The organism is Cylindrospermopsis curvispora GIHE-G1, from assembly GCF_014489415.1.
GTDB lineage: Bacteria > Cyanobacteriota > Cyanobacteriia > Cyanobacteriales > Nostocaceae > Raphidiopsis > Raphidiopsis curvispora_A.
In genome coordinates, this window is the sequence record NZ_CP060822.1 from 3,059,926 (window position 1) to 3,175,268 (window position 115,343).

At 39.7% G+C, this 115,343-nt stretch carries 94 protein-coding genes and 2 pseudogenes (1 of these 96 running past the window's edge); 37 read left to right on the top strand and 59 right to left on the bottom strand.

Annotated elements, in window-relative coordinates:
* Positions 1 to 35 precede the first annotated feature (35 nt).
* The 7 genes and pseudogenes from psbU to IAR63_RS13710 all read right to left on the bottom strand — a co-directional run.
* A pseudogene (psbU, locus tag IAR63_RS13680) lies at positions 36 to 307 on the bottom strand (photosystem II complex extrinsic protein PsbU); the annotation flags it as partial.
* A 493-nt stretch (positions 308 to 800) separates the two neighbouring features.
* On the bottom strand, positions 801 to 1,160 hold the full coding sequence (locus IAR63_RS13685; RefSeq protein ID WP_187705641.1) for a helix-turn-helix domain-containing protein: 360 nt from the start codon (positions 1,158 to 1,160) through the stop codon (positions 801 to 803).
* A 72-nt stretch (positions 1,161 to 1,232) separates the two neighbouring features.
* Positions 1,233 to 1,502 (bottom strand): hypothetical protein, encoded by a 270-nt coding sequence (locus IAR63_RS13690; RefSeq protein WP_187705642.1) that lies wholly within the window; start codon positions 1,500 to 1,502, stop codon positions 1,233 to 1,235.
* A 140-nt stretch (positions 1,503 to 1,642) separates the two neighbouring features.
* A complete protein-coding gene (locus IAR63_RS13695) occupies positions 1,643 to 2,392 on the bottom strand; it encodes an energy-coupling factor ABC transporter ATP-binding protein (RefSeq protein WP_187705643.1) in 750 nt (249 codons plus the stop codon).
* Between the two features lies 1 nt (position 2,393).
* Positions 2,394 to 3,179 carry a cobalt ECF transporter T component CbiQ gene (gene cbiQ, locus IAR63_RS13700; RefSeq protein ID WP_187705644.1) on the bottom strand — a complete coding sequence of 262 codons (786 nt, stop codon included), beginning with the start codon at positions 3,177 to 3,179 and terminating at the stop codon, positions 2,394 to 2,396.
* A 19-nt stretch (positions 3,180 to 3,198) separates the two neighbouring features.
* Entirely contained in the window at positions 3,199 to 3,501 is a 303-nt protein-coding gene (locus IAR63_RS13705; protein ID WP_187705645.1) for an energy-coupling factor ABC transporter substrate-binding protein, read from the bottom strand.
* Entirely contained in the window at positions 3,473 to 4,330 is an 858-nt protein-coding gene (locus IAR63_RS13710) for an energy-coupling factor ABC transporter permease (protein WP_235678276.1), read from the bottom strand. Before IAR63_RS13710 ends, IAR63_RS13705 begins: the two co-directional genes overlap by 29 nt.
* A 197-nt stretch (positions 4,331 to 4,527) precedes the next feature.
* Here IAR63_RS13710 and IAR63_RS13715 point away from each other — a divergent pair, with 197 nt between their 5' ends.
* Both IAR63_RS13715 and IAR63_RS13720 read left to right on the top strand, forming a co-directional pair.
* Positions 4,528 to 5,868, top strand: a complete 1,341-nt coding sequence (locus IAR63_RS13715; protein ID WP_187705646.1) for an ATP-binding protein — start codon at positions 4,528 to 4,530, stop codon at positions 5,866 to 5,868.
* A 4-nt stretch (positions 5,869 to 5,872) separates the two neighbouring features.
* Positions 5,873 to 6,343 carry a hypothetical protein gene (locus IAR63_RS13720; RefSeq protein WP_187705647.1) on the top strand — a complete coding sequence of 157 codons (471 nt, stop codon included), beginning with the start codon at positions 5,873 to 5,875 and terminating at the stop codon, positions 6,341 to 6,343.
* A gap of 93 nt (positions 6,344 to 6,436) precedes the next feature.
* On the opposite strand, the gene IAR63_RS13725 is transcribed toward IAR63_RS13720, so the two are convergent.
* The 11 genes from IAR63_RS13725 to phnH all read right to left on the bottom strand — a co-directional run bounded on the left by IAR63_RS13725 (position 6,437) and on the right by phnH (position 16,590).
* Positions 6,437 to 8,206, bottom strand: a complete 1,770-nt coding sequence (locus IAR63_RS13725; protein ID WP_407927161.1) for an ABC transporter ATP-binding protein — start codon at positions 8,204 to 8,206, stop codon at positions 6,437 to 6,439.
* Between the two features lie 294 nt (positions 8,207 to 8,500).
* Positions 8,501 to 9,637, bottom strand: a complete 1,137-nt coding sequence (phnM, locus tag IAR63_RS13730) for a phosphonate metabolism protein PhnM (RefSeq protein ID WP_187705649.1) — start codon at positions 9,635 to 9,637, stop codon at positions 8,501 to 8,503.
* Positions 9,630 to 10,373: a phosphonate C-P lyase system protein PhnL gene (gene phnL, locus IAR63_RS13735; protein WP_187705650.1), complete on the bottom strand. Its 744-nt coding sequence runs from the start codon at positions 10,371 to 10,373 to the stop codon at positions 9,630 to 9,632. The genes phnM and phnL overlap by 8 nt, the downstream gene beginning before the upstream one ends.
* Entirely contained in the window at positions 10,370 to 11,149 is a 780-nt protein-coding gene (phnK, locus tag IAR63_RS13740; protein ID WP_096545350.1) for a phosphonate C-P lyase system protein PhnK, read from the bottom strand. Before phnK ends, phnL begins: the two co-directional genes overlap by 4 nt.
* A gap of 2 nt (positions 11,150 to 11,151) precedes the next feature.
* Complete coding sequence (locus IAR63_RS13745) at positions 11,152 to 12,003, bottom strand: alpha-D-ribose 1-methylphosphonate 5-phosphate C-P-lyase PhnJ (protein WP_187705651.1); 852 nt, start codon at positions 12,001 to 12,003, stop codon at positions 11,152 to 11,154.
* The gene (locus IAR63_RS13750) at positions 12,003 to 13,088 is read right to left on the bottom strand and encodes a carbon-phosphorus lyase complex subunit (RefSeq protein ID WP_187705652.1); all 1,086 of its coding nucleotides are present in this window, start codon (positions 13,086 to 13,088) and stop codon (positions 12,003 to 12,005) included. Before IAR63_RS13750 ends, IAR63_RS13745 begins: the two co-directional genes overlap by 1 nt.
* Before the next feature lie 89 nt (positions 13,089 to 13,177).
* On the bottom strand, positions 13,178 to 13,651 hold the full coding sequence (gene phnG / locus IAR63_RS13755; protein WP_187705653.1) for a phosphonate C-P lyase system protein PhnG: 474 nt from the start codon (positions 13,649 to 13,651) through the stop codon (positions 13,178 to 13,180).
* Positions 13,652 to 13,684: 33 nt separating this feature from the next.
* Positions 13,685 to 14,224: a phosphonate degradation HD-domain oxygenase gene (locus IAR63_RS13760; RefSeq protein ID WP_167379309.1), complete on the bottom strand. Its 540-nt coding sequence runs from the start codon at positions 14,222 to 14,224 to the stop codon at positions 13,685 to 13,687.
* Complete coding sequence (locus IAR63_RS13765) at positions 14,221 to 15,390, bottom strand: alpha-D-ribose 1-methylphosphonate 5-triphosphate diphosphatase (protein ID WP_235678278.1); 1,170 nt, start codon at positions 15,388 to 15,390, stop codon at positions 14,221 to 14,223. The genes IAR63_RS13760 and IAR63_RS13765 overlap by 4 nt, the downstream gene beginning before the upstream one ends.
* Before the next feature lie 139 nt (positions 15,391 to 15,529).
* Positions 15,530 to 16,006: a GNAT family N-acetyltransferase gene (locus IAR63_RS13770; protein WP_187705654.1), complete on the bottom strand. Its 477-nt coding sequence runs from the start codon at positions 16,004 to 16,006 to the stop codon at positions 15,530 to 15,532.
* The gene (gene phnH / locus IAR63_RS13775) at positions 16,003 to 16,590 is read right to left on the bottom strand and encodes a phosphonate C-P lyase system protein PhnH (protein WP_187705655.1); all 588 of its coding nucleotides are present in this window, start codon (positions 16,588 to 16,590) and stop codon (positions 16,003 to 16,005) included. The genes IAR63_RS13770 and phnH overlap by 4 nt, the downstream gene beginning before the upstream one ends.
* Positions 16,591 to 16,695: 105 nt before the next feature.
* Here phnH and phnF point away from each other — a divergent pair, with 105 nt between their 5' ends.
* Positions 16,696 to 17,439 carry a phosphonate metabolism transcriptional regulator PhnF gene (gene phnF / locus IAR63_RS13780; RefSeq protein WP_187705656.1) on the top strand — a complete coding sequence of 248 codons (744 nt, stop codon included), beginning with the start codon at positions 16,696 to 16,698 and terminating at the stop codon, positions 17,437 to 17,439.
* 53 nt (positions 17,440 to 17,492) lie between these two features.
* On the opposite strand, the gene dusB is transcribed toward phnF, so the two are convergent.
* Entirely contained in the window at positions 17,493 to 18,506 is a 1,014-nt protein-coding gene (gene dusB / locus IAR63_RS13785; RefSeq protein ID WP_187705657.1) for a tRNA dihydrouridine synthase DusB, read from the bottom strand.
* A gap of 255 nt (positions 18,507 to 18,761) precedes the next feature.
* Here dusB and IAR63_RS13790 point away from each other — a divergent pair, with 255 nt between their 5' ends.
* The 4 genes from IAR63_RS13790 to IAR63_RS13805 all read left to right on the top strand — a co-directional run bounded on the left by IAR63_RS13790 (position 18,762) and on the right by IAR63_RS13805 (position 23,653).
* Entirely contained in the window at positions 18,762 to 19,673 is a 912-nt protein-coding gene (locus tag IAR63_RS13790) for an alpha/beta fold hydrolase (RefSeq protein WP_187705658.1), read from the top strand.
* Positions 19,674 to 19,907: 234 nt separating this feature from the next.
* Positions 19,908 to 21,338 (top strand): dihydrolipoyl dehydrogenase, encoded by a 1,431-nt coding sequence (gene lpdA / locus IAR63_RS13795; RefSeq protein WP_187705659.1) that lies wholly within the window; start codon positions 19,908 to 19,910, stop codon positions 21,336 to 21,338.
* A gap of 60 nt (positions 21,339 to 21,398) precedes the next feature.
* Positions 21,399 to 22,283, top strand: a complete 885-nt coding sequence (gene trpC, locus IAR63_RS13800; RefSeq protein ID WP_187705660.1) for an indole-3-glycerol phosphate synthase TrpC — start codon at positions 21,399 to 21,401, stop codon at positions 22,281 to 22,283.
* A 215-nt stretch (positions 22,284 to 22,498) separates the two neighbouring features.
* A complete protein-coding gene (locus IAR63_RS13805) occupies positions 22,499 to 23,653 on the top strand; it encodes a pyridoxal-phosphate-dependent aminotransferase family protein (protein ID WP_187705661.1) in 1,155 nt (384 codons plus the stop codon).
* 60 nt (positions 23,654 to 23,713) lie between these two features.
* Here the strand turns inward: IAR63_RS13805 and IAR63_RS13810 are convergent, their stop codons facing one another.
* The 5 genes from IAR63_RS13810 to IAR63_RS13830 form a co-directional block, all read right to left on the bottom strand.
* The gene (locus IAR63_RS13810) at positions 23,714 to 24,556 is read right to left on the bottom strand and encodes an outer membrane protein (RefSeq protein ID WP_187705662.1); all 843 of its coding nucleotides are present in this window, start codon (positions 24,554 to 24,556) and stop codon (positions 23,714 to 23,716) included.
* 248 nt (positions 24,557 to 24,804) lie between these two features.
* Entirely contained in the window at positions 24,805 to 25,413 is a 609-nt protein-coding gene (locus IAR63_RS13815; RefSeq protein WP_235678279.1) for a hypothetical protein, read from the bottom strand.
* A gap of 494 nt (positions 25,414 to 25,907) precedes the next feature.
* The gene (locus IAR63_RS13820; protein ID WP_235678280.1) at positions 25,908 to 27,761 is read right to left on the bottom strand and encodes a tetratricopeptide repeat-containing S1 family peptidase; all 1,854 of its coding nucleotides are present in this window, start codon (positions 27,759 to 27,761) and stop codon (positions 25,908 to 25,910) included.
* 203 nt (positions 27,762 to 27,964) lie between these two features.
* Entirely contained in the window at positions 27,965 to 29,095 is a 1,131-nt protein-coding gene (locus tag IAR63_RS13825) for a P44/Msp2 family outer membrane protein (RefSeq protein WP_187705663.1), read from the bottom strand.
* A 467-nt stretch (positions 29,096 to 29,562) separates the two neighbouring features.
* Positions 29,563 to 30,177 carry a hypothetical protein gene (locus IAR63_RS13830; RefSeq protein ID WP_235678281.1) on the bottom strand — a complete coding sequence of 205 codons (615 nt, stop codon included), beginning with the start codon at positions 30,175 to 30,177 and terminating at the stop codon, positions 29,563 to 29,565.
* A gap of 551 nt (positions 30,178 to 30,728) precedes the next feature.
* On the opposite strand from IAR63_RS13830, the gene IAR63_RS13840 reads away from it, so the two are divergent.
* Complete coding sequence (locus IAR63_RS13840; RefSeq protein ID WP_187705664.1) at positions 30,729 to 33,422, top strand: efflux RND transporter permease subunit; 2,694 nt, start codon at positions 30,729 to 30,731, stop codon at positions 33,420 to 33,422.
* Between the two features lie 14 nt (positions 33,423 to 33,436).
* Positions 33,437 to 34,675 carry a glycosyltransferase family protein gene (locus IAR63_RS13845; protein WP_187705665.1) on the top strand — a complete coding sequence of 413 codons (1,239 nt, stop codon included), beginning with the start codon at positions 33,437 to 33,439 and terminating at the stop codon, positions 34,673 to 34,675.
* Here the strand turns inward: IAR63_RS13845 and IAR63_RS13850 are convergent.
* From IAR63_RS13850 to gatA, 3 genes are all read right to left on the bottom strand, one after another.
* A complete protein-coding gene (locus tag IAR63_RS13850) occupies positions 34,664 to 35,341 on the bottom strand; it encodes a uracil-DNA glycosylase (protein ID WP_057178992.1) in 678 nt (225 codons plus the stop codon). The two genes, IAR63_RS13845 and IAR63_RS13850, sit on opposite strands and share 12 nt — an antisense overlap.
* Before the next feature lie 31 nt (positions 35,342 to 35,372).
* Positions 35,373 to 36,365, bottom strand: a complete 993-nt coding sequence (locus tag IAR63_RS13855; RefSeq protein ID WP_187705666.1) for a helix-turn-helix domain-containing protein — start codon at positions 36,363 to 36,365, stop codon at positions 35,373 to 35,375.
* 115 nt (positions 36,366 to 36,480) lie between these two features.
* Positions 36,481 to 37,941, bottom strand: a complete 1,461-nt coding sequence (gatA, locus tag IAR63_RS13860) for an Asp-tRNA(Asn)/Glu-tRNA(Gln) amidotransferase subunit GatA (protein WP_187705667.1) — start codon at positions 37,939 to 37,941, stop codon at positions 36,481 to 36,483.
* 351 nt (positions 37,942 to 38,292) lie between these two features.
* Here gatA and rpmG point away from each other — a divergent pair, with 351 nt between their 5' ends.
* The 10 genes from rpmG to IAR63_RS13910 all read left to right on the top strand — a co-directional run bounded on the left by rpmG (position 38,293) and on the right by IAR63_RS13910 (position 50,146).
* Entirely contained in the window at positions 38,293 to 38,487 is a 195-nt protein-coding gene (gene rpmG, locus IAR63_RS13865; RefSeq protein ID WP_187705668.1) for a 50S ribosomal protein L33, read from the top strand.
* Positions 38,488 to 38,703: a 30S ribosomal protein S18 gene (rpsR, locus tag IAR63_RS13870; RefSeq protein WP_187705669.1), complete on the top strand. Its 216-nt coding sequence runs from the start codon at positions 38,488 to 38,490 to the stop codon at positions 38,701 to 38,703. It begins immediately after the preceding gene.
* 538 nt (positions 38,704 to 39,241) lie between these two features.
* The gene (locus IAR63_RS13875) at positions 39,242 to 41,293 is read left to right on the top strand and encodes a ribonuclease catalytic domain-containing protein (RefSeq protein WP_187705670.1); all 2,052 of its coding nucleotides are present in this window, start codon (positions 39,242 to 39,244) and stop codon (positions 41,291 to 41,293) included.
* 146 nt (positions 41,294 to 41,439) lie between these two features.
* A complete protein-coding gene (gene radC, locus IAR63_RS13880) occupies positions 41,440 to 42,171 on the top strand; it encodes a RadC family protein (RefSeq protein ID WP_096545218.1) in 732 nt (243 codons plus the stop codon).
* A gap of 102 nt (positions 42,172 to 42,273) precedes the next feature.
* Positions 42,274 to 43,017, top strand: coding sequence for an ABC transporter ATP-binding protein (locus IAR63_RS13885; RefSeq protein WP_187705671.1), 744 nt, complete (start codon positions 42,274 to 42,276; stop codon positions 43,015 to 43,017).
* A 745-nt stretch (positions 43,018 to 43,762) separates the two neighbouring features.
* The gene (locus IAR63_RS13890) at positions 43,763 to 45,676 is read left to right on the top strand and encodes a glycosyltransferase (protein ID WP_187705672.1); all 1,914 of its coding nucleotides are present in this window, start codon (positions 43,763 to 43,765) and stop codon (positions 45,674 to 45,676) included.
* 3 nt (positions 45,677 to 45,679) lie between these two features.
* Positions 45,680 to 46,834: a UDP-galactopyranose mutase gene (gene glf / locus IAR63_RS13895; protein WP_187705673.1), complete on the top strand. Its 1,155-nt coding sequence runs from the start codon at positions 45,680 to 45,682 to the stop codon at positions 46,832 to 46,834.
* Positions 46,818 to 47,588 (top strand): class I SAM-dependent methyltransferase, encoded by a 771-nt coding sequence (locus IAR63_RS13900; protein ID WP_187705674.1) that lies wholly within the window; start codon positions 46,818 to 46,820, stop codon positions 47,586 to 47,588. Before glf ends, IAR63_RS13900 begins: the two co-directional genes overlap by 17 nt.
* Positions 47,589 to 47,778: 190 nt before the next feature.
* Complete coding sequence (locus IAR63_RS13905) at positions 47,779 to 49,170, top strand: glycosyltransferase family 2 protein (RefSeq protein ID WP_187705675.1); 1,392 nt, start codon at positions 47,779 to 47,781, stop codon at positions 49,168 to 49,170.
* A gap of 19 nt (positions 49,171 to 49,189) precedes the next feature.
* A complete protein-coding gene (locus IAR63_RS13910) occupies positions 49,190 to 50,146 on the top strand; it encodes a glycosyltransferase family 2 protein (protein ID WP_187705676.1) in 957 nt (318 codons plus the stop codon).
* On the opposite strand, the gene IAR63_RS13915 is transcribed toward IAR63_RS13910, so the two are convergent.
* Positions 50,143 to 51,693: a P-loop NTPase family protein gene (locus IAR63_RS13915; RefSeq protein ID WP_187705677.1), complete on the bottom strand. Its 1,551-nt coding sequence runs from the start codon at positions 51,691 to 51,693 to the stop codon at positions 50,143 to 50,145. The two genes, IAR63_RS13910 and IAR63_RS13915, sit on opposite strands and share 4 nt — an antisense overlap.
* A gap of 237 nt (positions 51,694 to 51,930) precedes the next feature.
* Between IAR63_RS13915 and IAR63_RS13920 the strand changes: the two genes are divergently transcribed.
* Entirely contained in the window at positions 51,931 to 52,233 is a 303-nt protein-coding gene (locus IAR63_RS13920) for a DUF6881 domain-containing protein (protein ID WP_187705678.1), read from the top strand.
* 26 nt (positions 52,234 to 52,259) lie between these two features.
* Positions 52,260 to 52,385 carry a hypothetical protein gene (locus IAR63_RS18660; protein ID WP_268905666.1) on the top strand — a complete coding sequence of 42 codons (126 nt, stop codon included), beginning with the start codon at positions 52,260 to 52,262 and terminating at the stop codon, positions 52,383 to 52,385.
* Here IAR63_RS18660 and IAR63_RS13925 read toward each other — a convergent pair.
* From IAR63_RS13925 to IAR63_RS13940, 4 genes are all read right to left on the bottom strand, one after another.
* A complete protein-coding gene (locus tag IAR63_RS13925; RefSeq protein ID WP_187705679.1) occupies positions 52,382 to 53,074 on the bottom strand; it encodes a DevA family ABC transporter ATP-binding protein in 693 nt (230 codons plus the stop codon). The two genes, IAR63_RS18660 and IAR63_RS13925, sit on opposite strands and share 4 nt — an antisense overlap.
* A gap of 60 nt (positions 53,075 to 53,134) precedes the next feature.
* A complete protein-coding gene (gene devC / locus IAR63_RS13930; protein WP_187705680.1) occupies positions 53,135 to 54,307 on the bottom strand; it encodes an ABC transporter permease DevC in 1,173 nt (390 codons plus the stop codon).
* Between the two features lie 55 nt (positions 54,308 to 54,362).
* Positions 54,363 to 55,562 carry an ABC exporter membrane fusion protein gene (locus tag IAR63_RS13935; protein ID WP_141304031.1) on the bottom strand — a complete coding sequence of 400 codons (1,200 nt, stop codon included), beginning with the start codon at positions 55,560 to 55,562 and terminating at the stop codon, positions 54,363 to 54,365.
* A 248-nt stretch (positions 55,563 to 55,810) separates the two neighbouring features.
* The gene (locus IAR63_RS13940; RefSeq protein ID WP_006278292.1) at positions 55,811 to 56,134 is read right to left on the bottom strand and encodes a hypothetical protein; all 324 of its coding nucleotides are present in this window, start codon (positions 56,132 to 56,134) and stop codon (positions 55,811 to 55,813) included.
* Between the two features lie 764 nt (positions 56,135 to 56,898).
* Between IAR63_RS13940 and IAR63_RS13945 the strand changes: the two genes are divergently transcribed.
* The 6 genes from IAR63_RS13945 (at position 56,899) to IAR63_RS13970 (ending at position 72,166) form a co-directional block, all read left to right on the top strand.
* Positions 56,899 to 63,741: a type I polyketide synthase gene (locus IAR63_RS13945; protein ID WP_187705681.1), complete on the top strand. Its 6,843-nt coding sequence runs from the start codon at positions 56,899 to 56,901 to the stop codon at positions 63,739 to 63,741.
* Between the two features lie 168 nt (positions 63,742 to 63,909).
* Positions 63,910 to 66,717 carry a PfaB family protein gene (locus IAR63_RS13950; protein ID WP_187705682.1) on the top strand — a complete coding sequence of 936 codons (2,808 nt, stop codon included), beginning with the start codon at positions 63,910 to 63,912 and terminating at the stop codon, positions 66,715 to 66,717.
* A gap of 106 nt (positions 66,718 to 66,823) precedes the next feature.
* Entirely contained in the window at positions 66,824 to 68,488 is a 1,665-nt protein-coding gene (locus IAR63_RS13955) for a PfaD family polyunsaturated fatty acid/polyketide biosynthesis protein (RefSeq protein ID WP_235678282.1), read from the top strand.
* On the top strand, positions 68,454 to 69,827 hold the full coding sequence (locus tag IAR63_RS13960; protein WP_006278288.1) for a phthiocerol/phthiodiolone dimycocerosyl transferase family protein: 1,374 nt from the start codon (positions 68,454 to 68,456) through the stop codon (positions 69,825 to 69,827). The genes IAR63_RS13955 and IAR63_RS13960 overlap by 35 nt, the downstream gene beginning before the upstream one ends.
* Before the next feature lie 39 nt (positions 69,828 to 69,866).
* Positions 69,867 to 70,154, top strand: coding sequence for a phosphopantetheine-binding protein (locus tag IAR63_RS13965; protein WP_006278287.1), 288 nt, complete (start codon positions 69,867 to 69,869; stop codon positions 70,152 to 70,154).
* A gap of 134 nt (positions 70,155 to 70,288) precedes the next feature.
* On the top strand, positions 70,289 to 72,166 hold the full coding sequence (locus IAR63_RS13970) for a TubC N-terminal docking domain-related protein (RefSeq protein WP_006278286.1): 1,878 nt from the start codon (positions 70,289 to 70,291) through the stop codon (positions 72,164 to 72,166).
* 85 nt (positions 72,167 to 72,251) lie between these two features.
* Here the strand turns inward: IAR63_RS13970 and IAR63_RS13975 are convergent, their stop codons facing one another.
* The 6 genes and pseudogenes from IAR63_RS13975 to acpP all read right to left on the bottom strand — a co-directional run bounded on the left by IAR63_RS13975 (position 72,252) and on the right by acpP (position 78,213).
* Entirely contained in the window at positions 72,252 to 72,764 is a 513-nt protein-coding gene (locus IAR63_RS13975; protein ID WP_187705683.1) for a L,D-transpeptidase, read from the bottom strand.
* A gap of 142 nt (positions 72,765 to 72,906) precedes the next feature.
* The gene (locus IAR63_RS18805; protein WP_407927162.1) at positions 72,907 to 73,326 is read right to left on the bottom strand and encodes a 6-pyruvoyl trahydropterin synthase family protein; all 420 of its coding nucleotides are present in this window, start codon (positions 73,324 to 73,326) and stop codon (positions 72,907 to 72,909) included.
* A gap of 42 nt (positions 73,327 to 73,368) precedes the next feature.
* Positions 73,369 to 74,169 (bottom strand): annotated as a pseudogene (locus IAR63_RS18810) (6-pyruvoyl trahydropterin synthase family protein); the annotation flags it as partial.
* A 144-nt stretch (positions 74,170 to 74,313) separates the two neighbouring features.
* On the bottom strand, positions 74,314 to 76,326 hold the full coding sequence (tkt, locus tag IAR63_RS13985) for a transketolase (RefSeq protein WP_187705685.1): 2,013 nt from the start codon (positions 76,324 to 76,326) through the stop codon (positions 74,314 to 74,316).
* A 228-nt stretch (positions 76,327 to 76,554) separates the two neighbouring features.
* The gene (gene fabF, locus IAR63_RS13990; protein ID WP_187705686.1) at positions 76,555 to 77,802 is read right to left on the bottom strand and encodes a beta-ketoacyl-ACP synthase II; all 1,248 of its coding nucleotides are present in this window, start codon (positions 77,800 to 77,802) and stop codon (positions 76,555 to 76,557) included.
* Between the two features lie 159 nt (positions 77,803 to 77,961).
* Positions 77,962 to 78,213, bottom strand: a complete 252-nt coding sequence (gene acpP, locus IAR63_RS13995) for an acyl carrier protein (protein WP_187705687.1) — start codon at positions 78,211 to 78,213, stop codon at positions 77,962 to 77,964.
* A 180-nt stretch (positions 78,214 to 78,393) separates the two neighbouring features.
* Here acpP and IAR63_RS14000 point away from each other — a divergent pair, with 180 nt between their 5' ends.
* On the top strand, positions 78,394 to 79,284 hold the full coding sequence (locus tag IAR63_RS14000) for a CoB--CoM heterodisulfide reductase iron-sulfur subunit B family protein (protein ID WP_187705688.1): 891 nt from the start codon (positions 78,394 to 78,396) through the stop codon (positions 79,282 to 79,284).
* A 6-nt stretch (positions 79,285 to 79,290) separates the two neighbouring features.
* On the opposite strand, the gene IAR63_RS14005 is transcribed toward IAR63_RS14000, so the two are convergent.
* The 3 genes from IAR63_RS14005 to IAR63_RS14015 form a co-directional block, all read right to left on the bottom strand.
* Positions 79,291 to 80,088 carry a potassium channel family protein gene (locus IAR63_RS14005; RefSeq protein WP_187705689.1) on the bottom strand — a complete coding sequence of 266 codons (798 nt, stop codon included), beginning with the start codon at positions 80,086 to 80,088 and terminating at the stop codon, positions 79,291 to 79,293.
* A gap of 79 nt (positions 80,089 to 80,167) precedes the next feature.
* Positions 80,168 to 80,698, bottom strand: a complete 531-nt coding sequence (locus IAR63_RS14010) for a Spy/CpxP family protein refolding chaperone (RefSeq protein ID WP_187705690.1) — start codon at positions 80,696 to 80,698, stop codon at positions 80,168 to 80,170.
* 148 nt (positions 80,699 to 80,846) lie between these two features.
* Entirely contained in the window at positions 80,847 to 81,947 is a 1,101-nt protein-coding gene (locus tag IAR63_RS14015) for a homospermidine biosynthesis protein (RefSeq protein ID WP_006277976.1), read from the bottom strand.
* A 107-nt stretch (positions 81,948 to 82,054) separates the two neighbouring features.
* Between IAR63_RS14015 and cobO the strand changes: the two genes are divergently transcribed.
* Positions 82,055 to 82,732 carry a cob(I)yrinic acid a,c-diamide adenosyltransferase gene (gene cobO / locus IAR63_RS14020; RefSeq protein ID WP_057177334.1) on the top strand — a complete coding sequence of 226 codons (678 nt, stop codon included), beginning with the start codon at positions 82,055 to 82,057 and terminating at the stop codon, positions 82,730 to 82,732.
* A 144-nt stretch (positions 82,733 to 82,876) separates the two neighbouring features.
* On the opposite strand, the gene dacB is transcribed toward cobO, so the two are convergent.
* Positions 82,877 to 84,391, bottom strand: a complete 1,515-nt coding sequence (gene dacB / locus IAR63_RS14025) for a D-alanyl-D-alanine carboxypeptidase/D-alanyl-D-alanine endopeptidase (RefSeq protein WP_187705691.1) — start codon at positions 84,389 to 84,391, stop codon at positions 82,877 to 82,879.
* A gap of 73 nt (positions 84,392 to 84,464) precedes the next feature.
* A complete protein-coding gene (locus IAR63_RS14030; RefSeq protein WP_187705692.1) occupies positions 84,465 to 86,027 on the bottom strand; it encodes an AAA-like domain-containing protein in 1,563 nt (520 codons plus the stop codon).
* 105 nt (positions 86,028 to 86,132) lie between these two features.
* On the opposite strand from IAR63_RS14030, the gene IAR63_RS14035 reads away from it, so the two are divergent.
* Together IAR63_RS14035 and IAR63_RS14040 are read left to right on the top strand one after the other, a co-directional pair.
* Positions 86,133 to 86,972, top strand: a complete 840-nt coding sequence (locus IAR63_RS14035; RefSeq protein ID WP_187705693.1) for an alpha/beta fold hydrolase — start codon at positions 86,133 to 86,135, stop codon at positions 86,970 to 86,972.
* A gap of 40 nt (positions 86,973 to 87,012) precedes the next feature.
* Entirely contained in the window at positions 87,013 to 88,155 is a 1,143-nt protein-coding gene (locus IAR63_RS14040; RefSeq protein ID WP_096544961.1) for a 4-Cys prefix domain-containing protein, read from the top strand.
* A gap of 362 nt (positions 88,156 to 88,517) precedes the next feature.
* Here the strand turns inward: IAR63_RS14040 and IAR63_RS14045 are convergent, their stop codons facing one another.
* From IAR63_RS14045 to thrB, 12 genes are all read right to left on the bottom strand, one after another.
* Positions 88,518 to 89,390 (bottom strand): DUF6671 family protein, encoded by an 873-nt coding sequence (locus IAR63_RS14045; protein ID WP_187705694.1) that lies wholly within the window; start codon positions 89,388 to 89,390, stop codon positions 88,518 to 88,520.
* 53 nt (positions 89,391 to 89,443) lie between these two features.
* Positions 89,444 to 90,055, bottom strand: coding sequence for a protoporphyrinogen oxidase HemJ (gene hemJ / locus IAR63_RS14050; RefSeq protein ID WP_096544957.1), 612 nt, complete (start codon positions 90,053 to 90,055; stop codon positions 89,444 to 89,446).
* Between the two features lie 65 nt (positions 90,056 to 90,120).
* Positions 90,121 to 90,984, bottom strand: coding sequence for an alpha/beta fold hydrolase (locus IAR63_RS14055; RefSeq protein WP_096544955.1), 864 nt, complete (start codon positions 90,982 to 90,984; stop codon positions 90,121 to 90,123).
* Positions 90,985 to 91,220: 236 nt separating this feature from the next.
* Positions 91,221 to 91,649, bottom strand: a complete 429-nt coding sequence (gene mutT, locus IAR63_RS14060) for an 8-oxo-dGTP diphosphatase MutT (protein ID WP_096544953.1) — start codon at positions 91,647 to 91,649, stop codon at positions 91,221 to 91,223.
* Positions 91,636 to 91,989: a DUF760 domain-containing protein gene (locus IAR63_RS14065; RefSeq protein ID WP_187705695.1), complete on the bottom strand. Its 354-nt coding sequence runs from the start codon at positions 91,987 to 91,989 to the stop codon at positions 91,636 to 91,638. The genes mutT and IAR63_RS14065 overlap by 14 nt, the downstream gene beginning before the upstream one ends.
* A 230-nt stretch (positions 91,990 to 92,219) precedes the next feature.
* Positions 92,220 to 93,176: an RNA polymerase sigma factor, RpoD/SigA family gene (locus IAR63_RS14070; protein WP_096547669.1), complete on the bottom strand. Its 957-nt coding sequence runs from the start codon at positions 93,174 to 93,176 to the stop codon at positions 92,220 to 92,222.
* 632 nt (positions 93,177 to 93,808) lie between these two features.
* Positions 93,809 to 97,060: a carbamoyl-phosphate synthase large subunit gene (carB, locus tag IAR63_RS14075; RefSeq protein WP_096544948.1), complete on the bottom strand. Its 3,252-nt coding sequence runs from the start codon at positions 97,058 to 97,060 to the stop codon at positions 93,809 to 93,811.
* Positions 97,061 to 97,250: 190 nt separating this feature from the next.
* Positions 97,251 to 98,378 carry an energy transducer TonB gene (locus IAR63_RS14080; RefSeq protein WP_187705696.1) on the bottom strand — a complete coding sequence of 376 codons (1,128 nt, stop codon included), beginning with the start codon at positions 98,376 to 98,378 and terminating at the stop codon, positions 97,251 to 97,253.
* A 147-nt stretch (positions 98,379 to 98,525) separates the two neighbouring features.
* Positions 98,526 to 98,864, bottom strand: coding sequence for a cytochrome c6 PetJ (petJ, locus tag IAR63_RS14085; protein ID WP_115539369.1), 339 nt, complete (start codon positions 98,862 to 98,864; stop codon positions 98,526 to 98,528).
* Between the two features lie 114 nt (positions 98,865 to 98,978).
* Positions 98,979 to 99,176 (bottom strand): helix-turn-helix domain-containing protein, encoded by a 198-nt coding sequence (locus tag IAR63_RS18815; RefSeq protein ID WP_072149081.1) that lies wholly within the window; start codon positions 99,174 to 99,176, stop codon positions 98,979 to 98,981.
* Positions 99,177 to 99,268: 92 nt separating this feature from the next.
* On the bottom strand, positions 99,269 to 99,571 hold the full coding sequence (gene rpsN / locus IAR63_RS14095; RefSeq protein WP_187705697.1) for a 30S ribosomal protein S14: 303 nt from the start codon (positions 99,569 to 99,571) through the stop codon (positions 99,269 to 99,271).
* Positions 99,572 to 99,722: 151 nt separating this feature from the next.
* Positions 99,723 to 100,640 (bottom strand): homoserine kinase, encoded by a 918-nt coding sequence (thrB, locus tag IAR63_RS14100; RefSeq protein ID WP_187707478.1) that lies wholly within the window; start codon positions 100,638 to 100,640, stop codon positions 99,723 to 99,725.
* Between the two features lie 526 nt (positions 100,641 to 101,166).
* Between thrB and IAR63_RS14105 the strand changes: the two genes are divergently transcribed.
* Complete coding sequence (locus tag IAR63_RS14105) at positions 101,167 to 102,807, top strand: NAD(P)H-quinone oxidoreductase subunit 4 (protein ID WP_187705698.1); 1,641 nt, start codon at positions 101,167 to 101,169, stop codon at positions 102,805 to 102,807.
* Between the two features lie 17 nt (positions 102,808 to 102,824).
* Here IAR63_RS14105 and thrS read toward each other — a convergent pair whose 3' ends face one another.
* On the bottom strand, positions 102,825 to 104,657 hold the full coding sequence (gene thrS, locus IAR63_RS14110; RefSeq protein ID WP_187705699.1) for a threonine--tRNA ligase: 1,833 nt from the start codon (positions 104,655 to 104,657) through the stop codon (positions 102,825 to 102,827).
* 198 nt (positions 104,658 to 104,855) lie between these two features.
* Here thrS and IAR63_RS14115 point away from each other — a divergent pair, with 198 nt between their 5' ends.
* Positions 104,856 to 105,167 (top strand): DUF2605 domain-containing protein, encoded by a 312-nt coding sequence (locus IAR63_RS14115; protein WP_061545247.1) that lies wholly within the window; start codon positions 104,856 to 104,858, stop codon positions 105,165 to 105,167.
* 296 nt (positions 105,168 to 105,463) lie between these two features.
* A complete protein-coding gene (locus IAR63_RS14120; RefSeq protein ID WP_187707479.1) occupies positions 105,464 to 105,775 on the top strand; it encodes a DUF2973 domain-containing protein in 312 nt (103 codons plus the stop codon).
* A 239-nt stretch (positions 105,776 to 106,014) separates the two neighbouring features.
* Here the strand turns inward: IAR63_RS14120 and IAR63_RS14125 are convergent, their stop codons facing one another.
* On the bottom strand, positions 106,015 to 110,160 hold the full coding sequence (locus tag IAR63_RS14125) for a glycerophosphodiester phosphodiesterase family protein (protein WP_235678402.1): 4,146 nt from the start codon (positions 110,158 to 110,160) through the stop codon (positions 106,015 to 106,017).
* Between the two features lie 244 nt (positions 110,161 to 110,404).
* On the opposite strand from IAR63_RS14125, the gene IAR63_RS14130 reads away from it, so the two are divergent.
* The 3 genes from IAR63_RS14130 to trpE all read left to right on the top strand — a co-directional run bounded on the left by IAR63_RS14130 (position 110,405) and on the right by trpE (position 114,595).
* Positions 110,405 to 112,423 (top strand): DICT sensory domain-containing protein, encoded by a 2,019-nt coding sequence (locus IAR63_RS14130; RefSeq protein ID WP_187705701.1) that lies wholly within the window; start codon positions 110,405 to 110,407, stop codon positions 112,421 to 112,423.
* A 140-nt stretch (positions 112,424 to 112,563) separates the two neighbouring features.
* Positions 112,564 to 112,980 carry a photosystem I reaction center subunit II PsaD gene (locus tag IAR63_RS14135; RefSeq protein ID WP_006275750.1) on the top strand — a complete coding sequence of 139 codons (417 nt, stop codon included), beginning with the start codon at positions 112,564 to 112,566 and terminating at the stop codon, positions 112,978 to 112,980.
* 94 nt (positions 112,981 to 113,074) lie between these two features.
* Positions 113,075 to 114,595 carry an anthranilate synthase component I gene (trpE, locus tag IAR63_RS14140; RefSeq protein WP_187705702.1) on the top strand — a complete coding sequence of 507 codons (1,521 nt, stop codon included), beginning with the start codon at positions 113,075 to 113,077 and terminating at the stop codon, positions 114,593 to 114,595.
* Between the two features lie 276 nt (positions 114,596 to 114,871).
* Here trpE and IAR63_RS14145 read toward each other — a convergent pair whose 3' ends face one another.
* Complete coding sequence (locus IAR63_RS14145; RefSeq protein WP_235678283.1) at positions 114,872 to 115,168, bottom strand: hypothetical protein; 297 nt, start codon at positions 115,166 to 115,168, stop codon at positions 114,872 to 114,874.
* Positions 115,169 to 115,261: 93 nt separating this feature from the next.
* Positions 115,262 to 115,343: the 3' end of a DUF1257 domain-containing protein gene (locus IAR63_RS14150; RefSeq protein ID WP_009344125.1), read on the bottom strand. The gene runs 269 nt beyond the window's last position; only the last 82 of its 351 coding nucleotides appear in the window; the start codon falls outside the window, past its right edge; it ends in the stop codon at positions 115,262 to 115,264.

The window sequence follows — 115,343 nt, forward strand, 5'->3', positions numbered from 1 at the left end:
TCGCACGGTGATTTTTTATTATTAATTCGGTCTCATCAAGGGCGTTCTCCAAGTCCAGAGAAATTGTCTTCTTCAACGGTAAAATGATCTAAATTACTACGTAATACTTCTACCTGTCCATCGGTCAACCCTGAAATTTTCAGCACGTCTTCTACTTTTTGGTATGGTGAATTCTTCACTATCCAACCAGCCAATGTGGGTACAAACCAGGATACTGCTTAAATTCCCGCCTACTTGCATTATTGAGGTTAATTTTTCGACCAAACTCAGTACCCAGCTTATCATCGGCCGAATTTTGCAAGGCAATGAGGTTAGAAAAATTGTCCACCTTCAATCCATCAGCTAATGTTGGTTGGGAAAGAATTATTCCCAAAATTACGAATACCGCACTCAAAAACATTAATAAGCGTGTCCTAACCTGCATAATGTGAATAATCTCCTAAGATAAAAACCCTCCCAACAGTAGCATGATTTCACCAAATTTATTACAGCAGATTTCATGTAAATAAACCACAATGATTGAACCAATTAAGCGCATTCTCTGCTGTAATATAATTTACTGCACTTGTCATGGACTCATTTAGGGCTTCTAAGGTTCGTGCCTCACGACTACGGAGAAATTGCTTTAATTTTGACCAACATAATTCTATCGGAGAGTGGAGTCTCCTGTTCACTGGCATTTAAGTAGGGAGGCACAATTATTTGTAGGATAGGTTAGTAGTAGCGTAACCCATGGGGGTGTTGGGTTTCATACTTCAACCCAACCTACGTTCATCTTATATTTAATTCCACCGACCTACTTAGACTTTTTTTTTATGACGTAGACCCAACTTTTCTAAGGCTCGATGCATGGTTGTGATACTAACACTAGTGCCCGTCGTTTCTCTCAGGCGATCGCATAATTCTGAAAGTAGTAAATCATTTTTCTCATCCAGCCAAGACTTGATCATGTTTAAATATTCGCCTACAATTATAGGCTTTTCATATCCTCCACATTGCTTTGGCTCAACTTGCCCAGTTTCACGATAACGACGTACTAAATTTCTCACAAATGATAAGCTGACCTTGAATCTTTCTGCCAACTGGCGTTGAGATCCCTCTCGAGCAACCCATGCTACAATCACGCGATTACGCAAATCTATTGAATAAGGTTTTGGCATATAATTTGACAGCACTTCTACTCTATTTTAGTTTATTACCCTTATTATAGCTTATCTTATTTTGGAGTTTAACTACATGAAAATTGCTGTATATCCCGTAGGGTTGTTGGGATCCCTCAACCCAACCGACAAAACCAGTCGGTTTTCAACCGACTTGCGCTTTGAGACCGGGAATTGATTACCGGTCTCCCCCACAGACAGTCTCCAGGTTGCTAGTCCTTCGCGATCTCCCAAAGGGAGTGCTGCGCAATCACCCGTAGGGTGTGCTTCGCAATCTCCTGTATGGATTGTAATGCGAGCTCCCGCAGGGAGTGCTGCGCGATCGCCCATTCCCACGTTCACATTTTTACTTAAAAACTCCGTAGTTTCTCTTGCGGAGGGAGAAAAAATGGAACTTCTATAAAATCTGCCATCTTATATTTAATTCCACCGACCCACTTACTTCGCCATCATAATAACACCACATATCAATCAGTTTTTCTTTACATTTCAGATATTAATGGTACACCCAACTCCAACTCTTCTAATAATCTCCGCTGACCAAATACATCCTGGGGACTTCCTTCCAGCATTAATTTTCCTCTATCCATCACAAAAACCCAGTCCGCCCACCTATAAACTAAATCTAAATCATGGGTTGCCATCACTAATGTAGTTCCATGTTGGTGAATTTTATTCAGCATTGCTATCAAATTACGAGTCTGTTTAATATCCAGATATGCAGTGGGTTCATCCAACAATAATAACTCGGGTCTTAGTACCATGACATCTGCTATGGAAACCCGCTTTTTTTGTCCTAAACTCAGATGATGAGTAGGTGTTTGTGCCAAATTGGTTAGCTCAAATTCCACTAACACGTCCTCTACCCGTTGTTTAATTTCTGTTACTGGTAACCCCAAATTACACAAACCATAAGATATATCTTCCTCCACAGTAACAGCTACTAATTGTTGTTCTGGATCTTGAAAGACTAATCCAACTTTCTGTCTTAATTCACCTAGATAATTTCGCTTGTAAGTTAACGGTTCACCACGCCAATGCACAACCCCGCCCTTGGGTTTATATAATCCATTAGCTAGTAATAAGAGTGTTGTTTTTCCACAACCATTCTGACCAATCAAGGCACACTTCTTACCTGATGGAATTCTCAATGTTAGACCATTTAAAGCTAATTGTTGAGATTCCATATAACTGTAATATACTTCCTTAAACTCTAGTAGATATTCCACCATTTTACCAAAAATTTAATCCTATTAACACTACACAACCAACTATTGACTCAATCATATATCGCAGTTGTAAACCATAACGACATTGGCGCCAAACCCGAAATTCGCTCACAAAACCTCTTGCTTCTAGTCCCAGAGAAAACTGATTATATTGTTGTAAGCTACGCTGTAGCAGTTGTCCTATCAGTATTGCTAAACTTTTCATTCCCACACCAGCAGTGCGATAACCACCACGGGAAGTTTGTGCTGTCCATAATTCATTGGCTGTGCTCAACAAAATGAAAATAAATCTATACATCAGCAATAATAAGTCCGTTATCAGTATGGGAACCCCTAAATAGCGCAAAATTCCTAGTATTTCTGTAAAAGGAATAGTTAGTATCATAAAGTACACACAAGAAGCGGAAGATAAGGAGCGAGTTAAAATATTCCATGCTTGTATTGTTCCATTATGACTGATATAAACATAAAAATTCCCTAGGGTTATTCCATACCATGAGTCTAATTTGACACTTTCTGTATCAAAAATGCTCACACCATTAACTATGAGCGCTGGTAAACTCATCAAGCCAAAAACTATGGTGAACATCAACAACTGTAAATAAACCTTGGCTGGAATTTTGGCATAAATCAGTGTCCAAATACTCATCCAGATCACAGTTAAAATTTGTACTCGTGGATCACTAGCTAGAGAAATAGCAAGGGTGGTAAACGCAAAAATAAGTTTATGCCATGGTGATAATTTTCGTAATCTATTAGTATAAGATAAGGTATCTATTTGGTGGATCATCGGAAATTATTTTGCTGGCTTATTCTTCAGGTTTTTGCGGTTGGGAACGTCCCTTATATAACCCAATTGCATAACCAACCACTCCAGCTCCCAAAGCTGCTTGTAAAGCAAATAATAAACTTTCTATTTCTCCACTAGGGGGTTCAAACAATGATTTAAACCAAGGTTTATATTTAGGTTGTATTTCAGTAATTAGCTTTTCTGCTTGCTTATCAGCCCCTCCAAATTCACTATCACGAATCAATGTTAGTGGTGTCACAGCTAAAATGACCACACTTACTACCAAAAGCCAGTTACTTAACCTTTTCTGAGACTGATTCATTGCCATCTTCTCCCTTGATTAATTGTAAAAGTTCCAACTCTTGAGGATTATAAGATTGCAGCCAATTCCACACTAGCACGGTTAACAATCCCTCGCTAATTGCTAGGGGAACTTGAGTGATGGCAAAAATTCCGGTAAATTTGACAAGGGAGGCCATAAAACCACCAACTGGTGCGGGAAAAGCCAGAGCAAGTTGTATAGAAGTAATTATATAGGTCAGCAAATCCGCGATCGCAGCTGCCAAGAAAATAGCTATTCTCTCTTTACCGCCAACTTTAATTGTCAAGTTGTATATCCAGTAAGCTGCAAAAGGTCCAGCTATGGCCATAGAAAATGCATTAGCTCCTAGGGTGGTCAATCCACCATGGGCCAGTAACAAGGATTGAAACAATAGTACCAAACTACCCAGGACTGACATTGTTAAGGGTCCAAACAGCACTGCGCCCAGTCCAGTACCCGTAGGATGGGAAGAGCTACCTGTGACCGAGGGTATTTTTAATGCTGACAGCACAAAAGCAAAAGCACCTGCTAAACCCAGTACTAGTTTCAGTTGGGGGTTGGCCTGGGTAGTGCGGGTTAGACTACGTAACCCAAGAATAAAAAAGGGTAATGCTACCACCCACCAAAAAACCGCCCACTCCACCGGTAGAAAACCCTCCATAATGTGCATGGCGTAGGCCGGCTTTGGCAAACCAACTACTATACAAAAACTGGCAATTCCAATTAGGGTTAGATTGCACAAACCCTGTTTTACTTTCACAATCCGTACCTCGCATAATCTATCGGCGAATACATTTGCCTTACTCGATGAAAATACCACAGTTGACATACTACATTGCTTTACTCCACAATGACAAGCTAGTTTCCTAAGGTATAGTTTTACATATTATATTAGATATATATTAGAACCCAGGAAAAGCCATTTAGAAGGATGGCTCCCATTCTTTTGGTGAAATTGACGTTAAACGCTCTATTTAGATTTAATTAGATTTAAACTCAACTGAGGTAAAATTTTAACTACTTGTCATGAATTATAAGCCCCCATTGGATATAACAAAATCACTTTATCAAGCTTGCAACCCCAACAAAACGCTAAATAGTAGCAGTCCAGAAGATAAACAACAGTATATTGATTTTTCCCCAGTTCGCGGACTAAAAATTGTTAACGAAATTAAACGGACTATTACAAGGCTTTCCCCAGATTCGCCCACCTGTCAACTATTTACCGGACATATTGGTGTAGGTAAATCAACTGAATTAATGAGGTTAAAATTAGAGCTAGAAACTGAATGTTTTCACGTAATATATTTTGAGTGTAGCCAGAGTTTGGATTTAGGAGATGTGGATGTTACAGACATTTTATTAGCAATAGCTAAAGAAGTGAGTCACAGTTTAGAAGTTACACAAATTAACCTCAAATCCGGATTTTTCCAGACTCTATTTCAAGATGTGATTGAATTCTTGCAAACACCCTTGGATATTGATTTTGAGGCGGAATTATCTGTTGGTATAGCCAAAATCACTGCTAAAACCAAGGAAAGTCCCAAACTACGTAATCAGCTCAGACAGTATTTAGAACCCCGCACCGCTAGTATTTTACAGTCTATTAATAGAGAATTACTAATCCCTGCTCAAGAGGAGTTAAAAAAGCGAGGTAAGTCAGGTCTAGTAGTAATCATTGATAATTTGGACAGGATAGATAATAGTCCTAAAGCCAATGGTCAACATCAACCAGAATATCTGTTTATTGAAAGAGGTGAACATTTAAAAGCTTTAAGCTGTCACATTGTGTATACAATTCCTTTAGTGCTTATATTTTCCAATGCTTTAGGTAGACTAATTAATCGCTTTGGAGTAGATCCTAAAGTGTTGCCAATGATATCTGTGAAACAAAGAAATGGTGAATACTACTCAGCAGCTATGACACTTCTGCAACAAATGATTATGGTCAGAGCTTTTCCTGGTGTGAATTGGCAACAAGGTCCAGAGAAATTGGCCTTAACCACTAAGATTTTTGATAGTCCCAGAACCTTTGATCGCCTTTGTCAGGTTAGCGGTGGTCACTTACGTAGTATTTTGAAGTTGTTATTTCGTTGTTTACAATCACAGGACGCACCAATTTCTCGTCTATGTTTAGAAAATACCATTAAAGAACAATGTAATCTGTTAAGTTTAGCTATTACACCTGATGAATGGGAACTATTGCGAGAAGTATGGAAAACAAAAACATACAGAGGTGAAGAACAGTATGATATTTTGCTGCGCAGTTTGTTTGTTTTTGAATATCGAGATGACCAAGGTTCTTGGTTTGATATCAATCCAATCTTATTAGAATCCACCGAATTTTCCAGGGATTATAAGGATTAATATCATGAATAATTTGGAGAATTTTGCTAATGATAACCATGATGCAATTAGGAGTATATTGAGGGCTATTAACTTTTCCCAAGGTCAGTTTTCTCTCATCTTTTTGCACTGTAATTGTGTTAGATTACACCAAAAAATAGCAGTAAAATTGCGTAGTAATTATTGTACAAAAATTGAGGAGATCAACCTATCCCCATCAGCTATAAGTCTTTATGATAACATATCAGCAACAATGGTGAATATACAACCCTATGCTGTGATGGTTTTTGGTTTAGATGCTGTTAACAATCTGGACTCGATTTTACAAGTATCAAACCAAATTAGAGAGGAATTCAGCAGAAAATTTGCCTTTCCACTATTTATTTGGATAGATGATCAAGTACTTAGGAGAATTATTAGGATTGCACCAGACTTAGAGAGCTGGAGTACTATTATTGATTTTGACAAACTTGCTAGTAACAAAAAACTTAATTAATGGGGTCCACATGGAATCCCCCTTTAAATTTAGACTTATCTTCACAGGGGATTGAACAGAAATATCGCTCCCCACGCCTCTAATAATATTGGTCTAGCCTACCTCTGAGTCAGAGGGTAAAAATCCATTAGCCTGCATTTTCCATAATTTGTAATAGGTTCCACCCAATGCCAGCAAATCATCATGAGACCCGTCTTCAACAATAGTTCCTTTGTCGAATACCAAAATACGATCTAGATGGGAAATAGTAGACAAATGATGGGTGATCACAATCACCGTCTTATTATTCATTGCCAAATCTAGTGTTTCTTGAATTGCTTTTTCAGTAATAGAATCTAAACTGGAAGTTGCCTCATCTAGAATCAAAATTGGTGCATCCTTTAAAATAGCTCTAGCAATAGCAATCCTCTGTCTTTGCCCTCCAGATAATTTCACTCCTCGTTCACCCACCAAAGAATTATAACCATTCTTCATTTGGGCGATAAAATCATCAGCATAAGCCTTAATTGCCGCTATTTTCACATCTTTATCTTGGGCCTCTAAGCGACCATAACGGATATTTTCTAGTAAGGTTCTATGGAATAGGGAAGGGTCTTGAGGAATTAAGCTAATCTGGGAATGGAGAGCATCCTGGGCCATTTCTCGCACATCTACCCCATCAATAAGAATTTTTCCCGATTGGGGGTCAAATAATCGCAAAATTAAATTGACAAAACTGGATTTACCAGAACCAGAAAATCCCACTAGTCCCACACGTTGTCCTGGTTTGATTGCCACAGAAAGATTTTCAAAAACTTTTTTCTCTTGAGAATAACTAAAGTTTACCTGGTGAAACTCAATCCGTCCTTGGGAAAATTGATGGGTAAGTGCATGCTCTTTATCAATTAATTCATGAGGTTGAACTATTATATGAACTCCACTGGCTACATTACCAATACATTCAAAAAATTCAATGAGCCTGCGACTTAAGTTTCTCACCTCACTGAGGATTAACAATGACAAACTGGTTGCTACAACCAAATCAGCTGCTGTGATTAATCCCCTACTCCACAAAGATATAGAATAATACAAGGTACTAATTTTAAGAATTGCAGCAGAAACATATTGAAACCAACGAATTCTTTCTGCGTACCAATTACACTTTCTTACTTCCTCGAGTTCATATTTTAACTGATCATTTAAATACTTCCTTTCAAAGTCAAAATGGGCAAATAATCTGGTGCTACTAATATTTGTTACAGCATCAACAATCAATCCAGTAGTGTTACCTTTAGCTAATGCTGCGCTGCGGGAGTAAATTTGACAACGGGTGGCTAACCAAAAGGAAATGGTTATAAAAAAAATCGCCCATGTACCAACTAATATTGCTAGGAGAGGATAAGTACGATAAAGCAAAATTGTGGATACAATATACACACTTATTAACGGTATAAATTCGGTAATCAGCCCGTTCATTGTTTGAGTAACACCTAAAGAGGTTTCACTGATACGATGTGCTAATTCTCCCGCAAAACTACTGCTTAAATAACGATGGGAATGGTATTGTAAATAAGCGTACAAAGATCGGACAATAGAATGCCGATGAATTGTATACAGAATACTTTGCAAAAAACCTGATGCACGCCCAAAAACTACTTCACCAATACTGAGCATAATAAATAAAGTTAATGGTTGTTTAATAACTTCAAAGATTTGCTCACTATTTGAATGAGCTACTGTGACACTACGAATAATTTCTCCTATGGCATAGGGTAACATAATTCCACAGGTAGCATTTAATATCTCCAAAATTACCATTGCTACATACCACCAGCGAAACTGGTTGATAAAATAACAAACAAATCTGAATGGTGTACTGGGCAAATTTGGTGCATCAGATGCACGCTGAAAAGAATGCCAAGGTCTTACATTTTCAGAAAGTACTTCTTCCTGTACTGATTCCCCTCTTCCCGCTAAAGTATATGTTGAATTGGGCACATCCATCCTTTATCCTTATATATTAAATGAGGTAAGTAGTGCCAATAGAGGAATTATGGGCTTGGGCACACGAAAGATTCTACAGCACTCGAAACTCTCTAATTAGATAGTAAACAAATTTTGCAGAACGTAGGATGGGTTGAGGAACGAAACCCATCCTACAAATAATTGTGCCTCCCTTTAACTAATACGACGACCTGCACAAGTAGTTGATATTAACCGTGGAACAATACCATCGTCACAAACAGTAATAAAATCAGCTCGTTTGCCAACTTCTAAACTACCTCGGTCATGGAATAAATCAATCGCTTGTGCAGGATTACTAGTAAATAATTCCATACACTCATACAAGGGCTTACCAGTCTTTTTGGCAATGATAAACATGGCTTGTAATAAACTTTGAGGCACATAATCAGAAGAAATTACATCCACTAGGTCTAATAAGACTAAATCCATGGCCGATACATTCCCAGAATGAGAACCACCCAAAACTAGATTGGGGGCACCCATTAAAACCTTTAATCCTAAACTGTGGGCTTTACTTGCAGCTTCTACAGTGGTGGGAAACTCTGCTAAAACTACTCCATCCTCTACCGCTTCTTGCACATGGTCGACTGTGGCATCGTCGTGACTAGCTAGGGCAATTTTACTTCCCCTAGCTAGCTCCACTAGGGAATGACGGTTCTTCTTGCTATATAATTTGTGCCTTTCTTGTCTTGTTGTGATGAACTCTTCCATTTCTGGTGCTGTTACTCCATGTTTACCCATGTAGTATTCTTTGAATTTTTCTAGTTTGATAAATTGTCGCTGTCCTGGTGTGTGGTCCATAAGGGATATCATAAGCAGTAAGGAGTTGTGAACATATTCCTCGGTAATTTGATAAACTTCTGGATAGGCTAATTCACAGCGTAAGTGAATATAATGGTCTACTAAAAATCTCTTATCTGCTTTCCCTTGGCAAATGACATTGATCATCTGATCATAGTTCTTTAAACGTGGTGATTTAGGATTAACATCACCAATAGCAATGGCATCACAAACTGTGGTTACTCCTGCGCTGGCTAAGTCTCGGTCATGATAGATAGCTGCTGCTTCTAAAGGCCAGCGAATTCCTGGACGGGGAGACATACATCTTTCTAGATTATCTGTATGTAGTTCAATCAACCCGGGTATGAGATATTTCCCCTCCCCGTTGTCTCCTTTATTTGTTATCCCCGGTTGAATATCAGCAATCTTGCCATTGCGTACTGTGAGAGTACCTAAAATCTCTTCCTTGGGAAGTAGTAACCGATAGTTGGTGTAAATCTGCTCATTCATTGACAAATAACTCCCTATCAAAAAGTTTTTTGGCTGTGTTTGTGCCGAGGTATTTCCCTTGATTTATGTTATGAAAAATACCAATCAAGGCGCATCCTTTATTCTTCCGCTCTTCTAACAGTTCCATAACTATTTGGCAATTGTGAGTATCTAAAGCTGAGGTTGGTTCATCTAAAAGCAAAATAGGAAAGTTCACGACTAATGCTCTAGCTATATTCACTCTCTGCTTTTCTCCCCCAGAAAATGTGGTGGGGGACAATTGCCATAACCGTTCAGGTAGATGAAGACGATGAAATAATTCTTTTACTTTTGCTAAAGCTACTGTTCGTTCCTCTCCTAAATCTAATAACAGTTCCGCTGCTACTTCTATGGCGGGGATTCGGGGAATAACCCGCAAAAACTGACTTACATATCCAATGGTTTTTTGCCTCACTGCTAAAAGTTCATGGGGCGCAAGTTGACATAAATCAACCCAATTCTCCTCATGCTTGACCCAAATCTCCCCACTATGGGGCCTGTAATTACCGTATATACATCTAATTACAGTGGATTTACCGGAACCAGATGGACCAGATAGGGCTAGGGATTCACCCTGATTTAATTGAAAGGAAATTCCCTGGATTACTGGTAAGCTAACTCCTCCCTGTTGGTGAAGGATAAAGCTTTTGCCTAAATTAGTAACTTGTAAAATGGTTTCCGGAGATCGATAATTCATTGATGGGGTGTAAATACTCATGGTGTCAGAGCAGCACTCACTAATAGTTGGGTGTAGGGATGTTGAGGGTCATCTAACACTTGGTCTGTTAATCCTGACTCCACTACTTTTCCTTGTTGCATTACTAGCAACCGATGAGCTAGTAGTCTGACTACCCCTATGTCATGAGTCACTAAAATTACACTCAAATTAAAATTTCTAACGAGCGATCGCAATAGATCTAGCAATCGAGCTTGAACTGACACATCCAGTCCACCGGTTGGCTCATCCATGAGAATCAACTGTGGTCTAGTTACTAACACTCTAGCTAGTTGTAATCTTTGCTGCATGCCTCCTGAAAAAGTGGTGGGTAGATCATCCAAACGATGTGGATCAATCTCTACTTCTTGTAACCAGCGTGTCGCTTCCTGACGAATTTGACTATAATTACGCACCCCTACATCCAACAGTCGTTCACCGATATTAGCTCCAGCACTCACCTGCATGCGTAAACCATCTCGGGGGTTTTGCTGGACAAAACCCCACTCAGTACGCATTAACCGTCGGCGCTGATATTCGGCAAGTTCCTGAATTTTTAAATATTGCTCTTGACGATTTTTGTAAATTATATTGCCTTCGTCTACGGTAATATGATGGGCGATCGCTTTGAGTAAGGTAGATTTACCGGAGCCTGACTCTCCCACAATGCCCAGGACTTGTCCTGAGTAAAGATCAAAAGAAACACCATCACAAGCGGGAATCACTCCGAAGGATTTACGGAGATTGTCTACCTGTAGTATAGGTTGTATGGATTGCATGGTCAATTTTTTTTCCTCCGTTGCTGTTGACAGTAATCCGTATCTGAACAAATCCACATTCTGCTTCCAAGATCATCAATAAGTACCTCATCTAGGAAACTTTCCGTGGAACCACATAACTCACAAGCATGGTTCCACTGCTCTATGCTAAAAGGGTAATCTTCAAAATCAAGACTTTTTACCCTAGTGTAAGGAGGCACAGCATAAATGCGCTTCTCTCGCCCTGCTCCGAACAATTGAATTGCGGGATTAAGATGCATTTTGGGATTATCAAAACGTGGTATGGGGCTAGGACTCATTAGATAGCGGTCTTCCACAATTACAGGATAGTCATATCCTGTAGCAATATGACCATATCTAGTAATATCCTCATAAAGCTTTATATACATTGGTCCATACTCTTCCAGGGCGTGCATTTTACGACTTTCCATGGTAGAAGGTTCCAACCAGCGTAAAGGTTCAGGAATGGGGACTTGATACACGAGAATCTGTCCTTCCCGTAGGGGGGTTTCGGGGATACGATGACGTGTTTGAATTAAGGTAGCTAGTGCAGTTTCTTCCGTGGTTTCCACGGCACAAACCTTGCGGAAAAAGCGGCGAATATTCACAGCATTAGTGGTGTCATCTGCTCCCTGGTCAATGACCTTGAGAACATCATTTTGACCAATAATAGCGGCTGTAAGTTGAATTCCACCTGTTCCCCATCCGTAGGACATAGGCATTTCTCTGGAGGAGAAAGGAATTTGATGTCCTGGAATAGCTACTGCTTTGAGCAGGGCTCGACGAATGGAACGTTTTGTTTGTTCATCAAGGTAGGCAAAGTTAAAACCTGGGTGTTTGGTTGATATTGACATTAGAGTTGTTGGGATAAGTTCTGTGATTTTTGTCGCATTTGACGAATTAGATTCAATTCGGCCTGAAAATCAATGTAATGGGGTAATTTCAGGTGCTGAACAAACCCTTGGGCCTCCACATTGTCAGAATGGGAAAGAACAAATTCAATATTCTGAGCTGGACTATCTACAGATTCACCCAATTCCTTGGCCCGCATTGCTCTATCCACCAGGGCCATAGACATAGCTTTACGTTCATTGTATCCAAAGGTAAGTCCGTAACCACGGGTAAATTGGGGAGGTACGTGTTTACTTCCCTTAAATTGATTCACCATTTGCACTTCTGTAATAGTAATGTCAGTAACAGAAATTTCAAAGCCCAATTCTTCTGGAAATATAATTACCTCTACCTCTCCCATGCGAATTTCCCCTGCGAAGGGATGATTCTTACCGTAACCGCGCTGAGTAGAGTATGCTAGGGAAAGTAAAAACCCCTCATCCGCTCGTGCTAGATTTTGTAGTCTTGCATCTCTGTTAGCTGGGAAGTTCAAAGGTTGACGAGTCAAATCAAAAGGTATTTGTGGTTGGGTCGCTCTTGGTTCCGACTCAATTAATCCCTCTTTATCCAAAGTCTCCATAACTAGGGGGAAAGACTCTGGGGTAATACTAGTTTCCGATGGTGGAGGAACTTCATTTTCTGCCAAGAGTTTAAAATCTAATAGTCGATGGATGTAATCAAAAGTGGGTCCTAAATTTTGTCCTCCGGGAATATCCTTAAAAATAGAAGAAATTCGTCTTTCAATTTGCATTGTGCCTGTATTCAGGGGTTGGGTATAGTAGAAACGAGGTAGGGTGGTCCGATAGGCCCTAACTAAAAAAATTGCCTCCACTAGGTCGCCCCAAGATTGTTTGATAGCTAGTGCGGCCAATTGTCTGTCATATAAGCTACCTTCACACATGACCCGCTCCACAGCCAAGGTCAATTGTTGTTCAATTTGCTCACTGGTGATCTCAGTAATATTTATATCACCCCGTCGTCTGCTGTGTAGTAATTTTTCGGCATTTTCAATTGCCTGCTCCCCACCTTTTACCGCAACGTATGGCATATTTTTCCTCCAGTTGGATTGGTTTGATTGGATTAATAGGATGGGTTTCATATTAAACTCAACCTACGTTCATCTTAGTTTAGTTTTGCTTATCCTTCTCCCCTTACCATGGTAAAAAAGTTGACTTTAGTAGCAGCAGTTTGCCGTTGTTTCCTGTGTTGTTGTTGAGCTAATGATTGTTGGATCGGTAAAATCACAGTGGTGTGAACTTGATCATGCCAGAGAGCAGTTTGCAGCAAAGCATCACATAAAGCTGCTAATTCCGCATGACGTTGGGAACGCCCCCCAATATAACCAAATCCACTGATGGGCAAACCATTTACCATATCCTCTAACTGAACTACACAACGTGTGATGGTCATGTCTCCTAGGTTAAAAGCTTCACCTGTGGCCCCAGCACGTCCTTGAACCATTACCAAACCAATTTCTGGTTTGCGCAAGAAAGTATAATTAGGTAGTTGGTGGAAGTTGCTGACTAAAGATTCTATTAAATGTTCTAATTGTTGTAATTCAGCCCTAGCTAGGGTTGATATCCAACTTTGTCTTTCCGGAATGGTAAACATACTTAGATATTGCCTGTTATTTTTTGCCGAAATTTATGACCGGGGCATTAATTCCACAAAATAGCTCAACTCTGGTGTGGAAAGGTGGGGAACCTTAGCCTGATCATCATAAATTCTTAGTTTTACTGCATCTTGAGCTAAAGGTTGGCGAATAAACTCTTCTGCTTCTTGAGGAGCAAAAATGCCTCCTTGCAGTTGTAAACTGCGTTGGGAAGCAGGGGAAAGACCTTGCCAATATTGGGAATCAATGGCACAAAGATAACGTTTAGCCAGAACATGTAATCTAATGGGTTCTGTTACCTCTGGACTAAAAATTTGACCAAGAAAGGGAATGGCCCCATATTCGTGTTTATCATCTACACCCTGTGCAGCAGGATCTTCTCCCAAATTATGAATTAAATGTCCTAAATCGTGGAGTAAACAGGCGGTAATTAACTCCCTAGTTTCACCAGCTTGCAGGGCTAGATGGGCAGTTTGGAGTGCATGTTCTAACTGAGTAACTGGTTCTGCTCCGTACATTTTTGACCCTTTGTGGTCGAATAAATGACAAATTTCGTCAATGGTAAATTTCATGATTTTTTGAGAGGATAGTGGACAACTTCTTTTCCTAATACGTAAACAGATACAATAGAGGAAAGCACAGGTAAATCCGGTGATATTAAGAGGAAATCAGCATCCAGACCGGGGGTAATTTGACCTTTACGATGACCAATTCTAGCTGCTGCTGCTGGTTTACTAGAAACTAATGACCATGCTTGTTCAAAAGACATTAGTCCCTCTTCTGCTATTTTAAAGGGACTATAAAATAATGAAGGATAGTGATAGTCTGAACAAAGACAATCAATTACTTGAGATTTTATACTTGTGACTACACTCATTAAACCAAGGTGAGAACCTCCACGCACTAAATTGGGTGCCCCCATGAGTACGGATGCTCCATGAGCTTGGCACTGGGCGGCTAATTCTACATTGGCGGGAAATTCGGCAATTGCTACCCCCCTTTTTTGACTAAGAGCTACTTTTTCCGGTGTATCATCATCATGGGAAGCTAGGGGAATATTCCGCTCTTGGGCAATTTTGATGAGAGTTTCTATTTGCTCTTCTCCTTGGTGTCTTTTTTCCCTCACTTGCATGACTAGTTGGGTTATTTCCTCTAGAGATAAGGATGTTCTTTGTTTGATACTGTTTAGGTATCTATACCATCTCTTTTCTTCTGGTGTGGATGGTAGGTGGTCGTTTATGGATAAAATATCTATACGACCTGTGTGCAACCATTCACACAGTTCATCATGTCCCAGAACGTTAGCTTCCTCATGTCTAATATGAATCCGGTGATTGCTTTTTAAAAATTCCTTACCTGGGCCTAAAATAAATTCGATGATATGACTAGCTGTTTGGCGACTGCGTAAACCGGGTTCGTAGGAATCGGTAATAGAGCAGTAAAAGGTCGTGATACCCGATGCCAAAAGATTTCGGTCGTTTTCTACCATAGCTATAGACAGGGGAATATTTATTCCAGGCCTGGGACAAATCATTCTTTCGAAAGCATCCCCATGCAGGTCAATAATCCCGGGTAACATTTGTAAACCCTGTCCGTTGACTATCTTAAATCCATGGGGAACCTCACATTGGTTAATACTGGTAAATATCTCATCCTCTATCAAAACTGTGCCCTCTTCTATCCATCCTCTAGAAGTCAGGATTTTCACTCCTTGAATGGCAATTTTGCTGGTTGTCACTGATTCTCCTGCTATTTTTCTAATATGTTTGTTGAAAACCTATTAACTATTAATCAGTTCCGATCTAAGTAGGTGGGTGGAATTAAATATAAGATGAACGTAGGTTGGGTTGAAGTATGAAACCCAACACCCCCATAGGTTACCCTACTGCTAACCCATCCTGTTTAATATCCCGTTGAACTACACAGTTAAAACTCCAACCATGTTGTTCAAATCCTAATGAGTGATAAAACCTATGGGCGTTATGACGTTTTAAGTTGGAAGATAAAGTAACCTTATAACAACCTGCTGCTGCACTCTGTTCCAGAGCAAATCTAACCATTTCTGTGCCAATCCCCTGACCTCTACGGGAGGAGATGACTGTGACTGCATCTAATATGGCAAATCTATGATAACCAGGATGCATCATGGTGGGCACATACAAGAGACTAAATGTCCCCACTGGTTCATGGTCTAACTCCGCAAGGTAAATATGATAGTTGGGAATCTGACTAATTTCTGTGAAAATCTCTTGGACTCGGTGGTCAGCTAGGGGAGCTTTTTGATCCATATCAGCATATAACTGATTTAATATTGACCTGTCCTGAGGATCAGCTAGGCGAATTTGCAGTTTCATGAGTGTTTTGCAGTTCTGGGTAGTCCCATTACGGAATCTTCTGTAAATAGAAAAACATCTATTCCCAGAGGATAGAGCGGATAATTCTGTTCCCAGAATTCCCAAAAAGTGTTAGGAATGCTAGGTGCTATGGTTTTAGGTGATAAATTTCCTGGACCCGTTAAGGTGATGGATTTTCCGCCATTAGAACTTGCTATCTGTATCAGTAGGGTTGTGGATGCTTCTGGTTTTTCCGCTGTTCCTGGATTAAAAACAGATAATTCCGCCATAGAAGCCAAGTCTTGAATTAAGGCAAAGTCCGCTTCCTGTGGGTATGCTGTTAGTTGACACCCAGTGTGAAACAACAACCAATTTCTCACTGAGGAAGAGAATGTGGGTTGTATCCACAGTTTGACATCTAAATCCAATAGGGTGAGACAAGCTGCACCGCAAGCTGGCGTTAACCCCTGAGGGACTTTAATCTGGACATGGATTTTTTCAGGTTTTCCTGGTTGTGCATCAGCACACAACAAAGCCCTAAAGGTTTGCTGAGCATCATGGACAGGGTCAGAAAAGCCAGGTATTTCAGTAAGTATGTTTGACATTCATGACAAGATTGTGCTTTAAACTATTTTTAACTTATCTAGACATCTAGACAAAAAATAAAGTAACAGATTTTTGAGTAAATAGCAATTGGATAGATATAAAATATGAGAGAAATTATTCCTATTTACATTCAGATTGCGGATCAACTGCGGGAAAAGCTTTTACAACGGGTTTTTGATCCAGGGGAACAATTACCTACGGAAACAATTTTAGCACAGCAGTTTAGGGTAAATCGGCATACTATTAGACAGGCTATTGGTTTGTTAAGAAATGAAGGATGGCTAAGGGTAGAGAGGGGGAGAGGAACTTTTGTAGCTGCTAGGACAATTCGCTATTCTATTGGTAAGCGGGTGCGTTATAATCAGACTCTTAAGACCCAGGGTTGGCAGGTTAGGTTTGAGTTATTACGTATTTTAGAGGTGTCAGCCGATCTGGCAATATCTAGGGGGTTGGAAATTAGTTGTGGGGATAAGGTAGCTCTGGTTGAACGTTTAGGTTTTGCCAATGAGGAACCCATTTGTGTATGTAGTGGATATTTTCCCCTGACCAGGTTCCCAGACTTTTTTGAGCCCAGCCATCTTCAGATTTTAGAGACGGAGAAATCCATATCAAGGTTTTTGTATCAGGTGTATGGATGTGACCATATTCGGCGTAGTACAGCTGTTTCTGCTCGGTTAGTGCAACCGCAAGATGCCATTTTGTTGCAATTCTCTGATAATCAACCGATTCTTTTGGCTGAGTCTGTGAATGTGGATGAAGGTGGTAATGTAATTGAATACGGGGTAACTCGATTTCGGGGCGATCGCATGGAGTTATTTTTTGAGAATGATTTAACTCAATGTCATTAAAAAAACGGGATACCTGATACGAGTAGAAATTACTAAACAGTTTCTAGCCCACCTTAATTTGTTACGATTTTGAGCCGTTCTATTGCTTGATCAATTAGGTCTAACCCCTGTTGTACAGTTTCTATAGTGCTTAATTTCCCTCGTAAGTCTGCTGCTCCCATAAAATCTTTCGCATACCAGGTAAGATGTTTACGGGCTTGACGTACCCCGCGATCGCCCTTATATTCCCATAAAGCATACAAATGTTCTCTAGCGCATTCCAGGCGTTGGGTGGGGGTGGGGGAAGGTAATAATTCCCCAGTTTTTAAAAAATGATCTACTTCACCTACTAGAAAAGGGTATCCCAAGGTCCCACGGGAGCACATTACACCATCTGCGCCAGTTTCTGCCAAACATTTGACAGCAGCTGCAACGGAAAAAATATCGCCATTGGCAATCACTGGAATAGAAAGTATTTGTTTAACCTTGGCTATCCATTCCCAACGAGCATTACCATTATAACCCTGGGCACGAGTTCTACCATGGACGGTAATCATTTTTGCTCCCGCATCTTCCATCCTTTTGGCAAACTCTAGAATAGTAATTTCTTTATCACTCCAGCCAATACGGGTTTTCACCGTAACTGGTACATTCACTGATTTTACCACTTCCCTGACAATAGCTTCTGCTACCTCTGGTTGGCGTAATAAAGATGACCCACCACCATTTTTAGTGATTTTATTCACCGGACAGCCCATATTAATATCCACAGTGTCTGCACCCTCTACTACTGCTTTCACTGCTGCTTCTGCTAAAAAATCAGGACGACAATCAAATAACTGAATACTAATAGGGCGCTCATTAGGGTCTACCTCCATAATTTTGGGTAGTTGTTTCACATAATGTAAACCTGTAGCATTAACCATTTCAGTGTACATCATGGAATCCGGTGCATAGCGACGCACCAAGCGACGAAATACTAAATCCGTCACTCCAGACAAGGGGGATTGTAGAACCCGGCTTTTGACCTCAAAGGAGCCGATTTTTAGAGGTTGAGAAAGGCGAGACTTTAAATCAGGAGAAAGCATGGGAGGGATAGGAAATGGGAAGAGCGCATTTGTTAATCTTAGAGTATCTTACCCGAGTATATCAAAACCGGTTGAGAAAACCCCGTCCTTCTAGGACGGCTGTTTTTTGTAAACCTCTTGACATTTGCCCTAGACCAAGTTACACTGGGGGTCGTGCAAAAAAGTAGAGAGAATGCTGAGATTAAATCTAAGCAAACTCAGTAGAGGAGAATTGACATCTCCTGCAAGGCTCAACAGTTTCCAGAGGGTTGACCTGTGACAAAAGCTTTATCTTGGCAAAAACGAGTGGGTAATCAAAGAGACTGGGTGTGGAGAGGTTGGCAAATCCGCTATACTTTTATCCGTCCTGGGGATCACCGGCAAACTGCAACTCCCCTAATCTTGCTACATGGCTTTGGTGCTTCTATTGGTCATTGGCGACATAATTTAGAGGTGTTAGGGAAACACCACACGGTTTATGCTCTGGATATGCTGGGTTTTGGCGCTTCTGAAAAGGTTCCCGCTAACTACAGTGTCAATCTGTGGGTGGAGCAACTTTACGATTTTTGGCAAACTTTTATCCATCAACCCGTAATATTAATAGGTAACTCTCTTGGTTCCCTAGTTACCCTGGTAGCAGCAGCAGTGCATCCCCATATGGTTCAGGGTATAGTGATGATGAGTTTACCCGATCCTAATCTGGAACAGGAGGTTTTACCACCTTTTCTTCATCCCCTGGTCAGAGGAATTAAGAGTATATTCGCCTCTCCCTTGCTGCTCAAACCCCTATTCAATTTCATTCGTCAACCAGCTGTGCTCAGACGTTGGGCTAGTCTTGCCTATGCCCACCCCCAAGCTATCACTGATGAGTTAATGGATATTTTGGCAGGACCACCTCAAGATAGAGGTTCTACCCGTGCTTTTATTGCCCTGTTTAAAGCCTCTATTGGCGCAGAATTTAGTCCCAGGGCTAGGACCATACTACCCAATTTAACCATTCCCATGCTGTTGATTTGGGGGGAAAAGGATAGATTTATCCCACCTAAATTGGCTTCTGAATTTGCTAAGTATAATGATAAGCTGGAAGTGTTATATTTACAGGAGGTGGGTCACTGTCCCCATGATGAGTCACCTGAATTGGTTAATCAGGTGATTTTAGGTTGGATTAGACACAATTGCCCTGAGTAAGTGGGTGGGTGGAATTAAATATAAGATGAACGCCCGCATGGGTTTCGTTCCTCAACCCATCCTACAAACAATTGTGCCTCCCTACTTAATACAAATGTCTTTAATTCGCATCTTCATTAAACAACCGGGCGATAAATTTTTTCTAGTTGCTCTTTTTAGTAATTGCCCGATGGTAACTTGAGATCAGGTGAAAAATGAAAAAGTAACTAAGTTTAAAGCAGTGGGGAGACTAACGTGACTTCTGGATTTGATTACGATTTAGTGATTGTTGGCGCAGGTGTGGGCGGACATGGTGCAGCTTTACATGCTGTCCATTATGGTCTAAAAACAGCCATTATTGAAGCAGGTGATATGGGTGGTACCTGTGTTAACAGAGGTTGCATCCCTTCTAAGGCTTTGTTGGCAGCATCGGGAAAAGTACGCGAATTGCGTGATGCTCACCATCTCCAGTCCCTAGGAATTCAGTTGGGAGGAGTCTCCTTCCAGCGAGAGGCGATCGCCCAACATGCCAATAATCTTGTTAGCAAAATACAAGGGGATTTAACTAATAGTCTCAAGCGTTTGGGTGTAGATATTATTAGGGGTTGGGGAAAGTTAGCTGGGCCACAAAAGGTGAGTGTGGTGACAACTGGAAGTGAAAAAATCATCACTGCCCAAAATATTATTCTTTCTCCCGGTTCAGTTCCCTTTGTCCCTCCTGGAATCGAAATAGATGGCAAAACAGTATTTACCAGTGACCAAGGGGTAAAATTAGAGTCTTTACCTGATTGGATTGCCATTATTGGTAGTGGTTACATTGGGTTGGAATTTGCCGATATTTATACGGCTTTAGGTTCTGAGGTAACAATGATTGAAGCCGTGGATATATTAATGCCAGGATTTGATCGGGATATTGCCAAACTAGCAGAAAGGGTATTAATTACCTCTCGTGATATTGAAACTAAGGTAGGTATTTACGCTAAGAAAATTATTCCCGGTTCCCCGGTTGTAATTGAATTGGCAGACTTCCAAACTAAAGAAGATGTGGAAGTGTTAGAGGTAGATGCCTGCTTGGTAGCTACAGGACGTATCCCTGCCACTAAAAATCTGGGTTTAGAAACCGTGGGTGTGGAACTGGATAAACGGAACTTTATTCCTGTCAATGATGGTATGCACATACTTGCTGGTAGTGAAATTGTTCCTAATCTCTATGCGATTGGTGATGCTAATGGTAAAATGATGTTGGCTCACGCTGCTTCCGCTCAGGGAATTATCGCAGTGGAAAATATCCTCGGTAGAAACAAAAAGGTAGACTACCGCAGCATACCCGCTGCTGCATTTACCCATCCAGAAGTTAGTTATGTGGGTCTCACAGAAACAGCAGCTCAAGAATTAGGTTTGGCTCAAGGTTTTGAAATTGGCACTACTAAAAGCTACTTTAAAGGTAACTCTAAAGCTTTAGCAGAAAACGAAGCAGATGGTATAGCCAAGGTGATTTATCGTCAAGATACCGGTGAAGTATTAGGCGTACACATTTTCGGTGTACACGCTTCCGATCTGATTCATGAAGCATCCTCAGCTGTAGCTTATCGTCACTCTGTCAAAGACCTAGCCTATCTAGTTCATGCCCATCCCACACTTTCAGAAGTTTTGGATGAAGCCTATAAACGAGCGATCGCCATCTAGAATATCCAGCCATAGGGGAGAATCTCCCCTAGGTGTTAAACCCTCTCCTGTGTTAACTTCATGCAAATACGTCGTCGTTCTCCCAGTCCCGCCATAGATGTTTCTATAGTGCGCTACCAAGTCGCTCTAGAGGAGGCATCGCCAAATAACATTTTAGAAGAAATAGTTTGGTCAAAAGAGATAGAAATAGAACAAAGGAGGGACAAGGTACCTTTAAGGGAACTGCAAAAGCAGGTTTTGGTTGCACCTCCAACCCGTGATTTTCTAGCCGCACTGCGCCAAAGTAAAACCAAACCTGCCCTAATAGCAGAGGTCAAAAAAGCATCTCCCAGCAAAGGGGTATTAAGAAAAGACTTTAACCCTGTGGAAATTGCCCAATCCTATGGAGCAGGAGGTGCCAGTTGTCTTTCGGTGTTGACAGATAGCAAATTTTTTCAAGGTAGTTTTGAGAATCTATCATTGATTCGTAGTGTGGTAGATCTGCCATTACTGTGCAAGGAATTCATTATTTATCCCTATCAAATGTACTTGGCCAGGGTCAATGGTGCGGACGCAATTTTATTGATAGCAGCGATTTTAAGTGATCAAGATTTGCAGTATTTCATCAAGATTGCCAAAAGTTTGAAAATGGCCGCATTAATTGAAGTGCACAGTTTAGAAGAGCTAGACAGAGTATTAAAACTAGATGGAGTAAATTTAATTGGTATAAATAATCGTAACCTAGAAGATTTTTCCGTTAACTTGCAGACCACCGGTGAACTACTTAAACAGAGGGGAGGTGAAATCCAAGCAAGAAATATTTTAGTAGTTAGCGAGTCGGGGATACACACACCAGAAGACATCAGTACAGTAGAAAAAGCAGGTGCATCAGCAATACTAGTAGGCGAGTCCCTAGTCAAACAACCAGATCCGGAATTAGCAATTAAGCAACTTTTTGGAAGATAAAGAATTATTTTAGATATAATCAACCAATGATATGATTGGGAACTCGTGGAAAATCAAAAACCTAGTGGTGTTAAGTAGGGAGGCACAATTATTTGTAGGATGAGTCGAGGAACGAGACCCGTGGCGTTGGGTTTCATACTTCAACCCAACCTAGGTTCATCTTATATTTAATTCCACCCACCCACTTAGTGTTATAAACAATTAAGGTAGAAATAATGGAAAACAAATTAATGTTGATGATTCCTGGACCAACTCCAGTACCAGAAGCAGCTTTACTAGCATTAGCCAAACATCCCATTGGTCATCGAACCGGGGAGTTTAGCAGCATGATGGGTGAAGTCACAGAAAACCTCAAATGGTTACATCAGACCACCAACGATGTATTAATGCTCAATGTTAGTGGTACAGGAGCAGTAGAAGCAGGAATTATTAACTTTCTCTCCCCAGGCGATCGCATATTAGTGGGTAATAACGGCAAATTTGGGGAACGTTGGGTAGAAGTAGGAGAAGCATTTGGTTTAAACGTAGAAGTGGTAACCGCTGAGTGGGGAAAACCCCTAGACCCAAGCAAATTTGGGGAAATATTAGCAGCAGACAGCAAAAAGGAAATTAAAGCTGTAGTCATTACCCATAGCGAAACCTCTACAGGAGTAATTAATGATTTAGCAGCTATTAATAGCCATGTAAAAGCACACGGTGAGGCATTAATTATTGTTGATGCCGTTACCAGTTTGGGAGCTTATAATGTAGCAGTAGACGAACTAGGATTAGACATAGTTGCTTCCGGTTCTCAGAAAGGGTATATGATACCACCGGGTTTAGGATTTGTTTCCGTCAGTGCCAAAGCATGGGAAGCATATAAAACTGCCAAATTACCGAAATTCTACTTAGACCTAGGCAAATATCGCAAATCCACAGCCAAGAACACCACACCATTTACCCCACCAGTGAATTTAATTGTAGCATTACATACCACCTTGGGGATGATGAAGAGGGAGGGATTAGAATCAATTTTTGCCCGTCACGAGCGGCAAAAAAATGCTACCCGTGCAGCGATGAAAGCATTGAATTTGCCCCTATTTGCACCGGATGAATGGGCCAGTCCCGCGATTACTGCGGTATCAGTACCCGGGATGGAAGCAGATAAAATTCGCTCTTTGATGAAAAAGCGGTTTGACATCGCTTTAGCGGGTGGACAAGATCATTTGACTAACAAGATTTTTCGTATCGGTCATTTGGGATTCGTGAGCGATCGGGATATTCTTAGTTGTGTTTCGGCCCTGGAGGTGGTTCTTGGGGAGCTGGGTTATGAGAACTTTATTCCTGGTGCTGGTGTTGCTGCTGCGGTGAAGGTATTTACCACTATTTAATATATGTGTACTCCCACCATAGTTACCCCAATTTGGTGGGAGAGTTATTCGCTTAGACGATTAGAAACCTTGGCGATAGCCAATAGCAACCCCGAAGGAATTAAAAGGACCAATGATATCAGTAGTACCTATATAAGGTGTTTGGTAACTGGAAATACTGGAATATTTTAACTCACCAAAGATGTTCGCCTTTCTTGCTATTTCATACTGTAGACCTGCTTTTAACTGGTAAGCAAAAGCAGTTCCATCAAGACTGTAATCACGTCCAGGGAGACACCCACTATCACAAAAGGGTGCATTCAATATTTTACCCCTGATAATACCTAAACCAAGTCCACCACCAACATAGGGGCGGAATTTGGAACCCGTGGGGATATCAAAATAACTATTCAATAGAATAGTAGTTGCACTCATGTTACCAGAGAGTGTTCCCGTTCTGGGAAATCTTGTATTGAGGTCATAATCTAGATTCTTGGCACTCAAAAACTGGTTACCAACTTCTAATTCAGCCCTAAACAGTTGAAATTGATAACCAAATGCTGCATTAAATGAAAATGCACTATTAAAATCCTTGAATTTCGCCCAATTTTGACCGTTCTCCGTTATATTCACATCACTTTGAGAACCAAAACCAACGCTAAGACTACCGTAACCATAATTACTCGCGGGTAAATCCGGATTAACATCGCCACCAGGAAACAAAGGGGTAGTAGAGCTTGGTGTCGGAGCTAATGGTGTGAAACCGTCAGAAGATTGAGCCAACAGGTTAGAGGTGTTGTGATTATCAGTGCTGACTCCCATTAAGTCAGCAGCTTTAGCGGAAACTTCTTCAGCTTTAACCGATGTTGTAAAAGCCAAACTAGCGAGTACTGCAGGAAACCAAAAGAATGAGTGAATTTTCATATTTCAGATAGAGTGCAGGTTTCAACTTAAAGTTAGCAATGGCACCATAATAGGTTATCACATTTTATTTCATCTATCTTTGGATAAATATTTAGTCTCACATATTAAAATAATGTAACCAAGATTACTGCGGTATCAGTACCCGGGATGGAAGCAATTCGCTCTTTGATGGGAAAGCGGTTTGACATCGCTTTAGCGGGTGGACAAGATCATTTGACTAATCAGCTTTTAGCCCTTTTCCTCTATATCTACTCTTTAGCTGGAACTCTGAAGTCCACATATTTCCACTCACCGCTTTCTAGGTATTCAATTTGAAATTCTCCTTTGCTCAACAAACTTATATCGTTGATGTCTATTATCCCATTTTCCTTATTGACTACAACGCAATCTGAACTGTTAGTACAAAAATCCGGTTTGAAAGCAATTTTTCTGACAGGATGATCCCACCATTTTGAAAACTGAGTAATTGTGTTAGTTGTTCTGGTTGTATGTACTACCTTAACTTCATTCCCATTTATTTCTAGCCGTACCCAGTCCGTTGATCTCTTTTGAAATAACCCAGCAATTCCCCAAAAGATTACACTACCAATTGAAATACCAGTGTCTGATAAACGGAGTTTAATAACTCTAGGTGGTATCCCTTGAGATAATTTTAAAGGAGTAGAACCTGTTGTAGGGGATGTTGTCGTAAAACCGGGGTTAGAAGATTGAGCCAACAAATTAGATCGGTTCTGATTATCGGTGCTGACTCCTATTAGGTTAGCAGATTTATTAGAAACTTGTTCAGCTTTAACGGATGCAGTCGAAACCAAACTAGCGAGTATTGCAGGAAACCAGAAGATTGAGTAAATTTTCATATTTTTAGAAGATAGAGTGCAAGTTTTAACTTAGAGTTAGCAGTGACACCATAATTAATTGTAGCATTTTATTTCATCTATCTTTAGATAGATATTTGGTCTCAGATATTAAAATAATGTAACTAATTTGATCAGCTCTAATCTATAACAAAAACAACCTATTAGGTAAATAAATCTTGCGTAAATATATTGAGTTTAGCACTGACATAAATGTTAGTTGATTTGTACTTGCAAAATAAATTACTTTACACACAGCCAGTATTTAGACCTAAAACTACAATTAGCATAGTTATATATCAATTTTTTAGTATATTAAAATACAGTAAATATAAATATATTTTTATAACTACAAGGGGTATAATGTTTACTGAGATGTAAAAAAAGCATCTAAATTAATGATGAAATACTCAGGGAGACAGGGAATTAATTCCCTGTATAAAAGCTCAAGTCGGTTTCCAATTTACTGATTTTCTCTTTAGAAGTTCCACTGCAGCTTAGCGTGCATTTCGATTAAATAAAACTGCTGCATTCTTAAAATCACTAATAGCTCCTTCTTTATCTCCTAAATCACTACGGCTTAATCCTCGGTTGTTGTATGCTTGGGCAAAGTTAGGATTAATTTTGATAGCTTGAGTAAAATCGCTGACTGCTCCCTGTTTATCTCCTAAGCTGTGAAGTGCTAGTCCTCGATTGTTATAGGCTTGAGCAAAGTTAGGAATGATTTTGATAGCCTGAGTAAAATCACTAATGGCTCCCGGTTTATCTCCTAAATCACTACGGCTTAATCCTCGGTTGTTATAGGCTTGAGCAAAGTTAGGAATGATTTTGATAGCCTGAGTAAAATCAGTGATTGCTCCCGGTTTATCTCCTAGGTTGTGACGAGCTAGTCCTCGGTTGTTATAGGCTTGAGCAAAGTTAGGATTAATTGTCACAGCCTGAGTAAAATCACTAATGGCTCCCGGTTTATCTCCCAACTCATCACGGGCAATTCCCCGATTGTTGTAGGCAATGGGATCTCTAGGATTAAGGTTGATAGACTGGGTAAAATCAGTGATTGCTCCTTGTTTATCTCCTGAGTCGCGGCGTGCAAGCCCCCGATTATTATAGGCTTCAGCAAAGTTAGGATTTATTTCAATAACTTTAGTAAAATCACTGATTGCCCCCTGTTTGTCTCCTAAGTCACTGCGGGTCGCCCCCCGGTTGTAATAGGCACGAATATTACCAGGATTGAGCTTAATAACTTGAGTAAAATCATTGATTGCTCCTTGCTTGTTTCCTAACTCGTGGTGCAAAATTCCCCGGTTATAATAAGCTAAAGCATTGTAGGGGTGAAAAGTGAGAAATTGAGTAAAATCACTAATTGCCCCTTGCTTATCTCCTAATTCATTGCGGATTGCTGCTCGGTTATAGTAGGATTTAGCAAAGTTAGGATTAACGTTAATAGCTGCTGTAAAATCATTAATTGCTCCCTGCTTATCTCCTGACTGGTAGCGGTTAACTCCACGATCATTATAAGCAATAGCATAAACAGTAGCATTATTATTTGGATTAGTTGGATTGGTTGGGGTAACTGGTACGGGTGGACTAGGCAAATTGAGATTACTAAGAGAGAGGAATATATTAATGGGAATGCCCGCATTAAACCCAGTTTTCTGTTGAGGAGATCCTGTCTCTTGCTGATCACCCCCATCATCAGTATCTGCTAATCCATGAATACCAATTACCCTCCCATCAATATCAAATACTGGACCACCACTATTTCCGATAAACGTTGTTGCATTATATATGAGTCCGTATCCTCGATCAGAGTCGGGAATAAAGGTAACTACTTTTCCATTAGTGATTGTAAAGGTTCTTTGTTTACCTACTCTGTTAAAAATGGACGGAAACCCTGCCACTAAGACATCCGACTGTATTTTCACGCTATCAGAATTTCCTACTGGTGCAATCTGATAATTTTCCTCAGATTCAAATGTTACTATTGCTAAGTCTGGATCTTGGACATTTACTTGCATACTTTGATGCTTTTTGACAGGGTATTCCCTACCATCATGAGTTCTAATGGTATAAGTAAGATCTGTTCGACAGCGAATTTTTATTGTACCTAGATTCTCACATACAACATGATTCGCCGTGAGTACGGTGTAAGTTTTTCCTTCTTTTTTGATAATTACACCTGATCCGCCAGGGTTAGCATTACTGTTAATTTGAACTGTAGTCTTCCTCGCTATATCCTCAATTCTGCTCGTTGCTTCCGCTGAAGTGGATATAGATGTAAGTATAAGTATTGATATACTTATACAGGTAACAGATAATCTATTTTTGGGTGTTTTATACATTATACTCATATAGGTTTTGTTGATTGACTCAGAATAATCTTGGAAAATTTGCAGCCCCTATAAAAGCTATCATACTACACTATTTTAGTGATTTAGGGCTAATCCCCCTGCTCCCCAGATGTGAGAAATATGCTATTGAATGCGTCATTCCATTGCTATTACTGCGGTATCAGTAATGGCAATGGAATCAGAATCTCTTTTGTATTTAAAAACTACAGACCTTGACGGTAGCCCACACTAAATCCGTAAACATTTGAAGAACCCACTTTGAGTTCCAGGTCATTTTTGTTTGAGGTGTAACCACTCAAACCTAAATATTTAAATTCAGCAAAGACATTACCCTTCTTAACAACTTCATACTGAGCGCCTAGCTTTGCTTGATAGGCAAAGGATGTACCATTATCTACCAATGCTCCAAGTCCCAGTGGTTCCAAACTAATAAAACCGAAACCCACTCCCGCACCAATGTAGGGACGAAATTTGGAACTGCCAAGATGATAATAGGCATTAACTAGAGCCGTTGTTACATTCATATTGTAGTCTCTACTCTCTTTGACAGTAGGTATCTGTGGTACTGTTGTTACTCGACGACTTCCTCCATCTCCGACACCGAAATCTCGAGCGTCTGTTAATGCGTTAGTGAGCTGATCCCGACCACTCGGAACTACCGTATCAATTGCAAGCTGATTGCTAAGCTGAGTCTGAGTTAGTCCGACCCGTACTCCTCCTCCTGGTAATTGGAAGGTGGCAGGTGTAATACTATCTCCATTATTACCCGCAGTTGCTGAAAACTTTCCAGGTACTTGACTAACAGAATCGATTCCAAAAGTGCTACTACCAATTTCGAGTTCAGCACGGAACCTATCCCATTGATAGCCACCAACTATGTTCCACTGGTTACCAGAATAGAAGCTGATGTTATTTTCAATTTGATTTGGTACATTAGCAGCTTGCAGAATCGCGGGTGAAGTAACCCTTGGAGAGTTATCTGCACCTGTTCGAGTACTAGGATTAGTTACAAATGTCTCATCTGTGAACTTACCAGTAAGATTAATCTTACTAGGGAAAACATGACCCACACTTCCACCGAGATAGAAATAATTACTAGCAGGCAATTGGGAGTTATCGCCACCAGTATACAAAGGAGCAGAACCTGTGGTAGGAGATGTGGTCGTAAAACCGGGGGTAGAAGATTGAGCCAACAAATTAGACGGGTCCTGATTATCAGTGTTCACACCCATTAAGTCAGCAGCTTTATTGGAAACTTCTTCAGCTTTAACCGATGTGGTGAAAGCCAAACTAGCGAGTACCGCAGGAAACCAGAAGAATGAGTAAATTTTCATATTTCAGATAGAGTGTAATTTTTACTTGGAGTAAGTAAACAAACCATAATTAATTGTAATATTTTATTTCATCTATCTTTAGATAGATATTTGGTGTCAGATATTAAAATGATGTAACTAAATTTGAGGAAGACACGGAATGAATTCCCTGTCTGAGAGCTGCAAGTCAGTTTCCAACCTATTAATTTTCTCTTTATAGTTTCCAGTACAGCTTAGTCTGCAATTAGATTAAATTAATCTATACTTTGATGTATTACAGGTAATTAGTGCTGGGTGTGTGGTGCGATCGCCCTTCTCATGCGATCGCATCCCTTCGATTAGGATTAATTGGGCTCAAAAACCATAATAAATGTAGGTTGGATTGAGAAAGGAAACCCAACATCTGTAGGTGTTAGACCTAGTGAACATTCCGGTAGATTTGTTAATATCTGGATAGAAATTTCCTTTCAGCTTTTAGCCCTTTTCCTCTATATCCACTCTTTAGCTGGAACTCTGAAGTCCACATATTTCCACTCACCGCTTTCTAGGTATTCAATTTTAAATTCTCCTTTGCTCAACAAACTTATATCGTTGATGTCTATTATCCCATTTTCCTTATTGACTACAACGCAATCTGAACTGTTAGTACAAGAATCCGGTTTGAAAGCAATTTTTCTGACAGGATGATCCCACCATTTTGAAAACTGAGTAATTGTGTTAGTTGTTCTGGTTGTATGTACTACCTTAACTTCATTCCCATTTATTTCTAGCCGTACCCAGTCCGTTGATCTCTTTTGAAATAACCCAGCAATTCCCCAAAAGATTACACTACCAATTGAAATACCAGTGTCTGATAAACGGAGTTTAATAACTCTAGGTGGTATCCCTTGAGATAATTTTAAAGGAGCAGAACCTGTGGTAGGGGATGTTGTCGTAAAACCGGGGGTAGAAGATTGAGCCAACAAATTAGACGGGTCCTGATTATCAGTGTTCACACCCATTAAGTCAGCAGCTTTAGCGGGAACCTCTTCAGCTTTAACCGATGTGGTGAAAGCCAAACTAGCGAGTACCGCAGGAAACCAGAAGAATGAGTAAATTTTCATATTTCAGATAGAGTGTAATTTTTACTTGGAGTAAGTAAACAAACCATAATTAATTGTAATATTTTATTTCATCTATCTTTAGATAGATATTTGGTGTCAGATATTAAAATGATGTAACTAAATTTGAGGAAGACACGGAATGAATTCCCTGTCTGAGAGCTGCAAGTCAGTTTCCAACCTATTAATTTTCTCTTTATAGTTTCCAGTACAGCTTAGTCTGCAATTAGATTAAATTAATCTATACCTTGATGTATTACAGGTAATTGTTGCTGGGTGTGTGGTGCGATCGCCCTTCTCATGCGATCGCATCCCTTCGATTGGGATTAATTGGGCTCAAAAACCATAATAAATGTAGGTTGGATTGAGAAAGGAAACCCAACATCTGTAGGTGTTAGACCTAATTGATCAAGCAATAGAACGGCTCAAAATCGTAACAAATTAAGGTGCGTAGTTTGGATTGGGAAAAATGTATGGAATAGATAAATTTTGAATAAATGATCGGTGGTTCAATGTAATATAGCTAGATGATTGTCCTAGCTACATAACTCCCAATGGTAAAAAATAACTACTCAAAATCCGCACGGGAGATTTTTAATATCTCCAGGTGGGCGATTAAATTTTCATGGCTGACAGTATGCTTCTGGATTGGGGTAACAGCAGCAGGCCTGTTAGCTTTTAGTTCCCTAAAATACGCACTTTTCCCAGATATTACTTTCCCTGTGGTTGTGGTAAATGCTCAAGCACCAATCACCTCAGCTATAGAAACAGAAGAAAAGTTAACTAAACCAATAGAAGCAAGTTTAAAATCCATACCGGGAATTGATAATATTCGTTCTTCCACATATCCAGGACAAAGTGCTATTAGCCTTTTATTTGCCGTTGGCACAAATTTAGAAGCTTCTACTCAAAAAACTACAAGTGTACTCAAGGGCGTAAAACTACCAGCAGGAACAAGTTATAAAATTATTCCCTTAAATCTAAATGAGTCCTCAGTGGTAAGTTATGCCATTGAAAGTGAATCTAAAAACCTAGATGACTTGCACCAATTGGCAAAAGCAAAAATTATACCGACAATTGAAAAACTAGCGGGGGTACTCAAGGTTTCACTATTAGGTACTGCACCAAAATCCGCTTTACCCAACACCAGCAGCTTAATTCCAGATAATGGAAATTTAATCAGATTTAATGGCAAAGATGTATTAGCATTTCAGGTGGTAAAACGTGGAGATGCCAATACCTTAGAAGTGGTGGATAAAGTCAACCAAGAAGTGAACAAGCTACGTTCTAGTCTCAAAAATGTCACATTCACCCTAGCAGCTACTCAAGCAGATTATATTCGTGAAGCTACCCAATCAACTATAAATGCGTTAATAGAAGCTATCATCCTAGCAGTTGTGGTCATTTTCCCCTTTTTATGGAGTTGGCGAGCTACTTTAATTTCTGCTTTAGCAATTCCCATATCTTTATTAGCCACATTAATTGTGATGGCCTATTTTGGCTTTAATTTAGAAACAATTACCTTGTTAGCTTTAGCTTTAATCATTGGTAGTGTGATTGACGATGCTATTATTGATGTAGAAAATATACTACGTCACATTCAAAATGGTCAAAGTCCAAAAGAAGCAGCACACTCAGCTACTGATGAAATCGGTCTAACAGTAGTAGCAGCAACTGCTACAGCCATAGCTGTTTTCTTACCCATTGGTTTAATGGGGGGTGTGGTTGGACAATTTTTCAAACCCTTCGGAATTACTGTTTCTGCAGCTTATATTGCTTCTACATTGGTAGCGCGTACTCTCTCACCAGTATTATCCATTTACTGGCTCAAACCACCTAAAAAAAGTTACTCCCTGGGAAGAATGAGAGGTAAAAAACAGGGTTTATTATCAAGTTTGACAAATATGGGGGGCTATGTTAATCAATCCTATGCCAATTTACTGTACTGGTCTCTCAATCACAGGAAAATCGTCATCCTATTGGCCATAGTCAGTTTTGTTGCTGGTCTTGCTATTATCCCGTTTATTCCCAAAGGTTTTATACCCAAGTTAGACCGAGGTGAGTTTAATATTAGCTATACTGCACCACTACCAAAAATCCCTGATTTGTCAGCATTACAACAGTTAAGAACTGATCAGGATCCTACCCAACTCCTAATTTCCCCTCCTAATCCGCTTCAAGATTCCCTAACGGTGGCAAAAAAACTGGAAGCAGTTGTCAGAAAATACCCGGATGTAGAAACAGTATTTACTACGGTTGGTTCCCGTGGAGGTGAGCCAAATAAGGGCAATCTTTATGTGAAATTAAAAAAAGACCGCCAGCTGAAAACTGCCCAACTACAGGATCAATTACGACAAACTTTACCCAAACTTCCTGGTGTGACTACTAGTGTGGAAGATATTCAATTTGTAGATACTGGAGGAGATAAACCATTACAAGTAGCACTGCGGGGCGATGATTTAGCAACTTTAAGTTCAGTATCTAAAAAGATTAAAGAACGTATTATTAACTTACCTGGATTTGCTGATGTGACGGTGACGGGAGATGGCAATGCCACAAACCAGGTTTTGCAGGTGGAACGACTTAATCAGCAGCGAGTGGTCTATATCAGCGCTAACCTGGGTGGCAATTTAACTCTTGGTGATGCTACTGATAGAATTGTGATGGAAGCTAAGTCTCTTTTACCTACTGGTGTAACCCTAGATTTAGGGGGAGACTCTGCTAGACAAAATGAGGTGGTGGGTAGTTTCCTGTCAACTTTGATATTATCAGCTTTGTGTATTATTCTGGTGTTGGTTTTATTGTTCAAAAGTTGGGTAGATCCTCTGGTTATTGGTGCTTCCTTACCTTTGGCAGTGGTAGGAGCTATGTTGGCCTTATTGTTCACTAAGAGTGATTTTGGTATGATCTCTCTGATTGGATTTGTGTTCTTGCTAGGACAGGCAAATAAAAATGCTATTTTGTTGGTAGATTATATCAACCAACTACGTCGAGCAGGGATGGAACGGACAGAAGCTATTCTGGAAGCAGGTCCTGTTAGACTCAGACCAATTATGATTACTACCTTCTCCACTATTTTGGGCATGTCACCTATTGCTTTGGGCTTTGGCGCAGGATCTGAGTTACGCTCCCCTATGGCAATCGCGATCGCGGGAGGTTTGGTTACTTCCACTATTCTCAGTCTAGTGGTTGTACCAGTTGTTTATGCCATTTTAGATGATTGGTTTCCCAGGAAGAGTATGAATTGACCTACCACAAAGATATGACTGATATTCTAATTCTTTCTAATGGACCGGGAGAAGTAACAACTTGGGTACGTCCTGTGGTCATAGCTCTCAGAGAACAGTTGGGCAATGATATTTCTCAGGTGAGAATTTCTGTGATTTTATCACCGTGTCCCCATGGTACTGGTGAGGAAGCTAGGATCGCTAAATCCTATCCACAGGTCAACAGAGTTCAAGCTCCTGAATACTTCTGGCAGTTTTTATTCATGGGCAAAACTGCGGAAAATTGGGATTGGCGTAAAAAAGGTGTGGTGATATTTCTGGGGGGAGATCAAGTTTTCCCTGTGATTGTTGGCAGAAAATTGGGATACAAAACCCTAGTTTATGCGGAATGGGAAGCTAGATGGCATAATTTAATTGACTGTTTTGCCGTTATGAACTCCCAGGTAATAAAAAATGTTCCACCCAAGCACATTCATAAGTTTCATGTTGTGGGTGACCTGATGTTAGAAGCTGCTAATAAGGATTATGCAACTTCACAATCCCCTAGTTTAGAAGTTGGAAGACATTTGGTTGGACTTTTACCCGGATCCAAACCTGCTAAGTTGACTCAGGGTGTGCCCCTAGAATTAGCTATAGCCGAATATATTTATGCTAAAAGACCCCATACCAAGTTTTTTATACCCGTAGCACCCACTCTAGATTTACTGACCTTGGCCAGTTTTGCCAATCCTCAAAAAAATAAGTTTGCCCAATCCTTTGGTTTTCAAGGTGCATACTTAAAGGATAATTATCTAGAAACTTCTGGGGGGTTGATGGTAGAATTGACTCAGGAAAACCCCGCTTATCACCTGTTATCTTCCTGTGCTATTTGTCTGACTACGGTGGGAGCAAACACTGCTGAACTGGGAGCTTTAGGTGTACCAATGATTGTGTTATTACCCACCCAACAATTAGATGCTATGCGCTCTTGGGATGGTCTACCGGGACTGCTGGCAAATTTACCCTTTGTGGGTTCCAGTTTGGCAAAATTGATTAATTGGTGGTTCCTCCGAAATAAGGGTTTACTGGCCTGGCCTAATATTTGGGCGGGGCGAGAAATTGTCCCGGAATTGGTTGGTAACTTGGCACCTCACGCGGTGGGAGAAATGGTTTTAGACCTGTTAGAAAATCCTCTCAAATTGGCTCAAATGAAACACCAATTACTAACAACTAGGGGTGAAAGTGGCGCTGCGAAACGTTTGGCCCAGCTGGTAGGGACTTTGTTATCTGCTTGATATTTGATCATATCTGTTTCTGATTTGTTGTATGTCTTGCCACATTAACCACTTGGGGGACCCTTGCTCTTTGGAAGGGTTACGCAATAGATAGGAAGGATGAAAAATGGGCATACATAAGCGTCCTTCCCATTCTAACCACTGCCCGCGAATTTTCGTAATTGGCAGCTTGCTACCTGTAACCCCTTTTACAGCAGTAGCACCTGTTAATAAAATGATTTTTGGATCAATCAGGCGGATTTGTTCTAATAGGTACGGTCTACAAGCATCACTTTCCTCTGAAGTAGGAACTCGGTTTTCCGGTGGACGACATTTGACAATGTTGCATATATACACATCCTGCTCTGTGGTCAAATTCACGGATGCCAGGATTTTATCTAACAACTGTCCAGATTTACCCACAAATGGCAAGCCAGTTTCATCTTCATGTTGTCCTGGTGCTTCGCCAATAATCATGATTTTAGCTTGTGGGTTTCCCCTTCCTACCACTGCATGAGTGCGATTTTTACCCAGTCCACACCGATGACAATTTTCACAGTGGAGTGTTAACTCGTTCACATTTACATAGGTTCCCACGGGAACGGGAATTTTGGCATCAGTGGGAATCAGCCCCTTTTGGTCAAGGACTGATTCGTTAAATAGACTTAGTTGGGTGTCGCTGTTCATGAAGATGGCTTTCAACTGTTCCTGGTAGTTTCTATAGCGCCTCGGGTGGGGAAATTTGAGGACCGAAACAACTTCCTATTTTACCATGCTGTATGGGACTTTGATGATTAACATTTGTGGCTTTTTCACCTGGCCCACATGATGATGACAAGGTGGGAGCAATTAATTGAGAATTTTTGTGATTATTTACATGATCGTGGATCATGGATAACCCACCTACAGCACCAGCTACAAGAGCTGTGTATCCCAAATATAAATGGGCGGAACTAAGTTCTATGTTCAATGATTGGGAAGGTTTTTTATTTATATACCAAGATGGTAAAATGGATTTACACTCATTACTGATGGGGAAACAACTAGCCAAATTGGCTCCATTTAATCCTAAAGCATTACCCATAATTCTGATAAAGCCACGAATAAACACATCCTCCGGCAATTTTTCAATCTCCCCATTTTCTAGTGCTGCCATCTGATTTGATGATATGTAAGTATACATAGTTAGTTTGTCTAGGGTTAACCCTTGAGATTCCCTAGCTTTTTTCAGTTGTGCACCTATTTGACGTAAGGCTTCTAATCTCTCTTCCTCCGCTTTTTTTGCAACTAGTTGACTTTTAGAAAGTTTTTGATTTTGCCATGGCCACTTTTTGAATGTTTTTTGTGGAACCGGTTTGTTTTCAGGTTTTACAGTATCTGATTTTTGCTGAGCTTTTGGTTTTGGACTGGGATCATTTTTAGTCTTATCTATACTAGTATCTGTGCTAGTAGCAGATTGTTTGGTGACAAATCGCTCAAAAGTTAGGGCGATCGCTTCTCTACTAACGGCTTGTATTAACTTATTGAAATTGGTGAGCTGTTCATTGGATATATCAAATAGCTTTTGAGCCTTATCTATGACTAGATGGTAAGCGTGGCTATGATACAGTTGGGATTCTACCTCTTTGAGCAGCGATCGCAATTCTTCCTTACTGATTGGCTCAGTGGGATGCCCAGGGATATTAGCGGAGTACGGAGATGCGGTAGTCATGATTTGACTCTCTTAAATTTTTCAACAGTAATTTTATCTATTGTGTCCATTCTGAGATTTATTGTCACATCAGGATTTTTATCCATCAATCTATCATTGGCACAATCAGATGTAATTATTCGGACATCATGGCAGTTTTTAAATGCCAGTTATTTGACTGCTCATAGGCGTAGGCTACCTGAAAAAGTTGATCCTCCCTTAGCACCTTCCCAATTAATTGCATTCCAATTGGTAAACCCTTGCTATCAAAACCACAGGGCACGCTAATTGCAGGCAATCCAGCTAGATTAACAGGAATAGTCATTAGGTCATTGAGATACATACTTAAAGGGTCTGTTATTTTTTCCCCAGCTTTAAATGCTGTGGTTGGTGCTGTGGGGGTTAGTAGAACATCAACTTTAGTAAATGCCTGTTCAAAATCTTCCTTTATCAAAGTACGAACCTTTTGGGCTTTTAAGTAATAAGCATCATAATAGCCTGCACTTAAAGCATAAGTACCAATCATAATTCGTCGTTTAACTTCTGGTCCAAATCCTATGGCACGGGTGCGGTTATACATGGATAACAAATTATCCGGATCCTGGGCGCGAATCCCATATTTCACACCATCATAACGAGCAAGGTTGGCTGATGCTTCTGACGGAGCAATGATGTAGTAACTGGGAACCCCATAGCGGAAACGAGGACAGGAGATTTCCTGGATTTCTACCCCTAAATCTCTTAATTGGGCGATCGCCTGGTTGACTGCTGAGGAAACCTCCTCATCTAGACCCTCACCAAAGGTTTCCCTAATTACCCCCACTTTGAGTTTTTTCCTTTTTAAATCCGACGTTAAATTGGCAGTGTAATCGGGAATTTCCACTTTTAAACTGGTGGAGTCATGAGGATCATAACCGGCGATCGCATTTAACAAAATTGCTGCATCTTCCACGGTTCTACCAAAAGGACCTATTTGATCCAAAGAAGAAGCATAAGCAACCAATCCGTAGCGAGAAACCAGTCCATAAGTAGGTTTCATCCCTACCACACCGCAAAAAGAAGCTGGTTGACGGATTGATCCTCCCGTGTCCGAACCCAGGGATACCACACATTCTGCTGCTGCTACTGCTGCTGCTGAACCTCCGGAGGAACCACCGGGAACTGTGGATATATCCCAAGGGTTAGCAGTGGTTTGATAGGCGGAATTTTCCGTAGAACTCCCCATGGCAAACTCATCCAAATTAGTCTTTCCTACTGTCACTGCTCCCATCTGATTTAACTTTTGAGTTACCGTTGACTCATAAGGGGGGATAAACCCTTCCAGAATTTTTGACCCGCAGGTGGTAACAATCCCCTTGGTACATAGGTTATCTTTCACACCAATAGGTATGCCAGCCAAAATACTGATTTCTTCCCCTGCAGCGATCTTCCCATCCACATTACCAGCTTGTGCTAAAGCATGTTCCCCAGTAATATTCAAAAAACTGTGTAGCTTTGGTTCTAAAAGGTGAATTCTTTCTAAGTAGTATTGGACAATTTCAATAGCGGAACGTTCTTTATTGACTAGCTGTTGGTGTAATTGGCGAATGGATGGCATAGGTTAAGATAAATAAAGTAATCAATAATTTTTTTGGTTTTGTTAAGCTGACCAGTCTGGAGACCCATTGTAACTCCCCGACTGTAACATATATTTTTTCCAAATTTGAGTAACTCTTCAAAAATTTCCCACAAACCTGGTGCGACCCGGGATCACCTTTAAATATATTAAATATAAATTAAAAAGAATAAACTCGCTTTAGCTATTATATGTTGACTATTTGAAAAGGCATTAGTTAAGCATTGTGAGTATTTGTGGAAAAAGTTGAGCGAGTAGTTGAAAAAATGCGGTCATATGTGAGAAGATAATTATTTGTGTTAAATTCCTCCCGGCTTTACTGTTTGTAAAATTATGGCTAAGAGCAAAGGTGCGCGCATAATAGTGACACTAGAATGCACCGAGTGTCGAACAAATCTAGACAAACGTTCCCCAGGCGTTTCTCGCTATACTAGCACTAAGAATCGTCGGAACACGACCAATCGGTTAGAGCTGAAAAAGTTCTGCCCCCATTGTAATAAGCATACTGTTCACAAGGAAATTAAGTAAATGAGCTATTATCGTCGTCGTCTGTCACCTATAAAACCAGGAGAACCCATAGATTATAAAGATGTGGATTTACTGCGTAAATTCATTACGGAACGTGGTAAGATTCTACCAAGAAGGATTACTGGGTTGACATCGCAGCAACAACGGCAATTGACCTTGGCGATTAAAAGAGCCCGCATTATAGCCCTGTTGCCATTTATCAATGCCGAAGGGTGAGTAGCTGCTGGGTGATTCTACCAAAAATACCGCTGGACCAAAAGACACAAGCCCCGTCCTTCCAGGACGGTCCTTCCTGGGAAACAGGCTTGTCATTTTGAGTAAACCAATGTATAGTATATAAATGGTCGGCATGAGGCATGGGCACGACCTTAAACAGATGGGAAGCAATAGACTACTTAGGTGGCAAGTTTCTAACTGGAAGTTCAAGGTCAAGCCTCTGGTCAGATATTTATAAGCCGTTAGGGCGTAATATGGTCAAGTTATACAAATCTAGTTAGCTTTATCCATAAACAAACAAGCGGTAATTGTTGGGAATTAAAACCCAATAACAAACAGGTGACTCTATTCCGTCAACATTGCGGAGTAGCTACACATGCTTGCAACTAAGGTTTTAGAGGCGGAAGTTTTTGGCTCAAGATACGAAAATGTGTCGTTGACAAATAAAGTATCAGGGTCAGTCAAATTTACCAAGTCTAAAAGAGCCAAATTGAGTGTTAAAATATAGAATTTAAAATTACTAGAAAGTAAGAAGGTTGTGGAGAAGGGGACGCTGGTTGAATTTAGGGTTCAAGGCGATCGCCGACTGGGAGTGGTAGATCGTCCAGACGGTAAGACTCGTTGGTTCGTGGTGGATGAACGGGGTCAATCCCACAGCCTAGCACCCCGACAAATAACCTATATCGTTAATGGAGAGGGTTATAAACCAACCCAGATTGGTAAGTTTTTGGATCAGGTTGCACCTTACTTAGATCCATCAAGTTTAGAGGTGGCGTGGGAATTGTTGGTAGCTGAGGGAGCAAGTGTCACCCCCAGTCAAATGGCAAATCTACTGTTTTCTGAGTCCTCACCATACCAGTGTTACGCCGCCCATTGCTTACTATCGGATGACAAACTATTTTTCAAGCAAAAGGGGGAAGTTTATGAACCGCGTAGTGCCTCCCAGGTAGCAGAAAGAAAACACCAGATAGAAGTAGAAACCCAAAAAGCCCAAGGACAACAGGAATTTTTACTCCGAGTAGAGCGGGCACTCGAGGGTGACACAGTAGAATGGCAAAAGTCTGACCGTCAGCGTTTAGATGCCCTGGAAAAATATGCTACTCTAGTAGCTGACATTATACGTATGGGGGTAAATTCGGAATCTTTGGTGCGTAACTATCCACCTCCAGGTCCCGTGTTAGAAACTATGAATATGCTGGGACGTTCTGCAACTCCCCCAGCAGCTTTGCAATTACTGATCGACTTAGGGTGGTGGAGTCCCCATGAAAACCTATTCCTGCGTCGTTCCTCAATTCCCGTTCAGTTCCCTAACAAAATATTAGAAGTGGCGCAAGAAATTTTGGATTCCCCACCAGCGGATTTAGATGTTAACCGTTTAGACCTCAAGCATCTAAAAGTATATACTATTGATGATGAAAGCACTACAGAAATAGATGATGGTTTAAGCTGTGAAGTGCTGGAGGATGGGAGACAACGGGTCTGGATACATATTGCCGACCCCACCCGGTGGTTAATACCAGAAGACGAGTTAGATCTAGAAGCTAGGAGACGCGGTAGTACGGTTTACCTACCCACAGGAATGATCCCCATGTTTCCAGAAGTATTGGCCACAGGTCCCATGAGTCTGGTACAGGGAAGGCTTTGTTGTTCCCTGAGCTTCAGCGTAATTTTAGATGATAGTGGCGGGGTTGCAGAGTATAGTATTCATCCCTGTTTAATTAAACCTACCTATCGCCTGACCTACGAAGATGTGGACGAAATGCTAGATTTAGCAGTGCAAGCAGAACCAGAAATCCAGGCGATCGCCGGTTTAGCACAGAAAAGGAAAATCTGGAGAAACAACCAGGGCGCAATCAGTATTACCATGCCAGAAGCGATGATCAAAGTCAAAAATGATGAGATCAGTATAGATATATTGGATGAGTCTCCATCTCGACAATTAGTGGCGGAAATGATGATTTTAGCGGGAGAAGTAGCAGCACGTTATGCTCAAAGCCATAATATTCCCCTACCCTTTCGTGGTCAACCCCAACCCGAACTACCACCGGAAGACGAATTACTGCAACTCCCTCCAGGGTTTGTGAGATTTTGTGCTCTACGTCGATGTATGCCAAAAAGCGAGATGAGCACCACTCCCCTCCGTCATGCAGGTTTAGGATTAGACACTTATACTCAGGCTACTTCCCCTATTCGTCGTTACAGCGACCTACTCACCCACTTTCAACTCAAAGCCCATTTACGGGGTGAGGAACCACCTTTTTCTGCTGAACAAATCAGAGAAGTGATGATGACCGTGAGCAATACCACCCAAGAATTAACCATGGTAGAACGGCAAACCAACAGATACTACGCCTTAGAATACCTACGTCGCCATCTGGAACAAGTATGGGAGGTGATAGTTTTGATGTGGTTAAGGGAAGATAGTAATCTGGCATTGATTTTGTTAGAGGATCTAGGTCTACAACTACCAATGGTATTTAAGCGCTCTGTAAAATTGGGTGAAAGGGTATTAGTCAAGGTAGCTCTTGCGGATCCGCAAAAGGATATTATCCAGTTTCAAGAAATAGTGTATCAAGATGTTGTAAATTAAGTCTTGTCCATACCATTACGTATGATCCAAGTACAGGAGATGCAAATTTGATTGATTCACCATAGAAAATCTGACGATGGATATTTTGGGTTGGTAGGTTGTAAGATAGCACTAAGTTTTTGTCACACAACCGTACAATCACTGATATGACCTATTGTCTGAGAATAAGTGACCTACCAGAAAATGAGCGTCCGAGGGAAAGACTAATTACCCATGGGGCGAAGGTTTTAGCTACTGCGGAACTGATTGCTATTCTACTAGGAACTGGACAAGGTCCTGGTAAACTATCCGCCGTGGGGTTGGGTCAACACATACTGCAAGAACTAGGAAGAGATCAAGGGGATCCATTAGCTGCTTTGCGGGATGCTACCCCTGCTCAGTTGACCGAAATTCACGGTGTGGGATCTGCAAAGGCCACATCGATTTTAGCTGCGGTGGAACTAGGAAAAAGAGTTTTTCTATCTCGTCCTGCGGAGGGAGCGATTATTGACAGTCCCATAGCAGCTGCAGCTACCCTAAGTCAGGATTTAATGTGGCAAAGTCAAGAGAAATTTGCAGTTTTACTATTAGACGTGAAAAATCGGTTTTTAGGAACGAAAATAATTACCATTGGTACTGCAACTGAAACCTTAGCTTCTCCCCGGGACATTTTTCGAGAGGTGATTCGACATGGTGCAACACGTATGATAATTGCCCATAATCATCCTTCGGGTAATCTAGATCCTAGCCAAGCAGACATAGACTTGACCAGACAGTTGTTATCAGGCGCACAGCTATTAAATATTCCCATATTAGACCATCTGATATTGGGTAATGGCAATCATCAAAGTTTGCGAGAGATTACTAGTCTTTGGGATGATTTCCCCCAGGAGAATTAGTGAGTTAGAACTTGTGGTGTGGTTACCATAGGATATGATTATGTCATCCCTGGCGTGGATTTATCTTCCAGCTAGGCGAAATCAATTTATGTACTTATTGTAATGGAAGTAATTCAGCTCAACCAAGTTTCCCTGTGGAGAAGAACACAAGAAGAGTTTTCCTACGATTTAAAAAGAACCCTACTTTCCATTGTGGAAGGTAAATATCGTAAACCCGTGAAAAAATTAGTTTTAGATAATATAAATTTAGTCGTAAAACAAGGGGAGAAAATTGGAATTATTGGTGCTAATGGTTCTGGCAAATCCACACTTTTAAAAATCATTTGTGGCATTTTGCGACCTACCCAGGGTAAGGTACGTATCAATGGCAAAATAGCACCTTTAATCGAACTAGGTGCAGGTTTTGATCCTGATATTTCCGTTATGGATAATATTGTACTTTACGGAGTATTATTAGGATTTTCTAGATCGGAAATGAAAGCAAGAGCATATTCAATTTTAGAATTTGCTGAATTGCAAGATTATGCTTTAGTTCCCGTTAAAGGATTATCCTCTGGGATGGTAGCAAGGTTGGGTTTTGCTATTGCTACGGATGTGCAACCAGACATTTTAATTTTGGATGAGGTTTTATCTGTGGGAGATGAAAGATTTAAGCATAAATGTCAACAGCGGATTGAAAGATTTTGGAATGCGGATGCAACAGTTTTAGTGGTCTCCCATGATTTAGAGTTTGTTAAACATTCTTGTCAAAGAATAGTTTGGTTAGACCATGGACAAGTAAAATATGTCGGTGATGCACAGCATGCTGTTCAGTCTTATTTAACTGGTACAGCTATTCCTGGATAAGTCAGTTGAGATGGGGGAGAAAGATTTTTATTCAGCTACCAACCTCCTCTTTCCGACCACCATGATGAAAGGTAGGGTTATCAACAATTACCCGGAACGTAGTAATAGATTTTCGTAGGTTGAGTTTAATACGAAACCCAACAAACTAACAAGATATAAGTGCGTTATTAAATTTGTTTATCTACATTCATGTATGTACATGTAGGGATAAATAATAAGGAAAAATTATATTTATGGGGGGATGAGATAAGTTTTTTTGTGGTCGAGGGGATAAAAATGTGGTACTATGAAGGTTAAATATAATGGAGTGTGAGCATCCGCAAAAAAAATGCACAGATTTCCATTATCAGGGTATCACGTCCAAGAGTCAATAGTCAACCCCCACCATTGGAAAAAAATGGTGCGCAGCAGATCTCATCACCAAAAGCGCTTTGTGACTGTGATTTACAAATCACAATAAATATTGAGCAATCCGACCACCACGATGAAAGGTAGCGTTATCAACAATTACCCGGGACGTAGCAATAGATTTTCGTAGGTACAAATAATTGTGCCTCCCTACTTAATTGGGGGAATTAATGGAAAACTAGAGTCAAAAATAGTTAAAGATTACGATTAATACATAATATTGGCTTTTTAATTAAGTGTTTATTCGGTTTGCATCTTGATTATTGATTTGCCATAACAGTACAAACAGGATATTCACAAGGATGTGTTTATCCTTTAGATAAAGAACAAAAAATTTATGGTTAATCAACTGGAATTGCCCTCTCTCCATCAGATTCCTCGCCAGAAAATAGAGAACCATCATCTGCAAAATATTATTTTTCCCACAACTACCATTTGTACAGTTGAAGAATTATTTTTTAGGAATAATGATCAGGTAATCTTTAACTATGAGCATCAAATCCTGGAGTTAAAACCGGGTAATCTTGTTAGTTTAGACACATATTTCAATGGTTTTTATGTGGACAATTGGCGAGAATATACTAGTTTAGTAGATATAAATGTCAGTTTAAAGTTTCAAGGGACTGGCAAGGTGAGTCTTTATAACATTGACAGATTAGGTGAGACTAAAACCCTCTTGGCACAAAAAATAATCAAGAGTAACACAACCAAGCAATTGGAGGAAATCCTAGTTTTTAAAAATCTGGATATATCATCCTATACGGGAATGATATATTTAGAAATCCTAGCTCTAGAAATGTGTCAGATTAGTCACGGTCACTTTTCAACTTCCGAGCAACCCAACCAACAGGTAAAAATAGCATTGGTAATTTGTACTTACAAAAGAGAAAAGTATATTCAAAAAAATATTCAATTATTAGGATCACATCTCTCAGAAAATCCCCAATATAGAAATCAATTAGAAGTATGGATCATTGATAATGGTAGAACATTAAGTATAGAAAATATTAAAGATATCAATAATAACTTAAAAATTCACCTTATACCCAATAAAAATGCAGGAGGGAGTGGAGGTTTTGCCAGAGGAATGCTGGAAGTAATTGAAAATTCAAATCAGTTCTCTCATATTCTGCTGATGGATGATGACATTCTCTTTCACCCAGAAATTTTTAACAGGGTATGGGTTTTCTTGAGTTTATGCCATGGAAAATATCAAAAAGAAATTTGTCTTGGCAGTAGTATGTTAAGACTAGATAAGAAATATATACAGCATGAAAAGGGAGCATACTGGAACAGAAATCAAGGTTTTGTACCAGTCAAGCAGAATATGGATTTAAGGAAATTAAAAGATACCTTGTTCAATGAAGTAGATGAGTATATTGATTACAGTGGTTGGTGGTTTTTTTGCTTTCCGGTTCACATAATCAAAGAGCATGGACTACCATATCCATTTTTTATCAAAGTAGACGATGTAGAATTTTGTCGAAGAATCGGCAAAAAAATCATCATTTTAAATGGTATAAGTGTATGGCATGAACCATTTGAAAATAAAAAAAATCCATCTATTGAATATTACTATTTCCGAAATAGTATGATTTACCATAGCCTATATTTTGAACCAGAATTTAGTAGAATAAAAGCAATCAAATGGTTTTTAAAGCCCTTGTTAAGGGAACTATTTTGCTATAGATATGAAACAGCAGAAAGTATTATCAAAGCCACCGTAGATTTCCTCAAAGGTCCCCATGCTTTAGTTGCTAACCATCCGGAGGAAAAGCATAGACAAGTCTGTCAATCCGGGGAAAAAACTAGTAGAAATCCAGACCTATGCTTTGTGTATAAAAAATATTGGGAAAGTGTAGAAAAGACTGAAAGTAAATTACATAGGTTTTGGAGACTTTTAACTCTCAATGGTCATCTTTTACCCGATTGGTTATTTTTTGAGGATGACACATTGAGCGATAAGGGATATAGTATTGTGCCATCTAATAATGGTAGACCCTTAAATACCTTTAGGGTGAAAAAAGTTTTATATTACAACTTAACAACACAGGAAGGATTCATAGTTAAATTTTGCCGGAGGGAATTTTTTAGAATTTTTATATCGGCTTTGTGGTTGGCATTATTAATGATGATTCAACTAGAAAGAACTAAACGGCAATATATAGACTCATTTGCTAAATTTACCAGTCCTGATTTCTGGGAAACTTATCTAGAAATAGCACCACAGTGTCCTAAATATGGAGAATAAATTATGTACGATAGAATGTTTGATTTTCTGATTGTTGGAGCTGGTTTTGCTGGTTGCACTCTAGCAAATTGTATATCTACACAGCTTGATCGTAAAGTTTTGGTAATTGATACTCGTCATCATATTGGTGGTAATGCCTTTGATTGTTATGATAATGCGGGGGTATTAATTCATAAATATGGAGCGCATATTTTTCATACTAATAGTAAAAAAATCATTGATTACCTTTCGCAATTTACTCAATGGCGAGTTTATCAACATCAAGTTTTAGCCAGAGTTGATGGTGATTTATATCCAATTCCTATTAACTTAAATACAATCAACAAAATGTATGGTTTAAATCTTAATAATGAAGAAGTTGCAGATTTTTATGAACAAATTAAGCAAAAATATGACAGAATTGAAAATTCAGAACAAGCTGTAATCAGTAAGGTCGGAAATGATTTATATGAGAAGTTTTTTAAAAACTATACTTATAAACAATGGAATTTATGGCCTCACCAACTAGATGCTTCTGTGTGCGCTCGTATTCCCGTGAGAACAAATAAAGATAACCGTTATTTTGGCGATAAATATCAGTTAATGCCACTACATGGTTATACAAAAATGTTTGAAAATATGTTGGCACATCCCAATATTAAGATTATGCTCAATACAAGCTTTCAAGATGTGGAAAAGTGGTTAAAATTTGACCATTTAATTTATACAGGACCAATTGATCAGTTTTTCGATTACAAATTTGGTCAACTTCCCTATCGTTCCTTACGCTTTGAATTTGAAACTCACGATGTTGAATATTTTCAACCTGTTGCTGTTGTCAATTATCCCAATGATTATGACTTTACGAGAATAGTAGAATCTAAACATATCACGGGACAAAAACACCCGAAAACCACCATTTATTATGAATATCCCCAATCGGAGGGAGACCCGTATTATCCCATACCTCGTCCAGAAAATCGTGATTTATTTGAACAATATAAAACTGCTGCAGATAAACTGGCATCAGTAACTTTTGTTGGTAGGTTAGCACAGTACCAATATTACAACATGGATCAGGTAGTTGCTGCTGCTCTCACAGTTTTTGAAAACCGCATTAGTCAACTTTCTTATTATCCTCTTATTACAGGTAAAAGCTCTGATGGAAACTCGAATTAACGCTCAAATACAAAGCCAGAATTTATGGGATGGTGCCACTCTCATAGATATCATGCGTAAACAAGCAATTGAATATGATTTTAATAAGGGTAGAATGGTTATTAATTCTATTTTATTAGCTGATAAAACAGAAGTAAACAACCGAGGTTTTTTGTTAGATAAAATCAGAGATTATGGTTGTGCATACCAAGGATGGAATCTTTACGCTCCTTATCAACAATATCTTAATGCTTCTGATTATGGACCATTACAAATTCCTACAGAATTAGCTGACTTTTTAATTTTCTCTATTCAAAAACAACCCCAATCATTTTTAGAAGTGGGAGTGATGTATGGAGGATTCTCTGTTTTATGCTGCGCTGTGTTGTCTAAATTCAACAAAGATTTTCATTATATCTGTGTTGATATAGAGGATAACTTTAGAGATTGGCAATATTTTTCATCTATTTTACCCCTAGAAAAAGCTATTCCTGCTACATCTGCTGACTTTATTGGCAAGAAATTTGATCTGGTTTATATCGATGGAGACCATTCCTATCATGGCATGAAAAGAGATTTTATGAATGTGGGACGTCATGCTAAATTCTGTGCTTTTCATGATATTAATGCTACGGAATATGATCACCTAGATGGTGGTACAAGACGATGTTGGAATGATCTTAAATTATCCTATTGTCACTCAGCTTCTATTTGGGAAATTAGTCATATTGCTGAAGAATGGATGGGTATTGGAATTATAGATTTTAATACATGATCAAGAGCAAATTTGTAATTTATTCCGTTATTTAAGTAGGGGACACAATTATTTGTAGGATCCCCATGAGGGCGTTGGGTTTCGTTCCTCAACCCAACCTACGTTCATGTTTAATTCCACTCACCCACTTATCCTATTTATCTTTACATAGTTTGGTCTTTTAACGCCAACTTACCTTAGTCTATGATTTATGAAAATCACTAAAGTCGCTGCTATTATTGTCACATGGAACAAACGTAAGGATGTTTGTGCGGTAATTGAAGACATAGAAAATCTAGATTTACAGAACATATCTTTAGATATTTTTGTGGTTGATAATGCTTCACAGGATGGAACCCAGAATTATCTTGAACTCCATTATCCACACATCAAAGTTTTACAAACCGGAAAAAACCTTGGTGGTTCTGGTGGTTTTTCCCAAGGGATGAATTTTGTCAGTAATCTTGATTATCAATACGTTTGGTTACTTGATAATGATGTACGGTTAGATCCTTATGCTTTAGTCCCTTTAGTGGAAACTTTAAACACATATGCAGAAGTGGGGTTGGTAGGATCTCAAATTAGGAAGTTAGATAATCCAGATATTGTTCAAGAAATAGGGAGTTATATTCACGAACCCAAAGCCCACTTGCAAACCTATTTAGGTAATTCACCGGTTCAATCTCCAGCAGAAATTTTAAACAGTAAGAATTATCTCACCGTAGATATTTGTGCTGCTGCTTCATTATTATTGAGAAGGGAAATAATTCACCAAATAGGCGTTTTTGAAAATTATTTTTTACACTTTGATGACGTAGAATGGTGTTTAAGAGCTAAACAATTTGGTTGGGTGGTTGCTGCTCATCCCGCATCAATTATTTGGCACCGTTCACCAGATTTTAAACAGCGTCTTTGGATTAGTTATTATGACGAACGCAATCTCCTCTATTGTTGGCACAAACATAGACCAGATCTCTTATTAAGACGTTTGAGAATATTATTTCCTAAGTTGGTTTATTATTCCCTGACTGGACGCCATTTTTGGGCATTAATTCATTTGCAAGCTATGACAGACTTCCTCAACCTAATTCAAGGTGAAATACCCAATTTGTTATCAGGTTGTACTTTAGGAGAAATTTTACCTCATAATGGACAGGTATTAATACAAGCTTCTATCTATCAACATATTTGCGACTTTCTGGATGTTAACCAAGAGCAAAAATTTACCCTCTGGTATCCACCTAACAAGCATAAGAGTTTATGGGCTTGGGTTTATTTGTCATTTATATCTTGTTTTTCTAAACCCGTAGACTTAGCAATTGTCAGCTACTGGAACCCAAATTTTTATTATCTTTTTTTGTCTAAACAACTTTATTTCTTTACCGGTAACGGTTATGTGAAATCCCAGATTTGTTTCACTCAAATTATATTGGATAGTCTGGGAGTAGTGTATGGGTTTTTAAAAATATACCTACGGATGACTCACTTGGTTAAAAAATCTGACAAATCTTTTAATAAGCTGGTTATCTCAAATCTACTTCACCCCTTTTGGGTAAATAAGGTAAAAAAATTGTTGTTGATAATTTCAACTATTTATAGTTAATCTGTCATGAGTGATAACTATGTCAAGTCCAGAATTAGTGTCTGTAGTTATTTGCACCGTAAACCGTTGTTATTCTTTGGAAAAAACTCTCAAGTCGTTAAATCAAATTAATTATCAATATTTTGAGGTTATTATCATAGATTCCTCTGATCATGAAAGTACCCGAAAAATAGTCGATCGCCTCAAAATTGATTTAAATTTTTCTGTTCAAATATTTACTTCTCAAGTCAAAAACATCAGCGTCTCTAGAAATATGGGCATACAAAAATCATCTGGTAAAATAGTTGCTTTTATTGATGATGATGCAATTCCTCAAAGGGATTGGTTGGATAAATTACTTGCTACATATACTTTAAAAGGTGATAAATGTGCTGGAGTCGGTGGGAGTGTAAAAGATATGACTAAAGCTGATATTCCTTGGCAATATTATCAAGGTATTACTAATGTTATGAGTCATACGATTCCCATTCGTTTAGGAAAAGTACCCAACCATAATCAACCCCAAGGTTTTTGGTACAATGGAATGATGGGAACAAATTCATCCTACCGTAAAGAACTGCTGGCAAAAATCAACGGTTATGATGAGTTTTTTGAATATTTTTTGGATGAAACTGATGTGTGCTTACGATTAATTCAAGCTGGTTACGAAATTCACTACTGCGATACAATTGTACATCATTATCCTCAACCCAGTCATAACCGTTATGATCAAAAGCATCTGACCTGTTGGTACTCATTGGCAAAAAATACCACTTATTTCGCTTTAAAGCATGGCTATAATAAAATGCCATCCTGGATCTTTCTATTACGTTTGAGTTCATTGTTAATTTATCGCTGTTTACTAAGAATATTACGCTTAAAATTCAGTCACAATCTGAATAATCACATCCTATTAGATTATATTAAGCAGGCAATTAAAGGTATATATCTGGGGTGGAGTCATGGTGTTAATACATCTGTTCAATCCTCAAATTAACCACGAATGACAGTAATACACCTCCCAGCAGGACTAATTACTTCTTGAGTAGTTGTGCGATCGCCTATAGGAGGTAAATTAGGACGGCGATCGAAAATGACTAGCCATCCAGTTTCCAGGTTTAGTCCAGCAAGGTACTTATCCAATTGTTTCAGTCCTTGACTGAGAGGGTCTTTTCGTTTTGGATGCCAAACTTTCAGTTCCATCCCCATTACCACTTTGCCATAACGTAAACAAATATCCATTCTTCCCGAACCAATAGCATATTCCCGTTCTAACCTACCACCACCATTAACCACCCGGTGTAAAAAAGCCATTAGCACTAAATGGGGAGCAATTTCTGGATAGGGGGTGCTTTTCAGTAATGGTTCTCCGTGTTGTCGCCAAAATTCCAGAAATACTTGTAATAATTTATCAGGCAATAATTCTCCTTGATCGCTAATCCAGCTGGGTTCTATCACCCCTATGGAAGAACGAGTAGTATATGTTAGCACTCTGGGAATGACTTCCCGATAGATGGGATTGGCAATTTCTAACCCCTGACCATTTTTATCCTGGCAAAGTCCTAAATCCAGGACGTAGCGAATATCATCTGATGGAACATCTGGTAATTCCTCCCCAGCTAAAATTGGCTCTATAATGGTTCTGACTCTGGGTTCCCGCAGTCTTTCCGCAAGACTATCCAAATGGGTGTCTTGTCGCTGAATCAGAATTTCCTTGGCTTCTTCTATAACTTCAACGGTAATGGGTTGGTTAGTGTCCTTCACCACATCTTCCGTAGCTTGACGAGCTAAAGCATTAACCAACCATGGTTGTCCATCGGTTAAATAAAAGGAATATTCCAGAGCTTCTGGTGTGAAAACCTGTCCTGTAGCTTTTGTATGTTGTTGATAAAGAGTCTTTACATCTGTAAAAGTGAAGTTACCCATAGTTAAAGACTCCACCTTAATATTAAAAGGACTTGCTGTATTCAGGCGATCGCCCCCACCGGACTTAACCTTATAGTCCCGTACATCTCGCATACCAATTAAACCCAAAGAATGGGGAAATCCCTGGGGACGGTTAGGATAACCTGAGCGCAATTGACGGAGGATGGAAATTAAGGTTTCATCGCTTAGTGCATCGATTTCATCTAAAAAGAACACTAAGGGACGAGGAGAGGTTACTGCCCAATTACTTAAGAATATGCTTAATTGTGAGCTGTTATCAACAGCAGGCCATTGGGTGGGTTGTAATTCTGATGGTAAACGAAAGCAAATAGATTGTTGCCATTCGGTTAAAATGGCTCCCTGTGCTGCTACAGGATCATGGGGGAAAGCAGCACCTACTTCAGCAGAAAGCATAACAGCAGTATATTTTCCACTTTCGGTTAACTCTTGGGCTAAGGCCAACATAGCAGTAGTTTTACCCACCTGACGAGGAGCATGAATAACAAAGTAATTTTGTCTATCAATTAGAGTACGCACTTTAGGAAGGCGTTCCGTGGGAGGTAACATGTAGTGAATATCTGATTTACATGGACCTGCTGTGTTGAACCATTTATTCATAATAGGTTTTTATAGATATTTCAAAAATTCACCAATAGGGAATATTAATCACTAGTGACATTAATATGGATCCTTGATGGTCGTGCGATCGCATAAGTGGGGAGGTACAATTATTTGCTAGGATGGGTTGAAGTATGAAACTCATCCCACATTCATCTTATATTTAATTCCACCACTTAGGTTATAATAAACCATAAAAACCAGGTCAAAAATTCAACGTAAGTGATTACATATAGTATGTCCACATTGCAAAAATCAAGAAAGTATTATAAGTGGTCATGGGATGTGTCCCTTGGAGGCGATTATGACTCCTGGGGGTCTAGTACATATTTTATGGAAATTGATAGTGATCTATATGCTATAAGACAAGTAGAGGTATATGAGAATGGGAATGTTTTGTTTTATGACAAAAACCATATTTCTGATGATTATGGAATGCTTTGTGACAAGAGACTAGACGACAACAATATAGAAGAATTTGAAATTTCCAAAGCGGAATTTGAGGAAATTTGGCAAACTAAAAAGCCCATTAATCAATAGAAAAAAGATTCTAGTTATTTAGATTCATGTCATTACCAGTAAAATGTTTTCAAGTTGATGACTTACAAGTAAGAACTTATTCAATCTTACGTCGTCAACCACAGGCCAGCTTGTTTTTAGATCTCAACTCTGCTGAATCCCCCAACACCTAATTATCAAGCTGAGTAAGTTTACCATCTTCCATTTGAATAATGCGATCGGCAATATCCAAAATACGATTATCATGGGTGACAATTAAAATGGCACAGTTTTGTTCTCTGGCTAATTCCTGCATGATATTGACCACATCTCGACCGGATTTACTATCTAAAGCTGCTGTAGGTTCGTCTGCTAAAACTAATTTAGGGTGACTAACTAAAGCACGTGCAATAGCAACCCTTTGTTTTTGTCCTCCCGACAGATCCTCAGGATAATAATTAATCCTATTACCTAATTTTACAGACTCAAGGATAGATTGGGATTGTATTCTAGCTTGACCTTTAGGAATATGGGTTTGTAATTCTAAAGACATTTGTACATTTTCTCTAGCTGTTAAAAAGTCTAACAAATTATGTCCTTGAAAAATATAACCTATTTGACGACGTACTTGGACTAAGTTCCCGTTTCTAACTCCACATAATTCCTCTCCCAGAAATTTTAAACTTCCTTCTTGAACAGAACGTAAACCACCAATCAAGGTTAGTAGAGTGGTTTTTCCCGATCCGGAAGGACCTGTCATGATCACAATTTCACCAGCATTAATTCTTAAATTAATGTCAAATAATATCTGGTTCTTTAATTTGGGTTTACCAAAATACTGATTTAAGCCCTTAATTTCTATAATGGGGTTGGAATTTTTCATATTTCCTCCGATTCGGGAAACAACTTTAGACAACTGTGAGAATAGCAGATGTTAATGTTTTTAAAAAATATCAGCCGGATCTAAGTTTCGTAGTTTGTTAGTGGAGAAAAAACCTGAAGTTAAACACATAACCACAGCAGAGATAAATACAATAAATGCTTTGTCACCATCCATGACAATGGGTAATTGAGTAGCATTTTTGGCTATGTCGTAAAGTCCCAAAGAGATAGCAAATCCAGGAATATATCCCAAACCAGCTAAAATTAGAGCCTGTTGAAAAACAACTCTGAGGAGATATTTGTTTTTAAATCCCATGGCTTTGAGGGTGGCAAATTCAATCAAATGGCTGGATATATTACTATAAAGAATTTGGTAAACAACTATGACACCAACCACAAAACCCATAATTACCATCAAGTTAAATACAAAACCGATAGGTGTTCTTAAAGTCCAATAATTTTTTTCAAATTCGATAAAGTCCTTACGATTCATGACCATCACATCTTCGGGTAAGTTAGCTGATAGTTCACCTAATACCCTTTGGGAATTAGCACCAGGTCTTAGGTGAATTAACCCTATATCTATTTGATTGGCATTGCGCTCTCGAAAAACTCGCATGAAAGTAGAATCGCTGACAATTAAATTCCCATCAACCCCAAAAGATGGACCAAGACTAAATAAACCACTTACCCTAACTTTGTAACCTATTAAGCCCAGATAACTGAATATCTCCATGCTGACAGGTTTATTTTGGCTATAGTGTTGGGCAATTGGACCAAACTCTGGACGAGCAGCACGGTCAAAAAATACCTGATCTGGTATTTGGAGTAATTTAAAATCTTGTTGTATTTCTGGCAACTTAAATATTGATTTAACCGGATCAAATCCCAGTACATAAATGGGATATTTCCGCCCAGTTACCGGATTTTTTAACTTAGCAAACTGTACATATAGAGGATCAACTGACTCTACATCCTTAAAACCCAGGGTTTGATATAAACGACTACGAGGAAAACTTTGGTTAGAAGTTAAGGATTTATATTGAGCACTAATCAAAAATAAATCTCCTTCGATATTCTTATGCAATTGTGTGGCACTAGCATACAGTGCATCTTGAAACCCAATTTGCATAAACATTAAAACAGCAACAAAGGAAATTCCTGCTAGAGCTACAAGGAAACGAACTTTTTGTTTAGCCAGTTGTAGCCAAGCCAGAGGAATATTTAGGATCATTTTGAAGACCTCTTAATTTAAGTTTTTATGTGAATTGACTCCTAACTTTTAACTATTACATGTTGATCCATACCTGAACCTGTAGGTTAGTTAAATCTGCAACCCTTTGGTTGTCTTTAGGATTGTTGATCCGAATTTTGACATCAACTATTTTGTTGTCTGTATCAGCACCAGGACTATTATTAAAAATATTTTGCTGATTAACTTGCAATCCAATATCTGTAACTGTTCCTTGAATTTTCCCTGGAAAAGCATCAGCAGTAATGTCTACAGATTGTCCTAATTTTACTTTTTTAACATCAGTTTCATAAACTTCTGCTACCACATACATTTGCTGGGTTCTCCCTAATTCAGCAATACCTTGACTACTAATTATTTCTCCTGGCCAAGCATTAATTTTTAAAACTTGTCCATCAATCGGTGAACGAATTATACTTAAATCTAATTCTGCTTGAGCTTGGGTAACTGAAGCTTTTGCGCTCGCCAGATCTGCTTTTGCTAGTTGTATATCGGTGGGACGAATTTCTACAATACTGTTGAGTCTTGCTTGAGCTTCATTTATTTGTTTTTGCAAAGTTTCTTGAGTTCTATTTAGTGCTGCTTTTGCTTCATTTATTTGTTGCTGTAGAGTGTCTCTTCTTAGACGTTTACTCTCTGCATTTGAAGCAGAAATTGCTCCATTTTCATATAAATCTTCATATCTCTGATTTTCTCTTTGTGCATTATTTAATTCAGCTTGCAATCTAGCAATTATGGATTTTTGTGCTGATGTTTCACCACGCAATTCTGCTTCCAATCGCCCAATGGTGGCTTTTTGGGCATAAATATCTCCCTGTTTTGCTCCAGCTTCTACTTTTTCTAGATTTGCTTTTGCTACTTCTACTTGTCTGTTAGCCTTTTCTAAAGCTGCAAGATTAGGACTGTAACTGTCTAAAAAGGCAATTAATTGACCTTGGCGAATTTTATCGCCTTTTTTGACTAGAAGTTTTGCTATTCTTATACCTCCTCCCAAGGAATTAGGAGCAGATAACCGAATTATTTCCCCTTGGGGTTCTAGTCTTCCTAAAGCAGCAACACCAGTAATTATTGGACTGGGACTATTAATAGGAATTGCCACCTTGGATTGGGATTTAGTCTGGAAATTTGAAATACTTTGAAAAGATATGAGTAGGGTAGATATAAATGTGGTAGTCGCTAAACTGATTAACAACCAACTTTTAGAATTCACAAATAAATGCTTTTCTTTGTCTACCATAATTATGCCTTTAGTTATCCGTTTACTATCCCTTAAATCAGGTTTTTTAATGGCCATTGAGCACCTTTTAACCTTGTGGTTTGAGACAAGCTACTTATGATACGGCGGTAGATAGCATTCTTTTGATAACTGCAATTGATATGGTGAATTTTATTTAACAAGATAGAGTTTCAAGATATAGCTAGGAACAAGGATGTATTTTCATCTATTCCTTAGCTATATCCACCTAGAATTTGAATCAGTTCCAATTATTTGTTGAGCATTAGTTCCTTTTTCTTTTTCATAATTGCCAGGTATTCATTGCGAGTTCCGTCAACACGATAGTGATCACAAATTTGACACAATTTGAGAACATCCAAGCGACTGAATACCTTTTGATGTTCAATTCCATTGTCATTACGCCACCGCCAAAATGTGGTTCTATCAATTCGACGTTCCGTGTCAGGCCATCTACGTTTTGATAGAAATCCTACCAATTCATCCTCGTAAAAAGAGTAGCCTTTTGGTAATTTCAGCAGTTCTTCTCTCAACTCATTTAGCGGTATGAGTGGATCTAGTTCAGATAGTCTCATGCCAGCAAGCCCTTATAGTTTATTTTAATTAGCATTTTGCATTTGTCAATATACAAACACCAACAATTGCATGATTTCTATTTGTAATCCTCCATAGTTAAGGGTGGATAAACTGACGAATTGGCAACCTGGATTGGGGATCAATTTGGTGTGAATTTATCTGGTCGCTTGGTTCCCTATCTATCCACCTGATAAACCAACGGGATGGATTTACATTTACATCATTCAACCAAATACAATAAACTGATTAATGTCCAATTTCAAGCCTTATGCAACAAAATGCTATACTTAATTTTGTGAAGTTTTGTGGGCAAGTTAACTTTGATTACTATTTACTACTCAAATATCTAGATGATCTTTGTTTGATCACAAATTTTAAATTATTCTCTTTCCTTAGATAGATGCAACGCTTGACTATTTTGTTCCACAATCCCAAACCTTAATCCAAAAATTATAGTTTGAGTCAGAACCCTTTTGCTTTTTTTAGTTGTATTTAAGTTGCATAACTGTTGTCAAATATTGTTGGCAAGTTTAATATCAGAATAAATCAGCGGCAAATTAATTTATCTAAGTTACAGGGAAGAGGATAGGATTTTTTTGTTTGGGTTTCTGGAATGTATCCTCACTTTGGCCGCAAAGCATTTTACCAAATTAAACTCAGAAATAATCTATCTTGACATTAGGAACTATTTGTATCCTAAAAACTTGATTTTAAAGTTTGGGGTAAGTTTAACCCATGTAAATTGAAAAAGCAAAATATCGCCATGAATCACGCCAAACTTGAGTCAGATTTAGCACAATTGCAGGATGAAGTTAGCAATTGTGAACGGGATTTATTAAACTTAATTAAAGGAAAAAAAACCATGGAATATTCTCAAAATCATAATGGTGGTAATCAAAGTAATCAAATTGCCATTATTGGTATGGCTTCCCTATTTCCCCAGTCAAAAAACTTGCAGGAGTATTGGCAGGTAATAGTGGATAAAATAGATTGCATTACGGATGTGCCTGCTTCCCGTTGGAGCGTGGAAGACTATTATGATCCCAATCCTAAAGCACCAGATAAAACTTACTGTAAAAGAGGTGGGTTCATCCCCGATATTGATTTTAATCCTATGGAATTTGGTTTACCACCAAATATTCTAGAAGTGACAGATATTTCTCAATTATTGGGTTTAGTCGTCGCTAAAGCAGCTATGGAAGATGCTGGTTATGGTGAGTCTCAACAGTTTGATCGGGATCGTACAGGGGTAATATTAGGTGTGGCAATTGGTAGACAATTGGCAGTACCTTTGGGGTCACGATTACAATATCCCATTTGGAAAAAAGTTTTTAAAAACTGTGGACTTTCTGATGATGAGACTGAAAAAGTGATTGAGAAACTGAAAAGTGCCTACATACAATGGGAGGAAAATGCTTTCCCTGGAATGTTGGCTAATGTAATTTCCGGAAGAATTGCCAACCGACTTGATTTGGGCGGAACTAATTGTGTCGTTGATGCTGCTTGCGCTAGTTCCCTAGGTGCATTGAATATGGCCATGAGCGAATTGCTTGCACATCGTGCTGATATGATGATTACAGGTGGAGTTGATACCGATAATTCCATTTTTGCCTATATGTGTTTTAGTAAAACTCCCGCAGTTTCCCCCAGTGAAAAAGTTAGACCATTCGATGTGAATTCCGATGGTATGATGTTAGGTGAGGGCGTGGGTATGTTGGTACTCAAACGTCTGGAAGATGCAGTTAAAGATGGCGATCGCATTTATGCTGTAATTAAGGGTATTGGCAGTTCCAGTGATGGTAAATACAAAAGCATTTACGCTCCCCATTCCCAAGGACAGGTAAAAGCCATCCGTCGGGCTTATGAAAATGCTGGTTTTGCACCACAAACTGTGGGTTTAATTGAAGCTCATGGTACGGGAACTATGGTAGGAGACCCTACGGAATTTACTTCAATAAATCAGGTATTTAGTGATAATAACTCTCTAAAACAACACATAGCTTTAGGAACGGTTAAATCTCAAATTGGACACACAAAAGCTGCTGCGGGTGCTGCTAGTTTAATTAAAACCGCCTTGGCATTACATCATAAGGTATTACCACCAACTATTAACATTACCCAACCCCATCCCAAACTGAATATTGAAAATTCTCCCTTTTATTTGAACACGGAAACTAGACCATGGATTAGCAATCAACCGAGACGAGCTGGGGTGAGCGCCTTTGGTTTTGGAGGTACAAATTATCATGTAGTTTTGGAAGAATATGAATCGGAACATCATCAATCATATAGATTACATAATTGCGCTAAGTCAATTTTCTTGAGCGCACCCACAGTGCCAGAATTATTATCCCAATGTCAACATATTTATCAACAGTTGGAATCAACAGATAAAGAACAACATTATCAAAGAATAATTGCCGAATCTGACCAACTGATAATTCCTAACGATCATGCTAGATTAGGATTCACCACACTCTCTTTAAGCCAAGCAATAGCCCATTTAGCTATCATTATTGACTTGCTAAAAAATCAACCTTCCGTTGAGTTCTGGGAACATCCTAAAGGAATTTATTATCGTCAACAGGGTATGGAAACAACCGGAAAAGTAGTGGCCTTATTTTCCGGACAAGGTTCCCAATATTTGGAAATGGGAAGAGAATTAGTAATTAACTTTCCTTGCTTACGACAAACCTACTCTCACCTAGATGATTTATTCTCCCGCGAGGGATTAGAACCTCTTTCCCAAGTGGTCTTCCCCACTCCAGTTTTCAGTCCACAGGAACGACAAGAACAATTAGAAAAACTGCAAAAAACTGAATATGCACAACCAGCAATAGGAGCATTGAGTGCAGGATTATATAAAATATTGCAGCAAGCTGGATTGAAAGTTGATTTTGTTGCTGGACATAGTTTTGGAGAGTTAACAGCTCTATGGTCCGCAGGTGTATTAACTGAAGAAGATTATTTCTTTCTGGTCAAAGCTAGGGGAAAAGCAATGTCCACATCCCCAGCAGTGGATGCTGGAGGAATGTTAGCAGTAAAAGGTAATATTAGTCAAGTAACGGAATTAATTAAAGACTTTCCCCAAGTTGCTATTGCTAACTATAATTCCCAACAGCAAATAGTTCTAGCTGGGCACAAATCAGAAATTACTCAATTACAGAATGTTCTGCAATCTAAGGGATTCTCCTGTTTCTTATTAGGGGTTTCCGCTGCTTTCCACACACCGTTAGTTTCCCATGCACAAAAACCCTTTGCCCATGCGATCGCACAAGTAAATTTTCAATCACCTCGCATTCCGGTTTATAGCAATGTGACAGGAAAATTATATCCTAATGAACCTGCATCCATGCAAAAAATTCTCCAAGAACATTTATTAAATCAGGTGTTATTTCAACAGCAGATTGAGAATATATATCAGGCTGGTGGTAATTGTTTTATTGAGGTTGGTCCGAAAAATGTCCTTACCAATTTAGTTAAAGAAATCCTGATAAACAAGCCTCATATTGCGGTGGCATTAAATGCTAATTATCGTCAGGATAGTGATTTATTATTACGGGAAGCTGTTACCAAATTGAGAGTTTTTGGTGTACCATTAAAAAACTTAGATCCCTATCAGATTCCTGCTAAAATTTCTTCATCTTCCCAGAAAAATGAACAAAAAACTTTGAATATCAGATTGAATGCTACCAATATCAATGACAGATCACAAAAAGCATTTGCCCAAGCTTTAGCAACTGGTCCAGTTATCAAAAAGTCAACAGTTAGTGAAGATAACTATCAAATTCAGCCACAGAAAATATTAGTGGAGAAAAATCCTCAGATAAATCCAGAAATAATCTCATCAAGTATCCTCACTTCAAAAAATAGTTCTCAAGTCAAAAACCATAGTATGGTGGAACCAAAGATGGAAATTCCCGTGGAAAACTATGATCGAATTCTTGATAGTTTAGAACAATCATTAGCGGAATTTACTCGACAGCAAAGTGAAATTAATCAGGTACATCAACAGTCTTTACAAAATCAAATGGAGTACAATAAAACCTTTTACGAATTAATGCAGCAACAGTGTTTGTTCCTAGCTAAGGAAGAAACTAATGAATATCAAGCCCAAACACAACAGTTAGCAATTTCTAGTACGGAACGTAGCATGATGCGACTACATGACCATCAAGCTGAAACTATTCGTATTCATGAAAAATATCTCAATTATCAACAGGAGTATACCAATAATTACTTTCAATTACTTGAGCAGCACTATAGCTTGTTCGAGGTAGGATCTCCTAATGGGTATTCTCATCTTCCATCTTCCCATGTTGCACAAAGTGACCCACCAGCACAAAAGTTAATTTATCCTCTGGAACCGGAAAATAATTCCCAGAATAATCTACCTGACATTACAGTTGGTTTCCCCATAGCTACCTACCTTGATAAGGGAAAACTGAGGGACACCCTGATCAATATTGTCAGTGATAAAACGGGTTATCCTGTGGAAATGTTGGACTTGTCAATGGACATTGAAGCAGATTTAGGAATTGACTCTATCAAAAGAGTGGAAATTCTGGGAGGACTTTTAGAACTTTACCCCGATCTACCCAGACCTAACCCAGAAGAATTAGCGCAATTGGCAACTCTGGAACAAATTGCTGAGTATATAAACAACTTAATTACACAGGTGTATGAAAATCAACCCGTAGAGGAGACAGTAGGGAGCGGAAAATCTCCCTTATCTCAAGAAATCCCTGTAAAAGCAATCAACGAACAGACAGCAACCATAGAAACCCCATCACCTGTTACCGAACTTGATAATCATCCACAATTCTTGGTTTTATCCCATGAAGATTCATTAGATAGATCCCATCAACCAACAATCACCATTCCCGATAATTTAAGTCAGATCTTGCTCACTATTGTGAGTGATAAAACAGGTTATCCTGCAGAAATGTTAGACCTGTCCATGGATATGGAAGCAGATTTAGGAATTGACTCTATCAAAAGAGTAGAAATTCTGGGAGGACTTTTAGAACTTTACCCCGATCTACCCAGACCTAACCCAGAAGAATTAGCACAATTGCGGACCCTGGGAGAAATTGCTGAGTATATGCGCAATCAAGCTGAAACTGTGGAGAGGTCGAATTTATCCCCATTAGAAAAACCAGATATGTCAACCACGGAAGTAGGGGATAAAATCCTGCGCCTTCCAGTGCAATTAAAACCACTTCCTCAACCAGACAGTTTAGATTTAACCATTCCAGAAAATCACTTTGTCTTAATTACTAATGATGGTTCAGAAGTTACCCATAGGTTAGTAGCTAAGCTCGCAGATAAAGGATGTAAAACTGTTGTTTTAACCTTTCCATGCTTGGAGTCAAACCTATCGGAGGAGATTGCTCAAATCAGATTAAACGATTGGCATGAAGAAACTTTGCAAGAACATTTGACCGAACTTACCACCAAGTTTGGTCCTGTGGGTGGTTTTATTCATCTACATCCTAACTCCAACAATAATTTGGGAATGGATAAAGCCATTGTTCAGCACGTGTTTTTAATTGCCAAACACCTGAAGGAAGATCTCAATCAACTGGCTAAAAAAGAACGTGCTTGCTTTTTTGCAGTTGTGAGATTAGATGGTGAATTAGGAACGGCAAAAACTCACAACTTTAGTCCCATTAGCGGAGGATTATTTGGACTAACTAAAAGTTTAAATCAAGAATGGCCAGAAGTATTTTGTCGTACCCTGGATTTAAGTCCTGATTTAGATGCAGACACAACTGTAAAACATATTCTGGCTGAATTGCAAGATCCTAATTTATTAGTTACCGAGGTAGGATACAATAAAATAGACAGGTTTACCTTAGTAGCAGAACCTGGTAAATCATCCATCATTCCCGATTCATTAAATATTACTAAAAACCAGGTTTTTTTAGTTAGTGGGGGTGCTAAGGGAATTACTGCCAAATGTGTAATCAAATTGGCTGAAGAATACCAATGCAAGTTTATTCTTTTAGGACGTTCTAGTGCAGAAATTGAACCTGTTTGGTCTGAAGGATATGAAGATGAAAATGAACTGAAACGACGAATCATGGAAGATTTTCTGGCCAAGGGAGAAAAACCCAGTCCCATAATGGTGCAGAAAAAATATCAGACTATTTCCTCCCAAAGAGAAATACACAATACATTAAAAGCAATTACTGAAGCAGGAGGAAAAGCAGAATATGTCTGTGTTGATATCACCGATGGTATGATGTTGAGAGAAAAGCTAACACCTATAATTGACCAATTTGGTACTATTACTGGAATCATTCATGGTGCGGGTAACTTAGCAGATAAAAGAATTGAGAAAAAGACGGTTCAAGATTTTGAAACAGTTTATGCTGCCAAAGTCCAGGGTTTACAAAACCTACTCCATATTGTGGAAACAAATCAACTGGAATATTTAATCCTATTTTCTTCAGTAGTGGGATTTTATGGTAATGTTGGACAGACGGACTATGCAATAGCCAACGAAATTCTCAACAAATCAGCTCATGTAATTAAACATAAACACCCTAATTGTCATGTAGTCTCCATTAATTGGGGTCCTTGGGATAGTGGTATGGTCTCTCCAGAATTACAGACAGCATTTGCACAACGAGGAATTGAAACCATTCCCCAAGAACTGGGTAGTAGTATCTTAGTTGATCAACTAAGAAATAGTGATTCAACTATGACCCAAGTAGTAATTGGTAGTCCCTTAGTCTATATTCCTTCTACCTTGTCTAGTGAACTAAAAACCCATCAAATTACCCGTCAATTAAAGTTAAACTATAACCCATTTTTACAGGATCATGTGATTGCGGGTAATCCTGTTCTTCCCGCAACTTGTGGACTGTCCTGGATATCTAGCAGTTGTGAACAACTCTATCCTGGTTTCCAAACTTTCCACTGTCCTAACTTTAAAGTCCTTAAAGGAATTGTTTTTGACCAAAATTCCCCCCATGAATATATTCTTGAAATTCAAGAAGTTGCTAAAATTGACAATCAAGAAATTCAGCTTGCGGGCAAAATTAGTAGTGTTACCAACCATGGAAAAATCAGATATCATTTTAGTAGCAACCTAATTTTGAAAAGACAAATTCCTTTAGCTGATAACTATGAACTTTTTAACCTAACCCAAGATGGTCAATTCCTAGCGAGCAATTCCTTACTATATCAAACTGGTGCTGGTAGTTTATTTCATGGTAATACTTTTCAAGGGGTAAAATCCGTGTTAAACATCAGTCCTGGTAAACTGACTATGAAATGTGAACTACCCGAACCTACATTACACCAACAGGGACAATTTAGAGTACAGACTCTTAACCCCTATATAGCAGATGTGCAGATACATTCTCTGTGGATTTGGACTCAACACTTTCATCAAGTTGGTTGTTTACCATCAGAAATTGAAAATTTTGAACAATTTGCACCCGTTCCCTTTGGAGAAACGTTTTATGTAACTTGTGAAATCAAATCCAAAACCGAATCTTATGTAGTTGCTGATGTAATTACTCACAATCAAAAAGGACAAGTTTATAATCAGATGAAGGGAGCAAAAGGCACAATCTTACCCAATAGCTATTAATAAGCAAATTCAGTCAAGGTAAGTGGGTGGGTGGAATTAAATATAAGATGAACGTAGGTTGGGTTGAAGTATGAAACCCAACACCACGGGTTACGCTACCAAATAATTGTGCCTCCCTACTTAATTGAGCTTTGTAATACTCGTCAAATTTAAAAATGGAGAATTGTCATGCAGGAGTTAATAGGAAGTGAATTTCAGAAAATGGCAATTGTGGGGTTAGATTGCCTAGTGAGTGGTTCTCAGGAACTAGATAGTTTTGAACGTAGTATTTATGAAGGAAAGCAGAATTTTGCACCTATTAACTATAATCTTGAGCCATCATGGAAAATTCCTTTACCACAGATAGAAAATTTATCACCACCACAAAAACTAATGTTAAAGGTGGCTGAGAATACTCTCAAAACTGCTAACTTAAGTCAAGAAACTCAAATGGCAGTGATATTGGTGAGTAGGTTCCAAAGTGACCACCAAAATAAATTGGCTAGTTATATTTCCCAGTTATGGAATGCAACAAGTCCAGCATTCGCTGAAGAAAAATCGGTCTTTTCAGCATTAGATTTAGCACAAAAACTACTCACTAAAAATCAAGTAAATGCTGTTTTAATAGCAGCAATAGATTGGGATCACAAAAATTCTGAAAATTTTGAGACTCATACAGGTCAACAGACTCTCAGCTATGACCAAAATGCTACTAAGACTTTGTCAGGAGAAGGAATAGCAACAATAATTTTGCAACTGGAAGAAACGGCCAAACAACAAAATTCTCACATTTATGCAGTAATTGATGCTGTCAGTATGGTGGATCAGTATCCAGACCAAGCACAAGCAGTTACCCGCTGTTGTCAAGCAGCTTTTGAGATAGCAGAAGTTACAGCTCAAGATATTGGTTATATAGAAGTTCATGCTAGTGGTATTGGGGAACAAGATGATGCGGAAGTTCAAGGTTTAATCACTGCTTACAAAACTCAAAAGTCTAATTTAACCTGCGCTTTAGGTAGTGTGAAGACTAATATTGGTGACACTCATATTGCATCAGGAATGATGAGTTTGATTAAAACTGCACTTTGTTTATATCATCGTTATATCCCAGCTGTTCCCCAATGGACTGGTGTGAAGAAATTAGAGATTTGGCATGACAGTCCCTTTTATTTTGCAACCCAATCCAAACCCTGGTTTTTAGAAATAAACACCTCTAAAAGAATAGCTGCTATTAACAGCATGGAAACTGACAGGAATATACATATAATTCTCTCAGAAACAAGCAGTGAACTAGAACGGAGTAGTAAATATTTGGCCCAAATGCCTTATTATCTATTTCCCATAGGTGGTGAAAATCAGTCCTGTCTGCTAGAAAAAATGATGAAATTGCAAGACTATCTAAAGCAAAATCATTCTTCTCTATCTCACCTGGCAAGGCAAACATTTCAAGAATTTCAAAATTACCAAAGATCCCAAAATACATACGCCATAAAAAACTATATAGTGGCAATTCTCGGCAGAAATTTAGAAGAATTAATCCAAGAAATAGACAGAGGTATTGAAGGAATAAAAGTTGCATTTGCTACTGGAAAAGATTGGCAAACTCCCCTAGGTAGTTATTTCACAATTAATCCCCTGGCCAAAAAAGGTAAAATAGCCTATGTTTATCCTGGGTCGTTTACATCTTATATAGGATTAGGAAGAAGTCTGTTTAGACTATTCCCTAAAATTTACGATGACCGAGTAATTAATAATGTGTATGAACGGGTAGCTAACATCGAAAAGGTCCTTTATCCTCGCACTATCAATAAGGTGACCAGTAGAGAATTAGAAGCCATAGAACAGCAATTAATAGATGACCCGGTAGCCATGCTAGAGTCCGAGGTTGGCTTTGCTGGATTAATTACCGCAGTTTTTAAAAACTATTTTCATCTCCAACCTGAATGTGCTTTTGGTTATAGCCTGGGGGAAACTAGCATGATGTTAGCCCAAGGTGTTTGGACCAATTTTAAAAACACCAGTGATTATTTAAATGCTTCCCCCCTATTTAAGACCCAACTTTCTGGACCTAAAAATGCCGTTCGTCAGTCTTGGGGATTACCTGTAGATGATAATAACAAGAATCAAGATTTTTGGGGTAACTATATTGTTCTTTGTCCAGTTTCTCAGGTGAAAGAAGCAATCAAAGATGAAAATCGGGTTTATATTCCCTTGATTAATACACCAGAAGAAGTAGTAATTGCTGGAGAAAAACAAGCCTGTCAAAGAGTAATTGAGAAACTTGAGTGTGATGCTTTTCCCACCTCCATTGATCATGTCATTCATTGTCCACCCATGCGATCGCAGTATGGAGAACTAGTGAAAATGAACACTTTGCCAATTCAACATATTCCGGGGATAACTTTTTACTCTGGAGCCAATTATGAGCCATTTACCATAGACAGTCAAATTATCGGAGAGAACATAGCTAAAAATCTTTGTCACCAACTTGATTTTCCTCGGTTAATTAACCGAGTTTATGACGACAACATTAGAATATTTATCGAGGTAGGAGTTGGTGGTAACTGTTCCAGGTGGATTAGTTCCACCCTGAAGGAAAAAGAACATCTTGCAGTGTCTTTAAACAGAAGAGGTGTGGAAGATCATACTTCAATTGTGAGAGCTTTAGGTAGACTAGTTAGTCATCAAGTTTCCTTAGACCTATCACCTTTATATAGTCTGACTAATGTAGAACACGTCAATTATTATTCACCAACCCAAGGGGATAAGAATCATGCTGTAGATTTGCCAAAGTCAGCAAAAATCTTCAAGTCCATTCTCCCCTACTCGTTGCAGTCTCAGTATACAAAATTGAGTCAGAATCATGCAATGATGAATCAAGCCCATAGCCTTTTATTAAAATCTCGGCAAGTATCATTCCAGCAAATGAGTTCTTTGATTGGGCAGAAAATAGAGGTTTATCAATGGAAAATTGACCAAGCTGATAGAATTAAATAGGATTTATCAAAAAAGGGGGAGGAGTGGGTGGGAAGTATTAGCTCAATATTCTCCTGTTCATAGGTTTCCCCAATCACTTACATCACTTACAAAAAGGTTTTCCACAATGTTACTCAGAGAAAACATCATCAATCTAGACATTAAGCGAGATAATTATCTGCAAGTTTCTAATCTATCTAATAATCATTTTATTAACCATCGCCCATGGCAAGGTGATTTTAATACAGTTGCATTTGATGCAAAAGAAATCAAATCAAAGTTGAGACTCTTAGAAAAACCTTGTTATGTAGTCAGACATGAAAATAAAATCGGTATTACCAATGAAGAAAGTGTATCTGGGGGTAGCACCCAGCTAGAAATGTTAATGACAGTTCCTTCCCTAACAACTGCACAACTAGGAGATGAAAATTTTCTCAATTCTTATGGTGTCAAATATGCTTATATGACTGGAGCAATGGCCCAGGGAATAGCATCAGAAGAAATGGTAATTGCATTGGGGAGAGCGGGAATTTTAAGCGTATTTGGTGCAGGTGGTTTATCTCCCTCTCGTGTGGAAAAAGCCATTGATAAAATTCAACATTCCCTAAATAAAAAACCTTACGGTTTTAACTTACTCCATAGTCCTAGTGAACCAGCAATAGAACGACATAGCGTAGATTTGTACCTAAAACACCATGTGAAAGTAGTTGAAGCATCAGCCTTTTTAGATTTAACTGACAACATAGTTTATTATCGAGCTGCGGGATTGAGTTTAAATTCAGCCAATGAAATTGAAATCCGAAATAAAGTTATTGCTAAAATTTCCCGTCAAGAGGTAGCAGCAAAATTTTTACATCCTGCTCCCACTCAAATTCTCAAACAACTAGTAGCACAAGGTTTAATTAGTGAACTACAAGCTAATCTTGCCAGTCAAATTCCCATGGCCGATGATATCACGGTAGAAGCTGATTCGGGAGGACATACGGATAATCGTCCCCTAATTTGTTTATTACCTTCTATCTTGGAACTAAGAAATGAAATTCAAAATCAATACAATTATAAACATCCAGTAAGAATTGGCGTAGCTGGGGGAATTTCCACACCCAAATCAGCTCTAGCTGCTTTTATTATGGGTGCTGCTTATGTTGTTACCGGTTCCATAAATCAATCTTGTATTGAAGCTGGAACTTCTGCACACACAAAGCAATTATTAGCCCAAGCTCAAATGGCTGATGTGATGATGGCTCCAGCAGCTGATATGTTTGAAATGGGTGTGAAATTACAAGTTCTCAAACGAGGAACTCTTTTTCCCCTCCGCGCTCAAAAATTATATGAGTTATACAAAACCTATCAATCAATAGAGGAAGTTCCCGACTCAGAAAGAGATAAATTAGAAAAACAAGTTTTTAAAAAATCTTGGCAAGAGGTTTGGCAAGAGACAATTAATTATTTATCTCAAAGAAATCCAGAAAAGTTAACCAAAGCGGCAAACAATCCTAAATTGAAAATGGCATTAATTTTCCGTTGGTATTTAGGACTCTCTTCTCGTTGGTCTAATACTGGAGAAAAGGGTAGAGAAATTGACTATCAAATTTGGTGTGGACCAGCTATGGGTAGCTTTAATGATTGGGTGCGAGGTTCTTATTTAGCTGAACCTCAAAAACGTCAAGTTGTTGAAGTTGCTAACCATATCATGATAGGAGCAGCATTCCTATACCGCATCCAAAACCTAAAACTTCAAGGATTACAAATTCCCAATGAGTATACTCAATATATTCCAGAAAAACTCTAAATATTTTTTTAATCCTGTCAATAAAAGACAATTGAGTAGTTTAGAAACTACTATGGAACTTCTCAACCAACGCGCTAAAACTTGGAATTTGGTTACTATTAGTCGCATTCGAGGCCATATCCAAAAACCAGTTTTGAGAGAAGCTCTAGATCTTTTGCAGTATGGTCATTTAGTTCTGAATTCTCATATTGTTACCCATCAGCATAATTTTCAAAATCGGTTTTATTTGCAAACAGGTACTACAGAAGAAATACCTTTACGGATGGTAATTAATTCGGAGGAGAAACAATGGCAAGAAGTTGTTAATCAGGAAATGAATCAACCAATTGATAGTGGTAGATACCTGATGCGAGTGGTACTAATTATTAATCGGGAAAACCCAAAGGTTAATTATCTAGTGACTACCCTACATCATGCAATTGCTGATGGGTTATCAAGTGTTAATCTACATTCGGAAATATTCACCTATTATGAACAAATCACCTCCGGTAATCTGTTAAACCCGGTTAGTACTTTACCCCCATTACCACCACCAGAAAAACTATTGGGTCATTTACAAGGAGCAAAGTTAAATGGATGGATATTACTGTTAAAGATCGCCTGGGAGAAACTGACTAACCCTCCACAAACTTTAAAAGTGGAAAAATATGTTCCCATTTCCCAGAGGAACTCCCAAATAATTCATAGACAAATATTATCAGACACAGCTGAAAAGCTTTTTGCCCAATGTCGAGCAGAAAATGCTACGGTGCAGAGTGTCTTATCTGCTGCTATGCTATTGACAGTAGCTAAAAAAATTCTCAACCAGCAGCGTAAGTCCATTCGATTAAATTGTCTATCCTACTTTGATTTAAGAAGACGGTTACAACCACCCATCAATGAACAGAATATTGGTCTATTAGCCACATCCCAGATGAGTTTTCACACTGTCACAACCAACACCTATTTTTGGGATCTGGCCAGGAGGATTAAACAAACCCTAGCAGCAAGTATCCACAGAGGGGATATTTTTAAAATGGTATTTCTTGCTAAACATCTGATTAACTTTTGCTTTCTATTTCCTCATCAAATTGCTGCTAGTGTTTCCGTTTCTAACATTGGTAAGGTTAACATCCCTGGAATATATGGTGAATTACAACTAGAAGAAATCAGTTTTGCGGGTTCTCATGCACTATATGCAGGTATGTTTATCCTTCATGTTGCCACTTTTCAAGGCAAGATGTTATTAAATTTCGTCTTTTCCCAACCTTCCCTCAGTCAAGACACTATGGAAAAACTAGTGAATGAATTTATGGAAATGATTGAACAAATTTCCCATTTACCATCTCAGGTATCATGAATTCAAGATTTTAATGATTAAGAAACTGGAGGTAAATAGATGAGTCAAATGACTAAGCTAAATAGTGCTGGGGATATTGAACAATGGCTAGTTAACAACATTGCTTTTATATTAGGAGTAAATCCAGAAGAAATAGATATTAAACAACCTTTAGATAGTTACGGTTTAGATTCACAACAAGCTATGATTTTAGCAAGTAAAGCCGAAAAACTTTTGGGGTTTAAATTGTCCCTGATGTACTTGTGGTACTATCCCACCATTCAACAATTAGCACAACGATTAGCTCAAGAATTAGAAAATTCCTCCTCAGAAATATTGCAAATTTAAGATTTTCCAGTTTTCCTCCTCTAAGACTGACACTGGGACTGAATGGAGGACTATACAATCCGTTCAGCCAAGTGTCTTTTTTTTCTCTCAGCTTTTTATCATTAATCACTTTTTTTCATATTGGAGACTTAGTCATGAACGCATCGGAAATCTTAGCACTTCTAACTAAGCAAGGTGTGGAATTTTGGATCGAGAATCACCAACTAAATATCCGCTCTCCCAAAGGAATAATTACACCAGAAATGCAAGCGGAAATTGCTAGCCACAAAGGAGATATTTTGGCCTTATTGCAAGAAATGGATATCTGTAGCAACTCTACCCCAGAAAATCCCATTTCTGGTATTAGTATACAAACCATTGGTAAATTGATTGGGGGGTTCACAAGTGAACTACCTATAGAATATCAACCCCCCATTATTAACCCACACATTATGGCTAAAAACCTCAGTGTCACCTTTAGACCCTTACCCAATGGGTATGATAATCATAGAATTATTAAATTCCGTCAGGACTTAGCCATTAAATTAAAAAATTTGGGTGTTGCTGTGGTTCCTTGGCAAGATTCTATTAGGGACTTTTGTTATAGAATTAATGTTCCCATTGTTAATTGGCATTATTCTTTTACCATTAAGGGGGTAAGGTCAGAAATTGATGCAGTAATAGATGTAGCAAGGCCCAATTCATGGTTGAGAAAGTTGGGTATATTTGTCGCTGAAAGTATTTACACTTTATTTTATCGTTGGTTAATCAAGAAACAGAATATGTCTGTTGTACAAATTGCTAGACTAAGTAGTTGGGCCGAAGACCATGCTGCTAAATACGTTGAAGATCCCACCAATACTCAAGTGATCATTCTTAGCGACATCGATGATAAATTTGTGAGTCCATTAACTCACTATCAAGAGAAAATTAGTATTGGGATTAACACCTTGATTCAAACGTTTTCTGAAATAGTAATTGGGGTGTCTAAAGAACAAATCTCTATCCTAAATATGAATTTATCTGATTCTATTTTTCCTAGGACAGAAATTGATGATTTTATATTAAAATCCCTAATTCCTAAAATTTATGTTCCCATTACCCCCCTATTAATGAATAGATTTGAACTGGGAGTCTATAATCCCTATCTATCTCCCTATGCTCATAAATTAGCAAAGTTAGGCAAGGAACTGACCTCAACAGGTTTGTTTCCACCAGGTTTTAAATTGGCGGAGGTGATTAAAAGAAAATCCCATAGGGATATAGTTAATGTTATCGTTAATGGGAGAACGGGGGTTTCCTATGGTTTTATAGCCTATATAGAACCACCTTCCTATGTGGGAGAAAGGGAAATAAGTGCCACCCAATGGGAAGATTTATTGGCAATTCCTGGATTGAATAGTGATGAAGTGCGCAAAAATCAATCAGGTAGACGGTTTTTAAAAACACGGATTGGTGGAGATTATATATTTAAGCAAATTCCCGATATTTGGTTAGTTAGTTCCCGCTCAGGTTCCAATAAAACAGACCTGAGTCTGGAACAGGATGTTCTTCGCATTGGACTAACCAATAATTTACATCTCCAATTACCTCCAGCACATAATTCCCACAAATCCGACATTAAACCTTCTTACGATATTTATGTCATGCTGGCAATTAGTTTGTCTGCTGCTTTATACGCACCAGAACTAATTGAAAATGGAGCCCCCATCATTCACTTTCATGGTTATCCCGCTTTTGATTGGTTTCAAGAAGATGAATTTTGTTTTGGTGTTGATAATCCTTCTGTACCCTGTGGTACTTATGAGTCGGGTGTGTTTAATTTTCTAGGTCTTGCCAATTTCTCCGCTCAACCAACAAAACATATCAAACTAGTCAGTTTAATAGAACCAGACCATGGTACTAATTTAATTGCTCGAGACACAGAATATTTAATTGATAGGTTGAAACATGGTTGTATCGCTGATAAAATTGAACTTGGTGGTCAGCATTTTGCTTCTTTAAGAACTAATTTGACCAGGAATATCCAATAAATAACTCAACGCACCCCATCTAAGTATAAGACTATAGATGGGTACTCAATTCAATAAGCAACTAGGAGAATAGAAATAGTATAAGCTATTGTTGAACTACTACAGGTGTACCTACACTAGCCCAGTTAAATATTAACTTAGCACGGTTAGGAGGGAGATTTATACAACCATGACTTACCGGTGTACCAAAACGTTTATGCCAGTATGCTCCATGAATAGCATAACTACCATGATAATATAGAGTATAGGGCACATTGCTAATATCATATCCCCTACCCCGCATGCGAGTAGTTTTATGTTTACTTTGAATCCTGAATCTACCCACAGGAGTGGGAGTTGACTTTTTACCAGAGGAAATTTTAACTGTGTAGACGCGTCTTTTGCCTTCCCAAGCAGTTAATTTTTGCTGTGACAGGTCCACCTGAATCCATCGCTCCGGAGATTTTTTAGGGATGGCTATAGCAATATTCTGAGATGGTTTGTTTACCAGAGCTTTATCTGGTAAAGGAGTAAGAACACCAATGATCAAGGTCAATAGTATTATCCTTAACCTATTTACCCATTGGAGATCATGTAGCTTGGACTTTTTCCTATTCATGGGATGGTCCTCCATTTTGTAGAATTGTCATTCTTTACCCAGAATGCATTAATTTGTGCTTTACATATATTTGAGTTAACCTTTTGAAAACTGTTTGTAACCCCATTCCCCCCAAGCTAATACTAGACTAATGCTCCTCAGATTAAACTGCTGCTAGTTCAGGGTATATGCGATCAACTTTGCTCTCTTCTATATCCCTAGCATAAATTTCGCAGGAATTGTTGGGACTTTCAATTAGTTTAACCTTGTGCAATTTTGCTCCTAATTCCTCAATGGGCGATCGCACTACATTGGTAATATAAACAGCAATATTTTCTGCAGTTGGTACAACCTCAGTAAAATAGGGGAGGTCTTGATTTAAGAAACTATGATCCATAGGTTCAATGACATAATGTTGAATTATCTGATTTAATCCCACCAAATCAACACTCATTCCCGTAACTGGATCTATCTCCCCTTGAACCGTCACTTCCAAATAATAATTGTGTCCGTGACCATTAATGCGAGAGCATTTGCCATAAATAGTCTGATTTTTCTCCAAACTAAGGGTAGGATCGGCCAACCGGTGTGCTGCGCTAAAACCCGTAGCTACACTGAAAAATATTTCTGAGTCCTTACCTTCATACTCTACCCACAAGTGGTCACTTTCAAATAATTTTACCCGGGACAATTTCACCCCCAGTTGACTAATGGGGAATTGCAGCAAATCACTCATGTATCGGGCAATATTTTCCGTAGTAGGAACTATATGGGATGTAGAAAAGTAGGGAATATCTTCATTAATACAGGAATGGTCAAATAATTCCAGGATCTCCCGTTCTACAATTTCATGTAAACAGCCAAGGTCCACAATCATTCCCGTACGTCCATCCATTTCTCCTTCCACAGTCACTTCTAAATGATAATTATGTCCATGGGTACGGGTACATTTGCCATATTTTTCTGCACTTAGATTGGGTGCTAACCGATGTGCAGCGCTGAAATGACTTCTCACGGTTAAGGAACTTTTTTCCCCTTCATATTCTGTCCACAGTTGGGGATGTTCAAATAGCTGCACGCGCACCAAGGGTAAATGAGGTGCCAGACGGTTCCAAATTACCCTAGCAATATTCTCCGTGGTGGGTAGGGTGGCTTGAAATTCCTCCCACACCTCATTGAGGTAAGAAAAGTCCAGCTCGCTGGTAACTTCACTCTTAATTACCTGTTTCACATCAGATAGATTAAGTACCATTCCATATTCATCCAGTTCACCCGACATGGAAATGAATAGCACGTAATTATGTCCATGTCCAGGAAATTTCGCACACGGATCAAATTTTTCCACATTTTGCGCTTCACCAAGTTCTGGCAACCAATACCGACGACTTGCCGAAAATTGGGCGCGCCTATTTATGATACATTCCATGATTGCACTAAGAACGGATTTTAATATTTCTTTATCTTTGACTGCTTTCAGTGTAGTCTAATTTGTTGCAGGTTGACAACTTACCAAGAAAAAGGGTAGGACTTTATTCCTACCCTGCATATAACCATTAAATATCTTAGGTGACTAACCTAACAATGCTTGAGCTTTAGCTACCACATTGTCAACGGTAAATCCAAATTTCTCCAGACAAATGCCACCTGGCGCAGAAGCACCAAATCTGTCAATACTAACAGCATCACCTTCAATTCCAATATATTTGTGCCAGCCAAAACTGCTTCCAGCTTCTACAGCGAGACGCTTGGTTACTGCTTTTGGTAGTACAGACTCTTTATAGGAACTATCTTGCTCTTCAAACAAGTCTGTAGAAGGCATAGAAACTACGCGCACCTTCTTACCTGTAGCAGTTAGTTTTTCAGCAGCACCTACACAGAGACTTAACTCTGAACCTGTGCCAATAAGGATGATATCTGGTGTACCTTGAGAATCTAGAATGATATAACCACCCTTAGTCACACCCTCCACGGATGTACCTGCTAAGTTGGGAACATTTTGTCTAGTGAAAGCCAACAGGGTAGGAGCATTTTGCTTAGCTCTGGTAATAGCTACGGTATAAGCTCCAGAAGATTCATTGCCATCAGCAGGACGAATCACTGTCAGGTTAGGAATCGCACGCAGAGAAGCTAAGGTTTCAATCGGTTGGTGGGTTGGACCATCTTCTCCCTGACCAATGGAGTCGTGAGTCATCACCCAAATTACTCCAGCTTCAGACAAAGCAGACAAGCGAATAGCAGCCCGCATATAGTCAGTGAATATTAGGAAAGTCGCACCATAAGGAATCAAACCTGAGCCATGTAAAGCCATACCATTACAGATGGCACCCATAGCATGTTCTCTGACCCCGAAGTGAATATTACGGTTTTGGAATTGACCCTTTTGGAAGTCTCCTTCACCCTTAATTTCCGTTAGGTTGGAGTGGGTGAGGTCAGCAGAACCACCAATCAGTTCTGGTAAAACCCCAGCCAATTTATTCAGACAGGTTTCCGAATGTTTCCGGGTGGGTAATGCTTTGTCTGCTGCTGTGTAGGTGGGGAGAACTTGATTCCAACCATCGGGCAATTTACCACTGAGCAGACGTTCAAATTCCGCTGCTTCTTGGGGGTATTTAGCTTTGTAGTCGGCAAAAGCCTTATTCCACTCCTTCTCATAATCAGCACCACGACCTACTGCTTTACCTAGGTGACTAATTACATCTTGGGGAACCACAAAAGGTTCATATTCCCAACCTAGGTTTTTGCGGGTTAAAGCTACTTCATCACCACCCAAAGCCGCACCATGAACACCCGCTGTATTGGCCTTGTTAGGGGAACCATAACCAATGGTAGTTGTTACCTTAATCATGGTTGGTTTGTCCTTAACCGCTTTTGCTGCTTCTATAGCTGATGCGATCGCATTTATGTCGGTATTACCATTTTCCACATGGAGCACGTGCCATCCATAAGCTTCAAAACGTTTGGACACATCTTCAGTAAAAGCCACATCTGTAGAACCATCGATGGAGATATGGTTATCGTCATAGAGAGCAATTAGCTTACCCAATCCGTAGTGACCAGCCAAGGAAGCTGCCTCACCGGACACACCTTCCATATTACATCCATCACCAAGAATAACATAAGTGTAGTGGTCTACAATAGTGGATCCGGGTTTGTTAAATTTAGCAGCTAGGTGAGCTTCCGCCATAGCCAAACCAACCGCATTAGCAATTCCCTGACCCAAAGGACCAGTAGTTACCTCTACACCTGGTGTTTCAAAATTTTCTGGATGTCCAGGAGTTCTAGAACCCCATTGACGAAATTGTTTAATATCCTCAATGGTGACGCTATCATAACCTGTAAGATACAGCATAGCATACTGCAACATACAACCATGACCAGCGGATAAGACAAAACGATCCCTATTAAACCAGCGAGGATTTTTAGGGTTGTAGCGCATGAACTTATCCCACAGCACGAAAGCCATAGGAGCAGCTCCCATGGGGAGTCCAGGGTGTCCAGACTTAGATTTTTCTATAGCATCAACAGCTAAGAAACGAATTGAGTTAATACAAAGTTCTTCGAGGGATTGGGTTACAACAGCCATAATCTCTTGTTTTTAAGGATGGGTGAGGAATTTTTGATAGCTTGGCTTTTTGCCTGGGGGACATTATTTAATGATCCCAGCACTTATATCATCCCATTTTGGCTGTAGATGGACAAGCGGGATCTGATGAGTTTTTAGTAGTTCTTGGTGATGAATCTGAGCTGGGTTGCAAGGAGGGGGGTGAGTAAGTATATAGTTAGTCTCAACTTTCCACTCCCCCCATATTACCTAATGGTACTTCCTAAAAGCAATAGTCACATTATGACCGCCAAAACCAAAGGAGTTAGATAGGGCCACTTCCACCCTTACTTCACGGCTTTTATGGGGTACATAATCTAAATCACAACTTGGATCTGGATTATCCAAGTGTATTGTAGGGGGGACATGATCCTTGGCGATCGCCAGAATTGTAGCCACAGCTTCGATTCCTCCCGAACCACCCAATAGATGACCGGTCATAGATTTAGTGGAACTAATTGGGATATTATAAGCATAATCACCCAAAGCCTTTTTAATAGCTGCAGTTTCTGTGACATCATTAGCTGAGGTGCTAGTACCATGAGCATTGATATAACTAATCATAGCTGGTGTTAGTTCACCATCTCTCATGGCCAATTCCATAGCCCTAGCAGCACCTGAACCACCTGGTACGGGAGAGGTAATATGATAAGCATCACAGGTCATGCCATAACCTACCATTTCCCCATAGATTCGCGCCCCTCTAGTCAAAGCATGTTCCAACTCTTCCAGAATTAGAATTCCTGAACCTTCCCCCATTACAAACCCATCCCTATCCCGATCAAATGGACGACAGGCTGTTTCAGGATCATTTTTAGTAGATAAAGCCCTAGCAGCAGCAAATCCAGCCACAGAAAGAGGTGTAATTGCCGCCTCCGTACCCCCACAAATCATTGCTTGGGCATATCCATTTTGAATAATCCGAAAAGCATCGCCAATAGCGTTAGACCCAGCAGCACAAGCGGTAACCGCACAGGAATTGGGACCTTTAGCACCCGTATGGATTGCTGTTAATCCTGCGGCCATATTAGCAATCATCATCGGGATCATAAATGGACTACACCGATCTGGACCTTTATTCAGGTATACAGTCTGCTGATCCTCCAACACCTTAATTCCCCCCACGCCCGAACCGATCATGACACCTATATGTTCGGCATTGAGTTCATTGATAACTAATTGCGCGTCCGAAAGAGCTTGCTTGGCCGCCGCAATGCCAAATTGAGCAAACCGGTCTGTACGTTTAGCTTCTTTCTTCTCCATGTAATCACAGGGGTCAAATTTCTTCACCTCTCCCGCGATTCGGCAGTCGTGCTTGGACGGATCAAATGCTGTGATGTAGTCTATCCCATTCCTTCCGTCTAAGAGTCCTTCCCAATATTCCCAGGGTGTTTTACCAATAGGTGTAATCGCGCCAACACCTGTTACAACAACGCGTTTACGTTTATAGTCTGTCATGATTCAGTTAAAGGTGGCAAAAAGCGGCAGATATTTTTATTTGAAAAGTACTTGTTGGCTATTTACAAGCCAGCATACTTAGTGATTAGCACTGGTCGGTTTTTGATGGGTACTAACTGCTAATTAGCTAGCCATGAAAACCAGACCCCATCCAATCACTTATGACTTAGCAATAGCAATTTGATTATCTATGTAATCTACTGCTTCCTGAACTGTAGTAATTTTTTCAGCAGCTTCATCGGGAATTTCCACTTCAAACTCCTCTTCCAGGGCCATTACTAATTCCACAGTATCCAAAGAATCCGCCTGCAAGTCATTGGCAAAATTTGCTTGGGGGACAACTTTTTCAGGATCAACACTGAGTTGCGCAGCCACAATTTCCTTCACTTTTTTAAGGGTACTCTCGCTCATATAACAAACATTCCTTAACTTCTTGCTGGATCTGCTCACGGTGGACAATTTGTCCTGAGCATATACATATTATCGGAAAGGGTGGTAACTAGCTAGTATTTTTCCAACTATCTACGTGCTATAATCCCCCATAAGGCAATCCCATGGGGAGACGCCAATTATTTATTGCTTCTTACACTCATGCTCAAATACGCCTACTACCCTGGTTGTGTAGCCCAGGGTGCTTGTCGGGAGCTGGATATTTCCACTCGTGCTGTGACCCAATCTTTGGGCATTGAACTGGTGGAAATCAAAAAAGCCGCCTGCTGTGGTTCGGGGACCTTTAAGGAAGATTCCCAATTGTTAGAGGACACTGTTAACGCTCGCAATATAGCCTTAGCAGAAGAACTGAACTTGCCTTTGCTAACTCACTGTAGCACTTGCCAGGGTGTCCTCGGTCGTGTCAATGAACGACTTAAACATTGTCAGGAACATAATCCGGTCTATTTAAACCAAATTAATGGACTGTTAACAAAAGAAAACTGTTCCCCTTACCAGGGTAACACAGAAGTCAAACACATTTTATATGCTCTGATTCAAGACTATGGTTTGGAGAAAATAGCCGAGCGTCTGACTCGTAAATTAAGCAATCTTAAATGTGCTGCATTTTATGGTTGTTATTTACTGCGTTCAGAGAAACATACCAAGGAAGATCCCTTTCACCCTGAAGGAATGGAAAACATATTTAGGGTTTTAGGTGCAACCCCAGTATATTATCGTGGCAGAAATCAATGTTGTGGTTGGCCTCTTGCTAGCTACGGCACGAATGAGTCTTTTAAAATGGCAGGAATGCACATTGAAGAAGCTCTATCCCAAGGTGCGGATTGTATTGTGACACCTTGTCCCCTTTGTCATTTGAACTTAGATTCTCGTCAACCTGAAATTGAGAAAGTAATATCGAAAAAACTGCAATTGCCAATTTTACATTTACCCCAATTAATTGCCCTGGGTCTGGGAATTAGTCCCCAACTACTAGGTTTGGAACGTCATATTGTTTCCACCAAACCAGTTTTGGAAAAGTTAGGACTCTGATTACCATTACTGCGGTGAGAGAGAAACCTCCGGTAATTTTGCACCACACTTTTTACAAAACACAGCGTCACCATCATGAAAAGCTAAACCACAACTTGAACAAGTCTTCTCTACCTGATTAGAGGTTTTTAAAAATCTTTTAATCAAATCCCCCACTTGCCAAGGAATCAAGGCCACACCTGTTAAAATCATGAACACAGTTAATAAGCGCCCCCACTCAGAAACAGGTGTGACATCCCCAAATCCCACAGTTGTCATGGTGACCACCGAGAAATAAAAAGCATCTAAAAAGGTGCTAAACCGTTCGGAGTTAATGGGGTGTTCAACCTGATAAATCAAACCTGAATACACAAAAATGATGGCAAATAAGGTAAATAATATCCGAGCAAAAATCACACTATCTTCACTAATACTAAAAAATAGAAACTTTTTATCTATGAACCTGAGTAATCTTAAAATTCTTAACCATCTGAGTAATCTAATAAATCTAATATCCACCAACCCAATAAAGTATGGGATAATTGCCATTAGATCAATGATTGAATAAAAACTAAAAAAATATTTGCCTTTCTGCTTTGCGCTCCATAAACGCAATAGGTACTCCCCGGTAAATATGAATAGTATACAGGTATTCAACCCATTCAGTTCTATGCGAGCATCAAGGGAAATATTATAGGTTTCTGCTACAAATATTCCCGATGACAACAAGACTAATAATGCTATTACGAAATTAATTGCCTGGCCAACTGGGGTTGTTAAATCTGTTAAATAAAATTGGATTTTCTCCCTATTGAATAGGTTCATAATCAATTTTTATCACTTGTTTTGTACCTTAGAATAAGCAAGTTGCCTTATTATGTCCCCATTGTACCTGCAAAACCTATTACCTGTCCTTGGGACGATTCCTCTTTTGAAATTGCTGCAATTGTGCTTTTTGCTCAGGAGTTAATACGGACTGGATTTGTTGTCTGGATGATGCTCTGATTTCCCGAATTTGATTTTTTTGCCCATCTGTTAAACCCAAAGAACGCAAAACATCACCCATGTGACCACGTCTTCCATGATATCTTGGCTTTGACTCACCAGGGTTGGGATATTCTATCTGGTGTTGTTTTACTGCTGCTTGGAATTTAATCTTTTGCTCCGGTGTGAGAATACCCTCAATTTTACTATGGGTATCACGACGGATTTCTCTTATTTTTGCCTGTTGCTCCGAGGTTAAATTCAACCTTTGAAATGGATCTCTTCTTTGTCTGGTTTGATTAACTTGTCTCTCAGCTTGTGCAATATTTGTATTGACTGGTGTTTTCATTAAGGGGGTTTTTTCACCAGCAAAAGCAACAGGGGAAATTCCCCCCACTATTAGCAAACTGACCAACCCAAAGCTAAACATTCCCCTAGTGCTAACTCTCATGGTTTTTCACCTCAATCAAATCAATTTTTATTCTATCTTTCCGGATTGACCCTGTTAACCTAAAATTAGTTCCCACCTTTTCGCATATTTTTCATTAATATCTGGGTAGTTTTGGGTAGATATTAATGAGCGGGACTAATATTATCTATTATGCTTCCACTAGAACACGCTGTTTTGCTGCCAAATAGTCTTTTTGTAAGGTGTCTAATAACTCTTCTCGTCTGTCGTATAATCGTTTCAGAGATCGTGGTTGACCCTGATTTAATGCGTATGCTGTAATCAAAGGCAGGGCAATTGTACTATCAGTGTAACAAACTATTGTACTGGGCAACTCGTCAGGATCTATTTTACCCCAACTCACCGCTTCTGCTGGAGTTGCACCAGACAATCCACCAGTATCTGGACGCGCATCTGTAAATTGAACAAAGAAATCATGTCCTCTTTCTTCTAAACCCAGGACTTCGTGAATTTGTGGTTGGGTCTGAAGGAGAAAGTTTTTGGGACTTCCACCACCCAGAATCACCGCTGCACTTTTCCCCTCTCCTTCCCTTGCTCCGTAAGCAATAGCCGCAGTTTCATTTACATCAATGGCTGGATCTAATACCAGCTTTGAACCCTCTAATGCCAAGGCTGCTACATTCATCCCTATAGAACTATCACCGGGAGAAGAAGTATAAATAGGAACGCCATATTCATAAGCTGTAGCTAGGAGACAGGAATTTTCTACCCCCAACTGCTTTTCCACTTCTCGTACATATTTGCCAAGCAGGTAGTGAAATTCAGCCGTTCCCATGCGCTTTTGAAAGGGTTCTGCTTGCAATATTTTACGAATAAAAGCATCAGTTTCTAGTAGCACATCATAACCGAAGATAATGTCATAAATTCGGATTGTTCCCTCTTCCCGTAATTTAACATCATCCAAAAAGGGACTACCTGCAAACAGGTCAAAACCTAAACCATAGTGCATATCATGATAAAGATTGGCACCGGTGCTAATCATCCAGTCGATATAACCATGACGAATTAAAGGAGCTAAAGCGGAAACACCAAATCCTGCTGGTGTCATAGCACCAGAAAGACTTAATCCCACCGTTACACCCGGTTGGAATATATCCTCAGTTAGTAATTTACACGCCTCTCTTAACCGAGCTGAATTATAAGCAGTGAAGTAGTTATTAATTAAGTCAACTACACTAATATTCGATGAAATTGGTGCGGGTGCAATTTTTTTACCTTGTTTCTTTGACATTTTTTCACTTTCCCATAGTCAGTATTCCGATTCTAATGATATGAGAGATAATATGAGATATTTGGAGGCTTAATTTTTTCCAGTTCTCATGGGATGAAGATACACGGATGAGTAGAAACACATCGGATCAGTTGGGCGAGGATCAAGAAATTGGTAGGTTGATTGATGAGGTCATGTCATCATCCTTGAGCGATGAGCAGTACCGTCAGAAAATGCAGCGTCGTAAACAGATACAAGATCAACGTATAGCGGATGCCATTCCTCAAAAGGGGTTAATTATAGTTAATACTGGTCATGGCAAGGGGAAAACCACTGCTGCTTTGGGTATGATAGTAAGAGCACTGGGACATGGATATAAAGTGGCAATTGTGCAATTTATTAAAGGTGCTTGGGAACCATCAGAAAAGCGGGTTTTTAGCTCCTGGTCCGATCAACTGGAATTTCATGCCATGGGTGAGGGTTTTACCTGGGAAACCCAAGACCGGGACAGGGACTTAGATAAGGCTAATGTTGCTTGGGAGAAGTCTTTAGAGTTTATTCGCCATCCTGAGTTTCACTTGGTTTTGTTAGACGAAATTAATATTGCCCTAAAACTTGGTTATTTAAAGGTGGATCAAGTTTTAGCAGGTTTAGCTGAAAAACCCCCTGATAAGCACGTCATTTTAACTGGTCGGGGCGCTCCACCAGCTTTAATTGAAAAAGCGGATTTAGTTACGGAAATGACTCTGATCAAACACCCATTTAAGGATCAAGGAGTTAAAGCTCAACCAGGAATTGAGTATTAGTGGTGACAGAAATTCTAAATTTAGACCGTCTCGTAGGTTGGGTTGAGGAACGAAACCCAACAAATTATGACGATAATTAATTTTCCAGATCGCCCAACCTGCATTCCTGCATTATTTATAATTGCTGGTTTGGCGGTCTGTCAACTAGCATTTGTGCAATTTTGCCAGTAAAATGATGATTTCATCCATTGCTTTCCTGACTGCTGATGGGTGTTGTGATTGATTAACTATCATGCTAAACACTAAATCATCATAATTGGGAACATTAATATATCCAGATAGAGAAATTACACCAGTCATGGAACCTGTTTTTCCTTGAACTATTCCCCAAGCAGGAGTTTTTAAAAACCGATTTTTTAGGGTACCATTCATACCACCGGTAGCTAGGGATGCACGAAACAGATTGCCATCAGGTGATTTTGCCATCACCTGTAATGTTTTTACCAATGCTTCTGGACTAATTAGGTTCTTGCGAGATAGTCCAGAACCATCCACAATCATATAAGTATTAGGTTCTATTCCCCATTCACTCAGGGTAGTTTTTAGTATTTTTAAGCCTTGGTTTACAGTGGTTTCATTTTTGTTAGTTGATTCACTATTACCTAAATGTCTGAGTAAAGATTCGGCGTAGAGATTATTACTATTCCTATTCACTTCTTTGAGTAAATCTGGCAAGGTAAGGGATTCAACGACAGCTATTTCTGGCTTTTGTTCAGCTATTTTATAGTGTTGGTATTCAAAAATAGGTTGAATTTCCTTAACGTTTATCCCTACTTTTGCCCAGGTCAAACGCAAGTTTTTTAAGAAGTTATCTATGGGGTCAATAACTGATAACCCTATGGTTTGAGAAGGGGAATTAATAGGCAGTTTGCCATCAATCTTTAATACTTGACTTTTTAGATCTCTGGTGACTTGGAAAAATCTCGACTCATTTTCAGCAACAGTGATAGAATTATTTTCTATTCCACTATATAATTCCATATCGTTAGACCAAGTAATGTTTAATTTTTCTCCTATCTTGTTGGGAGATAAAGTCAAAATTCCAGTATTTTCATTGACCATTAAACTATTGACTGGGGCACCATAATCAGCTTGTATATCTTCCCATTGCCAACTGGCATCAATGTATTCTCCTTGAAAGTAACTATCATCCACAATTAGCTTGTTAATTGACCGAATTCCCCGTTGCTGCAATTTCTGAGCTAGGGCGGTTAATTGGGCATTATTAAAACTGGGATCTCCTCTACCAACTAAATAAAAATTACCTTCATCTCCTTGATGAATTGAGGTACGAATGCGAAAGTCTTTGCCCAGTTTTTGCCATGCTGCTGCTGCAGTTAATATTTTGGTGGTAGATGCAGGAATAAAATACTTTTGGGCATCCCGACTGTAAAGAATTTGGTCAGATGATAGGTTTTTAATCAAAATTCCCCACCTCATTCTTTCAAATGTAGGAGAATTGATTATCTTCTCTATGGAAGATGGTATTTGAGATGCGCAAGTGTGCTTTAATTCTTCTTCAGTATCTAATCTGGGTGTTTGCCCTACTACAATCGGCTGTTTAATAATAGTGTTAATACTGATAATTACAATTATTAGTATTATATAAGCAGTAATATGTCTACCAGTATGCTTAAACTTTTTTTGCTTTTTCTTCATTATAATCAATTAACAATTAATTAAACAGATGATGTTGAGTTTAATTCCTAAACCTAACCTACTTTCTTTGCTGCTACACGAAGAAAGCAGTGAGGTGTTTCCCCTGGTGATCAATCTCCCGTATATCGTAGGTTTTGTTACTGTTGAAGTTAAAAATGAGTATATATCCCTCATTTAGTCCGTAGGATTCCAGGTAGCTGCAAAGCTGCTCAATCCCATCCTGAAGACGCTTTTCACCGTACCAAATTTTCAGTTCAATCACGTAGCGCTGGTTTCTGTAGGTGACAACCAGATCCATCCTACGGTTTTCCGCGACCACATTTTCCTTGAACATGTATCCATTACCGTTGATAATCGGACGGAAGAAAGACATGAGTAACATACGCCCGTTCTTCTCCAGGAAATCGTTGTCCCGAGAGGAATGATGCTCCCGCATAAACCACTGGAACCTTTCCAAAATCAAGCTGACCTGGAGCTTACCGTCGCTTATAAAGCTGCTATCTCGGTATCTATCAAGATGTTCATGGGCGGTTTCCCGTTTAGAAATAAAATAGCTGATAATTCTGAACTCGTAGATTTTGTTGGCGATGTCGCATCTACCTACTGAATTGTTCTTGATAATACCATAGGTCGCCCCCAGATCAATCAAGGGATTACCCCGGTCAAAGACTAAATCCTCCCCATCAATAGCTATTGCCCGAATTAACTGGGAAAAGTCGGGATTATTTTCAAGATTCTTGTACACATCATTAAAATTAGTGGTGGAGTAGGATACATCCACTAAATGCCTATAAGCATCCTCAATATCATTAACTGACCAAGGTCGCTGGTTCTGGTGCATCTCGTCAACCACCTGGCACATCTTGCTAACGAGGAAGGGATTGCCACTGGTATAATAAAACAGAAGGCGAGCCAAAACAGGGCAGTCCATTTTAAATCCATGATCATTTGCGTATTCCGCGAGCATTGGCTCAATTTCCTCCTGGCTGAAGGTGAAGTCAATATCCACGTCCACAGCAATGTTCCAGGGGCTATTCAGTTTACGTTCTTCATCCCGATCGAGCTTCAACTTTAAGGTCTTCACATCGTGGACTCCGATCAGGACCACCGAGTGGAAGGTGGCATCCCTACCTTGTGCTGTTGCTAGGTATTTATCCCGCAACATGGCTAGGAAACTGATGAATACCTGATTATTGCTGGCTTTGTCAATTTCGTCTAGGAGCAGGACAATTTTTAGTCTGGATTCCCTAACCCAGTCACTGACAAATCTTGAAAGCTGTTTGAAGCTGTTGATTTGCCCGGACTTAACTTCAAGCCATTCAGCGAGTTCTGGATTGTTGAAGAACAAACCTTTGGCTAAAACTGCGGGGACTACCGATGCCATCTGCTCTTCGCTTTGGAATGGTAGGTCGCCAATACCCTCGAAACTGGTACTGATCACCAGATATTCTTCCACGCCCTGAAAACTTTTTTCCAGGAGATGCTGCATGGTGGTTTTTCCGTATTGCCTCGGAAAGTTAATGGCAAAATATTTACCACTTTCGATTAGATGGCGACATCTATTGAATTTAGTGGTTACGTCGCACATGTAGTGCTTTTTAGGTAAGCAAATACCTACTGTGTTGAACTCTTTCATCCTCCAACTTATTAGAGGTGTTAAAATATGATAGTCATTCTACCACTTTTCTTGACCAATGGCTAATTTTCTGCTAGATCATCGAGTACTATTCCTCTACTTAATATGAGTCACACCCGCAAAACACTGTCAATACCTAATATGGAAATTTCCTATTTGGAATGGAGTCAGGGTCATGAACCTTTACTACTACTCCACGGGATGGCTGATAATGCCCTGGTTTGGTTAAGTTTGGGCGATTATTTGTCCCCAAATTACCATATTATAGCTCCCGATATGCGTGGTCATGGTAACAGCAGTAAACCGGAAACAGATTATTCCTTTACAAGTGCGATCGCTGATTTGGAAGCCTTAATGGATAGTCTTGGTTGGTTGAGTGCTAATGTAGTTAGTCACTCTTGGACAGGTAAACTAGCAGCTATTTGGGCTAGGCAAAATCCAGGGAGGTTAAAAACTATGACTTTAGTAGACCCGATTTTTATTTGGAAGATGCCTAGGGTACTTAAATTAATCTTTCCTTTGTTGTATAACGTATTACCATCTTTACAAACTATGGGTCCATTTAGCAGTTATGAAGCAGCTGAGGAGAAAATCAAAAAACTGGTTCACTTTCGAGAATGGAATGATTTGCAACAACAAGTTTTTCAAGGGGGAATAGAGCAAAAACCGGATGGCACGTGGGGTAGTAAATTTACCGTGGCCGCTCGTGACGGAATTTTTGATGCAGTATTAGAAGTAGCTGGTTTTATTCACCCCGTGGAAATACCCACCCTGTTTGTTCAACCTGAAAAAGGAGTGAATCGCCAAGATTGGCAAATCAAACCTTATAAAGACAACCTTAAAAACCTTACCTGGAAAAAGATCCCAGGAACCCATTGGCCGTTTCTAAGTAACCCAGAAGAATTTAATCTTAGTATAGCTGAATTCCTAGCACAATCAATATAGCTTGATTTAATCTCGTTCTATTTTTACCTATATTTAACTTATGAGTCTTTGCATCAACCCTGTTTGTCCCCAACCAGATCATCCAGATAACGATAAAAACTACTTTTGTCAAAGTTGTGGTTCCCCATTGGAATTATTAGGAACTTATCGGGTAGTACGTTTATTAAGTGATCACACTGGATTCAGTAAAGTTTATGAGGTTTATCAACAAGACATACTAAAAATACTTAAAGTGCTGAAACAACAAGTATCTAATGATGACGAAGCCAAAAAAGTATTTGAACAAGAAATGAGTGATCTGGGCCAATTGGAACGGAATGATATGGCACCGGAATATTTTACCCATCAAACCAGCACAGGGATGACCATTCACTGTATGGTTGTGGAAAAAAATGTGATGAGCGGCTTAAATACACAAATAGTCACAAAAACAACCACCGAACAAAACCTGGGTCAAAATTCGGAAAAGCCATTGGCAAAACTACCACTAGTAGCATTACTTTGGGCATTACTTTGTTCATTGTTTTTGCTGTGGTTAGTAGCATTTACCAATAGGGATAATAGGTTTGTGGTTTTTCCCTCCGACTATGGACAATTACCGATTAAAAAGGGGGAAGTAGACTACTTTGCATACGAAGAGGGTCAAGACAGTCAAGGTAGAGTAGCAGAATTCAATATAGCAGTTTTATCAGTAGAATATAAATGGCAGTTGGGTAGTACCTATCAGATTAAGTATAATAATGAAATAATTAATCTTGAATCCTTAAAATCCAGATTACAAGAGGAAGGAATACAAACAATCATGGAAGATCCCAGTGAGATTATTTCCGTAGGGACAGCTTCCTGTGAAGGTGATATAAAAGCAGAACAAAGTCGTGCTTTGGAAAGATCCAAGCAAATTCAGTTATTGGTGAAAAAACTCTTTAGTGATAGCTTGAGTGTTAAAGGCTATAGACTATTGAATCTTGGACAATTTCAAAGAAAGGATTGTCAGAGTGATCAGGATTTAACTGCATATCAAAGGAGCATTATTATTATTGGGGTAAAGAAACAAGATGAGGGAGTTATTTTGGATGAGGCCTTGAGGGACAGACTAGAGAAAAAACCTTTTGCAGATTTTAAATTGGAGGATTATTCTCTAGGAGGGGTAGATAGCTTTAAAACCATATCGAGTAATCTCTAGGAAACAGTTTTTAAAAACTGTCCATAGCAAATTATACCAATAGAGAATTTGTGGACAAAATTTATCTATCTAAAGAGAGACTGGTTTTGTATCCAATCAAGACTATATATTAAATAGCCCGATTACCCTACCGGACTTTAGCTCCAAACCTCCTCTTGTAATTTTAATTTGTTTCATAATTACATAATTAAAAGTTTCAAGAGGGGGCTTTATTCTGATTTTCTGGGCATTGCTATAGAGACTAAGTAGGGAGGCACAATTATTTGTAGGATGGGTCGAGTAACGAGACCCATGGGGGTGTTGGGTTTCATACTTCAACCCAACCTACGTTCATCTTATATTTAATTCCATCCACCTACTGATTAGGGATTACAATATGGACATAATCCAGGATCGGCAAAAAATTTACCATCGGGATATAACTTCTCTTCTATAAAATTACACTTTTGACATTGGTAAATTACTCCCATAGTTAATGAGGTAGGTTGACCACAACTTTCACATGGTAAACCTTGAGTTCTGTCGGTAATGCTAAATCCGGGTGTACTACATTGAGGACAACAACTGTAAATTTTCTCCACCAAATCCTGAGTAGCTTTTGCAATATTCTTCATGCGGGTGGGATTATAAAGTGCTCGCATATCAGTCTCTATATGTAAATTACCATGGGGAGAATTATTCAAGGCAAAATTTACAGACTCATATAGCTGCTCTTGAGTGGTGATACCTTTAATAATTTCAGGATCTTGGCCATTGGAAGATTCAAACCAAATCACTAATGCATGGTCAGGAAAACCAACTTTGGCAGCAAATTTTTGTGCTGCTTCAAAACTATTGATCACCAAATGATTAAAATTAGTCTCTGTGGAAAACACCTCCCCCATAATTTGTAAGTCATTTTGTTGATCTAAAAGTAATACAATTTCTCTATTGGCATAAATATAAGGAAAATTAGGATGAGGCACAAAACTGCCCTCACTTGCTATACCTATAGTTTCCCCAGTGATTTCCATGGCCTTTTTGGCTTTTAATTTAGCCGTGACTATTTGGGTATCTGGCCGTTTTATCTCTCTGGTAAACGTACCAAATTCATCGGTATTAAAGTTTGGGGGGACGACAACTTCTAGCCCCAGTTGCTTTTGTAATAATGGAGCAATGACATTTTCTTTATGGTGCATGGTTGCCAGAACAGCTACCCGATTGATAAATAAACTATTTAATAATTCTTGGGACATATTACTTTAGATGATTTCATTACTCCCCATTTCCCCCCTTTTTCTACCCCAGTCTAATTTTGGACTTGCGGAATCTGATCAGTTGGATTGTTTTGATTAATCTGATTCATTTGCACTAGTAACTTTTCTTTATTTCGTCTACGAATTTTGGCATATATCTGAATACTAGCAGCCATCAAAATCACTAATCCAAAAATCACCCAAGCAGTAATATCAGTGGGGAGATTATTTTTGAAAATGGCCAACATGACAATGATGACTAGTAGCAAAGTTGGTGCTTCATTTAAAGCTCTTAGTTGCTGTCCGCTCCATTTGCACTCATTTGCGGCCAACTGTTTCATCAATCTACCACAGTAATGATGATAGACTAATAAAATACCTACAAACCCCAACTTGAAATGCAACCAGGTTTCGCGAAATAGATCGGGATTGGTATAAAGAATGCCACCAGCCATAGCTAGAGTGACGATCATTCCCGGGATGGTGATGATATGATAAAGACGTTTTTCCATGATTTGATACTGATTTTTCAGTATGGTCTTAGCCGGTTCAGGTTCTTGATTGGCCTCAGCGTGGTAGATAAACAACCGTACTAGATAAAATAAACCAGCAAACCAGACTACAAAACCAACAATATGAAACGCTTTAAACCAATAATAAGCCATAAGTTCTCAATCACTCCGATTCAAGTTACAGACAATTGTAGATGATTGATAATTAGCCTACCTTATCAGGATTTTTGTGACTGGGTATCGGTCAAGCGCACAAAGGCTAGTAAATCCTGTAAAATCACCTCGTGGTAATGCTCCTGAGGATAATGACCCACATTATTAAGTTTTATGATTTCAACATCGGGTACGGATTGAGCAAAACTCTCCGCCAGTTCTACGGACAACCAAGGATCAATAGTTCCCCACTGCACTAAAATCGGCTTTTCCCATTTCTGAAATCCCATTTCGATTTCTTTGGTTACTACATCCAGTTGTAAGTTTCTAATGGTTGATAACAAGCTCCTTCCCGAAGCGGAGGTTTTTAAAAACGGTTTTCTATAAATGTCCAAATCTCTGTCTTCGATGCGATAACAACTACCGCTTTCTAAGGTTCTATCTACTAATAAGGGGTCTTGAGTCATTATTTCCCCCGCTACGGGTAAACCCATTTGTCGGATTTTCCATGGAAGTTTGGCACTAGTGCCAATGGGGGTATTTAAAATAACAATGTTGGCAATTTTCTCAGGATGACGTAAAGCATATTGAAGTCCCACTGAACCCAAGAACCCCTGCACCACTAAGGAAAATTTTGGTAACTCAATGGCTTGAACAAAGTCTTCTAGAGCGTGAATAAATGCTTCCGGTGTGTAAGCAAAATCCTGCTTTTCAGGTTTACCTGAAAAACCATAACCAATCCAATCGGGAGCAATTGCTTTTGTCCCTTGTGCTGCTAATGCTGGTATAATATTTCTCCAGCTGTAACTTTGGGAAACTATACCATGTAGCAACAATACCGGTAATAGGTCGCTCTTGCCCATGGGTTCAGCTTGTCTATAAAACCATTCCAGTGAGTTTACTGTTATTTTATGTTCTGTTATTGACATTTGATTTGAGAATTGGCGAAAAAAGACCGCTTGTAAAACTTATCCAAAACCATTCAAGTATACAGCGACTTTTATATCGTTATGTCAAACTAGGCAAATTGAGCCAAAGCAATGTGGATGAGGGACATCTATTACCATTGTTTGGCAATTTTTGAGCGAACTGCTTACAGCAGCGCTATTAGTCTTAAGTGGGCGTATCCAATACACCGCTAAAAAATTTTGCTATGTTTGGTAAATCAGTTCAACAGGTGCTTCAAAGCTGTAATAATTTGTCTGTTTGCAGCGGGAAATTCAAAATGCTCCAAATCATCTAAATTGACCCAACGGAATTCAGCACACTCTATGGCCTGGGGAGTACCATCCAGATAGTCGCAGTGATAGACGCTCAAGGTGACCCGCAGGTGGGAATAGGTATGGTCAATGGTTATCAAATGTTCTCTCACGGCAATTTTAATGCCTAATTCTTCCCTAATTTCCCGCACTATACAATCTTGGATGGTTTCCCCTTCCTCCATTTTCCCACCAGGAAACTCCCATAGATTGGCCATAGATCCTGTGGGTAACCGACGGTCAATTAAAATTTGTTTTTCCTGATTCCAAATTACCCCAACCCCAATAATTTTATGGGGACGACTGGTTTTCTTTTCAGGGTCAGGGGTTGTCATAATTGTCGCTTCTATTTGTTTCGGTTTTATCCAGGGACAGATCAAAGTTCATCCTCTGCTCCGCATTACGTAAAAAATAACCACTGATCATTGCTGAAGCAAGCAATCTACCCAAGTTTTCCTTACTGGTGGTAATGGTAATTCCAAAGTGTTCTGAGGGTAAATTACCCAGTAGTCCCACAATGTTGCGCTCCATTACCTGAAATACTTCTGAGGATGTAGGTTTAGACAGTTGACTTACTGCTTCAGGACTCAAAGACTTAACGTATTGCCATAAGAGGTTACTGTTCTCAACTTCACCATGAAAAAACTCGGATACTTCCTTAGGTTGGTTACTCACTGCTGCTCTCCTTTGCTACAACTACGTAATCTGATAATTGATACCTAAATAAATTAGCCAGTTAACGATCTTGTATCTGAAATGATAAAAAACTTAAGCTTACGACCTGACATTTAATATAACAGGTTATTCTCATCTGGAGATTAGGTTTAACCGTACAAAAATTAGATCAGTTGTCCGAACAGGGATGGTAAATGGCTAAGTCCCATATCCAATCCCCTGTCTTCCACTTAACTAACAAGATATTCACTCATGCTAGTTTTACATCTACGCAGTCTTGTTAAGGCTTCTCTTTCAATTTGTCGCACCCTCTCTCGACTAATATTCAACACTTCTCCAATTCTGGCTAAAGTCATAGACTGACCGTCTACCAAACCAAAACGCAGTTTAATTACCTCCCTTTGCTGGGGAGTAAGATGGGTCATCATCCGCTCTAATTCGGAAGATAGGGAAGATTGAATCACATAGTCTTCCGGTGACGCACCCGGGTCTTCTAGCATTTCTCCCAGTTCAGTGTCGTAATTATCCCCTAAACGTAAGTCCAGGGATAAGGGTAGACGGGCTTTTTCTAAACAGTCTCTCACTTGTTTAGGTGTTATTTCCAGCTCTTGAGCAAGTTCAGCTATGCTGGGTGACCTTCCCAAGGTTTGTGATAAATACCTTTGGGCTTTTTTGATTTTGTTTAGTTTTTCAGTAATGTGTATAGGCAGTCTAATAGTCCTAGCCTTTTCTGCAATAGCACGAGTAATTGCCTGACGTATCCACCAATAAGCATACGTAGAAAACCTATAGCCCTTACTGGGGTCAAACTTCTCCACGCCCCGCTGCATCCCTATACTACCCTCCTGAATTAAATCAAGTAGGTCTACATTACGCTTAATATATTTTTTGGCTACAGATACTACCAGACGTAAATTGGCTTCTACCATCTTACGTTTAGCAATTTCCCCCTGACCCAGCAACCGATTTAATTCTTGTGGATCTAACTGCGCTGCTTTTGCCCACTCTTCTAAACTTGGCTGACGGTTTAACTCTTGAGCTAGATTATCTTTTGTCTCATACAATGCTGTGGATTTTTGCACCTGTTTACCATAATAAATCTCCTGTTCATGGGTTAAAAGTGGTACTTTGCCAATCTCCCGCAGGTAAGTCCGCACTATGTCCGTGGGTGTTTGAGCGGTTTTCATGGCGTTACTGTTTAATGATGCTAGGTTTGCTGGTAGTGTCATTAGCTAATGCCTTACTATTTTACAACTCGGGTAAACTGGGAAACCATCTCAAGTTTTGTAACTTATACACCCGATCAGGTCGGTTGTTGATATCAACTCGATAGAGGCTTTTTAACTGTTAGAGTTTATGGTGATTTATTGGTACTGAAAAGTACATATAAACTACATACAATGTTTTAAGTAATCCGTCAAATATTTTTACTTGATGTGATTATTACGAATTGTAACTTTTATGAGAAAAGTTGACTACCGGGAAACCCGAACTTTTTTGGTTTTATAGAGTACGGTTAATTTATAGCCGTGGCCACCCTAAAGGGAGCAAAGGTGAACTAGAACGCCTTCTCTGTAATCATTTTTAGCCATCAACTCCCCTCCTGAGCGTTTTAGTTGGATTTACATTATAAATCGCCACATAATTGTTAATATCTCTCAATAGTAACCATATTAATTTACCCATATTGACAAACGGTTACCAATATGGGTCATTTCCAAATCCCGCCCACCCATAAGGGGGTGAGCTATAACTTCTATCCACCAATCACTTTTAGCCATTAACTCCCTTTGATGTGGAGACTTGGCAACATAGGTTTTTAAAAAGAGTACTCCTGAATAGTTTTGACATCCAAGTTTATATTCTGTAAAGAGCGAATAGCAGCTACGGTTGCTTTTGCACCCGCTATGGTGGTAATTATAGGTATCTTATACCCTAGTGCTGTGCGTCTAATCAATTGGCCATCAGTACGGGCCTCTTGTCCTGAAGGTGTGTTAATGATTAATTGAATTTGTCGGTTTTTAATGGCATCCAGCACATGGGGACGACCTTCATGCAGTTTGAGAATGGTCTCAATTTTTAGACCCTGTTCCCTCAGAAATTCACTTGTCCCCTGAGTAGCAATCACCTTAAAGCCTAGCTGAATAAATTCTTTGATCACTTCCACTACTAGGCTTTTGTCTCGATCGCTCATAGATACAAACACAGTACCTTGGAGTGGTAATTTTTCTCCTGCACCCATTTCTGCTTTAGCAAATGCTCGTCCAAAATCAACGTCAATACCCATTACTTCCCCGGTTGAACGCATTTCTGGTCCTAATAAGGTATCTGTACCAGGGAATTTATTAAAGGGTAAAACAGCTTCCTTAACTGCTATATGTTGGGGGATAACTTCTTGGGTAAAGTTTAATTCTTCCAGTGTTTTACCAGACATAATTAGGGATGCCAATTTAGCCAAGGGAACTCCTGTAGCTTTAGAGACAAAAGGCACCGTACGAGAGGCCCGGGGATTGGCTTCTAAAATGTAAACCTGGGGAGAATAGCTACTAGCACCCACAACGGCAAACTGAATGTTCATTAAACCAACTACTGATAAGGCTTTTGCCAATTGTACAGTCCACGTTCTAATTTGGTTTAAAACCGCAGGAGAAAGAGAAATTGAAGGGAGAGAACATGCCGAATCTCCTGAGTGAATACCCGCCTGTTCAATGTGTTCCATAATGCCACCAATTACCACTCTCCCTTGATGATCGGCGATCGCATCTACATCAACTTCAATGGCATTTTCCAGGAACTTATCAATGAGGATAGGATGTTCTGGCTCTACTTGAACTGCAAAGCTCATATATCTTTCTAATTCTGAGTCAGAGTAAACTATTTCCATAGCTCTTCCTCCCAGAACGTAACTAGGACGAACTACCACTGGATAGCCAATGCGTTTGGCTACAATTAAGGCATCTTCATAACTTCTGGCTATACCGTTAGCTGGTTGAGCGATTTTTAGTTCTTGCAAAATCTTTTCAAATCGCTCCCGATTTTCCGCCATATCAATAGAATCAGGAGATGTTCCCCAAATACGGGTAACTGAGGACGGGGATTTCTGCAAGTATTCTTGTAGGGGGACTGCTAATTTGAGAGGAGTTTGTCCACCAAACTGAACAATAATACCTACCGGATTTTCCGCTTCAATAATGTTGAGAACATCCTCTTTGGTCAGAGGTTCAAAATATAGGCGATCGCTGGTATCATAATCTGTAGAAACCGTTTCTGGATTAGAATTAACCATAATGGTTTCATAGTTGGCGGATTTTAAGGCGTACGCTGCATGACAACAACAATAATCAAATTCTATTCCCTGACCGATGCGGTTAGGTCCACCACCTAAGATCATTACCTTAGGCTTATCAGTGGGTAGAATTTCAGTTTCCTCCTCATAGGTGGAATAATAATAGGGTGTAAAAGCCTCAAACTCCGCTGCACAGGTATCCACAGTCTTATAAACTGGAATTACACCCAATTGTTTACGATATGCTCTAACCTCATCCTCCTTAGTTTTGGTGCAGAAAGCAATTTGGCGATCGCTAAAACCATTGCGTTTAACCTCATACATCTGTACCTTGGTCAGTTGTTGTAGAGGTGTGCGTTTCAAGAACTTCTCAGTTTCGAGAATTTGGTGCAATTTATCCAAAAACCAGGGGTCAATAGCAGTCAATTCATAAATTTCCTCATTGCTCAGACCCAACTGCATAGCGTGACGTAGGGCAAAAATTCTTTCAGGATTGGGGGTGCGTAATTGAGCGCGAACCTGTTCTCCACTAGGTAGCTTTTCTGCTTTATCTGCTCCCCATCCAGCACGACCAGTTTCCAAAGAGCGTAAAGCCTTTTGGAAAGACTCATTAAAAGTTCTGCCAATAGCCATTGCTTCACCCACAGACTTCATTTGAGTAGTTAATACCGGATCTGATCCAGGGAACTTCTCAAAAGCGAACCGGGGAATCTTAGTCACCACATAGTCAATAGTAGGTTCAAAAGAAGCGGGGGTTTTTTTGGTAATATCATTTTTAATCTCATCCAAAGTATAACCCACAGCCAATTTAGCGGCCATTTTAGCAATAGGAAATCCAGTAGCTTTAGAAGCTAAAGCGGAACTACGGGATACACGGGGGTTCATTTCAATCACCACCACATCCCCATTTACCGGATTGACAGCAAATTGAATATTAGAACCCCCCGTTTCTACCCCTATTTCCCGGATAATCTTAATTGCCATATCCCGCAATCGTTGGTATTCCTTATCCGTTAGGGTTTGAGCTGGAGCTACAGTAATAGAATCCCCAGTATGTATCCCCATAGGATCTAAATTCTCAATAGAACAGATAATTACCACATTATCTGCTAGGTCTCGCATTACTTCCAACTCATATTCTTTCCAACCCAGTAAAGACTGGTCAATTAAAATTTGTGACACAGGACTAGCATCAATACCCACCTGGGCCATCAATTCAAATTCTTCCTTATTGTAGGCAATACCCCCACCAGTACCCCCCATGGTAAAAGCTGGACGAATAATTAAGGGGTAAGATCCTATTCTCTGTGCGATCGCCTTTGATTCTTCCAAACTGGATGCTGTACCACTCGGACAAACATTCACGCCAATTTTCTCCATGGCGTCATTAAACAATTTTCGGTCCTCAGCTTTTTCAATCGCTGGTAATTTGGCACCAATCAGTTCAACATTATACTCTTCTAAAACACCATTCTTAGCCAAAGCTACGGCAATATTTAAAGCAGTTTGTCCACCCATGGTAGGGAGAAGAGCATCAGGACGTTCTTTAGCTATAACCTTAGCCACCATTTCCGGTGTTAAAGGTTCAATATAGGTGCGGTCTGCTGTTTCTGGGTCGGTCATAATGGTAGCAGGGTTAGAATTGACTAGTACTACTTCAAAACCCTCTTCCCGTAAAGCTTTACATGCTTGAGTACCTGAGTAATCAAACTCACAAGCCTGACCAATCACGATTGGACCAGAACCTAACAGAAGTATTTTGTGGATATCTTGACGACGGGGCATAGTTTTTACTTTAGATCGGGAAAATACAAATCTTGACTATTATGAACTAACTGTTAACAAAATATATGGAAAATACATAACACATAGGAAGTTAGAATTTCCTCGTGTTAGGTGTGCGATACACAGAAAGTTGAAATCAGGCAAGTTTCAGCGTGTGATTTTGAAGTGTATTAAATTCTATTAAATTTTATTAAGGTTTAAGCACAAAGTTAACTGTTGTTCTTACCCCTCTTCTACCCCCCTCCAAAGGTCTTAACTTCCATTCTTCTACCCCCTCCCTAGCAGCTTCATCCAGCTCATTATCACCACTGGGACGATCCACAATTACAGAAGTAATATTACCATTACTATCTGCGTCCAGAATTAAATGAACAGTAGTTTTTGTGCCACTTCTACCCCGCCTTTTAGCTCCCTCCGGATATTTGAGGGGTGGACATCGGATACAATCCACACGACTTAGAATGGCACCGCTGTTGGGACTCGCTTTAGGGGTTGGTGTCTCCTCTATCTTTCTTGTATTCTCCACCCCATCACCATTTCCAATCCCATCACCATTCCCAACCCCATCACCATTCCCAACCCCATCACCATTCCCAACCCCATTACCATTCCCAACCCCATCACCATTCCCAACCCCATTACCATTTCCAACCCCATTACCTAGTGGTGTTTGGGGAATATTATTTGCATCAGTTCCACCGATGGGTGTATTGTGAGCGTTTCCATCGCTGACGGTTGTTGGCTGTGCGATCGGTAACTTAGTGTTAGTGATACTCGTTACTAGAGGTTGTGTAATTTCTGTTTGTATAACTTTGGGTATTGGTAATTGAGGATTTAGTCTTCGACTTATCTCACCTCTCACTTTAGTAATAGGAGTAATTTTTAACCCTACTCTCCTTGTTGTGACCTGAGGAATAGTTGAACTCAGTGGATATTTTACAACAGAATCCCCCTTATTTAAATTCTTAGGTTCAGGAATAGGATTATCCATACTAGGGAAAGTGGCCCTGGGCATGAGAACCTTGAAGTTTTTATTACCAGTGATCTTTCCACCACCCAGACTACGGGATTTGCTCCCAGTTGCTGAGATTTTCATTTCTGGTGATTTGGTCGCTGTTTCCCTTACAGGTTCCTCAATAATTTCCAGTTCAACTACTTGTGGATTCTCTTGTTTAAATTTCCGTAATAATTCCCCAAAAACTAATCCTATCAAACCAATATGTATTACGAAAGAGGCCATGACACTGTACATCAAAAAAGATTTTAGTGACCTGGCTTCTTTTTCTCGCTGTTTGAGAACTATCCTTGAAGATGCCATACTTAAATATTAAACTTCCTAGCTCTGAAGAGACAGAGATTTGTTGAATAGTTCATAAATGTGATCTCCTAGGCTGACACAAGTGCCAATAGGAGATGTTTGAGCGAAGAATACCGTTAATGGTAATTTAGTTTACTAGCAATAAACTTACTTCTTCCAGCCTTTATCCGCTTGTTCTAGTACATAGGCTGCCACATTCTCAATTTGAGCAGATTTTAGTCTCTTACCGAATGCTGGCATAGCACCTTTACCCTTTGTAACCTGAGAAACAATGGCTTCCTGGGAGTACATGCCATACTTTTCTAAAGCCTCTTTTTTGAGTGTCTTAGCTGCATTGACTAAGTTTTTACCACCAAGATGACATTGGGCACAATTAGCTTTAAATACACTTGCTCCAGCTGCTGCATCCACTGCTAAAGCTGAATTGCTGAAGGCAAGTGTGAAAATTGCAATACCCAGTAGTAATACGGAAATAATTCTCTTCATGTGTTTTCTCTTTACAGCAAACTTGGATTTCGGAGTTAATGGAAATTTCCTCGTTTATTTTATTGGTCCTGTTTTCCATTAGTCAAACGACAGATGGTCAAACTTAGGCTGTCCTCAGGATGTATAAGTGAGTTTATGAGTGGCATCTCTCCGGATGCTTGATACGTTAGCTTGAGTTTTAGCCAGTTCAAAAATAGCCTTAGCGCGATTCTTAGAACCAAAGTTGTAATTATGTCTAGTTACTCCGCAATGTTGACGGAATAGAGTCTCCTGTTTGTTATTGGGTTTTAATTCCCAACATACCCATGACAAAACCAGTCGGTTGAAAACCGACTTGAGCTTTGATCCAGGACTATCCTAAGACATGGGTAACTGCTTGAGCTATATAATGAGATAGTCCCCGATTACCAACTAGACTTGACAACTCCAGGTAATAAACCTTGATGTGCCCATTCTCGAAGAACGTTACGAGATAATCCAAAGTCCCGGTAAACACCTCTAGGACGACCAGTCAACCAACAACGGTTTTGACGACGGGTAGGTGCACTGTTGCGGGGTAGTTGTTGAATTTTTCGGTGCACCTCTAGTTTTTCTAGAGGGGATTCTGTAGTTCTAAACTCTTCCAACAGTGCTTCTCGTTTGGTAGCATATTTTGCTGCTAACCTAGCGCGTTTCTTTTCGCGCTCAATCATGCTCTTTTTAGCCATAAAAATCCAATTTATTAAAAGGCCGCATTCCCCATATTACATCCTACATTTACAGAAAGTCTCTATCAAGTCAAAGAAAATTCAAATTCATCCCTATATCAAGATTTTAAATAATAGGCCCGCAGGGGAAACTTCCCAGAAATCAAACATATTAACCCATTTGAGAAGTTTTCCCATTAAGATCAATAGAAAGAGGTAATACTGTGGATGTTATCCCCACTTTTGCCCAAGCACAGGTCATGGCTTGGACTACTCCAGGGGAGTGCGCGCTGTCCGTTAGAGCTAATAAGGTTGGACCTGCTCCACTAATTACCATACCATAAGCACCAGCTTCTATCACAGCACTTTCCACATCATCATAACCGGGAATTAGAGATTGACGATAGGGTTGATGTAATTTGTCTTTTAAGGCAGCTTGTAACCATTCTTTCTGGTTGGTGGCTAGGGCTTGCAACAACAAACCAAAATGGGAAGCATTAAAAATTGCATCGTCACGACTAATTTCTGTCGGCAAAACTTTGCGGGCTTGGGATGTTGATAATTCAAAGTCGGGTATGGCTACTACTGGTATAATTTCAGAGTGCCACTTCACTGGACAAATTTCCCAACCCCTGCTGCTAGTGGCTGCTAGCTGACATCCCCCTAAAAAGGCAGGAACAACATTATCCGGGTGACCCTCTATTTCAATAGCTAATTTGATCACCTCCTCTGCAGATAGGGGTGAATCAGCTAGAATGTTACCCCCCACTAGTCCCCCCACTATGGCCGTGGCCGAACTACCTAAACCCCTGGCTAGGGGAACACCTAAATTAATCTCAATTTCTACCCCTGGGGGTGTTTTATTTATACGCTCATACAGCTTAACAAATGCTTGATAAATTAAATTACTGCTATCAGTTTGAACCTTTTCTGCTTCCTTACCATGAATCTTAATACACAACTTGGAATCACTTAGAGTGAACTTAAATTCATTGTATAACTGCAGTGCCGCACCAATACAGTCAAAACCAGGCCCTAAGTTGGCAGTGGTAGCTGGGACCTTAACAATAACATGAGAAATTATGGACATGGAGACACAACGGAAAACTTTATATTGTCGATACTTTTCATGTTTACTTCCTGTTGTAGGGACAGCATGAACACTGTCGGGTTTGTCTACTCCACAAGCAATCTCGGTAGAGCTTACCCTTTGAGTCCAATGAATTGGGACTAGTATCATCTTATTAGGGTAGCATATTTTTTTCTAACTGCAAGAGTCACTTTTCAACTCGACTTCAGGACATGGGTTCACCAGGTGGCGAACTTTTTTAAGAATATATAAATCCACCATCAAAGTTCAATATGGACATCTCTAATATAAAAATACTTCCCCTTTGTAATTGACTTTCGACTTTTAAAATTGCTTGATGTTTATGAGCGATCGCTATTAATCCCATAAAAACGATCCCAAATTACGGATTCCTACCTACCTAAGCAAGATGGTAATATTTTCTTATGGATAGGTATCGCAAAAAATTATCGGAAATAGTTAAAAAATTGTTACAGAATTTTGTACAATGTCATCATCAAACAAATGAGTATTTTTCCCTATTGACATGATGGTGAATAATTTTCCTTGGTTGACGACGATTATCGTCCTTCCCCTGATGGCAGCCTGCCTGATCCCCTTAATACCAGATAAGGACGGTAAAACAGTTCGTTGGTATGCGTTAGGTGTGGCTGTTGCTGATTTTGCATTGATTTGTTATGCTTTTTGGATACACTATAGTTCAATTGATACGGGTTTTCAACTAGTAGAGAGTTATAATTGGATGCCCACCCTAGGGCTGAAGTGGGCAGTAGCAGTAGATGGTATTTCTGCACCTTTGGTACTGTTGGCAGGGTTTGTGACCACCCTTTCTATGTTTTCAGCTTGGCAAGTGGACCGCAGACCACGCCTATTTTACTCCCTGATGTTGGTGTTATATGCAGCACAAATAGGAGTGTTTGTTGCTAAGGACTTGTTGTTATTCTTCATCATGTGGGAAGTGGAACTAATTCCCGTATATCTATTAGTTTCTATTTGGGGTGGTCAAAGAAGACGTTACGCCGCCACTAAGTTTATCATATACACCGCAGCTGCTTCCATATTTATCCTCATAGCTGCTCTGGCCATGGGGTTATACGGTGGAGCTAATCTCAGTTTTGATGTTAGCGACCTAGCCAGCAAAAACTACCCTCTCACCCTACAATTACTACTGTATGCAGGATTGTTTATTGCTTTTGGAGTCAAGTTAGCAATTTTCCCCTTACATACCTGGTTACCAGACGCACATGGTGAAGCATCTTCTCCTGTATCAATGATTTTGGCAGGAGTGCTGCTGAAAATGGGTGGTTATGGATTAATTCGCATAAATATGGAATTACTACCGGATGCTCACATTTATTTTGCACCAGTAATAGCAGTCCTGGGTGTAGTGAATATTATCTATGGTGCATTAAACTCCTTTGCCCAAACGAATATGAAACGACGTTTGGCTTTCTCATCCATTTCTCACATGGGTTTTGTCCTCCTCGGTTTGGCTTCCTTTACCGATTTGGGTATGAATGGAGCAATGCTACAAATGCTATCCCATGGATTAATCGCCTCCGTTCTCTTCTTTTTAGCTGGTGTTACTTATGACCGTACTCATACCATGGTAATGAAGGATATGGGCGGTGTTGGTCAAGCTATGCCCGTAGTATTTGCATTGTTTACCATGGGTGCCATGGCTTCCCTGGCTTTACCGGGAATGAGTGGTTTTGTAGGAGAGCTTTCCGTATTTGTGGGTGTAACCACTAGTGATGTTTATACATCCACTTTCTGCACAGTGACCGTTTTCCTCGCAGCTGTAGGTGTTATTCTCACACCGATTTATCTCCTTTCCATGTTACGTCAGGTATTTTATGGTAAGGATGCAGCTTTGACATGCGACATCACTAATGCGGGAATGGAGAATCAGGAAGACGAAGGAACCGCCTGTTTTGGTACTGATTGTCTTTTACCTAATCAGTCAGTTTACAGTGATGCCAAACCTAGGGAAGTATTTATAGCAGGTTGTTTCCTGGTATTAATTATTGGCATTGGTTTATATCCCAAGGTATTTATGCAAATGTATGATGCTAAAACCGTGGCTGTCAATGCCCATATTCGTCAGTCTTATACTGTTATCTCCCAAAGTTCTCCCAGTATTTACGCCCTGGCAAATCTTAGGTAGACCCCACAACCCCCGTCCTAAAAGTTGCTATAGTTGATTATGGAATCCTGCATTTTCTCCACAACTTTTTCGACGGGTATTAGCCCTAGTTCACCAGATGCACGGGTGCGAATACTCAGAGAATTACTTTCCACCTCTTTGGCACCTACTACCGCCATCACGGGTATTTTAGCCTTCTCCCCATTGCGGATTAATTTGGCCAGGCGATCGCCACTTAGGTCTGCTTCCGCTCTGATTCCCAGCTCTGTCATTTTCCCAGCTATTTCTTTGGTGAACTCAATTTGCTGTTCACCAACTGGTAGCAGTCGAATTTGTACTGGTGCTAACCAGAGAGGAAAATCCCCTGCATATTCTTCAATTAAAATGCCAATCAGTCTTTCTAGGGAACCAAAGGGAGCTCGGTGAATCATAACTGGGCGTTTTCGTGACCCATCCTCCGCCACATATTCTAGGTTAAACCTTTCTGGTAGATTGTAGTCCACCTGTACTGTTCCCAATTGCCATTCTCTTTCTAAAACATCGCTGAAGATAAAGTCCAGTTTTGGACCATAAAAAGCTGCTTCCCCTATACCCTCAAAGTGATCCATTCCCAACTGCTGCACCGCACGACGAATTGCTCCCTCTGCTTTATCCCAAACTTCGTCTCCACCAATGTATTTATCACTGGTCGGATCTCTAAAACTCAATCTCGCTTTAAAATTTTTCAGTTGTAAACTTCTAAATACGGTCAAGATTAAATCCACAACATTTAAAAACTCCCCATCTAATTGCTCTGGTGTGACAAATAAATGGGAATCGTCCACGGTAAAACCTCGCACCCGGGTTAAACCCCCTAACTCACCGGACTGCTCATAACGGTAAACTGTGCCAAATTCTGCCAACCGCATGGGTAATTCTCTGTAAGAACGCAGTTCACTTTTATATATTTGAATATGAAAGGGGCAGTTCATGGGCTTGAGGACAAAACCCTGGTCTAGGGCTTTTGATTCCTCATTTTCAGCCATCATGGGAAACATATCTTCTTTGTATTTTTGCCAGTGGCCTGATGTTTTAAATAAATCTACTCTAGCAATATGGGGGGTAACAACTGGTAAATAACCCCTTTTTAACTGTTCTTTTTTAAGAAAATCTTCTAATATGCTTCTCAATAAGGCACCTTTCGGGGTCCACAAGGGTAAACCTGGACCTACAGGGTCAGAGAAAATAAATAAACCCAATTCTTTACCAATTTTACGATGGTCACGTCTTAAAGCTTCTTCTTTGCGACGTTTATATTCTCCTAGCTGTTCGGGGGTTTCCCATGCGGTGGCGTAAATACGCTGTAATTGGGCCTTGGTTTCATCACCACGCCAGTAAGCACCTGCAACGCTTTCTAATTCAATAGCTTTGGGGTTGATATCCTTAGTATTTTCTACGTGGGGACCTGCACATAAATCCCACCATTCATCCCCTAGGTGATAAATAGTGATTGGCTCTTGTTTAATATCCGCCAAAATCTCTAATTTATATGGCTCCTGAATTTTTTCAATCCGTTTTTTGGCTTCCTCTCGACTGACTTCTTCCCTTATCACAGGTAATTTACGGTTAATAATCTTCACCATTTCCTTTTGAATGGCTTTTAAATCTCTATCGCTAAAGGGCTCTGGGTTATCAAAGTCATAGTAAAAACCATTCTCAATCCACGGACCTATGGTTACTTGCGCCTTGGGAAACAGCTTTTGTACTGCCATGGCCATCACATGGGAAGCAGTATGGCGAATTTTTTTTAAGATCTCTGATTCGCTAGTCTTGGGTAAATAAATTTTTTCCGCTGGTTTTTCTAGATTTTGAGCTTCTTGATTTGACGACATCGGCTGTTGGTAGCTTTTAAATTAATGTTGACAGAACTAGTTTTGATAAGAAATATCCTATGATTCTCCTAATTTACCAAAATATCCGCTGGGGGGAAGCTCTCTTTATCTATTTTTTCTTTGAGAAAATTTACAGATTGTAAAGTTTTATGAATAGAGTTAATATAAGAGTGACTTTTAGAAATATACTTTTCATATATGCCAGAATCTAACCTTTCGGCCTCCCAACTGTTACAATCACTGCTAGAACCACTTTTAGAGGATTTTGAATATTGGTTTGCCCGCTCCCAGCAATTGTTGGAAAATGAGAAAATCTCATTTATGACTGAACAGGAACAGTCCGATTTACTTGACCGAGTTAAACAAGCACAACTAGAGGTAAATACATCCAAGATGCTATTTAATGCTACTGGTAAACAGGTGGGACTAGATATGGCAACCTTAGCCCCCTGGCATCAACTTTTAGGTGAGTGCTGGAGAGTGGGGATGCGCTATCGTCAAATAAAATAACACCAAAATTTCAGGTTTAGAATCTTAACATTATTTTCATAAAAAAATAATGTGTCCCGTGCTACGTTGGTGCTAATGCCTTTGAAAATACCAGCACATAGACTATTTTACTTTTCTTACTTTTGCCAATTAATTACCAGTGAGAAAAGTTTAGGGAATTATAGCCGTAGCTACCCGGGCGAAGGTAAGCCAGAATGCCTATCCAGCAATCACTTTCAGCTATGGTCTATGGCGTTCTGGCTCAATACATACAATATAAAACTTTAAAATTTGTTATCTTAGTGGAGGATAAGTTGATGTTACACTTACTGTACATTGTAGCTTTTACAGCTTTAGCATTTATTGCTGTCAGTAATTTAATTAGAAACCTAATTATGTTCAGTTTTGACCGTTCTTATCCTCACAAAACGGGGGTTAATCAACGTGGTTTTGGTTATTATGGAACCAACTCCATACCCCATCCAGAGTTATTGGATGATTCGGGTAACTTAATCAAGGAGCCACTTTTAGTAATGCGTTCTATTAATGTGGAGGATGCACGTCAGCATTTAGATGCGCTATATGAATCTTCCCCTGGGAATAAAATTGAGAGTTCGGAAGATGCTTAGTTGTAGTTAGATGGTGTTCAAAGATTAGAAACTATTTAAAAACAAGTAAAGGCTTACCCTAGGGTAAGCCCTCATTTAGTTAAGTTTTGAAGGAATTCAGATTCCGATTCGTTCGGATCAAACGGTAAGCTCTACCGAGATAGCTTGTGGAGTAGACATTGAGACTACGATGAGGAAGTAGGTAGTCCAGATCTGTAAAGGTCTGGGTAGCTTTGGGTAGATCCTATAGAGCGGAAAAACTAGTCGAAAGCAAAGTTACTGGCAGTGAGTGTACTAGTATTTACTCCGGTTAAGGTGGCTACTTTGTTGCCATTGATGATAATGTCGTTATTGGTTAGGGTCAGATTATTAAAACCAAAGTTGCTTCCTTGACCACTAATACCTAAAACGTCAGTACCTATCTGGAAGTCCACAATGGTATTGGCAACGTTTTTGTTGTCAACACTAGGGATATCACCAGTAGTGATCCAGAATTGGTCTGCACCAGCACCACCAGAAATTAAATTCCCTCCACCCTCGGTAACAAAGAATTTATCCTCTCCATCGCCACCTAAAGCGCGACCATTAGTACCCAGATAAAATACATCATTACTAGCACCACCGGAAATGCGATAGTCTTTGGCATCCGTGGCGAAGATTTCATCATTCCCACTACCACCAAAAATGCGATCGCCATTATTTACGTCTATAATGTCTTTTCCGCTACCTGAGTGTACTGTATTATTGCCTGCGTAGGGGTTGGTGACACCCAGGGTATCCACTTTGTCGTCTCCAGCACCGGTGAAAATTATATCATTAATGCCATCGGTTCCTTGTGGGACAGACACATTATCAGCACCGGGAGCGCCAAAAACCAATTGAGAGCTTTCAGCGATGGTCGCAGCTAGACCTAGACGAGCATCCAGAGCGAGAGGTTTATCCAATTCTAGCACGACCATTTCATTGTTATCAATGAGGGGGGGACGACCAATGGAGAAAGGATAATTGTTGTCATTAGCCACGATAATGGTTTTATTATCCCATACTACCACATCTTCAATGGTTTGAAATGGCATATTATAGACTTTATTGCCATCACTATTGAGATCATTGGGGTCTTGGATATCCAGTAAGTTTGCTACTTCTTCCTTGGAAACAAAACCTTGAGCATTGACCTGACTAAAATCCACCTTGAATATCTTTTTAAACGCTGCGCCAGTGCCCTGATTATTGTCCCTTTCAATTACCAAGAACTCTTTGTCATTTATAGGTGTGAAATCGCCAATAGCATTGCTAGGACTGGCTAGTTGATAACGTCCTACTAAACCGGTGTAAGTTTCTGTTGCTACATCAAATTTGTAGATTCTGACGGAACCAGCAGGATCTCCTACCACCGTACCTTCCAACATGGGATAGACCGTTTGACGGTCTGGACTAAAAGCCATACCTTCAAATCCCTGGGAGCGGTTGAGATTAGCAGTAACTAAATCACCATAGTAAGGTTGATTGGGATTGAAGTAAACTGGGGAGTCGGCAAAATAGGGTGAGTTCAAGTTATTGTTGGGGTTGGCGTAACCTGTTCCCGCTAGATAGTTGTTAACTATTACGGATGTTCCTGTTTTGGGGAAATCAGTAAAGAAACCATCTACGCCTAAATCCACAAATTTACGTACTTCTGCTCCCGGATCTCCCTTATAGTCGGCAGAAAGGAAAAACCCATCATTTCTTAGGGTGTAAAGATGAACTAGTAGTCCCGCTTGGTGGGCATCCTGAATGAGAGTTGTTGGTGTGCCTAAGGTGCGGTCTGCATCACTGATTTGACCATCCCCATTTAAATCATCCGGTTGGCCATCTTTATTATTGTCTACGGTGGCCATAGGAACTATGCGCTGTTTGTTTGGTCCTATGCCTTTTGCATACTGAGCAATTTCTTTTAACCCAGTAGGTGTAGAAAGGTCATTATAGGTACGACTGTCTCCATTGACCACAAAATCGTAGGGTCTACCGGATCCACCAAATAATTGCACTAATGGGATATCAACACTCGCACCAGGCATAATTGTGTTTTTCAATTCCTTGAGGTTACTAACTTCAAAGGATTGAATGAAGACACGACTAGCATCAGTAAAGTTCAGGGTTTTGAGGGTATTTACCAATAATTGACTGGTGTTAAAACCTTGCTGCTGGAAGAATGTAGGATGTTTGGTTTCTGGGTAAATACCAATCTTGCGTCCAGTTTCCAATTCTACCTGTTTCACCAGGTCAATCACCTCTTTCAGGGTGGGAACCTTCAACCCATCTTGATCAAAGGCGGTACTACGGAGGGAAGGAAGACGCTCAATGGCATTTAGTTCTTTAATTTCTGCTAGGGTAAAGTCTTCTGCGAACCAACCACCCACGTTGCGACCATCTAAGTTTTTAACTTTTAGGCGATCTTGGAATTTATCACGTAGATGAACGTCTGTGCTGGTATCTGTGAGATTGATTTCTGGTTTACCACCCACAAGTTTAATTGTACCATCAGTGTTGAGGTTCACAACCGCCAACATCGGTTCATGACGGGCAATTAAAACATTATCTTTGGTGACAACCAAGTCTGGTTCAATGAAATCTGCACCCTGGGCGATCGCCAATTTATAACTAGCTAAGGTGTGCTCTGGACGCTCTCCGCTACTACCCCGGTGACCAATAACAATAGGTTTTTGACCATTGAGAGTATCAAAGTCAGGTTTGGATAGAACATTGGGATTTTGGGGGGATCTTACTTGGTTGGTGGTAATTTGGTCTCTTACCAAATCTCCTGTTCCTGGGAAATCGGTAAAGTAACCATCTACGCCCAAACTAATAAATTGACGGTACTCCAATTCCGGGTTGTTGTTATAGTCCGATGCCAAAAAGCGACTTTCATTGCGGAAGGTGTAAGGATGAACCAACAGTCCCAACTTGTGAGCATCGCTAACCACACTGGTAGGTGGTAAGGTTACCTTGTCACTGTCATTAATTACCCCATCGTTGTTTAAATCGTCTGGTTTGCCATCACTGTTCTTATCTACCGTTTTCACCGAAATAATCTGGCGCTTCCATGGTCCAATACCGTCAGCATATTTGGCAATTTCTGCTAAACCTGCTGGAGTCAGGAGATCGCCATAGGTACGAGTGTCTCCCTTGACAGTAAAATCGTAGGGACGGGCGTAAGCATCTTTGTATATAAGTGTGCCATTATCGGCTACATCATATGCATCAATTAGCTGCACTAGGGAAATATTAACACCTCTTGCTGGCATAATGGTACTATTCAAATCCTGAAGATTACTAACTTCAAAAGATTGAATAAAAATGCGTGTAGGGTCAGTAAAACTCTTGCTTTTTAGGGTGTCAATGAGTTTTTCTTCTAAAGATAAACCCAGATTGTCGTGGTAGGTGGGATGTTTAGTTTCTGGGTAAATGCCAATTTTCTTGCCCGTTTGTGCTTCTACTTCCTTGAGCAAATCAATAATTTCGCCCAGGGTGGGGATTTCCAATAGCCCATTAAACACCTGGTCACGGTAACCCTGAGGCATAACTGCTCTAAGAGTTTTAATTTCCGCTAAGGTAAAGTCAGAAGCAAAGAAGCCTTCTTCTTCTACTCCATCCACTACAACCTTTTTCTTGCGACTGGCAAATTCGGGACGACTATTTACATCAGTAGTATTAATCAAATTGGGCTCGTGACGAGCAATTAAGACTCCATCCTTGGTGGAGACTAAATCTGGTTCAATGAAGTCAGCACCCCGTAAGATTGCCAGTCTGTATGCTTCAATGGTATGTTCTGGTAATTCACCACTAGCACCTCTATGACCAATAACAATGGGTTTTTGACCGTTGAGAGTGTTCAGTTGGATGGGATTAGGGGTGGCAATGGGCGCATCTAATAGAACTCCATTGCTGTCAAAATGCAATAAATAAGTACCAAATTCATCACCTATCCAAATATCCCCCCTATGATCAATGACAAAGGACTCCACATCAAAATCTGCTCCCGTCAGTAGTCGTTCAGGAGTATTTTGATTCACAATGGAAAAGGGAATCAAGCGGTTGGGATCTGCAAGTTGAATGAAGTTCTCCACTCCAACCTTACCATTGCCATTTTCAACCCCGGTAAAATTAGGATCTAGTTGGTAGATGCGCAGGAGAAAGTCCGCACTGTTGTTTTTAGCACCAAAACCATTGTCCGCTAAAAACCAAAATCGGGAACCACTGGTGTTAGGAGCAAATTGCACCCCGCTAAAGCCTTGTACAGGTTGACCAGAAAAGGGCGTAGTGCGTCCATTGGTGGGATTAGTGACAGCAGCACCGGATTTTGGACCAGCAGCAAACGTATCAGCAGGAAGAACAGCAAAACCTTTGAGTGTTACCATATTGGGAATTTTGGTAAAGAAAAATTAAGTTAGTATTCCCAATACAACTTATTGGTAGAAAGTTAAGATACCATTGTCCCAAGAGTAAGTCTATTTTAAGTATTGATTAAGTTATTGATTAATTAGGATTGAGGAGGGGAATTTTTTGAGTTTTGTCAAGATTTAACAGTTACCAAACTTACTTGATCAGTTTTTGGGTTAGGATCTGGGGAAGTGCTTTCTCATGGTCTAAATTGGACGTTTAAGAATATTCATGAGCATTTCGACTTCCGTGCTGAGTGATTTGCTACAGTCACTATCTCACCTACGTCCCCAGTTATATTTTAAGGCTTCACTAACCGCACTTTCCCATGCGATGGAAGACCAGATCTTGGGGACTACCTTGGGTGAACCACTAATTATTGCCAGTTTTCAGCGAGAACGGTTTTATCGTCAAGAAGCCCATCGCTATGAGCGTCTTGCTGAGCGTAGTAATCAGGTATATGTATTGTCTGCACTAGAAACTGAGTTTACCAGTAGTTCAGGATCCTATGAAAAGGTTGCTTTTACACCAGAGGATGCTTTAAGTAAAGAGTGGCACTTGGTTGTGATTGCAGATAATTATGCTACCTGTTTAGTGTGTCGAGAAAGTGTTAAATCGGTTGTTAAAAGTCAGCAAGTACCAGAGACGAGTTCCGTCCTGGATATGGATACCTCAAGAAGATTTGAGGGTATTTGGACAGCTGACAGGACTGTTAGTATTAAAGCAGCGGATTTATTATTAAGCAGAATTGTGGCCTATCGTCCTGATTTGAAGGACAAGGTGGTTGATGTACGTAAACGGTTTAATATTAAAGAGTTCACAAAATCCAGTCAGAGAAAGAAGATAGGCGGGCGGGAAATTGATACGGATCCTTTTGTCCGACGACTAGTAACTTATTTACAGGCCAGTCAGTATAAGTTACACAAGGCCTACCGCTCTCTTACTGTCCAAGCTAGGAAAGAAAGACTGGTTAATTCTATTAGTATGGCTATTAGGCGCTCCCTGGATCCAAAACAAATTTTGCAAGTCGCTGCCCAGGAATTGGGAGAGCATTTAGCAGCGGGTCGTTGTTTGATTTATCGTGCTCAGTCTGGTGATGTGAGGGCAAATATTGAACATGAATTTTTGGATCAGGGTTTATCATCGGTTTTAGGACAAACCTGGGATTTACAAAGTCACTCCCTATTTCAAGAAATTGTGGATAAACAAGAGGGAGTATGTGTGGGTGATGCGACAACGGATCCACGAGTTCAAGATTCTCCTTACTTGTCCTCCATAGCAGGCAAATTTAATATTCGTTCCTGGTTGATGGAACCTGTATTATTTCAGGGGAAATTGCTGGGTATTGTGGAACTACACTATTGTTATTTTCCTACCTACGATTGGCAACCGGGAGAGCTAGATTTAGTCAAGGCGATCGCTACTCAAGTAGGTTCAGCTTTAATTCAAGCCGAATCATTTACTAATCTAGAAGAGCTAAATAAACAACTAGAGGCTTTAGACCGAACTCGCAGCAATCTAATTGCTATTACTGGGCATGAGTTGCGAACTCCCCTTTCCACCATTCAAGTGTGTTTAGAAAGTTTGGCCACCGAGCCAGATATGCCCGCCGACTTACGGCAAGTGATGTTAAATACAGCTCTTGCGGACTCAGAGAGAATGCGTAAACTAGTGCAAGACTTCCTCACCCTTTCCAATTTAGAAAGTGGGAATGTGGAATGGCATACGGAATCTTTAATTCTCAAGGAGTGTGTGGATTTAGCACTAAGTCGCATGCGTATAAGGTCTAACAAAGAAAAATCCCCCCAGGTAAGTAGTGAGATTCCCATAAATTTACCCCTGGTGAAAGCGGATGGGGATTGGTTAGTGGAAGTATTAGCCAAACTGATAGATAATGCCTATAAATTCACTTCCCCCTCGGGAAGGATTACAATTAAAGCCAAACAAAATCGTAGTGACCAAGTATTGGTTACCGTAGCTGATACAGGTCGAGGCATTGATCGGGATGCGTTGGAAATAGTATTTGACCGGTTTTATCAAGAGGAGGGAGCCTTGAGGCGAACTACTGGAGGAACAGGATTGGGTTTAGCGATTTGTCGTCAAATAGTTAATGCTTGGGGGGGAAGAATTTGGGCTGAGTCGGAGGGTAAAGATAAGGGAAGCCAATTTCACTTTACTATTCCCATTATGCGGGGGAAGATAGAAAAAAAGCAGTCCAAGGTTAATACTGGAATATCATCACCCAGGTAGTTCTTTGGGCCAAGCTACTGGATGGTGGTTTTTCCTCCCCCCAGATTTGAGAAAGTGTTACAGTGTGTGAAATAATCGTAATATGGGATAAGTTAGGGTGGTAGTATGCCCTAAAAACGTTGAGAGAAAACCCTAATCCTATGGCAACTCTAACTGGACAAACCCCCCTATTTGGCGGTAGTACTGGCGGACTACTTAAAAAGGCAGAAGTAGAGGAAAAGTACGCTATTACCTGGACAAGTCCCAAAGAGCAAGTTTTTGAAATGCCCACCGGTGGTGCAGCAACTATGCGCACAGGCGAAAACTTGCTTTATATTGCCCGCAAAGAGTATGGCATTGCTTTAGGTGCCCAACTCCGCAAGTTCAAAATAACCGACTACAAGGTTTACCGGATTCTCCCCAGTGGGGAAACTACTCTGATTCACCCCGCAGATGGTGTGTTCCCAGAAAAGGTAAATAAAGGTCGGGAAATGGTACGCCATGTACCCCGCAGAATTGGTGAGAACCCCAGTGCTGCAGCACTTAAGTTTAGTGGTAAAGCTACCCACGACGCCTAAGAACTGTTGGCGCTAGTTGATAATGGGTAATTGGTAATGTAACAGTCTTTACTAGTTACCCATTTGAATTTCTAAGTATATAAAACTTTAACCTATGATTTTTCCCGATTTTCAGCAATTTATACAATTAGCTCAACAGGGTAATTTTGTCCCGGTTTATCAAGAATGGGTTGCCGATCTGGATACCCCTGTTTCCGCTTGGTACAAGGTTTGTGCAGGTCAACCCTATAGCTTTTTGCTGGAGTCGGTGGAAGGTGGGGAAAAGGTGGGACGTTATAGTTTATTGGGTTGTGACCCTCTTTGGATTTTGGAAGCAAGGGGAGACCAAACTACTCAAATCTATAGAGATGGAAGACGACAGGTTTTTCAGGGCGACCCCTTTAGGGTTTTGGCTGACTGTTTGGCACCCTATCATCCAGTGAAATTACCAGAGTTGCCTTCCGGAATTGGGGGTTTATTCGGGTTTTGGGGTTATGAACTCATTAATTGGATTGAACCAACAGTACCCATACATACTCAGGATGATCGCCAGATTCCTGATGGACTGTGGATGCAAGTAGACCATTTGTTAATATTTGACCAGGTAAAACGCAAAATTTGGGCGATCGCCTACGCTGATGTCAGGGAAGATGTGGGGATGGAGGAGAGTTACCAAAAAGCATGCAATTGTATTAAACAGATGGTAGAGAAATTATCTTTACCCTTGACGAAAGAAAACACCCAACTAACCTGGAAATCACCACAGAACAGACCCAAGGTGGACATTAAAGAGTACAGCAGCAATTTTACCCAGGAGCAGTTTTGCGCCAGTGTGGAAAAAGCGAAGGAGCGTATTAGAGCGGGTGATATCTTCCAAGTAGTAATTTCCCAAAGATTAGGGACAGAATACCGGGGGAATCCCTTTGCGTTATACCGTTCCCTACGTCAAATTAACCCTTCACCCTACATGGCATTTTTTAACTTTGACGATTGGCAGATCATTGGTTCTAGTCCAGAGGTGATGGTCAAAGCAGAGAGAGATGAGGAAGGGGGGATAATGGCCACGGTTAGACCACTTGCTGGAACAAGACCAAGGGGTAAAACCAGCAAGGAGGATGGGGAATTAGCAGCGGATTTATTAGCAGATCCCAAGGAAGTTGCTGAACATATTATGTTGGTGGATCTGGGACGCAATGATTTAGGAAGGGTTTGCCAAAATGGCACAGTTAAGGTTGATGAACTAATGATTGTTGAACGTTATTCCCATGTGATGCACATTGTTAGTAATGTGGTAGGTAAATTGGCGGAAGATAAAACCGCTTGGGATTTATTAAAAGCTTGTTTCCCCGCAGGGACAGTTAGTGGAGCACCAAAAATCCGGGCTATGCAAATCATTAACCAGTTAGAACCAACCCGCAGGGGAGTCTATTCAGGAGTGTATGGCTATTATGACTTTGAAGGACAATTAAATACTGCCATATCCATTAGAACCATGGTGCTAAAGGACGGGACTGTTAGCGTTCAAGCGGGCGCGGGACTAGTTGCGGACTCCCAACCGGAGAAAGAATATGAGGAAACTCTAAATAAGGCTAGGGGTTTATTGGAAGCAATTAGATGTTTGAAAGAGGTTACCTAGTTCAGTACAGGTCTTGACTCTACAATTCCCAGCAAGATCCCCATTAAACTCTCTAAATCATCTGGAATACGATACACGGAAGCCACTTGGCTTTAGACAGGAAGTGCCAACGGCGAATTTATTCGCCTTGATATTTAACCGTGATGCGGATCTTCAATATTCCAGTGTTGTCTTTATGTTATTTTGTGGCTGCTATTGACAAGTAAGTCTTATCTGAGCTATACTTTCGAAATCAACTTAAAGTAGCGGTGATGCTAAGAATTAATTTTAGCAGAATCAGTAGAGGCTGTTTAAGCCAGCCTCAGAAAGTTCGTTTATGGACTCTTCAGAAATCTCCGTGTCTTTAGACCGGAGAAGCTTAATACTTAAACTTGCTAAGGTTAAATATTCCTCAATCCTTTGTTTTAACTCTTGTAATCTTTCCAAACAACGATTACTTTTAGGTAAGCTAATATGTCTCCTTAACAGATTATATCCTAATTCAGCTAGAATCTCATCAGCTTCATAGCACATTTCAAAATAGGACCTGAAGGTGTAGGATTGATTCTCTTGCAGAATTTTTCTACTAGTCATATTTAACTCAATTAGCTCACAAAATCAGGAAGAAAGCGGGCTAACCAGTTTGTGGTTAACCCGTTTGTGCTTTGGGAACGCGCAGATAATTAATTATTGCAACACTAACTTAACATTAGCATTCTGCAAACCACGCTGTTTTACTTCGGCTAGGGTTTTATTAACCGCGTATTTC

What these genes read in the sequence shown, in the direction of transcription:
- IAR63_RS13685 (WP_187705641.1), bottom strand. Translation starts at nt 1,160, where the DNA reads ATGCCAAAACCTTATTCAATAGATTTGCGTAATCGCGTGATTGTAGCA.
- IAR63_RS13695 (WP_187705643.1), bottom strand. Translation starts at nt 2,392, where the DNA reads ATGGTGGAATATCTACTAGAGTTTAAGGAAGTATATTACAGTTATATG.
- cbiQ (WP_187705644.1), bottom strand. Translation starts at nt 3,179, where the DNA reads ATGATCCACCAAATAGATACCTTATCTTATACTAATAGATTACGAAAA.
- IAR63_RS13705 (WP_187705645.1), bottom strand. Translation starts at nt 3,501, where the DNA reads ATGAATCAGTCTCAGAAAAGGTTAAGTAACTGGCTTTTGGTAGTAAGT.
- IAR63_RS13710 (WP_235678276.1), bottom strand. Translation starts at nt 4,330, where the DNA reads ATGTCAACTGTGGTATTTTCATCGAGTAAGGCAAATGTATTCGCCGAT.
- IAR63_RS13715 (WP_187705646.1), top strand. Translation starts at nt 4,528, where the DNA reads ATGAATTATAAGCCCCCATTGGATATAACAAAATCACTTTATCAAGCT.
- IAR63_RS13720 (WP_187705647.1), top strand. Translation starts at nt 5,873, where the DNA reads ATGAATAATTTGGAGAATTTTGCTAATGATAACCATGATGCAATTAGG.
- phnM (WP_187705649.1), bottom strand. Translation starts at nt 9,637, where the DNA reads ATGAATGAGCAGATTTACACCAACTATCGGTTACTACTTCCCAAGGAA.
- phnL (WP_187705650.1), bottom strand. Translation starts at nt 10,373, where the DNA reads ATGAGTATTTACACCCCATCAATGAATTATCGATCTCCGGAAACCATT.
- phnK (WP_096545350.1), bottom strand. Translation starts at nt 11,149, where the DNA reads ATGCAATCCATACAACCTATACTACAGGTAGACAATCTCCGTAAATCC.
- IAR63_RS13745 (WP_187705651.1), bottom strand. Translation starts at nt 12,003, where the DNA reads ATGTCAATATCAACCAAACACCCAGGTTTTAACTTTGCCTACCTTGAT.
- IAR63_RS13750 (WP_187705652.1), bottom strand. Translation starts at nt 13,088, where the DNA reads ATGCCATACGTTGCGGTAAAAGGTGGGGAGCAGGCAATTGAAAATGCC.
- phnG (WP_187705653.1), bottom strand. Translation starts at nt 13,651, where the DNA reads ATGTTTACCATTCCGGAAAGACAAAGTTGGATATCAACCCTAGCTAGG.
- IAR63_RS13760 (WP_167379309.1), bottom strand. Translation starts at nt 14,224, where the DNA reads ATGAAATTTACCATTGACGAAATTTGTCATTTATTCGACCACAAAGGG.
- IAR63_RS13770 (WP_187705654.1), bottom strand. Translation starts at nt 16,006, where the DNA reads ATGAAACTGCAAATTCGCCTAGCTGATCCTCAGGACAGGTCAATATTA.
- phnH (WP_187705655.1), bottom strand. Translation starts at nt 16,590, where the DNA reads ATGTCAAACATACTTACTGAAATACCTGGCTTTTCTGACCCTGTCCAT.
- phnF (WP_187705656.1), top strand. Translation starts at nt 16,696, where the DNA reads ATGAGAGAAATTATTCCTATTTACATTCAGATTGCGGATCAACTGCGG.
- dusB (WP_187705657.1), bottom strand. Translation starts at nt 18,506, where the DNA reads ATGCTTTCTCCTGATTTAAAGTCTCGCCTTTCTCAACCTCTAAAAATC.
- trpC (WP_187705660.1), top strand. Translation starts at nt 21,399, where the DNA reads ATGCAAATACGTCGTCGTTCTCCCAGTCCCGCCATAGATGTTTCTATA.
- IAR63_RS13805 (WP_187705661.1), top strand. Translation starts at nt 22,499, where the DNA reads ATGGAAAACAAATTAATGTTGATGATTCCTGGACCAACTCCAGTACCA.
- IAR63_RS13810 (WP_187705662.1), bottom strand. Translation starts at nt 24,556, where the DNA reads ATGAAAATTCACTCATTCTTTTGGTTTCCTGCAGTACTCGCTAGTTTG.
- IAR63_RS13815 (WP_235678279.1), bottom strand. Translation starts at nt 25,413, where the DNA reads ATGAAAATTTACTCAATCTTCTGGTTTCCTGCAATACTCGCTAGTTTG.
- IAR63_RS13820 (WP_235678280.1), bottom strand. Translation starts at nt 27,761, where the DNA reads ATGAGTATAATGTATAAAACACCCAAAAATAGATTATCTGTTACCTGT.
- IAR63_RS13825 (WP_187705663.1), bottom strand. Translation starts at nt 29,095, where the DNA reads ATGAAAATTTACTCATTCTTCTGGTTTCCTGCGGTACTCGCTAGTTTG.
- IAR63_RS13830 (WP_235678281.1), bottom strand. Translation starts at nt 30,177, where the DNA reads ATGAAAATTTACTCATTCTTCTGGTTTCCTGCGGTACTCGCTAGTTTG.
- IAR63_RS13840 (WP_187705664.1), top strand. Translation starts at nt 30,729, where the DNA reads ATGGTAAAAAATAACTACTCAAAATCCGCACGGGAGATTTTTAATATC.
- IAR63_RS13845 (WP_187705665.1), top strand. Translation starts at nt 33,437, where the DNA reads ATGACTGATATTCTAATTCTTTCTAATGGACCGGGAGAAGTAACAACT.
- IAR63_RS13850 (WP_057178992.1), bottom strand. Translation starts at nt 35,341, where the DNA reads ATGAACAGCGACACCCAACTAAGTCTATTTAACGAATCAGTCCTTGAC.
- IAR63_RS13855 (WP_187705666.1), bottom strand. Translation starts at nt 36,365, where the DNA reads ATGACTACCGCATCTCCGTACTCCGCTAATATCCCTGGGCATCCCACT.
- gatA (WP_187705667.1), bottom strand. Translation starts at nt 37,941, where the DNA reads ATGCCATCCATTCGCCAATTACACCAACAGCTAGTCAATAAAGAACGT.
- rpmG (WP_187705668.1), top strand. Translation starts at nt 38,293, where the DNA reads ATGGCTAAGAGCAAAGGTGCGCGCATAATAGTGACACTAGAATGCACC.
- rpsR (WP_187705669.1), top strand. Translation starts at nt 38,488, where the DNA reads ATGAGCTATTATCGTCGTCGTCTGTCACCTATAAAACCAGGAGAACCC.
- radC (WP_096545218.1), top strand. Translation starts at nt 41,440, where the DNA reads ATGACCTATTGTCTGAGAATAAGTGACCTACCAGAAAATGAGCGTCCG.
- IAR63_RS13885 (WP_187705671.1), top strand. Translation starts at nt 42,274, where the DNA reads ATGGAAGTAATTCAGCTCAACCAAGTTTCCCTGTGGAGAAGAACACAA.
- IAR63_RS13890 (WP_187705672.1), top strand. Translation starts at nt 43,763, where the DNA reads ATGGTTAATCAACTGGAATTGCCCTCTCTCCATCAGATTCCTCGCCAG.
- glf (WP_187705673.1), top strand. Translation starts at nt 45,680, where the DNA reads ATGTACGATAGAATGTTTGATTTTCTGATTGTTGGAGCTGGTTTTGCT.
- IAR63_RS13900 (WP_187705674.1), top strand. Translation starts at nt 46,818, where the DNA reads ATGGAAACTCGAATTAACGCTCAAATACAAAGCCAGAATTTATGGGAT.
- IAR63_RS13905 (WP_187705675.1), top strand. Translation starts at nt 47,779, where the DNA reads ATGAAAATCACTAAAGTCGCTGCTATTATTGTCACATGGAACAAACGT.
- IAR63_RS13910 (WP_187705676.1), top strand. Translation starts at nt 49,190, where the DNA reads ATGTCAAGTCCAGAATTAGTGTCTGTAGTTATTTGCACCGTAAACCGT.
- IAR63_RS13915 (WP_187705677.1), bottom strand. Translation starts at nt 51,693, where the DNA reads ATGAATAAATGGTTCAACACAGCAGGTCCATGTAAATCAGATATTCAC.
- IAR63_RS13920 (WP_187705678.1), top strand. Translation starts at nt 51,931, where the DNA reads ATGTCCACATTGCAAAAATCAAGAAAGTATTATAAGTGGTCATGGGAT.
- IAR63_RS18660 (WP_268905666.1), top strand. Translation starts at nt 52,260, where the DNA reads ATGTCATTACCAGTAAAATGTTTTCAAGTTGATGACTTACAAGTAAGA.
- IAR63_RS13925 (WP_187705679.1), bottom strand. Translation starts at nt 53,074, where the DNA reads ATGAAAAATTCCAACCCCATTATAGAAATTAAGGGCTTAAATCAGTAT.
- devC (WP_187705680.1), bottom strand. Translation starts at nt 54,307, where the DNA reads ATGATCCTAAATATTCCTCTGGCTTGGCTACAACTGGCTAAACAAAAA.
- IAR63_RS13935 (WP_141304031.1), bottom strand. Translation starts at nt 55,562, where the DNA reads ATGGTAGACAAAGAAAAGCATTTATTTGTGAATTCTAAAAGTTGGTTG.
- IAR63_RS13940 (WP_006278292.1), bottom strand. Translation starts at nt 56,134, where the DNA reads ATGAGACTATCTGAACTAGATCCACTCATACCGCTAAATGAGTTGAGA.
- IAR63_RS13945 (WP_187705681.1), top strand. Translation starts at nt 56,899, where the DNA reads ATGAATCACGCCAAACTTGAGTCAGATTTAGCACAATTGCAGGATGAA.
- IAR63_RS13950 (WP_187705682.1), top strand. Translation starts at nt 63,910, where the DNA reads ATGCAGGAGTTAATAGGAAGTGAATTTCAGAAAATGGCAATTGTGGGG.
- IAR63_RS13955 (WP_235678282.1), top strand. Translation starts at nt 66,824, where the DNA reads ATGTTACTCAGAGAAAACATCATCAATCTAGACATTAAGCGAGATAAT.
- IAR63_RS13960 (WP_006278288.1), top strand. Translation starts at nt 68,454, where the DNA reads ATGAGTATACTCAATATATTCCAGAAAAACTCTAAATATTTTTTTAAT.
- IAR63_RS13965 (WP_006278287.1), top strand. Translation starts at nt 69,867, where the DNA reads ATGAGTCAAATGACTAAGCTAAATAGTGCTGGGGATATTGAACAATGG.
- IAR63_RS13970 (WP_006278286.1), top strand. Translation starts at nt 70,289, where the DNA reads ATGAACGCATCGGAAATCTTAGCACTTCTAACTAAGCAAGGTGTGGAA.
- IAR63_RS13975 (WP_187705683.1), bottom strand. Translation starts at nt 72,764, where the DNA reads ATGAATAGGAAAAAGTCCAAGCTACATGATCTCCAATGGGTAAATAGG.
- tkt (WP_187705685.1), bottom strand. Translation starts at nt 76,326, where the DNA reads ATGGCTGTTGTAACCCAATCCCTCGAAGAACTTTGTATTAACTCAATT.
- fabF (WP_187705686.1), bottom strand. Translation starts at nt 77,802, where the DNA reads ATGACAGACTATAAACGTAAACGCGTTGTTGTAACAGGTGTTGGCGCG.
- acpP (WP_187705687.1), bottom strand. Translation starts at nt 78,213, where the DNA reads ATGAGCGAGAGTACCCTTAAAAAAGTGAAGGAAATTGTGGCTGCGCAA.
- IAR63_RS14000 (WP_187705688.1), top strand. Translation starts at nt 78,394, where the DNA reads ATGCTCAAATACGCCTACTACCCTGGTTGTGTAGCCCAGGGTGCTTGT.
- IAR63_RS14005 (WP_187705689.1), bottom strand. Translation starts at nt 80,088, where the DNA reads ATGAACCTATTCAATAGGGAGAAAATCCAATTTTATTTAACAGATTTA.
- IAR63_RS14010 (WP_187705690.1), bottom strand. Translation starts at nt 80,698, where the DNA reads ATGAGAGTTAGCACTAGGGGAATGTTTAGCTTTGGGTTGGTCAGTTTG.
- IAR63_RS14015 (WP_006277976.1), bottom strand. Translation starts at nt 81,947, where the DNA reads ATGTCAAAGAAACAAGGTAAAAAAATTGCACCCGCACCAATTTCATCG.
- cobO (WP_057177334.1), top strand. Translation starts at nt 82,055, where the DNA reads ATGAGTAGAAACACATCGGATCAGTTGGGCGAGGATCAAGAAATTGGT.
- dacB (WP_187705691.1), bottom strand. Translation starts at nt 84,391, where the DNA reads ATGAAGAAAAAGCAAAAAAAGTTTAAGCATACTGGTAGACATATTACT.
- IAR63_RS14030 (WP_187705692.1), bottom strand. Translation starts at nt 86,027, where the DNA reads ATGAAAGAGTTCAACACAGTAGGTATTTGCTTACCTAAAAAGCACTAC.
- IAR63_RS14035 (WP_187705693.1), top strand. Translation starts at nt 86,133, where the DNA reads ATGAGTCACACCCGCAAAACACTGTCAATACCTAATATGGAAATTTCC.
- IAR63_RS14040 (WP_096544961.1), top strand. Translation starts at nt 87,013, where the DNA reads ATGAGTCTTTGCATCAACCCTGTTTGTCCCCAACCAGATCATCCAGAT.
- IAR63_RS14045 (WP_187705694.1), bottom strand. Translation starts at nt 89,390, where the DNA reads ATGTCCCAAGAATTATTAAATAGTTTATTTATCAATCGGGTAGCTGTT.
- hemJ (WP_096544957.1), bottom strand. Translation starts at nt 90,055, where the DNA reads ATGGCTTATTATTGGTTTAAAGCGTTTCATATTGTTGGTTTTGTAGTC.
- IAR63_RS14055 (WP_096544955.1), bottom strand. Translation starts at nt 90,984, where the DNA reads ATGTCAATAACAGAACATAAAATAACAGTAAACTCACTGGAATGGTTT.
- mutT (WP_096544953.1), bottom strand. Translation starts at nt 91,649, where the DNA reads ATGACAACCCCTGACCCTGAAAAGAAAACCAGTCGTCCCCATAAAATT.
- IAR63_RS14070 (WP_096547669.1), bottom strand. Translation starts at nt 93,176, where the DNA reads ATGAAAACCGCTCAAACACCCACGGACATAGTGCGGACTTACCTGCGG.
- carB (WP_096544948.1), bottom strand. Translation starts at nt 97,060, where the DNA reads ATGCCCCGTCGTCAAGATATCCACAAAATACTTCTGTTAGGTTCTGGT.
- IAR63_RS14080 (WP_187705696.1), bottom strand. Translation starts at nt 98,378, where the DNA reads ATGGCATCTTCAAGGATAGTTCTCAAACAGCGAGAAAAAGAAGCCAGG.
- petJ (WP_115539369.1), bottom strand. Translation starts at nt 98,864, where the DNA reads ATGAAGAGAATTATTTCCGTATTACTACTGGGTATTGCAATTTTCACA.
- rpsN (WP_187705697.1), bottom strand. Translation starts at nt 99,571, where the DNA reads ATGGCTAAAAAGAGCATGATTGAGCGCGAAAAGAAACGCGCTAGGTTA.
- thrB (WP_187707478.1), bottom strand. Translation starts at nt 100,640, where the DNA reads ATGTCCATAATTTCTCATGTTATTGTTAAGGTCCCAGCTACCACTGCC.
- IAR63_RS14105 (WP_187705698.1), top strand. Translation starts at nt 101,167, where the DNA reads ATGATGGTGAATAATTTTCCTTGGTTGACGACGATTATCGTCCTTCCC.
- thrS (WP_187705699.1), bottom strand. Translation starts at nt 104,657, where the DNA reads ATGTCGTCAAATCAAGAAGCTCAAAATCTAGAAAAACCAGCGGAAAAA.
- IAR63_RS14115 (WP_061545247.1), top strand. Translation starts at nt 104,856, where the DNA reads ATGCCAGAATCTAACCTTTCGGCCTCCCAACTGTTACAATCACTGCTA.
- IAR63_RS14120 (WP_187707479.1), top strand. Translation starts at nt 105,464, where the DNA reads ATGTTACACTTACTGTACATTGTAGCTTTTACAGCTTTAGCATTTATT.
- IAR63_RS14130 (WP_187705701.1), top strand. Translation starts at nt 110,405, where the DNA reads ATGAGCATTTCGACTTCCGTGCTGAGTGATTTGCTACAGTCACTATCT.
- IAR63_RS14135 (WP_006275750.1), top strand. Translation starts at nt 112,564, where the DNA reads ATGGCAACTCTAACTGGACAAACCCCCCTATTTGGCGGTAGTACTGGC.
- trpE (WP_187705702.1), top strand. Translation starts at nt 113,075, where the DNA reads ATGATTTTTCCCGATTTTCAGCAATTTATACAATTAGCTCAACAGGGT.
- IAR63_RS14145 (WP_235678283.1), bottom strand. Translation starts at nt 115,168, where the DNA reads ATGACTAGTAGAAAAATTCTGCAAGAGAATCAATCCTACACCTTCAGG.